The 112,306-nt window shown below is 63.0% G+C and carries 108 protein-coding genes, 12 tRNA genes, 2 other RNA genes, 1 pseudogene and 1 riboswitch (2 of these 124 cut by a window edge); of the genes and pseudogenes, 57 read left to right on the top strand and 66 right to left on the bottom strand.

The window, feature by feature from the left end; all coding sequences use genetic code 11:
* A protein-coding gene (locus JGZ97_RS09760) for a NahK/ErcS family hybrid sensor histidine kinase/response regulator (RefSeq protein WP_207062422.1) crosses the window boundary here: on the top strand, positions 1-3,312 show its 3' portion. The gene continues 624 nt to the left of window position 1, outside the view; only the last 3,312 of its 3,936 coding nucleotides appear in the window; its start codon lies off the left edge, out of view; the stop codon is at positions 3,310-3,312.
* Between the two features lie 785 nt (positions 3,313-4,097).
* On the opposite strand, the gene JGZ97_RS09755 is transcribed toward JGZ97_RS09760, so the two are convergent.
* Both JGZ97_RS09755 and acs read right to left on the bottom strand, forming a co-directional pair.
* Positions 4,098-4,763 carry a response regulator transcription factor gene (locus JGZ97_RS09755; protein WP_207062421.1) on the bottom strand — a complete coding sequence of 222 codons (666 nt, stop codon included), beginning with the start codon at positions 4,761-4,763 and terminating at the stop codon, positions 4,098-4,100.
* 117 nt (positions 4,764-4,880) lie between these two features.
* Positions 4,881-6,833 (bottom strand): acetate--CoA ligase, encoded by a 1,953-nt coding sequence (acs, locus tag JGZ97_RS09750; RefSeq protein WP_207062420.1) that lies wholly within the window; start codon positions 6,831-6,833, stop codon positions 4,881-4,883.
* Positions 6,834-7,078: 245 nt separating this feature from the next.
* On the opposite strand from acs, the gene JGZ97_RS09745 reads away from it, so the two are divergent.
* Positions 7,079-7,552 (top strand): hypothetical protein, encoded by a 474-nt coding sequence (locus JGZ97_RS09745; RefSeq protein WP_207062419.1) that lies wholly within the window; start codon positions 7,079-7,081, stop codon positions 7,550-7,552.
* A 119-nt stretch (positions 7,553-7,671) separates the two neighbouring features.
* Here JGZ97_RS09745 and JGZ97_RS09740 read toward each other — a convergent pair whose 3' ends face one another.
* From JGZ97_RS09740 to JGZ97_RS09730, 3 genes are read right to left on the bottom strand one after another with little or no spacing between them, the layout of a single operon-like run.
* On the bottom strand, positions 7,672-9,051 hold the full coding sequence (locus JGZ97_RS09740) for a sigma-54 dependent transcriptional regulator (protein WP_207062418.1): 1,380 nt from the start codon (positions 9,049-9,051) through the stop codon (positions 7,672-7,674).
* Positions 9,044-10,237, bottom strand: coding sequence for a PAS domain-containing sensor histidine kinase (locus JGZ97_RS09735; protein ID WP_242521655.1), 1,194 nt, complete (start codon positions 10,235-10,237; stop codon positions 9,044-9,046). Before JGZ97_RS09735 ends, JGZ97_RS09740 begins: the two co-directional genes overlap by 8 nt.
* A 1-nt stretch (position 10,238) precedes the next feature.
* Positions 10,239-11,693 (bottom strand): sigma-54 dependent transcriptional regulator, encoded by a 1,455-nt coding sequence (locus JGZ97_RS09730; protein ID WP_207062417.1) that lies wholly within the window; start codon positions 11,691-11,693, stop codon positions 10,239-10,241.
* A 372-nt stretch (positions 11,694-12,065) separates the two neighbouring features.
* Here JGZ97_RS09730 and JGZ97_RS09725 point away from each other — a divergent pair, with 372 nt between their 5' ends.
* From JGZ97_RS09725 to JGZ97_RS09705, 5 genes are all read left to right on the top strand, one after another.
* Positions 12,066-13,451 carry a flagellin gene (locus tag JGZ97_RS09725; protein WP_207062416.1) on the top strand — a complete coding sequence of 462 codons (1,386 nt, stop codon included), beginning with the start codon at positions 12,066-12,068 and terminating at the stop codon, positions 13,449-13,451.
* Between the two features lie 73 nt (positions 13,452-13,524).
* The gene (locus JGZ97_RS09720; protein WP_207062415.1) at positions 13,525-13,923 is read left to right on the top strand and encodes a flagellar protein FlaG; all 399 of its coding nucleotides are present in this window, start codon (positions 13,525-13,527) and stop codon (positions 13,921-13,923) included.
* A gap of 41 nt (positions 13,924-13,964) precedes the next feature.
* Positions 13,965-15,428: a flagellar filament capping protein FliD gene (gene fliD / locus JGZ97_RS09715; protein WP_207062414.1), complete on the top strand. Its 1,464-nt coding sequence runs from the start codon at positions 13,965-13,967 to the stop codon at positions 15,426-15,428.
* A 26-nt stretch (positions 15,429-15,454) separates the two neighbouring features.
* The gene (gene fliS, locus JGZ97_RS09710; RefSeq protein ID WP_207062413.1) at positions 15,455-15,880 is read left to right on the top strand and encodes a flagellar export chaperone FliS; all 426 of its coding nucleotides are present in this window, start codon (positions 15,455-15,457) and stop codon (positions 15,878-15,880) included.
* A 4-nt stretch (positions 15,881-15,884) separates the two neighbouring features.
* Positions 15,885-16,226, top strand: a complete 342-nt coding sequence (locus JGZ97_RS09705) for a hypothetical protein (protein WP_207062412.1) — start codon at positions 15,885-15,887, stop codon at positions 16,224-16,226.
* Between the two features lie 112 nt (positions 16,227-16,338).
* On the opposite strand, the gene flgL is transcribed toward JGZ97_RS09705, so the two are convergent.
* The 13 genes from flgL to JGZ97_RS09640 form a co-directional block, all read right to left on the bottom strand.
* Complete coding sequence (gene flgL, locus JGZ97_RS09700; RefSeq protein ID WP_207062411.1) at positions 16,339-17,562, bottom strand: flagellar hook-associated protein FlgL; 1,224 nt, start codon at positions 17,560-17,562, stop codon at positions 16,339-16,341.
* 2 nt (positions 17,563-17,564) lie between these two features.
* A complete protein-coding gene (gene flgK / locus JGZ97_RS09695; protein WP_207062410.1) occupies positions 17,565-19,589 on the bottom strand; it encodes a flagellar hook-associated protein FlgK in 2,025 nt (674 codons plus the stop codon).
* A gap of 134 nt (positions 19,590-19,723) precedes the next feature.
* Entirely contained in the window at positions 19,724-20,812 is a 1,089-nt protein-coding gene (flgJ, locus tag JGZ97_RS09690) for a flagellar assembly peptidoglycan hydrolase FlgJ (RefSeq protein WP_207062409.1), read from the bottom strand.
* A 14-nt stretch (positions 20,813-20,826) separates the two neighbouring features.
* The gene (locus JGZ97_RS09685) at positions 20,827-21,936 is read right to left on the bottom strand and encodes a flagellar basal body P-ring protein FlgI (protein WP_207062408.1); all 1,110 of its coding nucleotides are present in this window, start codon (positions 21,934-21,936) and stop codon (positions 20,827-20,829) included.
* 10 nt (positions 21,937-21,946) lie between these two features.
* The gene (flgH, locus tag JGZ97_RS09680; RefSeq protein ID WP_207062407.1) at positions 21,947-22,636 is read right to left on the bottom strand and encodes a flagellar basal body L-ring protein FlgH; all 690 of its coding nucleotides are present in this window, start codon (positions 22,634-22,636) and stop codon (positions 21,947-21,949) included.
* A 26-nt stretch (positions 22,637-22,662) separates the two neighbouring features.
* Complete coding sequence (gene flgG, locus JGZ97_RS09675; protein ID WP_207062406.1) at positions 22,663-23,448, bottom strand: flagellar basal-body rod protein FlgG; 786 nt, start codon at positions 23,446-23,448, stop codon at positions 22,663-22,665.
* A 61-nt stretch (positions 23,449-23,509) separates the two neighbouring features.
* Positions 23,510-24,253 (bottom strand): flagellar basal body rod protein FlgF, encoded by a 744-nt coding sequence (locus tag JGZ97_RS09670; protein WP_207062405.1) that lies wholly within the window; start codon positions 24,251-24,253, stop codon positions 23,510-23,512.
* Positions 24,254-24,435: 182 nt separating this feature from the next.
* Positions 24,436-26,472 carry a flagellar hook-basal body complex protein gene (locus JGZ97_RS09665; RefSeq protein ID WP_207062404.1) on the bottom strand — a complete coding sequence of 679 codons (2,037 nt, stop codon included), beginning with the start codon at positions 26,470-26,472 and terminating at the stop codon, positions 24,436-24,438.
* A gap of 12 nt (positions 26,473-26,484) precedes the next feature.
* On the bottom strand, positions 26,485-27,156 hold the full coding sequence (locus JGZ97_RS09660; RefSeq protein ID WP_207062403.1) for a flagellar hook assembly protein FlgD: 672 nt from the start codon (positions 27,154-27,156) through the stop codon (positions 26,485-26,487).
* Positions 27,157-27,204: 48 nt separating this feature from the next.
* Positions 27,205-27,648, bottom strand: coding sequence for a flagellar basal body rod protein FlgC (gene flgC, locus JGZ97_RS09655; protein ID WP_207062402.1), 444 nt, complete (start codon positions 27,646-27,648; stop codon positions 27,205-27,207).
* A 5-nt stretch (positions 27,649-27,653) separates the two neighbouring features.
* Positions 27,654-28,049 carry a flagellar basal body rod protein FlgB gene (gene flgB / locus JGZ97_RS09650; RefSeq protein ID WP_207062401.1) on the bottom strand — a complete coding sequence of 132 codons (396 nt, stop codon included), beginning with the start codon at positions 28,047-28,049 and terminating at the stop codon, positions 27,654-27,656.
* A gap of 170 nt (positions 28,050-28,219) precedes the next feature.
* A complete protein-coding gene (locus JGZ97_RS09645) occupies positions 28,220-29,074 on the bottom strand; it encodes a protein-glutamate O-methyltransferase CheR (RefSeq protein WP_207062400.1) in 855 nt (284 codons plus the stop codon).
* Positions 29,075-29,196: 122 nt separating this feature from the next.
* Complete coding sequence (locus tag JGZ97_RS09640) at positions 29,197-30,126, bottom strand: chemotaxis protein CheV (RefSeq protein WP_207062399.1); 930 nt, start codon at positions 30,124-30,126, stop codon at positions 29,197-29,199.
* A gap of 138 nt (positions 30,127-30,264) precedes the next feature.
* Between JGZ97_RS09640 and flgA the strand changes: the two genes are divergently transcribed.
* From flgA to JGZ97_RS09615, 5 genes are all read left to right on the top strand, one after another.
* Complete coding sequence (flgA, locus tag JGZ97_RS09635) at positions 30,265-30,975, top strand: flagellar basal body P-ring formation chaperone FlgA (RefSeq protein WP_207062398.1); 711 nt, start codon at positions 30,265-30,267, stop codon at positions 30,973-30,975.
* Positions 30,976-31,110: 135 nt separating this feature from the next.
* A complete protein-coding gene (flgM, locus tag JGZ97_RS09630) occupies positions 31,111-31,428 on the top strand; it encodes a flagellar biosynthesis anti-sigma factor FlgM (RefSeq protein WP_207062397.1) in 318 nt (105 codons plus the stop codon).
* Positions 31,429-31,438: 10 nt separating this feature from the next.
* The gene (locus tag JGZ97_RS09625) at positions 31,439-31,924 is read left to right on the top strand and encodes a flagella synthesis protein FlgN (protein WP_207062396.1); all 486 of its coding nucleotides are present in this window, start codon (positions 31,439-31,441) and stop codon (positions 31,922-31,924) included.
* A gap of 48 nt (positions 31,925-31,972) precedes the next feature.
* Positions 31,973-32,047 (top strand) — tRNA-Arg (locus JGZ97_RS09620).
* A 114-nt stretch (positions 32,048-32,161) separates the two neighbouring features.
* Positions 32,162-33,739 carry an HDOD domain-containing protein gene (locus JGZ97_RS09615; protein WP_207062395.1) on the top strand — a complete coding sequence of 526 codons (1,578 nt, stop codon included), beginning with the start codon at positions 32,162-32,164 and terminating at the stop codon, positions 33,737-33,739.
* Here the strand turns inward: JGZ97_RS09615 and JGZ97_RS09610 are convergent.
* Positions 33,736-34,086, bottom strand: coding sequence for a PilZ domain-containing protein (locus JGZ97_RS09610; protein ID WP_207062394.1), 351 nt, complete (start codon positions 34,084-34,086; stop codon positions 33,736-33,738). The genes JGZ97_RS09615 and JGZ97_RS09610 overlap by 4 nt on opposite strands.
* A 144-nt stretch (positions 34,087-34,230) precedes the next feature.
* Positions 34,231-35,847 (bottom strand): tetratricopeptide repeat protein, encoded by a 1,617-nt coding sequence (locus tag JGZ97_RS09605; RefSeq protein ID WP_207062393.1) that lies wholly within the window; start codon positions 35,845-35,847, stop codon positions 34,231-34,233.
* Between the two features lie 226 nt (positions 35,848-36,073).
* Between JGZ97_RS09605 and JGZ97_RS09600 the strand changes: the two genes are divergently transcribed.
* Positions 36,074-36,997 (top strand): histone deacetylase family protein, encoded by a 924-nt coding sequence (locus JGZ97_RS09600; protein WP_207062392.1) that lies wholly within the window; start codon positions 36,074-36,076, stop codon positions 36,995-36,997.
* 37 nt (positions 36,998-37,034) lie between these two features.
* On the opposite strand, the gene thiI is transcribed toward JGZ97_RS09600, so the two are convergent.
* The 10 genes from thiI to JGZ97_RS09550 all read right to left on the bottom strand — a co-directional run bounded on the left by thiI (position 37,035) and on the right by JGZ97_RS09550 (position 44,996).
* Positions 37,035-38,486 (bottom strand): tRNA uracil 4-sulfurtransferase ThiI, encoded by a 1,452-nt coding sequence (thiI, locus tag JGZ97_RS09595; protein ID WP_207062391.1) that lies wholly within the window; start codon positions 38,484-38,486, stop codon positions 37,035-37,037.
* 181 nt (positions 38,487-38,667) lie between these two features.
* A non-coding RNA gene (locus JGZ97_RS09590) (RtT sRNA) lies at positions 38,668-38,795 on the bottom strand.
* A 44-nt stretch (positions 38,796-38,839) separates the two neighbouring features.
* A non-coding RNA gene (locus JGZ97_RS09585) (RtT sRNA) lies at positions 38,840-38,968 on the bottom strand.
* A 42-nt stretch (positions 38,969-39,010) separates the two neighbouring features.
* Positions 39,011-39,087, bottom strand: a tRNA-Arg gene (locus tag JGZ97_RS09580).
* A gap of 42 nt (positions 39,088-39,129) precedes the next feature.
* Positions 39,130-39,206: transfer RNA gene (locus JGZ97_RS09575), tRNA-Arg, on the bottom strand.
* Between the two features lie 12 nt (positions 39,207-39,218).
* Positions 39,219-39,308: transfer RNA gene (locus tag JGZ97_RS09570), tRNA-Ser, on the bottom strand.
* A 66-nt stretch (positions 39,309-39,374) separates the two neighbouring features.
* Positions 39,375-39,560 (bottom strand): carbon storage regulator CsrA, encoded by a 186-nt coding sequence (gene csrA / locus JGZ97_RS09565; protein WP_207062390.1) that lies wholly within the window; start codon positions 39,558-39,560, stop codon positions 39,375-39,377.
* A 165-nt stretch (positions 39,561-39,725) separates the two neighbouring features.
* A complete protein-coding gene (locus tag JGZ97_RS09560) occupies positions 39,726-40,964 on the bottom strand; it encodes an aspartate kinase (RefSeq protein ID WP_207062389.1) in 1,239 nt (412 codons plus the stop codon).
* A gap of 30 nt (positions 40,965-40,994) precedes the next feature.
* A complete protein-coding gene (gene alaS, locus JGZ97_RS09555) occupies positions 40,995-43,613 on the bottom strand; it encodes an alanine--tRNA ligase (RefSeq protein ID WP_207062484.1) in 2,619 nt (872 codons plus the stop codon).
* Between the two features lie 924 nt (positions 43,614-44,537).
* Positions 44,538-44,996 carry a regulatory protein RecX gene (locus JGZ97_RS09550; RefSeq protein ID WP_242521654.1) on the bottom strand — a complete coding sequence of 153 codons (459 nt, stop codon included), beginning with the start codon at positions 44,994-44,996 and terminating at the stop codon, positions 44,538-44,540.
* Positions 44,997-45,086: 90 nt separating this feature from the next.
* Between JGZ97_RS09550 and JGZ97_RS09545 the strand changes: the two genes are divergently transcribed.
* Genes JGZ97_RS09545 through JGZ97_RS18390 form a run of 3 tightly spaced genes read left to right on the top strand, consistent with a single transcriptional unit; the run spans position 45,087 to position 47,940 of the window.
* Positions 45,087-46,349, top strand: a complete 1,263-nt coding sequence (locus tag JGZ97_RS09545; protein WP_207062388.1) for a valine--pyruvate transaminase — start codon at positions 45,087-45,089, stop codon at positions 46,347-46,349.
* 29 nt (positions 46,350-46,378) lie between these two features.
* Positions 46,379-47,446, top strand: a complete 1,068-nt coding sequence (locus JGZ97_RS09540) for a CNNM domain-containing protein (protein WP_207062387.1) — start codon at positions 46,379-46,381, stop codon at positions 47,444-47,446.
* Positions 47,443-47,940, top strand: coding sequence for an MOSC domain-containing protein (locus JGZ97_RS18390; RefSeq protein WP_207062386.1), 498 nt, complete (start codon positions 47,443-47,445; stop codon positions 47,938-47,940). The genes JGZ97_RS09540 and JGZ97_RS18390 overlap by 4 nt, the downstream gene beginning before the upstream one ends.
* Here the strand turns inward: JGZ97_RS18390 and JGZ97_RS09530 are convergent.
* The 6 genes from JGZ97_RS09530 to ilvC form a co-directional block, all read right to left on the bottom strand.
* The gene (locus tag JGZ97_RS09530; protein ID WP_207062385.1) at positions 47,904-48,773 is read right to left on the bottom strand and encodes an ion transporter; all 870 of its coding nucleotides are present in this window, start codon (positions 48,771-48,773) and stop codon (positions 47,904-47,906) included. The genes JGZ97_RS18390 and JGZ97_RS09530 overlap by 37 nt on opposite strands.
* 91 nt (positions 48,774-48,864) lie before the next feature.
* Positions 48,865-49,269, bottom strand: a complete 405-nt coding sequence (locus tag JGZ97_RS09525; protein WP_207062384.1) for a bacteriohemerythrin — start codon at positions 49,267-49,269, stop codon at positions 48,865-48,867.
* Positions 49,270-49,474: 205 nt separating this feature from the next.
* Complete coding sequence (locus tag JGZ97_RS09520) at positions 49,475-50,434, bottom strand: TIGR01212 family radical SAM protein (RefSeq protein WP_207062383.1); 960 nt, start codon at positions 50,432-50,434, stop codon at positions 49,475-49,477.
* A gap of 2 nt (positions 50,435-50,436) precedes the next feature.
* Positions 50,437-52,332 (bottom strand): phosphomethylpyrimidine synthase ThiC, encoded by a 1,896-nt coding sequence (gene thiC / locus JGZ97_RS09515; protein ID WP_207062382.1) that lies wholly within the window; start codon positions 52,330-52,332, stop codon positions 50,437-50,439.
* Positions 52,333-52,435: 103 nt separating this feature from the next.
* Positions 52,436-52,538: riboswitch (TPP riboswitch) on the bottom strand.
* Between the two features lie 58 nt (positions 52,539-52,596).
* Positions 52,597-53,025 carry a hypothetical protein gene (locus JGZ97_RS09510; RefSeq protein WP_207062381.1) on the bottom strand — a complete coding sequence of 143 codons (429 nt, stop codon included), beginning with the start codon at positions 53,023-53,025 and terminating at the stop codon, positions 52,597-52,599.
* A 172-nt stretch (positions 53,026-53,197) separates the two neighbouring features.
* Positions 53,198-54,214 (bottom strand): ketol-acid reductoisomerase, encoded by a 1,017-nt coding sequence (gene ilvC / locus JGZ97_RS09505; protein WP_207062380.1) that lies wholly within the window; start codon positions 54,212-54,214, stop codon positions 53,198-53,200.
* A 153-nt stretch (positions 54,215-54,367) separates the two neighbouring features.
* Between ilvC and ilvY the strand changes: the two genes are divergently transcribed.
* Entirely contained in the window at positions 54,368-55,252 is an 885-nt protein-coding gene (ilvY, locus tag JGZ97_RS09500; RefSeq protein WP_207062379.1) for an HTH-type transcriptional activator IlvY, read from the top strand.
* Positions 55,253-55,263: 11 nt separating this feature from the next.
* Here ilvY and JGZ97_RS09495 read toward each other — a convergent pair whose 3' ends face one another.
* Positions 55,264-55,878, bottom strand: a complete 615-nt coding sequence (locus JGZ97_RS09495; protein WP_207062378.1) for an arylesterase — start codon at positions 55,876-55,878, stop codon at positions 55,264-55,266.
* Between JGZ97_RS09495 and JGZ97_RS09490 the strand changes: the two genes are divergently transcribed.
* The 3 genes from JGZ97_RS09490 (at position 55,866) to JGZ97_RS09480 (ending at position 60,838) form a co-directional block, all read left to right on the top strand.
* Positions 55,866-56,573, top strand: a complete 708-nt coding sequence (locus tag JGZ97_RS09490) for an ABC transporter ATP-binding protein (protein WP_207062377.1) — start codon at positions 55,866-55,868, stop codon at positions 56,571-56,573. The two genes, JGZ97_RS09495 and JGZ97_RS09490, sit on opposite strands and share 13 nt — an antisense overlap.
* Positions 56,570-59,047 carry an ABC transporter permease gene (locus JGZ97_RS09485; RefSeq protein ID WP_207062376.1) on the top strand — a complete coding sequence of 826 codons (2,478 nt, stop codon included), beginning with the start codon at positions 56,570-56,572 and terminating at the stop codon, positions 59,045-59,047. The genes JGZ97_RS09490 and JGZ97_RS09485 overlap by 4 nt, the downstream gene beginning before the upstream one ends.
* A 147-nt stretch (positions 59,048-59,194) precedes the next feature.
* A complete protein-coding gene (locus JGZ97_RS09480; protein ID WP_207062375.1) occupies positions 59,195-60,838 on the top strand; it encodes a methyl-accepting chemotaxis protein in 1,644 nt (547 codons plus the stop codon).
* Positions 60,839-60,865: 27 nt separating this feature from the next.
* Here JGZ97_RS09480 and JGZ97_RS09475 read toward each other — a convergent pair whose 3' ends face one another.
* The 3 genes from JGZ97_RS09475 to JGZ97_RS09465 form a co-directional block, all read right to left on the bottom strand.
* Positions 60,866-61,240: a hypothetical protein gene (locus JGZ97_RS09475; RefSeq protein ID WP_207062374.1), complete on the bottom strand. Its 375-nt coding sequence runs from the start codon at positions 61,238-61,240 to the stop codon at positions 60,866-60,868.
* An 8-nt stretch (positions 61,241-61,248) separates the two neighbouring features.
* Positions 61,249-61,722 (bottom strand): DUF2489 domain-containing protein, encoded by a 474-nt coding sequence (locus JGZ97_RS09470; protein ID WP_207062373.1) that lies wholly within the window; start codon positions 61,720-61,722, stop codon positions 61,249-61,251.
* A 306-nt stretch (positions 61,723-62,028) separates the two neighbouring features.
* Positions 62,029-62,793 (bottom strand): DUF1223 domain-containing protein, encoded by a 765-nt coding sequence (locus JGZ97_RS09465; protein ID WP_207062372.1) that lies wholly within the window; start codon positions 62,791-62,793, stop codon positions 62,029-62,031.
* 321 nt (positions 62,794-63,114) lie between these two features.
* Here JGZ97_RS09465 and JGZ97_RS09460 point away from each other — a divergent pair.
* From JGZ97_RS09460 to JGZ97_RS09445, 4 genes and pseudogenes are all read left to right on the top strand, one after another.
* Positions 63,115-64,167, top strand: a pseudogene (locus JGZ97_RS09460) (arylsulfatase); the annotation flags it as partial.
* Positions 64,141-64,659 carry a hypothetical protein gene (locus JGZ97_RS09455; protein WP_242521667.1) on the top strand — a complete coding sequence of 173 codons (519 nt, stop codon included), beginning with the start codon at positions 64,141-64,143 and terminating at the stop codon, positions 64,657-64,659. The pseudogene JGZ97_RS09460 and the gene JGZ97_RS09455, both read left to right, overlap by 27 nt.
* Positions 64,660-64,848: 189 nt before the next feature.
* Positions 64,849-66,570 carry an alkaline phosphatase family protein gene (locus JGZ97_RS09450; RefSeq protein ID WP_207062369.1) on the top strand — a complete coding sequence of 574 codons (1,722 nt, stop codon included), beginning with the start codon at positions 64,849-64,851 and terminating at the stop codon, positions 66,568-66,570.
* 154 nt (positions 66,571-66,724) lie between these two features.
* A complete protein-coding gene (locus JGZ97_RS09445; RefSeq protein ID WP_207062368.1) occupies positions 66,725-67,528 on the top strand; it encodes a fused MFS/spermidine synthase in 804 nt (267 codons plus the stop codon).
* Here JGZ97_RS09445 and yciA read toward each other — a convergent pair.
* The gene (gene yciA, locus JGZ97_RS09440) at positions 67,515-67,913 is read right to left on the bottom strand and encodes an acyl-CoA thioester hydrolase YciA (RefSeq protein ID WP_207062367.1); all 399 of its coding nucleotides are present in this window, start codon (positions 67,911-67,913) and stop codon (positions 67,515-67,517) included. The two genes, JGZ97_RS09445 and yciA, sit on opposite strands and share 14 nt — an antisense overlap.
* A 76-nt stretch (positions 67,914-67,989) precedes the next feature.
* Here yciA and JGZ97_RS09435 point away from each other — a divergent pair, with 76 nt between their 5' ends.
* The 5 genes from JGZ97_RS09435 to JGZ97_RS09415 all read left to right on the top strand — a co-directional run bounded on the left by JGZ97_RS09435 (position 67,990) and on the right by JGZ97_RS09415 (position 70,694).
* The gene (locus tag JGZ97_RS09435) at positions 67,990-68,166 is read left to right on the top strand and encodes an SPOR domain-containing protein (RefSeq protein WP_207062366.1); all 177 of its coding nucleotides are present in this window, start codon (positions 67,990-67,992) and stop codon (positions 68,164-68,166) included.
* Positions 68,154-68,513: a hypothetical protein gene (locus tag JGZ97_RS09430; protein WP_207062365.1), complete on the top strand. Its 360-nt coding sequence runs from the start codon at positions 68,154-68,156 to the stop codon at positions 68,511-68,513. The genes JGZ97_RS09435 and JGZ97_RS09430 overlap by 13 nt, the downstream gene beginning before the upstream one ends.
* A gap of 100 nt (positions 68,514-68,613) precedes the next feature.
* Positions 68,614-69,234 carry a LysE family translocator gene (locus JGZ97_RS09425; RefSeq protein WP_207062482.1) on the top strand — a complete coding sequence of 207 codons (621 nt, stop codon included), beginning with the start codon at positions 68,614-68,616 and terminating at the stop codon, positions 69,232-69,234.
* A 97-nt stretch (positions 69,235-69,331) separates the two neighbouring features.
* Positions 69,332-69,919 (top strand): DUF2238 domain-containing protein, encoded by a 588-nt coding sequence (locus tag JGZ97_RS09420; protein WP_207062481.1) that lies wholly within the window; start codon positions 69,332-69,334, stop codon positions 69,917-69,919.
* A gap of 292 nt (positions 69,920-70,211) precedes the next feature.
* Positions 70,212-70,694 (top strand): Lrp/AsnC family transcriptional regulator, encoded by a 483-nt coding sequence (locus JGZ97_RS09415; protein ID WP_207062364.1) that lies wholly within the window; start codon positions 70,212-70,214, stop codon positions 70,692-70,694.
* Between the two features lie 234 nt (positions 70,695-70,928).
* On the opposite strand, the gene pnp is transcribed toward JGZ97_RS09415, so the two are convergent.
* From pnp to rlmE, 14 genes are all read right to left on the bottom strand, one after another.
* Positions 70,929-73,037 (bottom strand): polyribonucleotide nucleotidyltransferase, encoded by a 2,109-nt coding sequence (pnp, locus tag JGZ97_RS09410; protein WP_370584032.1) that lies wholly within the window; start codon positions 73,035-73,037, stop codon positions 70,929-70,931.
* Positions 73,038-73,308: 271 nt separating this feature from the next.
* Positions 73,309-73,578: a 30S ribosomal protein S15 gene (gene rpsO, locus JGZ97_RS09405; RefSeq protein ID WP_207062363.1), complete on the bottom strand. Its 270-nt coding sequence runs from the start codon at positions 73,576-73,578 to the stop codon at positions 73,309-73,311.
* A gap of 89 nt (positions 73,579-73,667) precedes the next feature.
* Positions 73,668-74,618 carry a tRNA pseudouridine(55) synthase TruB gene (gene truB, locus JGZ97_RS09400; RefSeq protein ID WP_207062362.1) on the bottom strand — a complete coding sequence of 317 codons (951 nt, stop codon included), beginning with the start codon at positions 74,616-74,618 and terminating at the stop codon, positions 73,668-73,670.
* Entirely contained in the window at positions 74,619-75,011 is a 393-nt protein-coding gene (rbfA, locus tag JGZ97_RS09395) for a 30S ribosome-binding factor RbfA (protein WP_207062361.1), read from the bottom strand. It abuts the gene before it with no gap.
* Position 75,012: 1 nt separating this feature from the next.
* On the bottom strand, positions 75,013-77,502 hold the full coding sequence (gene infB / locus JGZ97_RS09390) for a translation initiation factor IF-2 (protein ID WP_207062360.1): 2,490 nt from the start codon (positions 77,500-77,502) through the stop codon (positions 75,013-75,015).
* A 23-nt stretch (positions 77,503-77,525) separates the two neighbouring features.
* Positions 77,526-79,013 carry a transcription termination factor NusA gene (gene nusA / locus JGZ97_RS09385; RefSeq protein ID WP_207062359.1) on the bottom strand — a complete coding sequence of 496 codons (1,488 nt, stop codon included), beginning with the start codon at positions 79,011-79,013 and terminating at the stop codon, positions 77,526-77,528.
* Positions 79,014-79,046: 33 nt separating this feature from the next.
* Positions 79,047-79,502 (bottom strand): ribosome maturation factor RimP, encoded by a 456-nt coding sequence (rimP, locus tag JGZ97_RS09380; protein ID WP_207062358.1) that lies wholly within the window; start codon positions 79,500-79,502, stop codon positions 79,047-79,049.
* Between the two features lie 201 nt (positions 79,503-79,703).
* Positions 79,704-79,789, bottom strand: a tRNA-Leu gene (locus JGZ97_RS09375).
* A gap of 10 nt (positions 79,790-79,799) precedes the next feature.
* Entirely contained in the window at positions 79,800-80,168 is a 369-nt protein-coding gene (secG, locus tag JGZ97_RS09370; protein ID WP_207062357.1) for a preprotein translocase subunit SecG, read from the bottom strand.
* A gap of 21 nt (positions 80,169-80,189) precedes the next feature.
* Positions 80,190-80,942 (bottom strand): triose-phosphate isomerase, encoded by a 753-nt coding sequence (tpiA, locus tag JGZ97_RS09365; RefSeq protein WP_207062356.1) that lies wholly within the window; start codon positions 80,940-80,942, stop codon positions 80,190-80,192.
* An 86-nt stretch (positions 80,943-81,028) separates the two neighbouring features.
* Positions 81,029-82,366 (bottom strand): phosphoglucosamine mutase, encoded by a 1,338-nt coding sequence (gene glmM / locus JGZ97_RS09360; protein ID WP_207062355.1) that lies wholly within the window; start codon positions 82,364-82,366, stop codon positions 81,029-81,031.
* Positions 82,359-83,216, bottom strand: a complete 858-nt coding sequence (gene folP / locus JGZ97_RS09355; RefSeq protein ID WP_242521665.1) for a dihydropteroate synthase — start codon at positions 83,214-83,216, stop codon at positions 82,359-82,361. Before folP ends, glmM begins: the two co-directional genes overlap by 8 nt.
* A gap of 94 nt (positions 83,217-83,310) precedes the next feature.
* A complete protein-coding gene (gene ftsH / locus JGZ97_RS09350; RefSeq protein WP_207062478.1) occupies positions 83,311-85,266 on the bottom strand; it encodes an ATP-dependent zinc metalloprotease FtsH in 1,956 nt (651 codons plus the stop codon).
* A 71-nt stretch (positions 85,267-85,337) separates the two neighbouring features.
* Positions 85,338-85,958: a 23S rRNA (uridine(2552)-2'-O)-methyltransferase RlmE gene (rlmE, locus tag JGZ97_RS09345; RefSeq protein WP_207062354.1), complete on the bottom strand. Its 621-nt coding sequence runs from the start codon at positions 85,956-85,958 to the stop codon at positions 85,338-85,340.
* Between the two features lie 134 nt (positions 85,959-86,092).
* Here rlmE and JGZ97_RS09340 point away from each other — a divergent pair, with 134 nt between their 5' ends.
* The 6 genes from JGZ97_RS09340 to JGZ97_RS09315 all read left to right on the top strand — a co-directional run bounded on the left by JGZ97_RS09340 (position 86,093) and on the right by JGZ97_RS09315 (position 89,474).
* Positions 86,093-86,395, top strand: coding sequence for a YhbY family RNA-binding protein (locus tag JGZ97_RS09340; RefSeq protein WP_207062353.1), 303 nt, complete (start codon positions 86,093-86,095; stop codon positions 86,393-86,395).
* A 212-nt stretch (positions 86,396-86,607) separates the two neighbouring features.
* Positions 86,608-86,775 (top strand): hypothetical protein, encoded by a 168-nt coding sequence (locus tag JGZ97_RS09335; RefSeq protein WP_207062352.1) that lies wholly within the window; start codon positions 86,608-86,610, stop codon positions 86,773-86,775.
* 79 nt (positions 86,776-86,854) lie between these two features.
* Positions 86,855-87,991 (top strand): succinyl-diaminopimelate desuccinylase, encoded by a 1,137-nt coding sequence (dapE, locus tag JGZ97_RS09330; protein ID WP_207062351.1) that lies wholly within the window; start codon positions 86,855-86,857, stop codon positions 87,989-87,991.
* Position 87,992: 1 nt separating this feature from the next.
* Positions 87,993-88,838 carry a putative RNA methyltransferase gene (locus tag JGZ97_RS09325; RefSeq protein ID WP_207062350.1) on the top strand — a complete coding sequence of 282 codons (846 nt, stop codon included), beginning with the start codon at positions 87,993-87,995 and terminating at the stop codon, positions 88,836-88,838.
* Positions 88,838-89,104, top strand: coding sequence for a hypothetical protein (locus JGZ97_RS09320; protein WP_207062349.1), 267 nt, complete (start codon positions 88,838-88,840; stop codon positions 89,102-89,104). The genes JGZ97_RS09325 and JGZ97_RS09320 overlap by 1 nt, the downstream gene beginning before the upstream one ends.
* On the top strand, positions 89,091-89,474 hold the full coding sequence (locus JGZ97_RS09315) for a hypothetical protein (protein ID WP_242521653.1): 384 nt from the start codon (positions 89,091-89,093) through the stop codon (positions 89,472-89,474). The genes JGZ97_RS09320 and JGZ97_RS09315 overlap by 14 nt, the downstream gene beginning before the upstream one ends.
* A 3-nt stretch (positions 89,475-89,477) precedes the next feature.
* On the opposite strand, the gene JGZ97_RS09310 is transcribed toward JGZ97_RS09315, so the two are convergent.
* Positions 89,478-89,885 carry a hypothetical protein gene (locus JGZ97_RS09310; RefSeq protein WP_207062347.1) on the bottom strand — a complete coding sequence of 136 codons (408 nt, stop codon included), beginning with the start codon at positions 89,883-89,885 and terminating at the stop codon, positions 89,478-89,480.
* A gap of 159 nt (positions 89,886-90,044) precedes the next feature.
* Here JGZ97_RS09310 and greB point away from each other — a divergent pair, with 159 nt between their 5' ends.
* Both greB and JGZ97_RS09300 read left to right on the top strand, forming a co-directional pair.
* Positions 90,045-90,548, top strand: a complete 504-nt coding sequence (gene greB, locus JGZ97_RS09305; RefSeq protein WP_207062346.1) for a transcription elongation factor GreB — start codon at positions 90,045-90,047, stop codon at positions 90,546-90,548.
* A gap of 64 nt (positions 90,549-90,612) precedes the next feature.
* Entirely contained in the window at positions 90,613-90,801 is a 189-nt protein-coding gene (locus JGZ97_RS09300) for a PLD nuclease N-terminal domain-containing protein (protein WP_207062345.1), read from the top strand.
* Between the two features lie 253 nt (positions 90,802-91,054).
* On the opposite strand, the gene JGZ97_RS09295 is transcribed toward JGZ97_RS09300, so the two are convergent.
* The 4 genes from JGZ97_RS09295 to JGZ97_RS09280 form a co-directional block, all read right to left on the bottom strand.
* A tRNA-Lys gene (locus JGZ97_RS09295) sits at positions 91,055-91,130 on the bottom strand.
* Between the two features lie 22 nt (positions 91,131-91,152).
* Positions 91,153-91,228: transfer RNA gene (locus tag JGZ97_RS09290), tRNA-Lys, on the bottom strand.
* Between the two features lie 45 nt (positions 91,229-91,273).
* Positions 91,274-91,349 (bottom strand) — tRNA-Asn (locus JGZ97_RS09285).
* Positions 91,350-91,362: 13 nt separating this feature from the next.
* A tRNA-Ser gene (locus JGZ97_RS09280) sits at positions 91,363-91,453 on the bottom strand.
* Positions 91,454-91,818: 365 nt separating this feature from the next.
* On the opposite strand from JGZ97_RS09280, the gene JGZ97_RS09275 reads away from it, so the two are divergent.
* The 10 genes from JGZ97_RS09275 to JGZ97_RS09230 all read left to right on the top strand — a co-directional run bounded on the left by JGZ97_RS09275 (position 91,819) and on the right by JGZ97_RS09230 (position 99,889).
* Entirely contained in the window at positions 91,819-92,928 is a 1,110-nt protein-coding gene (locus tag JGZ97_RS09275) for a branched-chain amino acid ABC transporter substrate-binding protein (RefSeq protein WP_207062344.1), read from the top strand.
* Between the two features lie 71 nt (positions 92,929-92,999).
* The gene (gene livH / locus JGZ97_RS09270; protein WP_207062343.1) at positions 93,000-93,926 is read left to right on the top strand and encodes a high-affinity branched-chain amino acid ABC transporter permease LivH; all 927 of its coding nucleotides are present in this window, start codon (positions 93,000-93,002) and stop codon (positions 93,924-93,926) included.
* The gene (locus tag JGZ97_RS09265) at positions 93,926-95,191 is read left to right on the top strand and encodes a high-affinity branched-chain amino acid ABC transporter permease LivM (RefSeq protein ID WP_207062342.1); all 1,266 of its coding nucleotides are present in this window, start codon (positions 93,926-93,928) and stop codon (positions 95,189-95,191) included. Before livH ends, JGZ97_RS09265 begins: the two co-directional genes overlap by 1 nt.
* Complete coding sequence (livG, locus tag JGZ97_RS09260; protein WP_207062341.1) at positions 95,184-95,951, top strand: high-affinity branched-chain amino acid ABC transporter ATP-binding protein LivG; 768 nt, start codon at positions 95,184-95,186, stop codon at positions 95,949-95,951. The genes JGZ97_RS09265 and livG overlap by 8 nt, the downstream gene beginning before the upstream one ends.
* 4 nt (positions 95,952-95,955) lie before the next feature.
* The gene (locus JGZ97_RS09255; RefSeq protein ID WP_207062340.1) at positions 95,956-96,657 is read left to right on the top strand and encodes an ABC transporter ATP-binding protein; all 702 of its coding nucleotides are present in this window, start codon (positions 95,956-95,958) and stop codon (positions 96,655-96,657) included.
* Between the two features lie 139 nt (positions 96,658-96,796).
* Positions 96,797-97,276, top strand: a complete 480-nt coding sequence (locus tag JGZ97_RS09250; protein WP_207062339.1) for a histidine phosphatase family protein — start codon at positions 96,797-96,799, stop codon at positions 97,274-97,276.
* A gap of 65 nt (positions 97,277-97,341) precedes the next feature.
* Entirely contained in the window at positions 97,342-97,962 is a 621-nt protein-coding gene (locus JGZ97_RS09245) for a hypothetical protein (protein ID WP_207062338.1), read from the top strand.
* Between the two features lie 75 nt (positions 97,963-98,037).
* Positions 98,038-98,880: a Dyp-type peroxidase domain-containing protein gene (locus tag JGZ97_RS09240; protein ID WP_207062337.1), complete on the top strand. Its 843-nt coding sequence runs from the start codon at positions 98,038-98,040 to the stop codon at positions 98,878-98,880.
* 24 nt (positions 98,881-98,904) lie between these two features.
* Positions 98,905-99,222: an antibiotic biosynthesis monooxygenase gene (locus JGZ97_RS09235; protein WP_207062336.1), complete on the top strand. Its 318-nt coding sequence runs from the start codon at positions 98,905-98,907 to the stop codon at positions 99,220-99,222.
* 40 nt (positions 99,223-99,262) lie between these two features.
* A complete protein-coding gene (locus JGZ97_RS09230; RefSeq protein ID WP_207062335.1) occupies positions 99,263-99,889 on the top strand; it encodes an alpha/beta fold hydrolase in 627 nt (208 codons plus the stop codon).
* Positions 99,890-100,281: 392 nt separating this feature from the next.
* Here JGZ97_RS09230 and luxS read toward each other — a convergent pair whose 3' ends face one another.
* Genes luxS through hemA form a run of 6 tightly spaced genes read right to left on the bottom strand, consistent with a single transcriptional unit; the run spans position 100,282 to position 105,235 of the window.
* Positions 100,282-100,794: an S-ribosylhomocysteine lyase gene (luxS, locus tag JGZ97_RS09225; protein ID WP_207062334.1), complete on the bottom strand. Its 513-nt coding sequence runs from the start codon at positions 100,792-100,794 to the stop codon at positions 100,282-100,284.
* A 54-nt stretch (positions 100,795-100,848) separates the two neighbouring features.
* A complete protein-coding gene (locus JGZ97_RS09220) occupies positions 100,849-101,283 on the bottom strand; it encodes a CoA-binding protein (protein ID WP_207062333.1) in 435 nt (144 codons plus the stop codon).
* Positions 101,267-102,034, bottom strand: a complete 768-nt coding sequence (moeB, locus tag JGZ97_RS09215) for a molybdopterin-synthase adenylyltransferase MoeB (RefSeq protein WP_207062332.1) — start codon at positions 102,032-102,034, stop codon at positions 101,267-101,269. The genes JGZ97_RS09220 and moeB overlap by 17 nt, the downstream gene beginning before the upstream one ends.
* A 4-nt stretch (positions 102,035-102,038) precedes the next feature.
* The gene (gene prmC / locus JGZ97_RS09210) at positions 102,039-102,875 is read right to left on the bottom strand and encodes a peptide chain release factor N(5)-glutamine methyltransferase (RefSeq protein ID WP_207062331.1); all 837 of its coding nucleotides are present in this window, start codon (positions 102,873-102,875) and stop codon (positions 102,039-102,041) included.
* A gap of 9 nt (positions 102,876-102,884) precedes the next feature.
* Complete coding sequence (gene prfA / locus JGZ97_RS09205) at positions 102,885-103,961, bottom strand: peptide chain release factor 1 (RefSeq protein WP_207062330.1); 1,077 nt, start codon at positions 103,959-103,961, stop codon at positions 102,885-102,887.
* Positions 103,958-105,235 carry a glutamyl-tRNA reductase gene (gene hemA, locus JGZ97_RS09200; protein ID WP_207062329.1) on the bottom strand — a complete coding sequence of 426 codons (1,278 nt, stop codon included), beginning with the start codon at positions 105,233-105,235 and terminating at the stop codon, positions 103,958-103,960. Before hemA ends, prfA begins: the two co-directional genes overlap by 4 nt.
* A 185-nt stretch (positions 105,236-105,420) precedes the next feature.
* Here hemA and JGZ97_RS09195 point away from each other — a divergent pair, with 185 nt between their 5' ends.
* The 10 genes from JGZ97_RS09195 to JGZ97_RS09150 form a co-directional block, all read left to right on the top strand.
* Positions 105,421-107,175: a tetratricopeptide repeat protein gene (locus JGZ97_RS09195; protein WP_207062328.1), complete on the top strand. Its 1,755-nt coding sequence runs from the start codon at positions 105,421-105,423 to the stop codon at positions 107,173-107,175.
* A gap of 1 nt (position 107,176) precedes the next feature.
* Positions 107,177-107,782, top strand: a complete 606-nt coding sequence (gene lolB, locus JGZ97_RS09190) for a lipoprotein insertase outer membrane protein LolB (RefSeq protein WP_207062327.1) — start codon at positions 107,177-107,179, stop codon at positions 107,780-107,782.
* A 160-nt stretch (positions 107,783-107,942) separates the two neighbouring features.
* Positions 107,943-108,017: transfer RNA gene (locus JGZ97_RS09185), tRNA-Gln, on the top strand.
* Between the two features lie 62 nt (positions 108,018-108,079).
* Positions 108,080-109,021, top strand: a complete 942-nt coding sequence (locus JGZ97_RS09180) for a ribose-phosphate pyrophosphokinase (protein WP_207062326.1) — start codon at positions 108,080-108,082, stop codon at positions 109,019-109,021.
* A gap of 101 nt (positions 109,022-109,122) precedes the next feature.
* A complete protein-coding gene (locus JGZ97_RS09175; protein ID WP_207062325.1) occupies positions 109,123-109,707 on the top strand; it encodes a 50S ribosomal protein L25/general stress protein Ctc in 585 nt (194 codons plus the stop codon).
* A gap of 28 nt (positions 109,708-109,735) precedes the next feature.
* Entirely contained in the window at positions 109,736-110,323 is a 588-nt protein-coding gene (gene pth, locus JGZ97_RS09170; protein ID WP_207062324.1) for an aminoacyl-tRNA hydrolase, read from the top strand.
* A 20-nt stretch (positions 110,324-110,343) separates the two neighbouring features.
* Positions 110,344-111,435, top strand: a complete 1,092-nt coding sequence (gene ychF / locus JGZ97_RS09165) for a redox-regulated ATPase YchF (protein WP_207062323.1) — start codon at positions 110,344-110,346, stop codon at positions 111,433-111,435.
* Between the two features lie 63 nt (positions 111,436-111,498).
* A tRNA-Met gene (locus JGZ97_RS09160) sits at positions 111,499-111,575 on the top strand.
* 95 nt (positions 111,576-111,670) lie between these two features.
* Positions 111,671-111,745, top strand: a tRNA-Gln gene (locus JGZ97_RS09155).
* Between the two features lie 294 nt (positions 111,746-112,039).
* Positions 112,040-112,306: the 5' end (the start) of a bifunctional diguanylate cyclase/phosphodiesterase gene (locus tag JGZ97_RS09150; protein WP_207062322.1), read on the top strand. Its footprint extends 1,797 nt past the window's final position; the window shows 267 of its 2,064 coding nt (coding positions 1-267); its start codon is at positions 112,040-112,042; its stop codon lies beyond the right edge, outside the window.

Below are 112,306 nucleotides of genomic sequence, written 5' to 3'. Positions count from 1 at the left end.
CTGTTCGTCACCTTTGGGATCTTCGACGGCTTTGACGACCTGTTCAGCAAGGCGGCAAGAGAGCTGGCCACCAACGAGAACTTTCAACGCGACCTGACCCAGAACAGCTTCATTACCGAGACCCTGCTGGCCGCCATCGCCATCCTCTGCCTGCCGCGCCAGTTCCACGTCGCCGTGGTGGAGAACGCCGACCCCAAGGACCTGCGGGTAGCGCGCTGGGTGTTTCCCGGCTACCTGATCCTGGCCAGCCTGTTCGTACTGCCGATCGCCACCGCGGGGATGCTCACCTTTCCCGACGGCACCGTTGACGCCGACACCTTCGTCCTCAGCCTGCCCCTGGCGGCCGGGGAAAACCAGCTGGCGATGTTCGCCTTTCTCGGCGGGCTTTCCGCCGCCACTTCCATGGTCATCGTCGCCACCATCACCCTCAGCACCATGGTCTGTAACGACATCGTAGTGCCCGTGCTGATGCGCTTTCCCTGGCTCAAGCGCCACATCTCAAGAAGTAAGGACCTGGGTTCGCTGCTGCTCAAGGTACGCCGACTCACCATCATCAACCTGATGCTGCTGGCCTACTTCTACTACCGGATTTTTGGCGAGTCCGGGGATCTCGCCTCCTTCGGCCTGCTGGCATTCGTCGCCGTGGCCCAGTTCGCCCCCGCCCTGCTCGGCGCCGTGACCTGGAAAAAGGGCAGCCGCTACGGCGCCCTGGCCGGCATCAGCGCGGGCTTTGCCATCTGGCTTTACACCCTGGTGATTCCCACCATGACCACGGCGGGGCTGATTCCCGAGGCGATGCAAGCCGCCCTGTGGCAATCGGACTGGGCACACCCCACCGCCCTGTTCGGCATGCCGCTCACCGACCCGCTCACCCACGGCACCTTCTGGAGCCTGCTGATCAACACCCTGCTGTATGTGCTGGTGTCCCGCTACGGTCCGGTGCGGCTGATCGACCGCATCCAGGCCAGCACCTACGTGGACACCCAGGCCGACTACACCCTGGAGCCGAGTCACGGGGTCGCCGGCCACGCCACCGTGGGGGACCTGCAGCTGCTGGTAGAGCGCTTCATCGGCATGAATAAGGCGAAACACGCCCTCACCGGATTCGCCCTGCAGCGGGGCGAAGACCCGCCCCTGTCCGGCGACCGCGCGTCCAGCGAGCTGATCGACTTCACCGAACGCCTGCTGGCGGGGGTGATCGGCTCATCCTCGGCCCGGATTCTCATGGCCTCCACCCTGCGCGGCAAGGACATGCAACTGGGCGATGTGGTCTCCATCGTCGACGAAGCGTCCCAAGTGCTCAAGTTCAACCGCTCCCTGCTGCAATCGACCATCGAAAACGTCAACCAGGGGATCAGCGTGGTGGACCAGCAGATGCGCCTGGTGGCCTGGAACCGCCGTTATACCGAGATGTTCGACTACCCCGAAGGGCTGATCTGCGTAGGCCGCCCCGCCGCCGACATCTTCCGCCACAATGCGCAGATGGGTGAATACGGCCCCGGTGACATCGAGGAGCTGGTCAGCAAACGGCTGGCGGTGCTTAAATCCGGCCAGCCCCACTCCTACGTACGCTACCGTCAGGACGGCACCGTCATGGAGATACAGGGCAACCCCATGCCCGGCGGCGGCTACGTAAACACCTACATGGACATCACCGCCCACAAGCGCACCGAGGAGGCCCTGCGTGAAAGCGAGCAGAGCATCCGCATCTATACCGACAACGTGCCGGTACTGATCGCCTACCTCGACTGCGAGCGGAACTACCTCTTCGTCAACCGCGCCTATGCCGAGACCTTCGGCATTCGCGACCGCCACAACATCTCCGGCACACCCTGTTACAAGATCCTGGACCGGGACGAATACGAGCAACGCACCCCCTTTATCAACCGGGTACTCAAGGGCGAGCGCCAGCGCTTCGAGACCCGCCTGCCCCACCCTGACGGCCAGGTGCGCTATGCCGACGTTACCTACATTCCCCATATCGGCGAGTACGGGGACGTGCTGGGCTACTTCACCCTCTACCAGGACATCACCGAGCGCCGGCAGGCGGAGCTGGCCCTGCAGGAGACCAACGAAAACCTGGAGCAGCGGGTCCACGAACGCACCCAGGCGATTTCCGCGATCAACAAGGAGCTGCGCAAGGAGAACACCATCCGCGCCCTGATCGAGGACGAGCTGCGCCAGGCCAAGTCGGAGGCGGACGAGGCCAACCAGGGCAAGACCCGCTTTCTCGCAGCCGCCAGCCACGACCTGCTGCAACCGCTCAACGCCTCGCGCCTGTTCGCCTCGGCCCTGGGTCAGCGCGGCCACGACGAGGAGACCGCCGAGCTGGTCCGCAACCTGGACGGTTCGCTAAAAGCCGCCGAAGAGCTGCTGGTCACCTTGCTGGACATCTCCAAGCTGGATGCCGGTGCTCTTGAGCCCACCCTCACCCACTTCCGTCTCGGCACCCTGTTCGGCAACCTGCAGGCAGAGTTCCGCGTACTGGCGGCAGAGAAAGGGCTCGATTTTCGCAGCGTCAATTGTGACCAGGTGGTACACAGCGACCAGCAACTGCTGCGCCGGGTGCTGCAGAACTTTCTCTCCAACGCCATCCGCTACACCCAGTCCGGTCGCATTCTGCTGGGCTGCCGCCGTCGTGGTAGCACCCTTCGGGTCGAGGTCTGGGACACCGGGGTCGGCATTCCCGATAACAAGATCAAAGAGGTGTTCGAAGAGTTTCGTCGCATCGACAACCCCAAGCACTCCCAGGTCAAGGGACTGGGACTGGGGCTGGCGATCACCGAGCGCATCGCCCGCATGCTCGAGCACCCGCTGAACGTCCGTTCCTGGGTCGGCGCCGGCACGGTGTTCAGCATCGACCTGCCGCTGGGCGATCCGCAGAAGGTGGTGAAGAAGAGCCCCCGGGGCCGCGGCGCAGGCGGCCGGGCCAGCAACCTTAACGGGGTCAAGGTGCTATGCATCGACAACGAGCCCAATATCCTGGAAGGGATGGCGGCGCTGCTCAAGGGCTGGGGCTGCGAGGTACGCACCGCGCTGAGCGAGGCCGATGCCCTCGCCCAGGCCGAGACCGGGTTTGTTCCCGATATCATTCTCGCCGACTACCACCTGGGAGAGACCCAGACCGGCATCATGGCGCTGGAGGCCCTGGCGCGGCACTGGGAGCAGCCCGTTCCGGCCATCGTCATCACCGCCGACCGCACTGACGAAATCCAGGAGGAAGTCGCCACCTTCGGCGCCCGCCTGCTGCACAAGCCCATGAAGCCCGCCGGCCTTAGGGCGATGATGAATACGCTGCTGGCCAAGCGCTGAGGAGCGCAGGGCGATTAACGGCGCAACGCGGACCTTTTCGGTGATGTGGGGCTTTGGATTTTCCAGCTCATTTTCGGCCTTCCGATGAGGTTTTATTCCGCCCCGGCCGGGCGGGCTAAGGGAATGTTTCGCCATTCCCTTAGCAAACCCAGGCGACCCTTGCGCAATCGCCCTTCGGGTACGCGCCGTTGGCGCGCTCAAAGTCAGCTTGGGCTGGCCGACGCGCCTTCCATGGCGCGGCGACCAGGGCCGTCATCCATGACGGCCCCCTTGCGGGCCTAATCATGCTGACTTTGAACGATTACGAAAGGGAACCAAGCAGTTGCCTGAGGCAACGGCAGCGCTGACTGACCGGCAACATGAGGCCTGTAGGCGAGCAGCGTCGCTTCGGAAAGCACCCCTGGGTCCCCTATCAATCGATGAAAGCCAGACTGAAAATGGCCCGAAGGGGATCGTCAAGGATGACGATCCGACCATCCGCGCCAAGGATGGCGCGTATGGTCGCCTCAGTTTGGCTTTCATAGCGCCGCAGGCGCGTACCCGCAGGGCGATTGATTGGGGCGCGGTTTCTTTGCTTCTGTTTCTTTGCCGCGCGGCAAAGAAATGAAGGCGCCCGAGTGGGCGCAACAAACAACCATCGTCCCCGTTCAACAAACAATCTGAAACACCCAAACCATCGGCCCACCAAAACAACCCCAAAAGGGCTGCTTTGCGCCGAAAGCCGCCCCCAAAAACGCAAAACCCCCGCACGTGGGCGGGGGCATGGCACAACAGAATCTTAAGGATCAGCCGAGTTCGGTCTTGGGCGCCTCCACCCCGAGGCGGCTCGCTTCGATCACCGCCTGGGTGCGGCTGTGAACCCCGAGTTTGCGCAGGATAGCGGTGACGTGGGCCTTGATCGTCGCCTCGCTGACGTTGAGCTCATAGGCGATCTGCTTGTTGAGCAGCCCTTCGGTCAGCATCATCAGCACCCGGAACTGCTGGGGCGTCAGGGAGGCCAGCTTGGCAGCGAACTCAGCGTCATCCTCGCTCACCCCCTCGGCGCCATCGGCCACTTCTTCAGGAAGCCAGACTTCGCCTTCGAGCACGTCCAGGATCGCGGCAGAGATAGTTTCCAGCGGTGCCGACTTGGGGATAAACCCGGAGGCTCCGTATTCAATGGCCCGGCGCATCACCCGCGGCTCTTCGCTGCCGGAAACCACCACCACCGGCATACTCGGGTTCTGCCCGCGCAGGAACACCAGCCCCGTGAAGCCGTTGGTGCCCGGCATGTGCAGGTCGAGCAGCACCAGATCTGCATCGCTATGGGCCTCGACAGTTTCCTGCAGCGCGGTGAGGGAATCGGCCTCGATCACGACAACATCCGGCACCGCCTGGGTCACGGCCTGCTTCAGCGCCGCCCTGAAAAGGGGATGGTCGTCTGCGATGATAATTTTTTGCGCCAGTTGCATCCGTATTTACTCCCGCCTGTTCCTGTCGATAGCGCGCCTTGAGGCGTCTGCACAAAAAAGCCCCCCTAGTCTAAAGGACTAGGGGGGCTTTTCAAAGAAGTTACAACAGCTTGAGCGTTAGCTCTTACGGTTGCGACGGTTCTCGATCAGATCGTCCACGACGCTCGGGTCGGCCAGGGTGGAGGTATCGCCCAGGCTACCGAAATCATCCTCGGCCACCTTACGCAGAATCCGGCGCATGATCTTGCCGGAACGGGTCTTGGGCAGGCCCGGTGCGAACTGGATCAGGTCGGGAGTGGCGATCGGGCCGATCTCCTGACGCACCCAGTTACGCAGCTCCTTGAGCAGCTCGTCGGACTCCTCCTCGCCGGCCTGCAGGGTCACGTAAACGTAGATGCCCTGGCCCTTGAGGTCGTGGGGGTAACCCACCACGGCTGCCTCGGCCACTTTCGGGTGCGCCACCAGGGCGGACTCCACCTCGGCGGTACCCATGCGGTGACCGGAGACGTTGATCACATCGTCCACACGACCGGTGATCCAGTAGTAACCGTCCTCGTCGCGACGAGCGCCGTCACCGGTGGTGTAGTAGCCCTTGAAGGTGGAGAAGTAGGTCTGTACGAAGCGCTCGTGATCGCCCCAGATGGAGCGGCCCTGGCCCGGCCAGCTGTCGGTGATGACCAGGTTGCCGTCGGTGGCGCCGTCGAGAATGTTGCCCTCGTTGTCCACCAGGGCCGGCTGCACCCCGAAGAATGGGCGGGTGGCCGAGCCCGGCTTGGCGGCGGTAGCACCCGGCAGGGGCAGGATCATCATGCCGCCGGTTTCGGTCTGCCACCAGGTGTCGACGATGGGGCACTTACCCTTGCCCATGACCCGGTGGTACCACTCCCAGGCCTCGGGGTTGATGGGCTCGCCCACGGAACCGAGGATCTTCAGGCTGGAGAGATCGGAGTCACCCAGCACGTCCTCGCCCTGCTGCATCAGCGCGCGGATGGCGGTAGGCGCGGTGTAGAACTGGTTGACCTTGTGCTTCTCGATCACGCGGCCGAAACGGGACATGTCCGGGTAGCTTGGCACCCCTTCGAACATCAGGGTAGTGGCGCCGTTGGCCAGGGGGCCGTAGACGATGTAGCTGTGGCCGGTGACCCAGCCCACGTCGGCAGTACACCAGTAGATGTCGCCGTCCTTGTAGTCGAAGGCGTACTGGTGGGTCATGGCCGCGTAGACCATATAACCGCCGGTGGTGTGCTTGAGGCCCTTGGGCTGGCCAGTGGAACCGGAGGTGTAGAGGATGAACAGCGGATCCTCGGCGTTCATCTCCTCGGGCGGGCAATCGACGGAAGCGTCGGCGACGATCTCCTCGTACCAGACGTCCCGGCTCTCATTCCAGTCGATGTTGCCGCCGGTGCGCTTGACCACCACCACTTTTTCGCAGCAGGCGGTGCCGGCGTTCTGCAGGGCCTTATCGACGTTGGCCTTCAGCGGCACGGCCTTGCCGCCGCGCAGGCTCTCATCAGCGGTGATCACGATGTTGGACTTGGCGCCCTCGATCCGCGCTGCCAGGGCATCGGGGGAGAAACCGCCGAAAACGATGGAGTGCACGGCGCCGATGCGGGCACAGGCCAGCATGGCCACGGCGGCCTCAGGGATCATCGGCAGGTACAGGGTCACCACGTCGCCTTTCTTGGCGCCCTGGGCTTTCAGGGCGTTGGCGAACTTGCAGACCCGCTCGTACAGGTCGCGATAGGTGATTTTCTCGTCTTCGTTGGGGTCGTCGCCTTCCCAGATGATGGCCACCTGGTCGCCACGGGTTTCCAGGTTACGGTCCAGGCAGTTGGCGGAGGCGTTCAGGGTGCCGTCTTCGAACCAGCGAATGTCGACGTTGTGGGGATCGAAAGAGGTGTTCTTGACCTTGGTATACGGCTTGATCCAGTCCAGTCGCTTGCCGTGCTCGCCCCAGAAGCCCTCGGGGTCTTTCACGGACTGCTCGTACATCGCCAGGTACTTGTCGTTATCAACCCAGGCATTCTTGGCAAATTCCGGATTGACGGGGTAGACCTTGGTTTCACTCATGATGATGCCCTTTATCCATATCAGGTAATGTATTTATCGTTGTTATTCCTTGCCGTTTATCGCAGGCATGGGCCCGCCCATTTTTCTTATTGGCCGATACCACTGGTTATACCGAACCGCCGGAAGCCCTCTAAATTAGACATTGGTCTACGCACCCCGGAACATGGCGGCCCGGCGGCGGGCGCTCATACTAATGGCGCAGCCGTATATAATGAGCGCTTGTTTTCTGCTGGAGCTAAAACCCCATGTCCTACCCGGTGATTATCGCCTTCGAACTGAGCACTCCGGACCCGGAGGGTTTTCCCGTCGCCGTCGCCTGGTCCCTGCCCGGGGGCGAGGTCAAGCACACCCTGATCAGCCCGGAGGACGCCTGGCTGGAACGGGATCACGGCTACCTGGAGGTGGACCCGCAACAGCTGCTGATGGAAGGCCACAGCGCCAAGGCAGTGCTGCAGGAGCTACGGGAGGATCTCGGGGAAGAGGCGTTGTACGCGGTGGACCTCCATGGCAGCGAACAGGCGCTTGAAGCCGTGGAGGAGGCCCTGGATACGGAGCTAGACCTGCCCCTGCGCCCCCTGGCGGAGCTGTTCGCCGGAGTCCCGGGCGAGGAGCGCGAACTGTGCCGGCAGGAGAGCGAAAGTCTGCTGGGCATGGACCTGCACAGCGCGGTGGGCCAGGTACGGCTCTGGCTGGAGATGGTACACCGCTGCGGACTCTGAGCGGGGCGGCAAGAGTGAGAGGGCACGTGAGGAATGAGGAATGAGGGATGAGGATCAGCGGTTACCGCCCTCACCTTCCCGTTTCCCGTTTCCCGCTTCCCGCTCCCCCAGAACCAAGCTCAGCCCCGCAGCAAGGCATCCACATCGAGGCCGCTGTCACGCATCTGGGCCAGCTTGTAGCGCAGGGTGCGCGGGCTGATGCCCAGTTTTTCGGAGGCCTCTTTGCGGCTGCCGCCGGTGGCGCGCAGGGCCTCGATGATCAGCTGAAACTCGCGCTGACGCACCTCATCCCCCAGCTGGCTGCCTCCCGGCTCTGGCGCCGCGGGCACGGGTGAGACCGCACTGAGGTTCACCGATGCAGGGCCCCCGGGGGCCTGAATGCAGAGGTCCTGCGCCTGAATCTGCGCTCCGGGCTGCAGAATCAGGGCACGCTGAACGGCATTCTCCAGCTCGCGCACGTTACCCGGCCAGTGGTGGGCCAGGATCGCCTGCTCGGCGCTGGGGTCCAGGGCCACGGGTCCCCGGTTCATCTTGGCGGCATGGTGCTGCAGCAGCCGGCCGGCCAGGGGCACCAGGTCCGCCGGGCGCTCGCGCAGGGGCAGCCACTGCAGGGGGAAGATATTGAGCCGGTAATAGAGATCTTCCCGGAAGCGCCCCTCGCTCACCTGCTGGGCCAGATCACGGTTGCTGGTGGCCAGCACCCGCACATCCAGCTTGATGGTTTTGCGCCCGCCGATGCGCTCCACCTCTTGCTCCTGCAGCACCCGCAGCAGTTTGGCCTGCAGCCCCACCTCCATCTCGGAGATCTCATCGAGCAGGATAGTGCCGCCGTCCGCCTGCTCGAACTTGCCGGGCATGCTGGCGTGAGCACCGGTAAAAGATCCTTTCTCGTGGCCGAACAGGGTCGCCTCGAGCATGTTCTCGGGAATGGCCGCGCAGTTGATGGCCACGAAGGGGCCGTCACGCCGTGGCGAGTGACGGTGAATATACTGGGCCAGCACCTCCTTGCCGGTGCCGGACTCGCCCAGGATCAACACGGTGGAATCGGTGCTGGCGACCCGGCGCGCGAGCTGCAGCAGCTGCTTGCTGGAAGCCTCCTCGGCCACGGGCTCGGGCACGGAACCTGCCTCCAGCTGGCTGTCCGCGTAACGCCCGACAATGGCCAGCAGCTGCTCCGGTTCAAAGGGTTTTAGCAGGTAGTCCACGGCGCCGTTACGGATCGCATCCACGGCCCGATCCACCTGACCGTAAGCGGTGATCAGCATCATCGGCAGCCCGGGGTGGCGACGCTTGATCTCCGCCAGCAAGGCGTGTCCGTCCATGCCCCCCATGTTGACGTCGCTCACCACCATGTCCATCGGCTCGCGGGTGAGCAGTTCCAACGCCGCCTCGCCGGAGTCCACCCCCTTAAAGCCGTAGCCGGCCAGATCCAGGGTGTCGCAGAGCGCCTCGCGCAGCTCCAGGTCGTCTTCAACCACCAGTACGCGGCCTTTAGTCATGGGTCTGCTCCGTTTCGGTCTTTCGGTAAGGCAGCTTAAAGCCCGCCTGGGTCCCCTTGCCCGGGGTCGATTCGATCACCAGCTCACCGTGATGGGCCCGGGCCGCCACCTGCGCCACCGCCAGCCCCAATCCGGTACCCTGGGGACGGGTGGTATAAAAAGGCTCCTGCACCTTGGCCAGCAGCGCCGCGTCCATCCCCGGCCCCTGGTCCTCCACCGAGAGCAGCAGCATCTTATCGTCCAGGGGGCGGCTGCGAACCACCAGCCCCTTGTCGCCGGCACCCGCCTGCAAGGCATTGTTAACCAGGTTCATCAGGGCCCCCACCAGGGCTTCTCGGTTGCACTGCAACCACACGCCCGGGGTCTGGTTAACACAGTCGCAATCGGCATCAGCACGGGCCAGGGGTACATCAAGCGCGGCATCGATGGCGGTGAACAGCTCTTCGCTGCTGATAAAGTCGGTCAGCTTGGTCTCGCCGCGGGCAAAAATCAGCATATCCCGGATCTGCTCCTCCAGCGAGCTGAGGCGGCTCTTCACCTTCGCCGCAAAGCGGATCCGCTGTTCGTCCGTCAGCACCGGGCGGGTCAGGTGGGAACTGTAGAGCATCGCCGCCGACAGCGGCGTGCGGATCTGGTGGGCGATGGAAGCCATCATCTTGCCCATGGAGGAGAGGCGCTGGAAATGGCTCACCTTGGCCTGCAATTCGCGGGTCTCGGTATGGTCAGTAATCAGGATGATCTGCCCCGGCTCGCCGGTGAGAGAGCGCGTCGCCAGGCTGACCCGGCGCCCGTCCTGCAGCGAGACCTCGTGACCGTCGTCCTCGCGCGGTGCGAAGCTGCGCTGAATCACCTCGATCCAGGGCTGCTCCAGCAAGGGCTTGCCGAGCAGTTCCTCGGCGGCAGGGTTGCAGTCGTGCACCCGGCCGCGGTTATCCAGCACCACCACCCCCCCGGGCAGCAGCTCCAGCAGGCTCTCCAGCCGCCGGGTCACCTGCTCCTTCTCTGCCAGCTCCCGCTCGCGCTGCTCGTTGGTGCTGGCCAGCTCCGCGCTCAGCTGCTCCACCCGCGCTTCAAGGTCGGCATAGGAGGACGCCAGCTGCTCGGACATCTCGGTGAAGGCTTCGAAAGCCTGCTGCAGCGCCTCGGGGCTCTGCACCGAGCCCGGTTTGTCCTGGTCCCGGGCCATCTTATTTACGCTGAATCCCGTATTTGCGCATTTTTTCCACCAGGGTGGTGCGGCGAATACCCAGAAGGTCCGCCGCCCGGGCCACCACGTTGCCGGATTCATCCACCGCCTGTTCGATCAAAGAGCGCTCCAGGTCGGCCATATAGCCCTTGAGGTCCATACCGTCGACGGGCAGGCGCGGCTCCGACAGGCTGCCCGCCGCTGCGGAGGCCTGCCGCGGGGCGGCGACCGGTTCGCCGAGATAGGCCGGCAGCTCATCGGGCTCCAGGTAGCGAAAGCGAACCGGCAGCTCGTCGATGCCGATCACCCCGTCGGGGTGCAGGATCGCCAGCCGTTCCACCAGGTTGGCCAGCTCGCGCACGTTGCCCTGCCACTGGTGGCGCTTGAGGGACTCGATGGCCGATCCATGAAACTGAATCCGCCCCAGGCCGTTGGCTTCGGTGCGCCGCACCAGCTCATTGAGCAGCTGGGGCAGATCTTCCAGCCGATCGCGCAGCGCCGGCATCTCGATGGGAAAGACGTTGATACGGTAGAAAAGATCCTCGCGGAAGCTCCCCTCGCCGATCATCGCCTCCAGGTTCTTGTGGGTGGCGGCGATAATGCGCACGTCCACCTCCACGGTGCGGTTGCCCCCCACCCGCTCGAAGCAGCGCTCCTGCAGCACCCGCAGCAGCTTTACCTGCATCGCCAGGGGCATGTCGCCGATCTCGTCCAGGAACAGGGTGCCGCCGTTCGCCAGCTCGAAGCGCCCCACCCGGGCCGAGACGGCGCCGGTAAAAGCGCCCTTCTCATGGCCGAAGAGCTCGCTCTCCAGCAGTTCCCCGGGAATGGCGCCGCAGTTCACCGGCACGAAAGGGCCGTCGGCGCGGGAGGAGGTCTCGTGCAGGTTGCGCGCCACCACCTCCTTGCCGGTACCGGACTCGCCGGTGATCAGCACGCTCACGTCGCGATCGGCCACCTGGGCCATCATCGCCCGCACCTGCTGCATGGGCCGGCTGGCCCCCACCAAGTGCTTGAACAGGCGGCTGTGGTTCTCCCACAGGCGTAGCTGGCCGTTGGCGCCGTCCCGCTGCTGACGATGCACCTGGGCCCGGTGCAGCAGGGTCAGCAGCTCCCCCTGCACCAGGGGCAGCTCGATTTCGGCCACCAGCATGCTCTTGAGCGGTTCGCTCAGGCGGGATGCGTCCTCCCAGGGACAAAGCGTCAGCACCGGCACCGAGGGGTCCTGGTGCTGGAAGTCGTGTAACAGTTTTTCCAGGGAGATAGGCAGGTCGCAGCTGCCGAGAAAGACCACGCAGCCATGACCGGCCAGCATCTTCAGGCTGTCGCCGTCCTTGAACCACTGTACGAAGTCCGAGGCATGGCACTCCAGCTCCATGAAGCGGAACAGGGCCAGCATGGATTCACGGCGCCGGGCGTCGTCGTCGATCAAAAGTATCTGGTACTGGGGCGCCACCGGGTGTCGTCCTTCAATTTTTTGACGGATTTGAGCCGATTCTACCAAACAACCGGTTTCTCTCAAGCAAAAAGTCAAAGAAATGACGCATCTTTCTTCACTGCCACGTCAGGGACTTAACTTCGCTTTATTGATCCAGATCACAAAACCGACAGCCGGGGTTAAACCTTCTATAAATCCGGCCGTTAGCTTTTCCCGTCAGCGGCGGAACAAAGGCTCACCGGGCTGAAAAAATCCCGAAAAAAACTAAAGTGAACCGCCAAACCGCCGTTAAAACCAGTGACACCGAATTTTATGGCCGCCTGCTTAACGTTGGCATCCATGTTTGAAGCGCCGCCAAGCGAAAGCGCAGAGCGGCAAAGGAGCTAGAAAATGTCTGTCATCAATACTAACGTCGCTTCTCTGAACGCGCAGAACAACCTGGCCAAGACCACTCAAGGCCTGCAGGACTCCCTGCAGCGTCTGTCTTCCGGTCTGCGTATCAACAGCGCCAAAGACGACGCGGCCGGCCTGGCCATCTCCAACCGTCAGACTTCCCAGATCAAGGGTCTGAACCAGGCGATCCGTAACGCCAACGACGGCATCTCCATCGCCCAGACCGCTGAAGGTGCGATGCAGGAATCCACCAACATCCTGCAGCGGATGCGCGAGCTCTCCCTGCAGTCCGCCAACGGCTCCAACTCCGCCTCTGACCGCGCCGCGATGCAGAAGGAAGTGGACGCCCTGGCCGAGGAACTGACCCGTATCGCCGAAACCACCTCCTTCGGTGGTCAAGCTTTGCTGGACGGCAGCTACGGCACCCAGAAGTTCCAGATCGGCGCCAATGCTAACGAAACCATTGCGGTGAGCCTCAGCAACATTTCGGCGACCAGCCTCGGCAATCACCAATCAACTTTGGCAGGCACCGCCGCTGGCGAGATGGGCGGAACCGTTAATAACGCATCCTCCGCGTTCGCCGCTGTTGGTGTGGCCGGAGACCTGACAATCAACGGCCAAGGCGTAACCCTAGCTGCAACAGACACCGCCACTGTTGCCGCGAAGGCAATCAATGACGCAGCTACCGGCGTTACTGCATCTACCTCTGTCAGCGCCACCGTTGGAGGCCTGAGCTCAACAACTGCTGGTGATACCCTCACCATTGGCACCGACACATTTGACCTAGATGCCTACGGCGGCGATCTGGACGCACTGGCCTCGGATATCAACAAAGCAGGACACTCCGCAACTGTTGATACGGCAACAAATGAGATCAACATTAGTGCGACCGATGTTGACGGCATCTCCTTCGCTGGTACTGCAGGCGGGGCAACCCTTGATGGCGCAGCCACCGCTGCTTCATCTGTGTCCGCCGGCCTGACCCTCTCCAGCGGTGAAGCGTTCGTACTCGGAGAGAGCGCCGCAGGCATCGTTGCCGGCTTGAACTTGAGCGCGGGCTCCACACTGAGTTCAGTTGCCCAAGTGGACATCAGCACTGCCGATGGGGCTCAGAGTGCGCTTGGCACTATCGACGCCGCCATCGCCGGCATCGACAGCCAGCGTGCGGACCTGGGTGCGATCCAGAACCGTCTGAGCTCCACCATCTCCAACCTGAGCAACATCTCGGAGAACGTATCCGCGGCCCGTTCACGGACCATGGACGCCGACTTCGCCAAGGAGACTGCCGAGCTGACCCGGAACCAGATCCTGCAGCAGGCCGGTACCGCCATGTTGGCCCAGGCCAACCAGCTGCCCCAGTCCGTGCTCTCTCTGCTCGGATAAGGTAGCCCTCGCGGTAACCTCTGACCAAGGGCCGGGTTTCCGGCCCTTGGCATTTCCCTGAAGGAGGTTTTTCATGAGTTCTGACAACAGCATTTCCGGCGCTGGCTTCAGCCCGCTGCCCACCCCCTCGCACAAACCCAACCAGTCCGCATCGCCGTTGACCGATACCGCGACCACCAAGCCCGTGGAGGCGCCTGAAGTCCGACCCGACCAGCGCGTGGAACAGTCCGCCGAAACCCAGGAAGTCAGCCGCGAGGCGACCGAGCGCATGGTCGAGCGAATCAACGCCTTCGCCCAGGAGATCAGCCTGAACCTGGATTTTTCCGTGGACGACCCCACCGGCCAGACGGTGATCACGGTCACGGAACGGGAGTCCGGCAAGCTGATCCGCAAGATTCCCTCGGAAGAGTTTCTCAAGTTGAGCCAGCAGATTCAGGACATGAATAATTTGCTGTTCAAAGAGAAAGTCTGAACGACTACCATCATATTATTTAAGCGTTCGCGGAGGTCACCATGCCCGGCATCCTATCCACCCCCGGTCTCGGTTCGGGCCTTGATGTTGGCGGCATCGTCAACGCACTGGTGAACGCCGAAGGCGCCCCCAAGACCGCCCGGTTCGACCAGCGCCAAGCGAAAATCCAGGCGGAGCTGACCGCCGTCGGCGTGCTCAAGGGCGCGCTTTCCGAGTTCCGCTCCAGCTTTGCCAAGCTGATGGAAGCGGATGACTTCAGCAGTCGCAGCGCCGCCTCGTCCGACCGGGATATCGCCACCGTCAGCATCAACGAGGGTGCCGAGCCCAGCACCGGCACCTACAAGCTGGAAGTGACCCAGCTGGCGCGCTCTCACAAGCTGATCTCCGGCGGCATCGCTGATGCCACCAATGTCGGCGCCGGCGTGATCACCTTTACCCAGTTCGGCAGCGACAAGCTGCCCGCTTCCGACGCGGGCAACACCGCCGACGGCGGCGCCTTTTCCATCGACACCTCGGACCTTGCCGCCTACGACAGCGACGAGGACGGCAAGGTATCGGTCGAGGAGCTGAAGGAGGCGATCAACAACGCCGAGGACAACCCCGGCATCACCGCCACCGTGATCAACGTGGATGACGGCGCCGGCGGCACCGAACAGAAACTGGTGTTCAGCGCTGACGACACCGGGCTTGAGAACGCCTTTGAAGTCGCCACCACCGGGTTCACCGAGCTGTCGGTCACCAACCTGACCGACCCCGCCGACCCCAACTACGCCCAGGACGCGGTGATCAAGCTGGATGGACAGACCATCACCGGCAGCTCCAACAGCTTTGAAAACGCCATCTCGGGCCTGACCATCGACGCCGAGAGCGCCAACCCGGGCGAGACCATCGACCTCAGCGTCAGCGTCAGCACCGGGGCGGTAAAGGGCCGCATCGATGCGTTCGTCAAAGCCTACAATACGCTGCAGGAGACCTTCGCCAGCAACGCCCAGGCCGACCCCGACTCCGGCCGCTCCACTGCCCTCTTCGCCGACTCCATGTTCCGGACCATTCGCCAGCAGGTGCGGGCGGATGTGGCCGGCGCCGTGGAGTCCACCAGCAGCGAACTGAACGCCCTGGCGGTGATCGGGATCACCACCGACGCCAGCGGCAAGCTGAGCGTCGACTCCAGCAAGCTCGACGATGCCCTCAAGAGCGATTTCGACGGCATCGTGCAGCTGTTCAGCAGCGAGGACGGCATCGCCCAGCGCCTGGATACCCGGCTGGAGTCCTACCTCAAGTCCAGCGGCACCTTTGAGAGCCGCACCGAGTCCCTCAACGACAAGCTCCGGGACATTGACGACCAGCGCCTGGTCCTGGATGAACGCCTCTCCAAGCTGGAGTCGCGCCTACTGGCCCAGTTCGGCGCCATGGACGGTACGGTGGCCAGGCTCAACGCCACCAGCAACTGGCTGGCGCAGCAACTGCAGTCCCTGCCCGGGGTTGTGCGCCAGACCAAATCCTGATCCACCCCTTATTTGACGAGACAGCTATGACCATCACCAAAGCCATCGACGCCTACAACAGCGTCAACCTCAAGTCGTCGATCGAGCAGGCGTCTCCCCACCGGATGATCCAGATGCTCCTGGAAGGCGCCCTGAAGCGCATCGCCACCGCCAAGGGACACATGCAGCGCCAAGACCGCGCAGCCCAGGGCGAGGAGATCGGCAAGGCCATCTCCATCATCGGCGGCCTGCAGGCGGTGCTCAACCCGGAAAAGGGCGGCGACGTCTCCACCAACCTGGACCAGCTCTATGACTTCATGGCCAGCGGCCTGATGGAAGCCAACCGCACAGGCTCCGTCGAGAAGCTCGACGAAATCATGGCGCTGCTGGTGCAGATCAAGAGCGGCTGGGACGCCATTCCGGCGGAACACCACGCCACCACCGCGATGGACAAGAACGATCAACCGGAATAAGCCGGTGTCTGAATCGCCCGGCGATACGCAAGCATGGCCGGCCGCCCTTGAACGGGCGTTGAACGCCGGCCACGCCCTTCGCCGTACCCTGGAAGAAGCGGAGGAGCCCGAGGCGCTGACGCAGGCGTCCGATGCCTGGGATGAAGCGGTGCGGGCGCTCCCCTTTTCCACCCCTCCCACGGAAAAAGCCTTGCTTGAGCAGCTCGAGGCCCTGGCTCGGCTGGACGCCGAAGTTAAAGAGCTGGCCCAAGCGCGCTATGAGCTCGCGGCCAAAGGGGTGAAAACCCTAAGGAAGGGGCAAAGCGTTACCAACGCCTATCAAAAGATCGCCGACGGCCCCAAGTAGCCCGTTTTAACAACAGGACGGGGTAGAATCGGCCCCAAAAAAAGCCCGCTTGATAGCGGGCTTTTTTATGCCGGGTTCCTCGCCTTGGCGGGGCTCTAGTGTTGGCGCCCCCTTAGAGGAAGTTGAACAGGCTCAGCTGGCTCACCCGGGCGAAAGTGGACTGCGCTGCCTGCAGGGCGGTCTCCTGCAGGGCGAATTCGCTGAGCGCCTCGGCGTAATCCAGATCTTCCAGCTGGGACAGCGCCGACTCGGTGAACAGTTTCAAATCGGCGTTGGCGTCTGCGGACGATTCAACGCTGTTCTGGCGTGCCCCCAGCTCCGTGCGCAGTTGAATGTTGGCCGTTTGGCTGATATCGAGCCCCTCAAAAACACGATCCAGGGCCGCAAAGTACTCGTCCCGCTCCAGGTCGCTGCTAATGGGCGTTTCCAGTGCGGTAATCAGCTCCTCGGCGGTGGTAAGAATGCTGTGCCGGCTCTGCTCGGCCCGCAGGGTGACGGTGGCGTCGCTGCTGCCGGTGTAATCGAGGGTAAGGCCGCCGAAGGTTTCGGGCACCCCCGGCACGGCGCCGGTGACGGAGACCAGCTCGTTACGGGGGGTGGCGGTATCGTAAACCTTGTAGTCGTAGCTGGTGCCGGTAACGTTACTGAACTCCACCACCAGGTCGCCGTTGGCCTCGGAAAAGGCGGCAAAGGTGCCGTCGTCCGGGTCTGTAACGCTGACCGCCACATTCGCAACATCCCCCGCTGCGCCCAACACGCCGACGCCGATCTCATCCGGAATCACCTGGAAGGCGCTGCGGCCGGAATCGGTGCTGGCCACGCTGAACTCCGGCGCCACCTGGATAAAACGCTGCCCATCATCCCCGTTATAACTGAAGGTGTTGTCGCCGTTACGGGTAAAGGGCTTTTCGAAACCAAGGCTACCGGCAAACAGGTACTCACCCGAGGCGTCCTGGGTATTCATCAGCCCCATGATCTGGTCCTGCAGCTGGCGCACCTCGGCGGCAAGAAAGCCCCGGTCCTCGTTGGTCAGGGTACCGTTACCGGCCTGAATGGTGAGCTCGCGAATACGGTCGGTGGCGGTGTTGATCTGGTCCAGGGTCAGCTCTTCGAGCTGCAGCCGACGGTTGGTGACGTCGATGTTGTCCTCGAACTTATCCAGCCGCGCCACTTCCCGGTTGAGCTTGAGAATCTGGGCGGCGGCGATGGGGTCGTCCGAAGGACGCAGCAACTTCTTGCCGCTGCTGATCTGCTGCTGGAGTTCCGCCAGACGGGTCTGGTTCTGCTGCATCTGGTCGACGGCGTTATTGAACGTCTGCAAGGTGGAGATACGCATGATTAGCCTCCGGTTGCGCCAAGCAACGTGTTGAACAGGTCCCGGCTGGTGCTGATCAGCTGGGTCGCCGCCTGGTAGGCCTGCTGGTATTTGACGATGTTCGCCGCCTCTTCGTCCAGGTTGACCCCGGCGACGCTGTCGCGGATCGACTGGGTCGACTTGAGCACCGACTCATTGGCGGCGGCGTTGATCTGGGCCACCCGGGTCTCGGTGCCCACCCGCTCCACCAACTGACCGTAGACATCCTGGTAAGAGGTGCCGCCCTCGCCGTTCGCGTCCTGGCCGACCAAAGCGGCCTGCTGCAGGTTGGAGAGCGCCAGGGCATTGCGGTTGTCGCTGACCCCGTCGGTATTATAGGTAAAGGAGAAGCGGTCCCCGGGCTCCGGCTGGTTGGCCAGGGTGACGGCGAAACCGTCCAGCTGAATGGGCTCCCCGCTGGTAAAGGGCTGCGCGGTCAGCGCCACACCATCCAGGATGTAGGGCTGGGGATCGGCGGGGTTGCTGATATCAAACACGCTGTAGGTGCCGTCGCTGTTGAAGACGATCTCGGCTGGCGGGGAGAGTTGCCCCGTGCTGTCAAACGCCGCCTTGGGGTCGGTGACTTCAAGGAACTCGATCTCGCCGGTGCCGCTGTTGTCGATGGAGGCCTCGCCGCGGATCGGCGAGGCCAGCGCCAGCTGGCGCCCGGAGGCGATATTGAGTTCGATATCCTCGGCGCCGTTACGCACCGGCTGAATCAGGAGTTCATCCCCCTGGGTGAAGCCCGCCTCACCCTTAATAGACAGGGTGAAACCGTCGATATTGAGCTGCAATTCACCGTTGGCCAGATCGCCGGAGAGGGTACCGGGGGCCTGGGAGCCGTCCGCTGCCGGCGCCTGCACCTTAAAGCTGCTGCTGGGAATGCGGGTACCGTCGGACTCGCGAATCAGGGTAAAGCCGCCGGAACCGTTGAAGGTCAGGGTGTAGTCGCTGGCCTTGAGCTTGCTGGCATCGGTGATTTTCAGATGTTGGGACACAAGATCGGTCTCGTTGCCCTTAGCGGCCCGGACCTGGCCGCTTAAGCTCAGATCCTTGAACATATCGATGCCCAGGTTGCCGTCCAGGTCCATTCCTTTCTTGTGCTGGCTATTCATGGTGTCGGAAAGCACCATCGCCAGCCGTCCCAGCTCGTTCCAGGCCGGCTTGAGCACCTCTTCGCGGTACTGCAACAGCCCACCCAGCTCGCCGGAGCGGATATCATCGCCCACCTCGATCTCGCGGCTGGCGACCTTGACCACCACCTGCAGGTCGTCCGGGTCCGGATCCCCCGGCAGAATCTTGATCTCGCTGGGCTGGTTGCCCACCACGAGGGGCTGGCCGTTGCCGATAAAGAGGTTGATATCGTCGTTCTCGCCACTGCTCTGCACGGTAACGCCGATCATTTCGGAGAGCTCACGCACCAACTCCTCGCGCTGGTCCTTGAGCTCGTTGGCCGGCTCCTGGCGGGCCACGGCCAGGGAGATCTTCTCGTTGAGCTGGGCGATCTCCTTGACGAGGATGTTCGACTGCTGGGCCAGGGTGCCGGCCTGGTTGGTGATGTCGGTGTTCTGCTGGGTGATCAATTGGTCCAGGTCGCGAAAGCGGCGCACCAGGGCTTCCGACTGGGCCAGGATCACCTCCCGGTTGGGGATGGAGGTGGGGTCGTCGACGCCGGTCTGCAGGGCGCCGAAGAACTCGTCCAGGGCGGCGGAGATGCTGGTGTTGCTGTTGGCCAGCAGGTTGTCCATCTGGCTGGCCTTACCCAGGAAGACCTGGGAGCTGGCGGCGGCAGAGGTGTCGATCCACAGCTGGCGGGTGGCAAACAGGTCGGCCACCCGTTGCACGGTCACCACCTGCACCCCCTGCTCGGGCGCCTGGCGGGTAGAAAACTCCACCCGCTGGCGGCTGTAGCCCTCCACGTTGACGTTGGCAATGTTCTGCCCCGCCGTGTTCAGCGCCTGCTGATTAACGTTCAGTGCCTGGAGGCCAATGCTGAGCAAACCGGCCATAGCGTTCTCCTGTGTAAATACCGCAGCGAGCGGGCCGAGGAAAGCGTGGAAAGGTCTGCGTGGGACATTCCGCTTACCGGTCTGTGGCGGGGTCGTTACCCGCTTACCGGCTTCCTCTTTTTATCGGCCGCGACTCAGATTTCTTTAGTTTCAGCGAGCGCCGTCAACAGCAGCTCGCTGCCCATAATTCCAGTGATTTTGCGGGCATAATCCGGGTCGGTGGCGTAGCCCGCCTCCTGCAGCTGCTGCAGGTAGCGCTCACCGTCGTGGGCCTGTGCCAGCGCGCCCTGGTAGCGGGCGCTGCGGCTGATAAAGTCGGCGTAGTCACGCAGGCTCTCCTCGTAGGAGCCGTAGGCGCGAAAGCTCGCCTGCTCGCGCTGGGCGATACCGTTGCGATACTCCAGGGTACCGACCTGCACCCGCTCCCCGGACCAGCGCTCATCGGCCTTGATGCCGAAGAGGTTGTGGCTGCTGCTGCCGTCGGGCTTGAGCGGTACATGCCGGCCCCAACCGGTCTCCAGCGCTGACTGCGCCACCAGCACCTTGGGGTCCACCCCCAGGTCGGCGGCGACTTTCTGCGCCGTGGGGTAGAGGGTGCGCACGAAGTTCTCGGGGCTGTCGAAGCGCACGGGGCTGTCCAAACGCTCAGGGCTGTCCAAACGCTCAGGGCTGCCGAGGCGCTCGGGGCTCTCGAAACGGGCGGGGCCGGGAGCCGCCGGCAGCGGACGCTCCACGCCGGAATCCCGCTGCGCCGCCAGGGTCGCGGCCGGCAGCGGCCCGGGGGCTTCACCGGGCGCCTGCTCGGAGGATGACGACTGCTTGAGCATCGCCTCGACCGCGCTGCGGGCGGTGCGCTCCAGGGCCCGGTCAAACTCCGGCCGGGTAGAGGGCTGAGGCGCGGTCTTCATCGCCGACTTGGGGCTGAGCTGGCGCACCAGCACCTCGCTGAGCCCGATCCCCTGCCCCTGGCTGAGGGAGACGCTCAGCTCCTGGTCCAGCATCTGCTCGTAGAACTTGCTCTGGCTGCTGTTGAACAGGCCGTCCTGGTTGAAGGACTCGTTGGCTTTGCGCATGTTCTTGAGCAGCATGTTGAGAAACAGCGACTCGAACTGCTTGGCCACCGCCTCCAACGCCTCGGGGTCGTTGTTCTTGGCCTTTAGCTTGAGCTGATCGAGCCCCTGCAGGTCTGCGTAGGAGCGTATCGAAAAGTCTTTGTCCGCCACCGTGCCGGCCCTCGTTAAATCACCACCAGTTCAGCCTTCAGCGCCCCGGACTGCTTCAGCGCTTCCAGGATCGCCATCAAATCCCCCGGCGCCGCGCCGACGTTGTTGATCGCCTCGACGATCTCGTCCAGGGACGCACCGGGCTTGAAGGTGAACATGTGACCGCTGTCCTCATCCACCTCGATGCCGCTGCGCGGCGCCACCACGGTCGTGCCCTCGGAGAACCCCTCGGGCTGGTCCACCACCACGTCCTCGATGATGGAGACCGTGAGGCTGCCGTGGGTGATGGCCACCGGGGAGACTCGCACGTTCTGACCGATAATAATCGTCCCGGTTCGGGAGTTGATGATCACCTTGGCCACCTCTTCGGCAGGCGTCACTTCCAGGTTTTCCAGCACCGAGAGGTAGGTGACCCGCTGGTCCGCGTTGCGGGGCGCGCGCACCCGTACCGAGGTGGCGTCCAGGGACTGGGCCACGTCCGGCCCCAGCAGCTGGTTGATGCGCTCTGCCACTCGCCGGGCGGTGGTGAAATCGGCGTTGTGCAGGTTCAGCACCAGGTGGTCACCCTGGGCGAAAGGCGAGGGCACGGAGCGCTCCACGGTGGCGCCGTTGGGGATGCGGCCTACGCTGGGCACGTTGACGGTGACCCGGGAGCCATCGGCCCCCTCGACGCCAAGTCCGCCGACCACCAGGTTGCCCTGGGCCACGGCGTAAACATTGCCGTCGGCCCCCTTGAGCGGCGCCAGCAGGAGGCTGCCGCCGCGCAGGCTGCTGGCATCGCCGATGGAGGAGACGGTGATGTCCAGGGTCTGTCCCGGCTTGGCGAAGGGCGGCAGTTCGGCGTGGATCGCCACCGCGGCGATGTTGTCCGACTGCGGGCTGATCCCCGGCGGCAACGTCACCCCGAACTGGGCCAGCATGTTCTTGAAGGTCTGGGAAGTAAAACTGCCGCCATCGCCGGTGCCGCTCAGGCCGACCACCAGTCCGTAGCCCACCAGCTGGTTGGTGCGCACCCCGGCCACCGAGGCGATATCCTTGAGCCGCTCCGCCTGGGCAGTGCCGGCCAGCAGTCCCAGCACCAGGGTGGCGGCGACGAGTTTCAGTTTGTCGGCAAATCCAAACATCCTAGCGTCCTCAGAAGGGCCAAAGGGGGCTGTAGAAGAACTTGGTGAGCCAGCCCATCTGGCTGGCGTCGTGGAACCCACCGGTGCCGCTGTAAGTGATGCGGGCATCGGCCAGACGGGTGGAGTCCAGGGTGTTATCCGGGCGAATGTCCTGGGGCCGCACCAGACCGCTGATGCGGATGTACTCCTCGCCGGAGGTGAGGGTCATCCACTTCTCCCCCCGCACCAGCAGATTGCCGTTGGGCAGCACGTTCGCCACCGTCACGGTGATGTTGCCGCTCAGGCTGTTGTTCTGGGTCGCCTCGCTCTCGCCTTCGAAGCTGCGGGTGCCTCCATCCAGGGTGGCGGAGAGGGGCTTTCCGAACACGGTCAGCTCCTTGCCCAGCACCTGGGGAGTGGCGATTTCGACGCTGCTGCTCTTGTCCACCTCGTTCTCGGCGCTCTTGCTGGCCTGGGTGCGCTCGGTCAGGACCACGGTGATGATGTCCCCCACCCGCCGTGCATTGCTGTCCTCGTACAGGGAGAGGCCGTGGCCGGCCTGGTAGATGGAACCGTTAACGGGCTTGGGCGGCATCATCGCCGCCGGCGGCACCGGCGCGTAGTAGGGGTTGTCCGGGCGCGGCGGCTTGCTGACGCAGCCGCTCAGGAGCCCGAGCGCCAGCCCCAGTACGAGGATCTGTTTTAGCCCTGTGAGTTTCATATCAACGGTCCCGCCCGGTTTTCAGGTTAAAGCTGCTGGGTGACGAAGGAGAGCATCTGGTCGGCGGTGGAGATCACCTTGGAGTTCATCTCGAACGCCCGCTGTACCGTGATCATCTCCACCAGCTCCTCCACCGAGTTCACGTTGGAGTTCTCCAGCGCTCCCTGCACCACCTGGCCCAGGCCGTCCAGGCCGGGCTGGCCGATGGTGGGCGCACCGCTGGCCACCGTCTCGATAAACTGGTTGCTACCGATCGCCTGCAGGCCGGCAGGGTTGGTGAAATGGGCCAGCTCAATGGTGCCCACCTGGGTGGCGGTGCCGGTGGAGCCCTGGGCCAGGGAGACCACGCCGTCGACCCCGATGGTGAGGGAGGTGGTGTCCGCGGGAATATTCAGCTGCGGCTCCAGCAAAAAGCCCTCGGCGGTGACCACATCGCCGTTCTGGTTGAGCTGGAACTGGCCGTGACGGGTGTAGGAGATGGTCCCGTCAGGCTGAGTCACCTGAAAGAACCCATCCCCTTCGATCGCCAGGTCCAGGTTCTGTTCGGTGATCTCCAGGGTGCCCTGGGTGAAGATTTTCTGGGTACCCACGGTGCGCACCCCGGTACCCAGCTGAAACCCCGAGGGCAGCTCGGTGTTGTTGGAGGACTGGGCGCCCGGCTGACGCTGCACCTGGTAGAGCAGGTCTTCAAACACCGCCCGGTCGCGCTTGAAACCGTCGGTGTTGGCGTTGGCCAGGTTGTTGGAGACCACCCGCAGGGCGGTATCCTGGGCCGCCAGGCCGGTTTTGGCTACGAAAAGTGCACCTTGCATAAATTCCTTCCCCTTACTGGCCGCGCCCTCTCAGCGCGACGCAAAAATCAGCTTGAAACCCTTAACCCAGATTCTGCAATACCCGTGCCGCCGAATCGGCGTTATCCCGGGCATCGGTGAGCATCTTCAGGTTCATCTCGAAACGGCGCGATAGGTCGATGATTGAGGTCAGCTCGCTGACCGCGTTGACGTTGCTGCTCTCCAGATAGCCACTGGCCAGCTTGACCCCTTCGTCCAGCAGCGCAGCCCCGCCGTTCTCCAGCTGCATCAGGCCGTCAGCCCCCTTCACCAGATCGGCCGGATTGGGGTTGACCAGCTTGATCCGATCCACCACCGCCAGGGCGTTAGGCGCATCGCCCTGGGCCCGCACGCTGATGGTGCCGTCATGGCCGATGTCCACCTTGGCTGCCGGCGGCAAAAAGATGGGGCCGCCCTCGCCCAAAAGCGGCAAACCTCTGCCTGTCAGCAGTTGCCCGGTGGCATCAATATGCAGCTCTCCGGCCCGGCTGTAGGCCTCGCTGCCGTCCGGGCGCTGCACCGCCAGCCAGCCGTCGCCGTCGATGGCCACATCCAGGTCGCGGCCGGTGGGATTGAGGGTACCGTGGCTGAGGTCGCTGGCCGGACGTTCGGTCATGGCGTAAACCCGGCTCTGATAACCCTCGCCGATCACGGGCATGGCGCGGGCCTGGGCCAGGTCGGCCTTGAAACCGGTGGTGCGGACGTTGGCCAGGTTGTTGGCATGGGAGGTCTGCGCCAGCATCGCCTCCGTGGCCCCGGTCATCGACAGGTACATCAGTTTGTCCATTACATCCCCCTCGTTCGTTGGTTGCCCTCGTGCCTTTTCTCACTGGCACGGAGCGGCGTTAGAACTGAGAATGCAATGTGGATGCCAACATTTAAGCGCACGCAAAAAAGCACGGCCTGAGCGGGGTCAAACCGTGCCTGAGGTGCTGCGGGCGGGGCGCGGCAGAGCCGGCCCCGGCAGGATTACTGGATCTGCAGAATGGTCTGGGTTACCGAGTTCTCTGTCTGCAGGGTCTTGGAGTTGGCCTGGAAGTTACGCTGCGCCTCGATCAGGGCCACCAGCTCCTCGGAGAGGTCCACGTTGGACTGCTCCAGCGCCGAAGAGCGCAGGGCGCCGTTCAGACCGGACCCGGGCGGGTTGAGGATCGCCTGCCCGGAATCCAGGGTAGCGCTCCACTCGGTGTTGCCGGTCGGCTGCAAGCCCCCCTGGTTCTCGAACGTGGCCAGGGCCACGATACCCAGGTTGGTGTTCTGGCCGTTGCTGAAGCTGGCGACCATGGTGCCGTCCTCGGCGAAGCTCACCCCGATCAAGTCCCCCTTGGTGAAACCATTCTGGCTCGAGGCCTTGACGATCGACTCGGAGGCGAACTGGGTGGTGCCGGTCAGATCCAGCTGCAGGTCGTTACGCGGGTTGTTATCGCTGGAGGTGCGGCGCTGCTCGGATTCCGGAATGGTCGGATCCGCCCCGAGGATGGAAATCAGCGGCGCCTGGCCGTCGCTGCCCACGTTCTGCCCGTTGACCCGCAGCAACGCACCGGTGGTGGTATCGAACTCGATCGGGATCGGTCCGGGCTCGGTGCCGTCACCGTTGACAAAGGGAATGTCCGCGCCGATATCCAGGAGCTCCTCCCCATCGAGGTAGGCGTAAAGCTGGTAAACCCCCTGGTAGCTGTTGTCGCCCGCTTCCAGCTCGGCCAGGGCAGAGGGGTTGGACGCGACCCCCGCGTCAGGCTGAGAGTAGACCCCCACCGCCAGGCTCGAATCATCAATCGCCAGCTCCGGCTGATCCCCCAGCTCAGGCTTGTAGGTCACCACGATGCGCTGGTCGTTATTCGGGTCGACCGACACCGATTCGATATCCGGGTTGCGCTCAATGATGGCGTTCTCTTCCCGGGCGATGGCCAGGGCAATATCGTCTCCGGTGTCACCGGGCTGGATGGTAATGTCGACGCCGCCAAAGCTAATGGTGGAGTTGGGGGCGATGCTCGGGTCCGCCGGCAACAGATCAATCGCCTGCTGCTCCCGCGCGTTGATGGCGTTTTCACCGTCAAAAGAGCGGACGGTCGGATCCGGGTAGGTACCACCGGTAACCAGCACGTCCAGCTCGTCCACCTCACCGGCGGAGGCAAAGTAATCCACCACCAGGGCATTGCCGACGACGCTGACGCTCTTGATGCGGCTATCGAAGTCGATCGAGGGATCGCTCTTGGCGGCGTCCAGTGCAGCCTTGGCCGCCGAGGCGACGTCACCGGCGGTGTAAGGCACGGAGAACGGCCCGATGGGCAGACCGGCGATGCTCAACGAAACGTCGGGCACGGTGCCGGCGGGAGAAGGATCACCGGTGAAGGTGTATTCCTGGCGCTCGAAGCGGGGCGCCATCTCCACCATGTCCAGCTTGAGGGTATGCTGGTTACCCAGGCTGTCAAAGATCCGGCTGCTGTTGCTGAAGGTATAGGTCTTGGCATCGTCTGGGTTGTACGGGCGCAGCAGGGCTTCGGCCTCGTCCCGGGAGTCGATGTTGAAGGAGAGGTCCACCTGGGTGGTACTCTGGGGCTCGCTCTCCTTCTGGGAAACGGCCAGGTTGCCAACAGGCAGCTGGTTGCCCAGCTCGTCGAGGCCGAAGCCCTGCAGGAACTTGCCGTTCTTGGTGACCACGTTGCCGTCCTTATCCAGCTCGAAGCCGCCCGCCCGGGTGTAGGTAACACCGCCCTGGGAGTCGCGCAACTGGAAGAAGCCGGAACCGTCGATGGCCAGGTCCAGGTTGTTGTTGGTGAACTCGATGGTGCCCGCGGTGAAGTCCTGGGCGATATCGGAGACGGTGACACCGGCGCCGGGGTTGTTGGTGGCTCCGGCACCGACCACGACGGTGGTGAAGATGTCGGAGAACTCGGTACGACCTGCCTTGAAGCCCACAGTACTGGCGTTGGCGATGTTGTTACCGGTAACGTCCAGCTCGTTGGTAGAGGCCTTGAGGCCGGTGATTGCAGTGTTAAAAGCCATGACTAAACCTCTTTACCCGATCTGCTTGATCTCATCCAGTGACACCGAGTCACCGTCTGCGACGTTGATTTTCATTCCAATCCCGTTCTGACCCAGGGTGACGCTGTCCACGTTCTTGCCCAGGAACACCTGGACCGCGGTGGGCTCGCCGTTGACCTGGGCGGTCACCTCAAACCGGTAACCGTTGAGCGCCATGCCCTCCTCCAACTGCCACTCGAAGGGCACGTCGCCGGCAGACTGGGGCCCCATGGAGATGCGGTCCACCTCGCTGCCGTTGGCATCAAAAACCGAGATCACCACGTCGGAGGCGCTGGTGGGCAGCTCCGCCACCCCCCGGATCAGCCCGGTGATGGGGTCCGCGTTCACCGTGTCAGACGCCACGAAAACCGTCTGCCCCACCATGGAGGAGGCCTGCAGGGCCGCCTGACTGGAGAGCATGGAGCTGGTCAGCCCTTCCATGGATTTGTTCAGGTTGGTGATCCCCTCCACCATGCTCATGTCGGAAATCTGCTGCATGAACTGGCCGGTATCGGCCGGGCTGGTGGGGTCCTGGTTCCGCAGGTTGGCGATCATCAGCTGCATGAACATGTCGCTCTGCGACTGCTCAGCCTTGATCTCATCCCGCTTGTTCAGCTTGGTGAAGGCGTTGTCGGTGTGATTGTTAACGCCGTTAATGTCAGCCATCGTTTACCTCCCCCGGGGCTTTTTACCGCTCGGGTCCGTTAATCCTGTCTAGCCCTGCCCCAGGGTCAGCACCCGCTGGGTCATCTCCTTGGCGGTGTTCATGATGTCGGCGCTGGTCTGGAAGGAGCGCGAGGCCGAGATCATGTTGGTCATCTCCTCCACCACGTTGACGTTGGGGTAGAAGACAAAGCCCTCTTCGTTCGCCATGGGGTGGTTGGGTTGGTACTGGGGCCGGAGCGGCGCCTGGCTCTCGACGATGCCCGTGACCTCAACCCCCCGCCCGGCGCTACGCTGCAGCGCCTGGTTCGCATTATCGAAGCCCTGGGCCTGCTGCAGCGCCACCGCGAATACCGGGTGCCGGGCACGGTAGGTTTCGTCGATGCTGCTGCTCACGCTCTCCGCGTTGGCGATGTTGCTGGCGGTGGTGTTGAGACGGATCGACTGGGCGCTCATGCCCGAGCCTGCGATATCAAAAATATTGGAGATGGACATAGCGATTACTCACCCCTGATGGCGGAGGTCAATCCGCTGAATTTCCGGTTCAGGAAGGTAAAGCTGGCCTGGAAGCGCAGCGCATTCTGGGCGTACTCGGCCTGCTCTTTCTGGACATCCACGGTGTTGCCGTCAATCGACGGCTGCAGCGGGTTGCGGTACATCAGCTCGGCCGCCATGCCGGGATCGATAAAGTCGCTGGCGTGGCCGGCGCTGGTACGGCTCATCTGCAGATCCTCCCCCTGCTGGCCCGCCAGGATGGCGCGAAAGTCCAGGTCCCGGGCCTTGTAGTTGGGGGTATCGGCATTGACGATGTTGTTGGCCAGCACCTCCGCCCGCTGCCCTCTCACCAGGAGCGCCTGGGGATGAATGCCGAGTGCTTTGTCGAAAGAGATGGTCATGCTCGCCTCTGCTTGCCGCTAGTACCTTTGACCTAGCTTAATGCAAGCAAGATGCCAACCATTAGAAGTCCGCAGAGACGGGGGATTGAAGGCGATTCAGGAGCCGCAGCAGCGGCAAAGCGGCAAGGGATTACCGCCTGCCGCCAAAAGCGGCAACCGGCAGGGCAGTGCTACTTGGCCCGGTAGATAATGCCCGGGTTGCAGTGGACCATCTCGTAGAGGTCGGTGAGGTGGCCGAGGGACTCGGACGCCCCCAGCAGCAGATACCCCCCGGGCTTGAGCTGGGAGTGAATTTTACGAAGTATCTGCTGCTTGAGATCGGAGGAGAAGTAGATCAGCACGTTGCGGCAGAAGACCACGTCAAACCGCCCCAGCATGCCGTAGCCGCCGAGCAGGTTAAGGCCGCGAAACTCCACCCGCGCCTTGACCTCGGGCTTGACCAGCCAGCTGCCCGTGGGCTGCTTAATGAAATAGCGCTGCAGCCGCTCCGGCGAGAGGCCGCGCCCCAGGGCAAGCATGTCGTACTCACCCCGGCGGGCGTGTTCGAGCATGGTGGAAGATATGTCGGTGGCGACGATGCGCTCGCCCCCGCGCAACAGACCCGGCTTAGTGCGTTTGACCTCGTCGATGGCCATGCTGATGGAGTAGGGCTCCTGCCCGGAGGAGCAGGCCGCAGACCAGATTCGCAGGGGCTGCCCGCCCAGTTTGGCAGACAACTCGGGCAGCAGCTGTTGTTGGAAAATCGTGTACGGATGGATGTCGCGAAACCAGAGCGTTTCGTTGGTGGTCATGGCATCGACCACCCGCTCCTTCAACCGGTTGCCCGCCGCGCCCTGCATCTTCTTCACCAGGTCTTCAAGGCTGGCGCAACCCTGCTCACTGAGGATATGACTCAGGCGACTACTGACCAGGTACTCTTTGTTGTCACCCAGCAGAATGCCGCAGGCCTCTTCCAGAAACCGCCGAAACAGCTGGAAGGCCTGGGGCGAAATCTGTACGCGTGGCGCAATGGTCTGTCTCTGCATTAACACATCATCCAATAAAACCCGCGGCTGGAGCCCTCATGCTCGCCGTCCGTGTGCCCTGCGAGTACAAATTGTTAAGCAACACCGTCTCTAACAAGGTTGCCAAATCGCCCGGAGCCGCGCTAGACCGCCCGCAAAGCGAGCCGCGTGTGAACCCGCTCGGCCAGCTCGTCGGGCTGAAACTTGGCCAAAAACTCGTTGGCCCCCACCTTCTCCACCATCGCCTGGTTGAACATGCCGCTGAGCGAAGTGTGCAGCATAATGTGCAACCCCTGCATACGCTCATCTGCACGCAGCGAGGCGGTCAGCGTGTACCCATCCATTTCCGGCATCTCGATATCCGAGATCACCATCAGGTACTCCCGGGGGACGTCGCGTCCGGCATCGGCCTCGCGCTGCAGAAAGGTCAGCGCTTCCTTGCCGTTGTTCAGGGCCGTCACCTCAATATCAAGCCCCTGCAGACAGCGCTCCAGTTGCTTGCGGGCTACCGAGGAGTCATCGACCACCAGGACCCGCGGGCGTTCGCCAGCAGCGCTTCGAATCTGCTCGGCCAGTTCCGGGGCAACCGCTTCTGTCTGCGGCGCCACCTCCGCCAGAATTTTCTCGACGTCGAGGATCTCGACCAGTTTGCCATCGAGCTCGGTGACCGCCGTCAGGTAACCACTGGTGCCGGCGCCCTTCGGCGGCGGATGAATCTCTTCCCAGTTGGTGTTAACGATTCGGTCCACCTTCTGTACCAGAAAGCCAAGCACCTGGCGATTGTACTCGGTCACGATTACAAAGCAGGCAGCGACATCCGCCACCGGCGCAGCCCCCATGGAGGCCGCCAGATCCAGCACCGGGATAGCGCTGCCACGGATCTGCGCAACGCCCCTGACCCCCGCCTTGAGCTTGGGCATCAGGGTAAGCTTGGGGCACTGGATCACCTCCCGAACCTTAAACACATTGAGCCCGTACAGCTGCTCGCCCTGCAGACGGAATAAAAGCAGCTCCAGCCGGTTCCTACCTACCAGCTGGGTGCGCTGGTTAACACTGTCAAGGAGCGTGGTCATCGGTACCTTCCCACTTGCTTGCGTCGGTTCCTGAGAAAGCTTTAAATAACGGGAGAAGCGCGTTTCTCCCCGTGCATACAGCCGCCCAAAAGCGGCTTGGATGCACCTCATGAAGACAGCACAGCATAGGGCATTTCGGTGTTCAACGGTAGCTCAACTCTGGGTAAAGTCAGCCTTTTTTTGCTGGCCTGGCTGACGCATATCCCCCTGGCAACAGCCCTTCCCGGGCCGCTGCTGGAGCAGGCCAGGGAGTATGTGCAGTCGAGCCTGGCGGTCGCGCTCCAACCCGGCGACCGGGTCGAGATCCAGTTCGCCCCCTCCCACTCGAGACTGCAGCTCAGCCCCTGCGGCGAGCCACTGCGCTTTGAGTCAACACGCGCACTTGACCCGGGCCGCTTCTCCCTCAAGGTGGACTGCCGATACCCCAAGCACTGGAGCCTGAGACTCAACGGCGAAATCGAGGTCTTCGCCCCGGTACTGGTGAGCCGTCACGCACTGCCGCGGGGGACGCGCCTCGGTGCGGGTAATACGCAGGTTCGCGAAGAGGCGATCTCACGCCTGCGGGCAGGCTTTTTCCGCGCCGGACAGCCAACCGAAGGCTACGAAACCCTGCGGGCCGTGCGCCAGGGTCAGGTGCTGACCCCCCGCGACCTGGCCCCTCCGCTGGCGGTACTTCAAGGCGACAAGGTCACGATTACCGCCGGCAGCGACAGCCTGGAAATTCGCACTGAAGGCATCGCCCTGGAGGATGGCCGCCGCCAGCAGCAGATCCGCGTGCGTAACTCAGGCTCCGGCAAAGTGATAAGAGCCCGGGTCGTTTCCAGCGGGCTGGTAAGGGCGGGCCCCTGAGAGCCGGTCTGCGGCGGGCAAGCCCGCGGCGATTACTGTATACTGGTCGGCAGCAATCGGCGCAAAAAAGATTAAAGTTTCTCACCGCGCCGCCGATGCAGTAGCTGAACGAACTGTTTTTTTGAGGACATTGGGATGGCGATCGATCTGACAGGCTTGTCGTCAACAGCGACTTCGAGCAGCCGCACCCGGGTTGAGGGCAACACCGGCTCCGGCCAGCCTGCGAAAGGTGGCAAAGGGGTCGAAACCGCGAAGTCCCAACCGGAAACCGTCAAGTTGAGCAACCAGGCGCTGTCACTGCAGAAGCTCGAAGAGCAGGCCGCCGCCCTTCCCGAGGTCAACAGCGACCGGGTGGCGCAAATCAAGCAGGCCATCGACGAGGGCAGTTACCAGGTGAATGCCGACCGTGTAGCCGCCAAGATGATCGGCCTTGAGCAGCAGCTGTTCGGCTGAAGCCGGGCCTATGAGCATCAGCGTTTCTCAACAGTTCTATCATCTGATTCAAAAGGGCACCCAGCAACTGGGGGCCCTTTGTTCGTTGTGCGATGAAGAAAAGGCCGCCATCGAGGCCCACAGCGCAGAAGAGCTGATCAGCATCATCGAGCGCAAACGCGCCCTGCTGGCGGACTTTGCCGACAACGTCAACGCCCGCAACCAGATGCTGGCTGAACAGGGGCTAAGCCCCGACCCGAAAGGGGTCAGCAGCCTGCTGGAGCGGCTCGCGGGGGGCGAGCGCAAAGCCGTTGCCGATGCCTGGAGCAGGCTCGAACAGGCACTGAAAGAGGCGGCCCGGCTCAACGAACGCAACGAGCAGATAGTGCTGCGCAGCCAGAAGAACCTGGACCAACTCCTGCGCATCATTCGCGGCCAGGACGTACGCACCTCCCTGTACAACGATGCCGGCATCAAGGGGAACTACAGCGCCCAGAACACCCTTGGCAAGGCCTGAGTCACCTCGACTTCGACATCGGCCAAAGGTACAATCCCCCGCTGCAGCCTCCCCGTAGTTCAACGGATAGAATAGGGCCCTCCTAAGGCCTAGATACAGGTTCGAGTCCTGTCGGGGAGGCCACCACCACTCGCCACCGGTGGACGCCCACGGGGTCAACGCCAAAACTACCGGAAGCTCTGGCTCTTCGGTGTCGAAAGGCAACGGAAAAACGCTAACACCAGAGTTTGCCGATACGTGAAATACCTCAACACCCTCAACGCCATCCACGCCCATCTGGATCGCCTCGGCGACCTGCCGGTGTTCAGCGCTACCGTGAACCGCATTCAGCAGGTCAGCAGCTCCCCCGAGAGTGACGCCATGGCGCTCGCCTTGGCGGTAATGAAGGACGCCAACCTGTCCGCGCGTCTGCTGCGGCTGGCCAACTCCTCCCACTGCAACCGCGGCCAGGGCCGCATCAACGTCATTTCCCGGGCGGTGGTGCTGATCGGTTTTGACGAAATCAAGAGCCTCTCCCTCACCCTGAAGCTTATCGAGAGTTTCACCAACGATAACCCCGGCAACGAAATCACCGACCTGCTGGTGCGCTCTTTCGTTACCGCGGTGATCTGCCGGGAGGTGGCGGAAAAGGCCGGCGGCGACGACATCGAGGAGAGCTACACCTGCGGTCTTCTGCACGGGCTTGGCGAGATTGTGGTCGCCTACACACTGCCGGACACCTACAAGCAAATGCTGGCCGAGCGCACCCGCAACGAGCAGAGCTGGCACAAAATTCAAGTAGACAACCTCGGTGGGCTATTCAGCGACCTGGGCCAGGACCTGGCGGAGAGCTGGGGGTTTCCCCAGACCGTGGTGCAGTCCATGGATGCCCTGAGCGCAGAAGGATTACGGGGCAACGCGCGCCTCAATTTTCACCTGGCCTCCCTAGGGGACCAAGTGCTGCAACTGGTCTACGGCCATGACCGCTCGGGCAAACACAAGCTGAACGAGCTGCTGACACAGTTAAGCAAGAAAACCCGGGTCGATTCCGACGACCTCCACGGGAGCCTCAACAAGGCTTTCAAAATGGCCTGCGACCTGGCCCGCGACTACGGCATTCCCAAGCAACGCCTGATTCCGCCGCTACGCGACAGCGGCGATGAGCCGCTGGACGAATTCAACCGCAAAGTCGCCTACTACATTCACACCCGCCAGGACGTGAGCGATGAGGACGCACCAGCCCCTGCGGCCGCACAACAGCAGCCCGAGCGGCAGTCCGCACTAGCCCAGCGCCAGCTAACATGCCTGCAGGAGATCGGCGCGCTGGTGGAAGCCCAAACGCCGATTCAAAAGGTGCTGGCCAAGGTGGTTGAAGCGATCCACGAAAGCACCGGCTGCAACCGCGCCGGCTTCTGCCTGCTGAGCGCAGACCGTCAGAAATTGACGATGAAAATCGCCCGGGGCGAACAGATCGAAGCGATGCGAACCTTCTTTGAACTGAGCCGCAAGTCCCAGGCAGACACCTTCTTCTTTCGCCTGCTGGCCAAGGGCAGCCCCCTGCTGGTAATCGACTGCCAGGAGCCGAGTTGGAGCGAACGCCTGCCGGGACACTTCCTCACCCAGGTAAACCCGAGAGGCTTTATCCTGGCGCCGCTCGGCGTGGGGAGCAAGCCCCTGGGATTTCTCTATGCAGACAAGTTGAGCAGCGCCAATCCTGTCAACGAAGAGGACTTTCGCGCCTTCAACCAGTTTTTCATGCAAACCAAGATGGCGCTGGCCTACAGCCAGCAAAGGGGAACCAGCACGCCGGGGAGCGGCAAAAGCGCCAAGCCCTAGCTGGCGAGGTCTTCCGCCTCGCCGGCCTCGAGCTGACGCACCAGGCGCAGGTAGTTTGGATCGGCCTCCAGCAATCGCAGGCCGACCGCGCGCCCCAGATTATTGCCCAGCGGCTTGTCGTAAACGACAACCCCATCGAGGCGGAAAAAGCAGGTCCGCCCTCGACACGGGGACACCAGGTCCACCTTGATCGGCTCGCCCAACACCAGGGAACAATCCACGATCACATTCAGGCCGTCCTGGGACACATTGTCGGTACTGCCTGGAAACTGCTCGCCGTTCAAGCGTGTCAGCGTCGCCTTCCAGACCACGTGCAGGCGGGAAAACCCTCGTCGATCAATCGCCATAGCACTTCCCCCAACTCACAATGATGCATGCCACTCCACTATAGTTGATGCCGGGTATCCGAGCGTTGACCTAGGTCTAGCGTTTGGCCTGCCCGCCCACTCCAGACCGCCTCCTCGCCCCCTTGTCCGGGCGCTTCCCGCGAACTACCTCAACAGCTGGCCCAAGGGCCCCTCCGGCAGCTCTTCCAGGGAGAGGAACCCCAAACGGCGCAGCCGCTCCAGCTTCTCCTTGTGAGCACCGGTAAGGGGCAGCCGTTGCGCCAGGCGGATGTAGCGCTGGAACATGCGCATCCGCTCCTGACTGCGACTGGGCGTGTCCCGCGCCGCCTCCAGGAACAGCTGGGCCAGGTTCAGCAGTGCCTCCCCGTTCTGGGCATCGTACTCGAAGGCCAAACCAAAATAACGAATCGCCTGGCTGGGCTTGCCCGCCAGGTAGTTGCGCACCCCGATGCGGTTGACCTTGCGGCTCATCACCGGATCCTGAGCGGGTTTCTCCCCGCTCTCTGGGACCTGCGCCACAGCAGCCGGCGGAGGCGCCGGGTGCGGCGAGGGCGGCGCCAGGATTCGTTGGCGCATTTGTTCAATGTCCACCTCGCCCTCGACTGCCGCCGCCAGCCGATGCGCCTCCTGGTAACACTGTTGCGCCTGATCGGGCTCCTTCAGATCCTCGTGCAGTTGCCCCTTCACCAACTGGGTCTGCACCGCCAGGCGTGAATCGTCGCGAAAGCGCCGCTGAGCCCGTTCCAGCAGGCGCTCGACCTCGATGATATGATCCCGGCGCTCTGCGCCGCCGCTCTCAAGGGCCTGAAGGCGATGCACGTTGGCCAGCTGCAGAAACGGGACGGGGCTGGCATGACAGCTCTGCTCACAGAGCTGAACCGCCTTGCGGTAGGCGTGCTCCGCCACCGACAGATCCTGGTTCAGGGTTCCCAAGCGTCCCAGCTCAAGCTGGCGCCCCATCCCCAGTGGCGACCGCTGCGCCCCCTTGCGCAGCACCTCCTGGGCCTCGAGAGGGTTGCCCGTGGCCTCAAGAACCTGGGCCAGCAGGTCATAGGCGGGGGTCAGCAGGTCATGCTCGGCAATCAGCCGCTCCAGGAGCTGCTGCGCCGTTTCATACTCCCCCAGCAGGAAGTGACAACGGGCCAGGAAGTAGCCCGGCTGCAGATCCTGGGTGCTCCAGTAATAGCGCTCGAAAATCGCCTTGGCGGCAGTGTAGTCGCCGCTGTCCAGCAACAGGCGCCCCTTGATCAGCTGCGCCTGGGTGTAGTTGGGATCGGACTTGGGCAGCACCGTGTCACACAGGCTGATCGCACGGTTCACAGCCCCCCGCTCCACCGCACGTTCGATCGGCGCCAGCGCGGCGCGGCGGCGGCACAGGTGCTGCAGGCGCCGGCGCAACTGGACCATGGTAAAAGGTTTGGTCAGCACCTCGTCGGGCTGAATCTCAATGGCGAACAGCACCGACTGTTGGGAAGCGTCGCTGGTCATCAGCACCCAGGAGCAGGTGGGCTTGATCACCCCGCGATACCGAGCCTCCTCCAGCAACTGCAGCCCGGAGTAGCGGTCCTGAATATTGTGGCCGATCAGAATAAGATCGTAATCGCCCTCGCTCACCCAGTCGATCACCGCGGGACTGATGGTCTCTGCGGTCACCTGCTTGAACCCGATATCCTCAAGCATCCGCTTGATGGTGGCGCGAAAATTGCCGCTACTATCGATCAGCAGTACCTTGAGAGAGGCATAATCAATGGGGGCGGGCAAAGCGGGCTCCGGATCACAGGCAACTAGAGAGGCAACGTCGGCGCCTCAAAAGATAGCTTTTTGGTCACGGCGAAGCAATCAAAGGCAAGCGGCAGACCGGGGACGCAGCGATGTGATAGGCTGCAAACAGAGGGCTACCCGCCCCCGCTATGAGACCTTTGACTAAGCGAGCCGCCGCAGCGAATCTTTTAAACTGGGCGGCTTGCAAACCAATAAGAAGTAATCCATGGTCACGACCTATATCAGCCATCAGGACTGCGGCCTCCACAACATGGGACCGGAGCACCCGGAGAGCCCCATCCGGCTGCTGGCCATCGCCCGCCAGATCGAACGCAGCGGCCTTAACGAGCACCTGGTACAGATGGACGCGGTGCACGCGACCCCAGACCAGATCCACCTGGCCCACAACCCCCTCCACCCCAAGCGCCTGCAAATGCGGCTGCCCGAGAAGGGGGTCGTCTATACCGATGAGGACACGGCCCTCTGCCCCCAGTCGCTGCACGCGGCAAGCCTCGCGGTGGGCGGCACCATCCTGGCCACCAACCGGGTCCTGGCCGGCAAGAGCGACAACGCCTTCTGCGCGGTGCGCCCCCCCGGACACCACGCCGAACACAACATGGCGATGGGGTTCTGCTTCTATAACAACGTCGCCATCGGCGCCCTGCACGCGCTCGCACAGCCGGGCATTGAACGGGTCGCCGTGCTCGACTTTGACGTCCACCACGGCAACGGCACGGTGGATATTTTCAAAGACCGCCCGGAAGTGCTGGTCTGCTCCACCTTCCAGCACCCCTTTTACCCCGAACGCTACAGCACCCTGGAACGCCCCAATATCGTCAACTGCCCGCTTCCGGCCAACAGTGACGGCACCGCGTTTCGCCATGCGGTCGAGTCCCGCTGGCTGCCCGCACTGCAGGCCCACAAGCCGGACATGATCTTTATCTCGGCAGGGTTCGACGCCCACTGGGAAGACCCCATGGCGGACCTGAAGCTCAACGAAGAGGATTATCGCTGGGTCACCCAGCTGATTCTCGACACCGCCCGAATCTACTCGGGTAATCGTGTGGTGTCGGTGCTGGAAGGGGGCTACAACCCCTCTTCCCTGGCCTACAGCGCCCAGGCCCACCTGGAGGCGCTGCTGGGCTACTGAGGCCTATCGGCGCCGACGGCGGCGGCGCCTTTTCAAGTTAAGGGCGGTAGACCTTGACGTTTGCGTGGCCCTGCTCCTTGAGGTAAAGGGCGTGCAGCTGACTCATCACACCGCGCTCACAATAGAGCAGGTATTCCCGCTGCGGGTCCAGGTTAGGAAACTCGGTGGTCAGGCTATAGAAAGGAATCTTGATGATTTCAACCCCATCCACCTGCAACGGGTCGCGCTCCTCCTCGTCGGGGTGACGCACATCCACGATGACCTCTGAGGCCTGCACCTGGTCGCGGGTCTCGACCTCCACCTCTTCGCGGGCCTGCTGCTCAATCTGGTCGATACGCATAACCTGGGCCTGGGCGACGGCCTCCTCCAGCACGGAGAAATCGAACTTCTCCTCCTCCTCGACAATGCGCTCGGGCTTGGCGTGGGTGGTGGGCCGGTCAGAGATGACGCCGCAATACTCGGGCATGCTCTTGGCAAAGTCGTAGGTACCGATGGCTTTCGCCAGGTCAATGATGTCCTGCTTATCCGAGGTGATCAGCGGGCGCAGCACCAGCGTATCGCTGACGCTGTCGATCACCGACAGGTTGCGCAGAGTCTGGCTTGAGACCTGGGCGATACTTTCCCCCGTCACCAGGGCTTCGATACCCAGGCGCTCCGCCACTTCACCGGCGGCCCGCAGCATCATCCGCTTCAGCACCACCCCCATCTGGGAATGGTGAACCGACTTCAGAATCTCCGCCACGACCTCTTCAAAGGGGACGGTGATGAACTTGACCCGGTGGGAGGAGCCATATCGGCGCCAGAGATAGTAAGAGACCTGCTTGACCCCGGTTTCATGGGCCGCGCCGCCCAGGTTAAAAAAGCAGTAGTGGGTCTTGCAGCCGCGTTTGATTGTCAGGTAACTGGAAACAGTGGAGTCAAAGCCGCCGGAAATCAACGACAGGACCCCATCCTGGCTACCCAGGGGATACCCCCCCAGGCCCGGATAGCGGCGTTCGACGAGGTAGAGGGACTGGTCGCGCACCTCCAGGTTCACCGTCATATCCGGGTTGTGCAGGTCGACCCGGGCCGCCTCGGTGTGCTGCAACAGGCCGCCGCCCACGTAACGCTCCAGATCGTTAGAGGTAAACTCGTGTTTGCCGGCGCGCTTGACCCGGACCACAAAGGACTTGCCCGCCAAGGCCTCGCCCCAGGCCTGCCGTGCAAGCTCAAAGACCTCCTGAAAGCTCCCCAGGGGATGCTCCGTCACTTGCAGAAAGTAGGCGACCCCCGGGGTCTCGGAGAGGGCCTGAATCATCGCCTGCAACTGCTCGGGCTGCTCGGTGGTGGTTTCTACCACCACCTTGTCCCAGAGGCCACTGACCTTTGCCCCCTCGTCGATACGCCGCAGAATCACCTGAATATTGGACTGCAGGCGCTGAATAAAGCGACGCCGAACCGGCTTGCTCTTAATGGTGATTTCGGGGAACAGCTTGACGATAAATTTCATGGGAAGGCTTCTGGCTTGAAAAGGTCAGAAATTATACAGAAGCCTTGGCAGGGGGCCAAATCGCTCCGCCCTCGGGCGTCACTATCCTCGCAGGTCCGGCGAGGCGAAAAAGAAAGCCCTCGACTGAGCACGAAAGAAATGGCCCCTGGTTTTCACAGCAAGGAGCGACTTTTCCTTGAGCGAGATACTCGAGAGGATGATTCGGCGCTAAGCGCCTCACCCGTTCGGGGCCGCCACCTATGGCAACGTTCGCTTGCTGCGCTCGCGTCGAACCTGAGCGGTGCGCACCTGCCCCCGACTACGCACAAAAGAAAAGGCCCCCGACTTTCACAGCGAGGAGCGGCTTTTCCTTGAGCAAGATATGAGAGGATGATTCGGCGCTAAGCGCCTCACCCCTTCGGGGCCGTCGCCTATGGCGACGTTCGCTCGCTACGCTCGCGTCGAACCCGAGAGGCTCTCACCTGCCCTCAGCTACGCACAAAAGAAAAGGCCCCTAGTTTTCACTAGGGGCCTTTTCTTTCGTATGGCGCACCCGAGAGGATTCGAACCTCTGACCGCCTGGTTCGTAGCCAGGTACTCTATCCAGCTGAGCTACGGGTGCTTAAGCGACGATGCACTGACGGATCAACACATCTTTGTTAGGTGGCGGACCCGAGAGGATTCGAACCTCTGACCGCCTGGTTCGTAGCCAGGTACTCTATCCAGCTGAGCTACGGGTCCGCAATGTCGTGATGGCGGTGAGGGAGGGATTCGAACCCTCGATACCCGTTAAGGTATACGCCCTTAGCAGGGGCGCGCCTTCAGCCACTCGGCCACCTCACCGCGACAACGGCGCGTATAGTACCGAATCGCTTATAGAAATAAAAGAATAAATGCAGAAAAATCCAATCAGTCTTCCTGACTCTTCTCTTTTTCTTTCTGAATGCGCTGATAAATCTCCTCACGGTGAACGGATACGTCTTTGGGTGCATTGACGCCGATGCGTACCTGGTTACCTTTTACACCCAACACGGTCACGGTGACATCATCTCCAACCATCAATGTTTCACCCACACGGCGGGTCAGAATTAACATAAAGCTCTCCTTAACTAGTTTGATGCCTCCCTAGCAACTGGGCCGCGGGGTCCATACCCAGAACTAGAACTGAGTATAGACGGCATCAGAACTGTAGCTACTGCAGTTAAATTAAATACCAGATAGGACACGCGGAGGGCCTGTCCACGCCCTCCTTACTTACCATCAGGACTCGCTGACAACTTCCGGCGCATCCAGCTCGAAAGCGGAGTGCAGGGAGCGTACAGCCAGCTCCAGATACTTTTCGGCAATGATCACCGATACCTTTATCTCGGAGGTCGAAATCAACTGGATGTTGATCGCCTCCTTGGCCAACGCTGCGAACATCTTGCTGGCGACACCGGCGTGCGAACGCATACCCACGCCGACGATGGAAAGCTTGGCAATTTTGTTGTTGCCTGAGATCTCCCGGGCACCGAGCTCCTGGGCCACGCCCTGGAGAATCTCCTCGGCCTTTTCGAAGTCGTTGCGGTGGACCGTGAAGGTGAAATCCGTGGTCTTATCCTCCGCCACATTCTGCACGATCATGTCGACTTCGATATTGGCGTCGCTCACAGGACCGAGAATGCGGCTGGCGACACCGGGAATATCGGGCACACCCAATACAGTGAGTTTGGCTTCGTCGCGGTTGAACGCGATTCCAGAAATAACCGGCTTTTCCACTGCGCTCTCATCCTCTATGGTGATCAGGGTCCCGGGACCCTCTTGAAAACTGTGCAGCACCCGCAGGGGTACGTTGTACTTGCCGGCGAACTCCACAGCCCGAATCTGCAACACCTTGGAGCCCAGGCTGGCCATCTCCAGCATCTCCTCAAAGGTGATCTTGTCCAGTCGGCGCGCCCCCTCAACGACTCGCGGGTCGGTGGTATAGACGCCGTCGACGTCGGTGTAAATCTGGCACTCGTCGGCCTTCAGCGCCGCGGCCAGCGCCACCCCGGTGGTATCGGAGCCGCCCCGGCCGAGGGTCGTGATATTACCCTGCTCATCGACTCCCTGGAAGCCGGCCACCACCACCACGCGACCGGCCTTGAGGTCGGCCCGAATGGGCTGGTCATCGATGTCCTGGATGCGCGCCTTGGTGTGGGCACTGTCGGTCAGGATGCGCACCTGCCCGCCGGTATAGGAACGGGCAGGACAGCCCCGCTCCTCCAGGGCCATGCACAACAGCGCGATGGTCACCTGCTCCCCGGTGGAGACCAGCACATCCATCTCCCGGGACGAGGGACGCGTCTGCATCTCCTTGGCCAGGGCGATCAGGCGATTGGTCTCGCCGCTCATTGCCGAAACAACCACCACCACGTCGTCGCCGCGCTGGCGGAACCCACAGACCTTGTCGGCCACCGCCTGAATACGCTCGACGCTGCCTACCGAGGTTCCGCCGTACTTCTGAACAATCAGTGCCATCTTTGCTCTATCTCTACTCGGGGCCCGTCCTCAGGCCCGCTCCTGCACCCAATCGCGCACCGAGGCGAGCGCGGCCGACAGGGACTCGGGCTCTGTTCCGCCCCCCTGAGCCATGTCGGGACGCCCGCCGCCCTTGCCGCCCACCTGCGTGGCAACATGCTTGATCAGCTCGCCGGCCTTGAAGCGCCCGGTCAAATCCTGGGTGACGCCCGCGGCGAGACTGATTTTTTCTCCTTGCACGGCAGCCAGCAAAATCACCGCCGAGCCCAGCTTATTCTTGAGTTGATCCAGGGTATCGCGCAGCGCCTTGGGATCCACGCCCTCCAGCTTAGCCGCCAGCAACCTGACCCCGGCGACCTCGTCGGCCTGGGCCGCCAGATCGTTACCGGCGGAGCTGGCCAGCTTGGCCTTGAGCTGCTCAAGCTCCTTCTCCAACTGACGGTTGCGCTCGATCACCGAGCCCACTTTTTCCACCAGGGAGTCGCGACTGCCCTTGACCAGGCCGGTGAGGCGATCCAGGTTCTTTTCCGTTTCACCGATCCAGCGCTGTGCCGCCGGCCCCGTCAGGGCCTCGATACGCCGCACCCCGGCGGCGATGCCGCCCTCGGAGACAATCTTGAACCAGCCGATATCGCCGGTGCGCTGCACGTGGGTGCCGCCACAGAGCTCCATGGAGGCCTCCCCCATGCTCACCACCCGCACGTCCTCGTCGTACTTCTCGCCGAACAGCGCCATGGCACCCTTGGCCTTGGCCTGCTCGATGTTCATCAATTGGGTGGTGACCGGCAGGTTGGCACGGATCAGTGCGTTGACCGACGCTTCAATGCCCAACAGCTGCTCGCGGCTGAGGGCCTCGAAGTGGGAGAAGTCAAAGCGCAGCCGCTCGGCATCCACCAGCGAGCCTTTCTGGTTCACATGATCGCCCAGCTGGTCGCGCAGCACCGCGTGCAGCAGGTGAGTCGCCGAGTGGTTAAACGCCGTGGCCTGCCGGGCCTCGGCGTCGACCAGCGCCTCCAGTTCGGCGCCGGCGCTGAGGCTACCCTCGATCACCTTGCCGTGGTGCAGGAAGGCCTTGCCCTGCTTGGTGGTATCGGTCACCTGGAAGCAGACACCCTCGCCGCGCAGCAGGCCGGTGTCGCCAACCTGGCCGCCGGACTCGGCGTAGAATGGGGTCTCGGGCATCACTACCACCCCTTCTTCGCCAGCCTCGAGGCAGCTCGCCTCCTCTGCGCCCCGGAACAGCCTGGCCACTTTCGCCGGGCGCGCCAAACCGTCGTAGCCGGCAAACAGGGTTTCGGTATCCAGGGCCAGACTCTCGTTGTAATCGACGGCGAACTGACCGGCGGCCCGGGCGCGCTCACGCTGCGCTTCCATCTGCCGTTCAAAGCCCACCATGTCCAGCTCCAGCTCACGCTCACGGGCGATATCGGCGGTCAGGTCAACCGGGAAACCGTAGGTGTCGTAAAGGGTAAACACGGTCTCGCCGGGAATCTCCTTGCCATCAAGGTCGGCGATATCCTGCTCGAGGATGCGCATGCCCTTCTCCAGGGTTTTGGCGAACTGCTCCTCTTCCTTGAGCAGCACGCGCTCAACCTGGGCCTGCTGCTCGGCCAGCTCAGGATAAGCCGCGCCCATCTCGGCCACCAGGGCCGCCACCAGCTTGTGGAAAAACGCGCCCTTGGCGCCCAGCTTGTTGCCGTGGCGGATGGCCCGGCGCAGGATGCGGCGCAGCACATAGCCGCGACCCTCGTTGGAGGGGAGTACGCCGTCCACCACCAGGAAGGCGCAGGAGCGAATGTGGTCGGCAATAACGCGCAATGACTTGTGCTCCAGATCCTCGCAGCCGGTCACCTCGGCGGCGGCCTTGAGCAGATTCTGGAACAGGTCGATCTCGTAGTTGCTGTGCACGTTCTGCAGCACCGCAGCGATCCGCTCAAGGCCCATACCGGTATCCACGGAAGGCTTGGGCAGGGGCGCCATGGTGCCGTCGGCGGCGCGGTTGAACTGCATGAAGACGATGTTCCAGATCTCGATGTACCGGTCGCCGTCCTCTTCAGGGCTGCCGGGAGGGCCACCCCAGATTTCGGGACCGTGATCGTAGAAGACCTCGGTGCAGGGGCCACAGGGGCCGGTGTCGCCCATGGCCCAGAAGTTGTCGGAGTTGTAGCGCCCCCCCTTGTCGCCGATACGGACGATGCGCTCGGCGGGAACCCCGATCTGGTCGCGCCAGATCTCAAAAGCTTCGTCGTCCTCTTCGTAGACGGTGACCCAGAGCTTTTCCTGGGGCAGCCCGAACCACTGCTCGGAAGTCAGCAGTTCCCAGGCGAAACGGATCGCGTCCTGCTTGAAGTAGTCACCGAAGCTGAAGTTGCCCAGCATCTCGAAGAAGGTGTGGTGACGGGCGGTATAGCCGACGTTTTCCAGATCGTTGTGCTTGCCGCCGGCGCGCACGCAACGCTGCGAGCTGGTGGCGCGGGTGTAGCTGCGCTTGTCCGAGCCCAGGAACACGTCCTTGAACTGCACCATGCCGGCGTTGGTGAAAAGCAGGGTGGGATCGTTGCCGGGCACCAGCGGGCTGCTGGGAACCACCTCGTGGCCCTGCTGCTTGAAGTAATCCAGAAACGCCTGACGAATCTGCGCGCTGTTCATCTTCTTCATAAAGTACGTGCACCGACAAAAGCAATAACATCAAAAACGGGACGGATTGGACTATCTCGCCCCGACCCGCCGGTAAATACCACATCCGGCGCCGGAGTTGCAAAAACGCAATAGTATACAGCCTGCCCCGGAGCGAAGGAAACTACGCGTTCGGTTAAAAATAGGCACTTTGGACGCCTTTCTATGGTTGGTTGTTATCCAAGGGAAACAACTGTCACTATCGGCGCGAAGCGGACCTTTTTGGATGCCTAGGTGGGGCGGTTGGTTTGGGTGGTTCAACCTGCTTTGCCGAGTGGTTCGATAGCTTTTGTTGCGCCCACCCGGGCGCGTTCATTTCTTTTGCACGCGCAAAAGAAACCGAACCAAAGAAAAGCGCGCCCCAATCAATCGCCCTGCGGGTACGCGCCTGCGGCGCTATGAAAGCCAAACTGAGGCGGCCATACGCGCCATCCCCGGCACGGATGGCCGGATCGTCATCCCTGACGATCCCCTTCGGGCCATTTTCAGCTTGGCTTTCATCGATTGATAGGAGGGCCGGGTGCCAGCCTCACCTCATTCTCTATAGCTCGAAAGCTTACAAACTGTCGCAGGGAGCACCGTTCCTGCCGGCAGCACCTAGTTCCCTTTCGAAACCGATAACAGGCAGCCTGATCAGGCCCGAAGGGGGCCGTCATGGATGACGGTCCTGGGCGCCGCGGCAGGGATGCCGCGTCGCTCAGCCCAGGGTGACTGTTATAGCGCCGAAGGCGCGTACCCGTCAGGGCGGTTTCGTAGGGGTCGCCGGGGATCGATAAGGGGATGGCGACGCATCCCCTTATCCCGCCCGGCCGGGGCGGAATAAAACTTCGCCTACACGCCGAAAATGAGCCTAAAAAAACACCCGCAAGCGTCAGCTTTGCGCCGTATCGTGCCACTTCAAAAATCCAGCGCGTCCCGGTTCTCGAGCGCGTACTGCACCTGCTCGCCGGTAAAGCCGCGATAGCTGAGAAAACGCGCCTGACGGGCATATTCACGCCGATCCTCAGGCGGTGCCCCACCAAAACGCTTGACCTTGACCGCCAGCGCCCGTTCGAACCAATCCACCTCGCAATCCTCCAGCGCCAAGGCCTGGGTCTCGCTATCCACCCCCTTCTGGCCCAGTTCCTGGCGAATGCGCAGGCTGCCCTGTCCCCGCTCCACCCGGGCTCGAACAAAGCTTGCGGCGAAACGCACGTCACTCTGCAGCCCCTCCTCCGCCAGACGGTCGAGCACCCTGTCCAGCGCGCCCCCGTCGCCGGCACGGCCACGCAGTTTGTCGCTCAACTCGCGGCGGCTGTGCTCGCGACGCGCCAGCAACCCGATCGCCACCTCGTATAATTCCTGCTCTACCTCCAAGATATCCCCCTGGGTTTCACTCGTTCCCGGCCGCCGATAGAATAATCGGCTTTTCGCCTCAACGTCATCACCCGCTCGCGAGGAGCCGCCATGAAACTGTCCGCCTTCGGCACCAAGTTCACCTCCCACTCGGGCATCCTCAGCCTGATGGACGACCTGGGCAACGCCCTGGCCGGAGACCGGGACATGATCATGATGGGCGGCGGCAACCCGGGCCATATTCCGGCGGTGCAGGAGCTCTTCCGCCAGCGCATGGAACGCATTCTCGACAACCCCAGGGAGTTCCAGCACCTGATCGGCGTCTACGACCCGCCCCAGGGCGAAGTGACCTTTGTCGAGAACCTGGCCCGGCTGCTGCGCCGCGAGCTGGGCTGGGACATTGGCCCCGAGAACATTGCCCTGACCAACGGCAGCCAGGCCGGCTTTTTCATGCTCTTCAACATGTTTGCCGGCGCCTACGACGACGGCAGCTTCAAGCGCATCCAGCTGCCCATGGCCCCGGAGTACATCGGCTATGCCGATGCCGGGCTGTCGCGGGATTTCTTCAGCGCCGGCCACCCGCGCATCGACATCCTGGACGAGCACCTGTTCAAGTACCGGGTCGACTTCAGCGAGTTTGAAATCACCGAGCAGACCGGGGCTATCTGCGTCTCCCGACCCACCAACCCCACCGGCAACGTGATCACCGACGAGGAGCTTGCCCAGCTGGACAGCCTGGCCCGGCAACACGAGATCCCGCTGATTATCGACAGCGCCTACGGAACCCCCTTCCCCAACCTGGTTTTCACCGAAGCGACCCCGCTCTGGAACGACAACTGCATCGTCTGCATGAGCCTCTCCAAGCTGGGGCTGCCCTCGGTTCGCACCGGCATCGTGGTGGCCCGCGAGGAGATCATTCAGGCCCTGTCCGGCATTAACGCCATCATCAACCTCTCCACCGGCAGCTTCGGCGCGGTGCTGGCCCAGGACCTGGTTCGCAACGGCGAAATCCTCAAGGTCAGCAACGACCTGGTGCGTCCCTACTACCAGCGCCGGGCCCAAGAGGCGGTCGGCTGGCTGCGGGAGGCAATGGGGCCCGATACCCCCTACTATATCCACAAGCCCGAGGGGGCCATGTTCCTCTGGCTCTGGTTCAAGGACCTGCCCATCTCCAGCCTGGAGCTTTACGAACGGCTCAAGCAACGGGGGGTGCTGGTGGTTTCGGGGCACTACTTCTTCCCCGGTATCGGCGACGAGTGGCAGCACAAGCAGGAGTGCATTCGCGTCACCTACAGCCAGGATCCGGCCAGCGTGCGCCGGGGGATCGAGATCATCGCCGAGGAGGTGCAGCGCGCTTACCGGGAGCACCCCTGAACCCGCCCGCCGTCACAAGGACCTGACCCATGACCCTGCTGATCATCTACATTCTGATCGCGCTCGGCTTCTCGTTTCTCTGCTCGGTGGCCGAGGCGGTGCTGCTCAGCGTCACCCCGGCCCACGTAGCCCTGCTGGAGGAAGAGGGGCGACCCTCGGGGCCCCTGCTGGCCCGCCTCAAGGCGGACATCAACCGGCCCCTGGCGGCGATCCTCACCCTCAACACCATCGCCCACACCATCGGCGCCGCCGGGGCCGGCGCCCAGGGGGCGGCGGTCTTCGGCAACGCCTACGTGGGGGTGATATCAGCGGTGCTGACCCTGCTGATTCTGATCTTCTCCGAAATCATTCCCAAGACCCTGGGCGCGGTCTACTGGCGGCAACTGGCCCCCGCGACGGCGCATACCCTGCGGGTACTGATCGCCCTGCTGCTGCCCTTCGTCAAACTCTCCGAATGGCTGACCCGGGGGATTGCCACCGAGCACACCCTCAACGGTTTCAGCCGTGAAGAGTTCGCCGCCATGGCCCGGCTCAGCGCCCACGAGGGGGAGCTGGGGCTGCAGGAATCGGCCATGCTGCAGAACCTGCTGCTGATGCACCGCACCCAGGTGCGCGACGCCATGACCCCGCGCCCCGTGGTCTTTTCCCTGCCCAGCCGCCTCAAGGTGGAAGGGTTCTTCCTGGAGCAGGGAAACATGCCCTTTTCCCGCATTCCGCTTTACGGCGAGCAGAAAGACCAGATTGTCGGTTTTGTGCTCAAGTCCGACCTGCTGCTGGCCCAGGCCCGGGGAGAGCGCGACAACCACCTGAGCCAGTACAAGCGGGAACTGCACGCCCTGCCCGAGACCCTCTCCCTGGCCCAGGCCTTCGAGGAGTTCATGCGTAAGCGCGCCCACATCATGCTGGTCGTGGACGAGTACGGCGCCATGGAGGGCATCCTGACCCTGGAGGACTTGCTGGAAACCCTGCTGGGGCTGGAGATCGTCGATGAGCAGGACAGGACCACCGACATGCAGCGCCTGGCCCGCATGCTCTGGAAACGCCGCGCCAAGGCCATGGGCATCGATATTCGCACCTCGTCAGGCCCCGGCGCATGACCCGCAGCGACCGCCTGAGTGAGCGCTGGCTTCGCGCCCTGCCCCCGGGACGCCTGGTCTGGATCGGCCTGCGCCCGGCCCGCCGCGCCCCGGTGAAAGTGCTGGAAAATGCCCGGGCCCTGGCCGGCCAGGGGCTGGAGGGGGACCGGCGCTGCCAGGGCCGGGCAGGCTCTGCTCGCCAGGTCACCCTGATCCAGGCCGAGCACCTGCCGGTCATCGCGGCCCTTTTGGGCAAGCCCGAAGTACGCCCCGAGTGGCTGCGCCGCAACCTGGTGGTGGCCGGGATCAACCTGCAGGGGTTGCGCCACCGCCGCTTTCGCATCGGCGATGCGCTGTTCGAGGGCACGGCCAACTGCCCGCCCTGCTCACGCATGGAAGAGGCGTTAGGCCCCGGGGGCTTTGCCGCCATGCTCGGTCATGGCGGGATCTGCGCCCGCATTCTGGAGTCCGGCGCCTTTCAGCTGGACGACCCGGTGCTCCCCCTCGACGACTGAGCCGCCAGCTCCGCCCGCAACGCCCCCAGCTCGGCCCGCAGCGCGCGCATCTCGGCGTGCATATCGGCCTCGATATGGTCCCGCGCATCGTCCACCGCGTTCACCGTGGTTTGCGTCTCCGACTCGGTGAAACTCTGCATGGCATTCACGATGATGGCGATGAAGAGGTTCAACATGGTGAAGGTCGCCACCAGGATGAAGGGCACGAAGAAGGCCCAGGCGTAGGGGTAGGTCTCCATCACCGGCCGCGCGATCCCCATGGACCAGCTCTCCAGGGTCATGATCTGGAACAGGGTGTAAAGAGAAGCGCCGAGGGTACCGAACCACTCCGGGAACGCCGCCCCGAACAGGTTGGTGGCGATCACCGCGAACACGTAGTAGATCAGCAGCAGCACCAGGGCGATGGAGGCCAGCCCCGGGATCGAGGCCAGCAGCGCGCCCACCACCCGTCGCATGGACGGCACGATGGTGAGAATGCGCAGCACCCGCAGTACCCGCAGGGCCCGCAGCACCGAGAACTGGCCCGTGGCCGGCACCAGGGCGATGCTCACCACGGCAAAGTCAAACAGGCTCCAGGGATCGCGGAAGAACGCGAGGCGGTAGGCGTAGATGCGCACCGCGATCTCCACCACGAACACCCCCAGAATCAGGCGGTCGAGCAGTCGGATCAGTTCCCCCTGGGCGGCCATGACGGTGGCGGAGGTTTCCAGCCCCAGGGTGACGGCATTGATCAGAATCAGGGCGAGAATCGCCCGGTGGGTCACCGGATGCGCAACCAGCCGCTGGCAGTACCCGCGCGGCCCGCCACCCGTGACATGCTCTGTGTTCGACATTCAACCAACCCCCTTGAAAGACACCAGGGATAAGATGGCGTCAAACAGCCGGAATGCAACCACCCGCGGTTTCAGGAATGCTACCGGAGCCTTAAGCGATAAACGCCCCGATCCTGGCGTCTTCCTGGGCGATATGGGTGGTCAGCCACTCCTTGAGGAAGATCAGCACTTCAATGGTGAGCACCGGCTCGCCCTCCATGAACTCCTCCATCATGTCCTCCACCTTTTCAATCAGCGTGTCATGCTGGGCCTTGTGCTCGGCGAGCCCCGGGTAGCCGACCCGCTCCATCAGCGCTTCCTCGTCGCGAAAATGACGCTGGGTGTAGTCGATCAGCTCGTTGAGCGTGCCCTCGATCAGCTCCTGGCTGTCGCCGGCATCCATCGAGCGGTGCAGGCGGAAGAGGATGGAAAACAGGTGTTTGTGCTGGGCATCGACAAACTCATCGCCGATGGAAAAAGACTGACACCAGGCAAACAAGTTGGTATTCGCGTCCATTACAGTCGTACTCCTTGAGGTTGTGATCACCTCCTGTGCTTTAAAGAGGGCCCCACGCCCGCTCCCGGCCTCCCTGCCGAATGCGGTGAGCTTAGGTCTTAAACCATATTTTAAGAATGGCCTTTAACGACAAACGCCGGCTTTCTTGATGCAGCGCAATAGCCACACGCCAGCGGACACCACGAAAATGATAAATCTTTTATTTTCATGCGGTTGCAATAAGGCCAGACGACCACCGCCTGCCCATGGAGGAGGTCGCGACGGGGCGCGCCAGTCCCTGCGCAATGGCGTTGAGCACCGCCCACTTCTTCGCGCACCAGCCAGGCGAGAGCAGGATGCGCGGATCGGCGGTGCCGGTAAGCCGGTGGTGCACCAGCGCTGGCGGGCTGCGCTGCAGGATCGCCACGGCGGCCTCCACGTAGGCGTCGAAGGGAACCCCCTCGTACAGCCCCTGTTTCCACTGCCGGGCCAGTTGGGTGCCCTTGACGATATGCAGCGGGTGCAGCTTGAGCCCTTGGGTCGCGGTCGAGGCGGCCCCCAGCTCCCGCACCCGCTCAAAGCTGGTCACGCTGTCCCAGGCGACTTCTCCGGGCAGGCCGACGATGAGGTGGGTGCAGACCTGCAGCCCGCGGACCCGCGCCCGCAGGATGGCGTCTTGGTACTCGGCCCAGCCGTGGCCCCGGTTGACCCGGGCCAGGGTGGCGTCATTGGCCGACTGCAGCCCCAGCTCCAGCCAGACTTCAAAGCCCTGCTGCTGATACGCCGCCAGCAGATCGAGCACCGGGTCCGGCACGCAGTCGGGGCGGGTGCCCACGGAGAGGCCGATAACATCCGGCTCGGCCAGGGCCGCGTCATAGAGTCCCTTGAGGTAGGCGATATCGGCGTAGGTGTTGGTGTAGGCCTGAAAGTAGGCCAGGTAGCGCCGGGCACCGGTGCGCTTTTGAATCACGCGCCTGCCGGCCTCGATCTGCTGGGCGATGGACGGCGGCTGCTTGGCGTTGGGGCTGAAGGAGACGTTGTTGCAGAAGGTGCAGCCGCCGATCCCCTTGCTACCGTCCCGGTTGGGGCAGGTGAAGCTGGCGTTGAGCGCCAGCTTGTGCACCCGCTGGCCGTACTTCGCCTGCATGTGGCGGCCGAAGGTGTTGACCCGATTCGCAAGCTGCATGGTCAGACCTTTTTATACAACTGGCTGCCAGTCTCTTTAAACTCCTCCGCCTTGGCCGCCATGCCCTTGTCGGCTTCCAGGTTGATGGCGGCAATCTGGCTGTCGTCCAGCTCGCGCACCTCCTGGCTGATCTTCATGGAGCAGAACTTGGGCCCGCACATGGAGCAAAAATGCGCCACCTTGGCCGATTCCTTGGGCAGGGTCTCGTCGTGGTAGGCACGGGCGGTATCGGGGTCGAGGCCGATATTGAACTGGTCCTCCCAGCGGAACTCGAACCGCGCCTTGGACATGGCGTTGTCACGAATTTGCGCGCCGGGGTGCCCCTTGGCGAGATCCGCCGCATGGGCGGCGAGCTTGTAAGTAATGATGCCGGTTTTGACATCATCCTTGTTGGGCAGTCCCAGGTGCTCCTTGGGGGTCACGTAGCAGAGCATGGCGCAGCCGTACCAGCCGATCATCGCCGCACCGATGCCGGAGGTGATGTGGTCGTACCCCGGGGCGATGTCGGTGGTCAGCGGTCCCAGGGTGTAGAAGGGCGCCTCGTGACACTCCTTCAACTGCTTGTCCATGTTCTCCTTGATCATGTGCATGGGCACGTGACCGGGCCCCTCGATCATCACCTGCACGTCGTGCTGCCAGGCGATCTGGGTCAGCTCGCCGAGGGTTTCCAGCTCGGCGAACTGGGCTTCGTCGTTGGCGTCGTAGACGGAGCCCGGACGCAGGCCGTCGCCGAGGGAGAAGGCCACGTCGTAGGCCTTGCAGATCTCGCAGATCTCCTCGAAATGGGTGTAGAGGAAGTTCTCCTTGTGGTGGGCCAGGCACCACTTGGCCAGGATCGAGCCGCCGCGGGAGACGATGCCGGTCATGCGCTTGGCGGTCAGGGGCACGTAGCGCAGCAAGACCCCGGCGTGGATGGTGAAGTAGTCCACCCCTTGTTCCGCCTGCTCGATCAGGGTGTCGCGGAACACCTCCCAGGTGAGATCCTCGGCCACCCCGTTGACCTTCTCCAGGGCCTGGTAGATGGGCACGGTGCCGATCGGCACGTGACTGTTGCGAATGATCCACTCGCGGGTCTCGTGAATGTTCTTGCCGGTGGAGAGGTCCATGATGGTGTCCGAGCCCCAGCGGGTGCCCCAGGTCATCTTGGCCACCTCCTCCTCGATGGAGGAGCCCAGCGCCGAGTTGCCGATGTTGCCGTTGATCTTCACCAGGAAGTTGCGGCCGATGATCATCGGCTCCAGCTCCGGGTGGTTGATGTTGCAGGGAATGATCGCCCGTCCGGCGGCCACCTCGCTGCGCACGAACTCGGGGGTGATCTCCCGCGGGATATTGGCGCCGAAGCTCTGCCCGGGGTGCTGCTCGTTGAGCTGGGGATTATTGCGCGCTTCCACCAGCTTCATGTTCTCGCGGATGGCGATGAACTCCATCTCCGGGGTGATGATGCCCCGGCGGGCGTAGTGGAGCTGGGTGACGTTCCCCGCCCGGCCGTCGTTTGCAGGGATTGCCCGGCGCGGCTTGCGCCTGAGGTCAAAGCGCAGGCCGTCGAGCTCGGCCAGGGCTTCGCGCGCACGGCCATACTCGCTGGTCAGTTCGTTCAGCTGCTCGGTATCTTCCCGCTCCAGAATCCAGCGCTCGCGCATCGGCGCCAGCCCGCGGCGGACATCGATATCGACCTCGGGGTCGGAGTAGGGGCCGGAGGTGTCGTAGACCCGGAGCGGCTCGTTCGGTTCGCCGCCAAAGGCGGTGGGGGTGTCGGCCAGGCTGATCTCGCGCATGGGCACGCGGATATCCGGGCGCGAGCCTTCAATGTAGACCTTGCGGCTGCCCGGAAAGGGCTGCACGGAGGCAGCATCAACCTGGGCGGACTCTCGAAGGTTCTTGTTTTCCTGGGTATTCATCAGACATCTCCCGGCGCTCACGCCATTGCCGACAGGCCCTGCCTGCGGGTGAAAACGGTTCACGGATGTCTTGACGGAGAGGGAGTTCGGGCGGGAACGGACAGCTGCCAGAAATCTTGTTTCCTACGCCGGTATTAACCGGATCAGGTTCGCGGGTTGGCTAATCGCCTCTCATCCCGTGTTAGCGGGAACCCCGACAAGACAGCCCCACTATAGCAGAGCCGCCCGCCCCCCTGGCAAGGGGCGGGATGGAAACGCGCGCGATCAGAAGCCGAACTGCTGCAGCACCTCGGGGCGGGACAGCTCACGGCGGGCGATATCCTGGTACGCCTCGGCCTCGCCCCGGGTGATGTAACCGTCCTCCAGCGCCATCCCCACGAACACCCGCAGGGGTTCGCTGAGTCGGGCGCTGCGCAGCATGAAAAAGATCTCGCTCCCGGATGCCTCGCGCAGGCTCTCCAGCTCCTCGGCGCTGATGTTGCGACCGCCGCGACGGTCCAGGTAGTCGATCACCTCGGCGCCGGCGCCACGCTCCTTCAACGACTGGCGCAGCTCCAGCACCTGGTTGAGCTTAACCCTCTCGTAGGGATCCATGCTGGAGAGCAGCAGCAGGATCAGGACCGGCAGCGCCAGCAGTCCGACATACCAGATGATTTTCAGGCGACGCTCGTTTCGCTCGACGGATGTTTTCATGGAATTCCTCTTCAATCACCGAACGTTAGGTGGATAGCGGCAAAGCTACCTCAAGCCATGAAAGATGAATATATTTTACGCTCAAAAAACGCGGCCTCCATGACCCACTCCAATCGGCAAGACCAAAAAAAGCCGGCGGCTGCCGGCTTTTTTCAGGGTGCGGTGCGTCGAATCAGTTCTTGGACTTGTCGACGATCTTGTTGGCCGCAATCCAGGGCATCATCTCCCGCAGTTTCTCACCGGTCTGCTCGATCGGGTGCGCCGCGTTGTTACGACGACGGGCGGTCATGCTGGGGTAGTTGGCCTGCCCCTCGCTGATGAACATCTTGGCGTACTCACCGCTCTGAATGCGCTTGAGGGCATTGCGCATGGCTTCGCGGGACTGCTCGTTGATCACCTCGGGGCCGGTCACGTACTCACCGTACTCGGCATTGTTGGAGATGGAGTAGTTCATGTTGGCGATGCCGCCCTCGTACATCAGGTCGACGATCAGCTTGAGCTCGTGCAGACACTCGAAGTAAGCCATCTCGGGGGCGTAACCGGCCTCGGTCAGGGTCTCGAAGCCCATCTTGACCAGTTCAACCGCGCCACCGCAGAGGACTGCCTGCTCACCGAAGAGGTCGGTTTCGGTCTCGTCCTTGAAGGTGGTCTCGATGATGCCGGAGCGGCCGCCACCGACGCCCATGGCGTAGGAGAGCGCGACGTTCTTGGCGTTGCCGGAAACGTCCTGGTGAATAGCGATCAGGTCGGGAATGCCGCCGCCGTTGACGAACTCGTTACGCACGGTGTGGCCGGGGGCCTTGGGGGCGACCATGATCACGTCCAGGTCCTTACGGGGCTCCACCTGGTTGTAAAGGATGGAGAAGCCGTGGGCGAAGGCCAGGGTCGCGCCCTGCTTGATGTTGGGCTCGATCTCTTCCTTGTACAGCTTGCCCTGGAACTCGTCGGGGGTCAGGATCATCACCACGTCGGCGGCCGCAACCGCTTCGGCTACCGGCTTGACGGTGAGACCGTGGGCCTCGGCCTTGGCCACGGAGGCGGAACCTGCGCGTAGGCCAACGGTGACGTCAACACCGGAATCCTTCAGGTTGCAGGCGTGGGCGTGGCCCTGGGAGCCGTAACCGATGATGGCTACTTTTTTGCCCTGGATGATGGAGAGGTCACAATCCTTATCGTAATAAACTTGCATCTTATTATCCTGACTGGGTGATCGGTAAAGGCACGGCGCAACCGCGCAATGACGTCACCTTATGCTATCTTTTGCGTTGCGTAAAATGATATATACGCAACATTACATTGCAGAAAAAGAAACATCACGAGCAAGAGCGCGCAAGATAGCCCCATGGATACCCGCCCCCTGAAACAGTTTCTGCAGCTGGCCGAAAGCCGCCACTTCGGCCGCGCCGCCCAGGCCTGCCACATCAGCCCCTCGACCCTGAGCCGGGCCATCAAGCAGCTGGAGGACGAGCTGGGGGTGCTGCTGGTGGAGCGGGATAACCGTAGCGTGGCGCTGACCCGGGCGGGGCTGCGCTTTCAGGCCTACGCCCGCGAAGCCCTCGACCACTGGGAGCTGCTGCGCAACGAACTGCAGGCCGACGCCGGCGAATTGCAGGGGGAGCTCAGCCTCTACTGCTCGGTCACCGCCAGCTACAGTTTCCTGTACGAGATTCTCAGCCGCCTGCGGGCCGAGCACCCGCGCATTGAGATCAAGCTGCACACCGGCGATCCGGAGCTGGCCCTGCCCCGGGTCCAGGCCGGGGACGAGGATGTCTCCATCGCCGCCCGCCCCGAACAGATGCCCCAGGGGCTGGCGTTCAAGCGCATCGCCACCTCTCCGTTGCTGTTTATTGCACCGCGCCAGCAGCAAAGGGAAGCGGCGCCGTTCGAAGCCGATCTGGCGGCGGAGCGCTGGGACGCCGTCCCCATGATCCTGTCCGAGGAAGGGCTGGCCCGGCGCCGGGTCGACCGCTGGTTCCGGGACCGGGGCCTGCGCCCACGGATCTACGCCCAGGTGGCGGGCAACGAAGCCATCGTCAGCATGGTCAGCCTGGGGTTCGGCGTGGGCGTGGTGCCCAAGATCGTGCTCGACAACAGCCCCCTGGCGGAACGGGTGCGGGAACTGCCGGTGCGCCCCCAGCTCAAGGCCTACGAGGTGGGCCTGTTCGCCCAGGAGAAGAAGCTGAAAAGCCCTTTGCTGTCAGCCCTCTGGTCACAGCTGCCGGGCTGAGCCGGGAAACTTTACCCGGCCGGCGGAGTCAACAGCGGTTCCAGCAGGGGCCAGACGTTGTCCAGCAGCAGGGGCTGCGCCTCGGCGGTAGGGTGAATGCCGTCGTCCTGCATCAGCGGCGGCCGGGTCGCGACACCTTCAAGAAAAAACGGTTGCAGGGGCAGTCCATGGCGTTTGGCAATTCGCCCGTAGAGGTCGTAAAAGCCCTCGGCGTAGCGCGGGCCGTAGTTGGGGGGAATGCGCATCCCCAGCAGCACAACGCCCGCGCCGGCGGCGCGGGCATGCTCGACCAGGGCCTCCAGGTTGGACTCGATCAGGTTGAGCGGCGTGCCGCGCAGGCCGTCGTTGCCGCCCAGCTCCAGGATCAGCCACTCGGGCTGGTGGCGCTCGAGCAACCCGGGCAGGCGGGTCAGACCGCCGGAGGTGGTTTCGCCGCTGATACTGGCGTTGATCACCTCCACCGGCACCCCTTCGGCGTCAAGGCGCGCCTGCAGCAGGCTGACCCAGCCCGCCTCGCGTTCCATACCGTAGGCGGCGCTGATACTATCGCCCAACACCAGCAGCTCGTTGGCGGTTGCACGCAACGGCAGCAGTAGAAACAGAAACAGGAAACATGCCAGACGCATCGATACAGGCTCCTTCAGGTTCTCAGGCCATCCTCAGGGTACGGGAGCTGGCCAAGCGGGTCCCGACCCAGCGGGGTGAATTGACTATTCTCAACGGCCTCTCCCTGGTGGTCAACCCGGGGGAGAGCCTGGCGATTCTGGGCGCCTCGGGGTGCGGCAAATCCACCCTGCTGGGACTGCTGGCCGGGCTCGACAGCGCCAGCGCCGGGGAGATCGAGCTCGACGGCCAGCGCATCGACAACCTCGACGAAGACCAACGCGCCCGGGTCCGCCGCGGCGCTGTGGGCTTCGTGTTCCAGAACTTTCAGCTGCTCCCCGCGCTCACCGCGCTGGAGAACGTGATGCTGCCCCTGGAGCTGGCCAATGAGCCCCGTGCCCGGGAAGAAGCCCTGCTGCTGTTGGAGCGGGTCGGCCTGGGCCAGCGCGATGACCACTACCCCCGGCACCTCTCCGGCGGCGAGCAGCAGCGGGTCGCCATCGCCCGGGCCTTTGCCAGCCGCCCGCGGGTGCTGTTCGCCGATGAACCTACCGGCAACCTGGACCCGGCCACCGGCGAACGGGTGATCGAGCTGCTGTTTGAACTCAACGCCGAGCAGGGCACCACCCTGATCCTGGTGACCCACGACAGCCACCTCGCCCGCCGCTGCCAGCGCCGCCTCGAACTGCGCGAAGGCACCCTGAGGCCCTTGACGTGAACGCCCGCCTGGCCCTGCGGCTGCTGCTGCGCGAATGGCGCGGAGGCGAGCTGCGCCTGCTGCTGGTCGCCCTGTGCATTGCGGTGACGGCGAGCTGCGCGGTGGGCTTTTTCACCGACCGGGTGGAACGGGCGCTGCTGCGCCAGGCCACCGAGTTTCTCGGCGCCGACCTGGTGCTGCGAACCGCTCGCCCCTTCCCTGCAGACCTTGCAGCCCAGGCCCGGCAACGGGGGCTGAATTACAGCGAACAGCTGCAGTTTCCCAGCATGCTGATCCACGGCGAGCAGATGCTGCTGGCCAGCATCAAGGCGGTCGATGACCGCTACCCCCTCAAGGGGCAGCCCCGGGTCGCCGCCGGTCCGGGGGAGGCCGGCCAGCCCCGGGCAGGCGGCCCCGCCCCGGGCACGCTCTGGGTGGAGCCGCGGATTCTGCAGAGCCTGGCCCTCGAGGTGGGCGATGAGCTCGAGCTGGGCGCCGCCCGACTACAGGTAGCGGGCGTGCTCACCCACGAGCCGGACCGCGGCGGCGGCCTCTTCAGCCTGCGCCCCCGGGCCCTCATGCACCAGCAGGACCTGGCGGCCACCCAGGTCATCCAGCCCGGCAGCCGCCTGCGCTACCGCTACCTGTTCAGCGGCCCCGACGCGGCGCTGGAGCCCTTTCGCGCCTGGCTCAAGCCGCAACTGGTCAGCAGCCAGCGGCTGCTGGATATCGCCGAGGAAAATCCCTCCCTGGGCGCGACCCTCTCCCGGGCCCGCACCTACCTCAACCTGGCCGGGCTGCTGGCGGTGATCATGGCCGGGGTGGCGGTAGCGATGACCGCCCGCCGCTTCAGCGAACGCCACTTCGACAGCGCCGCCCTGCTGCGCTGCTTCGGCCAGTCACAGCGGCAGATCCTGTTCCTGTTCGCGCTGCAACTGGTGCTGGCCGGCGTGGCGGCGGCCCTGGCCGGGGTCGCTCTGGGGTGGCTGACTCAGTTCGGCCTGGTGCAACTGCTCAGCGGCCTGCTGCCCGCGGCCCTTCCTCCCGCCGGAGTGCAGCCGGGGCTGACCGGCTTCGCCACCGGCCTGCTGGTGCTCGGCGGCTTTGCCCTGCCGCCCCTGCTGCGCCTGAGCCGGGTTTCGCCGTTGCGGGTCCTGCGCCGCGAACTCAGCCCGCTGCCGCCCTCGGCCTGGCTGGTGTATGGCCTGGCCGCCCTGCTTATCCTCGGTTTACTCTGGAGCTACAGCGGCGATCTGCAATTGACCCTGCTGCTGGCCCTGGGCGGTACCGGCGGCGCCCTGCTGCTGGGCTTGGTCGGCTGGGGATTGCTGCGCCTGGCGGCGCGGATACCCGGCCCCCTGGCCTGGCGCATGGCCCTGAAAAACCTGCTGCGCCAGCCCCGGGCCAGCCTCGGCCAACTGCTCGCCTTCGGCCTCACCCTGGCGGCCATGGCGCTGATCCTGGTGGTGCGCAACGACCTGATGAGCAACTGGCAGCAACAGCTGCCGGAGAACGCCCCCAATTACTTCCTGATCAACGTCCAACCCCAGCAGGTGGCACCCCTGCGCGAACACCTGGACGCCCGGGGCATCACCCACAGCGGCCTTTACCCCATGGTGCGCGGGCGTCTCAGTAAGCTCAACGGCGAGGACGCCGACACCCTGCTCTCCCCCCTCTCGCCGGGCCGACGCGCCATCCGGCGCGAGCTCAACCTCACCTTCAGCGATACCCTGGCCCCGGACAACCGCATCCTCGAGGGCCGCTGGTGGCAGCCTCAGGACCGGGGCCAGCCGCTGATCTCCCTGGAGCAGGGACTCGCAGCCGATCTCGGGGTCGGGGTCGGCGACCGCCTCGGTTTTCGCTTTGGCGAACGCGAGCTCGAGGCCCGGATAACCAGCGTGCGCAGCCTGGAGTGGGGCTCGATGCGGCCCAATTTCTACGTCATTTTCCCTCCCGGGGGACTGGCGGACCTGCCGGCCACCTACATCACCAGCTTTTACCTTCCCGCCGAGCGGCAGGCGGAGATCGCCCCCCTGATGCGCGCTTTCCCGACCCTTACCCTGCTGGAGGTGGACCGCCTGCTGGCGAACATTCGCGACATCATCGACCAGGTCGCGCTGGCGGTGGAGTACGTGCTGCTGTTCGTGCTGGCCGCAGGGCTCACGGTACTCTTCGCCGCCCTCGCCGCCACCCTCGACGAGCGCCTGGACAGCGGTGCGCTGATGCGGGCCCTGGGCACCGAGGGGCCGCTGCTGCGGCGCCTGCAGGGGCTGGAGTTTGCCCTGCTCGGGGCACTGGCGGGGCTGCTGGCCACGGTGCTGGTCGAGGGCATCAGCTTCTGGCTCTACCGGCTGCTGGAGCTGCGCTACCAACCCAGCGTTGCACTCTGGCTGGCGCTGCCCCTGGCCGGGGCCCTGCTGGTGGGCGGCGCCGGCCTGCTGGGGACCCGCCGGGTGGTTCGGCAAAGCCCGCTGAAAGTGCTGCGCGAGCACTGATCGACGAACATTTAACTTAGATCAGTTTCGTCCTGTTTTCGCGCAGAACCCGCCCCGCCTGCCATTGTCGAAGCGAAGGCCCATCGGGCACAATCCCCCACTTTTTTACGGTTTCTCCGCAGCGCCAGCCAGGTCAGGTAACTTGTTATGACACAGGCATCCCTCCGCCACCGCAAGGGTGCGTCGATCGGGTTCAAAATCGATGTGGCCCTCATCGCACTGTTTCTCGTTCTGCTCGCCGTCTCCAGCCTCTACCAATTTCACACCCAGCGGGCGATGGTCGAGACCATGGCCGGCGACCAGGCCCGGGCCCTGGCCAACGCCTATTTCGACAACGTCAACACCCTGATGCTGACCGGCAAGATGGCGGAGCAGGGGATCGCCCGCGCCAAGATCAGCGCCGCCGAGTCGGTGCAGGACGCCCGCATTCTGCGGGCCGAGGCGGTGCGTCAGCTGTACGGCCCCGGCGCCGAGCACAACGCGCCCCGCGACGCCCTGGACCAAAAGGCCCTGACCGGTGAGGCCTTCGAAGCCATCACCCGGACCCCGGACGGGCGCCGCCTCAGCGTGCTGCTGCCCCTCAAGGCCTCATCCGATTACAAGGGCACCAACTGCCTGGGCTGCCACGGGGTCGAGGAGGGCGCCCTGCTGGGCGCGGTACGCCTGGATTACTCCCTGAAAGCGTTCGACGCCCGCATCAACCGGCAGCTGTGGACCAACCTCGGCATCACCACCGCCCTGCTGGTCGCCGGGCTAGTGCTGATCAGCCTGATCCTGCGCAAGCTGGTGACCCGGCCCCTGGGCACCGTGGCCCGCACCCTGACCCAGGTCGAGGCCAACCGCGACCTTACCCTGCGCATTCCCTTCAGTCGGCAGGACGAGCTGGGGGCGGTAGCCGAGCGCTTCAATCGCATGATGGAAGCCTTCAACGGCAGCATTCGCCAGGTGAGCCAGGCCTCGGGACGCCTGACCCACGAAGCACGGGAGCTGTCGGAGGCAGCCCAGGTGACCCTCGACGGCACCTCCCGTCAGCACCGCGAAACCGACCAGGTGGTGACCGCCGTCACCGAGATGGACCAGACCGCCCGCGAGGTGGCCAGCAACGTAAGTCATGCGGCGGAACTCGCCCAGGATGCGCACCGCCAGGCCCAGGCCGGACAGCGCCAGGTGGAGACCTCGGTGGCCAGCACCCGCCAGCTGGCAGAAGAGATGCACCGCGCCGCCGAGGAAGCCGGCGCCCTGCAAGCCCAGAGCGAGAGTATCGGGCAGGTGGTGGAGGTGATCCGGAATATCGCCGATCAGACCAACCTGCTGGCCCTGAACGCCGCCATCGAAGCCGCCCGGGCCGGCGAACAGGGCCGGGGCTTTGCCGTGGTGGCGGACGAGATCCGGGCCCTGGCCGCCCGTACCCAGGACTCCACCGGCGAGATTCAGGCGATGATCGAGGCGCTGCAGGCCCGCACCCAGGGCTCTGCCGAGCTGATGAGCCGCAGCGCGGAGCGGGCCCAGCAGAGCATGGCCGACACTACCCGTACCACCGAGGTACTGCAACAGATCACCCAGGCACTGACCCGGATCGACGAACTTAACTCCCACAACGCCACCGCGGCCGAGCAGCAACACCAGGTGGTGGGGGAAATCAACCGCAGCCTGGTGGGCATCAGCGCCGTGGCCGACGAGTCGGCTGCCAACTCCAGCCGGGTCGCAACCGCCATCGAGCACCTCGGCGAGCTGGCCGCCGAGCTGCAGCGGCTGGTGGATCATTTCGAGCTGGAAGAGAGTGCGAGATGAGGGTGGCGAGATAAAGCCGGTGTCACCCTAGAACTCCCGCTGCGCCGGCTCGCTGGCGATCAGCTGACGCAGCGCCTCGGCGCAGGCCGCGACCTGGGCCCGCCCTTCCCGGTCAAACAGGTAGCCGCCGATGCCAGATCGGGCGGGCGCACGCTCAGCATCGCCTTCGCTCAATGCCACGCAACGCCTGCGAATTGCGTCCAGGGGCGGATCGTGGTGAATGGGCAGCGAGACAAACATATCCCACTGCTCGCTCGAGGTGCCCTTGTCCTGCACCCCGTCTAGCAGGGCCAGCACCTGCTGGCGGGTCGGCCGGTAGGCCGGGGCGCGGCTGCGGGTCAGCACCCAGAGCACGCCGGCGATCAACGCCAGCGACAAGAGGAAGGTGACCAGCAGCTCCACGGTGACGGTTACTGCCCGAAGCGATAACTGGCCAGTTTCTGCGCCGCCGCCAGGATCGCCTCGCGGTGCTCCTTCTCCAGGGCCTCGCGCTCCAGCGTCAGCTCCATGCGGCGCTTGATTTTCAGCTTCTTCCACTCCTCCAGGATCGGCATATGGCGGGTGGCTTCGAACATGCGGTTGATAATGGCGAAGTCCTCATGTTCGTGCAGGTAAGGCGCCAGGTGGTCCAGCAGCCGCTTCAGCCGAATGCAGCCCTCGGCCAGCTCGCACTGCTCATCCTGCATCGACAGGGCGATCACCTTGACGCTTTCCTCCAGGTAATCGCGCTGCTCCTGGGCCTTGGCCTTGTGCTCGGCCAGCAGCTGCTCATGGGCCCGCCGCGCCTCCCGCTGGGTCTTCAACTGCCAACGGATCACCCAGAGCAGCCCGGCGATCACCGCCAGCCCCAGCAGAATCAACAGCCACTGAACATTTTCGCTCACCCCTATACTCCTCTTGGTTGGTGGGCCGCCATTGTACCGCCGCGCCCCTCTGAAGGCAGCTGCTGTGACATCCAAGGCCCGCGTGCGGCATCGCAGCAAAATAGGATATTTTCCTATGGAGGCCGATGGGTGCAACCGTCATACTGACAATGAACCAGGAGGGCAGAGGGAGTTGAAGGCCGCAGGGAGCGCAGCCCTTTCCAGGACGGAGCCTGTCAGGACGACACAAATGGGCCCAGCAGCAGGACGCTGATGGGCTCTTTTTTTTTTGCCCGCGCACCATTCTTCCCATCCCAGGAAGAAACCTCACCCCCCTTTCGCGAGCCACCCCCCAAGGGCCTGGCGCGGCTCCCCGTAGTCCCCCTCGCTCACCCAAACCGCCAGCGCATGACGCCCATCCTGAGCCAGCGGCGGTAATGCGAAGTCCCAGTCCCCTTTGCCCCGCGCCCGCTGTTTGTGCAGTACGACGAACTGGTGGGGCAGGCGTTTGCCACGGTTCTCACCCTTGGCAACCTCGGTGAAATAGTCGAATCCGAGCAGGGCCAGGTGCGCAACCCAGGGCCGGCCATGCCCGTCCGGCGACCGATAGCTGACCCGCACCCGGTGTCCCTCGACGGTCGCCTGCAGAACGCCGCCGTCGGCGCGGGCCCTTTCCGGCAGAGGCTCCCGGGCCCTGAATCCCCTCCACTCGCGGCCGTTAACCACCCAACCCGGTGTATAGACGGCCCCCAGGCGCCCCGCCCGGCGCAGCTGGCGCTGGCGCTCGGCAAAACCAGGCTGGGCGAAGCGGTCTTTCCAGCCGAGGTAGTCCCAGTAGTCGACGTGAAAGGCCAGGGGGATATGTTCACGCCAAAGCCCCGGAGCATCGAGCAACTGCGCCAAACGTGCATCGGCGGGGGGGCAGCTGGAACACCCTTCGGAGGTATAGAGTTCCACCAACAAGGGGGGGCGTCCCCGGGCCTCGAATCGTTGCTCGGCGGCGGCCCAGCCGCTCGCCAGCAGCGTTAGCATCAGCACCGGGATGGCGACAACGACGTTGCGAAACCTCTGGGCAACCATGGCGGTGGGCATTTCTCCTTCCATGCACGCAGGCAGGGGCTGGTGGCAAACCGAAAAGCACTCTTCTGCGCTTAGTCTTTGCCTGCGCCCCTTTGGTTCCGGGCCTCTGCGGCTCTGCGACCGTTTCAGACAACCTGCGATCCAGCCCCTTAGCATGGGACGGTTCGCGACCTCAGGGAAAACTTCGGCTATCTGCCGAAAGCCGGCAGACAGCAGGTGATCAGCGGACGAGATATAACCCCAGCTCCCAAAAGGCTGATCTAAAATTAGCTCTCCACCCCTTTCGTCCTGTCGTCAGAGGGAACTCCACTAACAAAGAAAGGGAGTTTCATCATGATATTCCGAACCCGTCTAAAACTGCTCTGCCTGACAACCCTGTTAGCGCTCTTAACCAGCGCGGCTCAGGCCGCACAACAACCCAACATTCTGGTGGTCTGGGGCGATGATATTGGGCAAAGCAATATCAGCGCCTATACACGCGGCTTGGTGGGTTACAAAACCCCCAACATTGACCGTATCGCCAATGAAGGCATCTTGTTCACCGACTACTACGGCGAACAGTCCTGCACCGCGGGCCGCTCGTCATTTATCACCGGTCAAAGCGTGTTCCGCACCGGCCTGTCCAAGGTCGGCCTGCCCGGCGCGAAGGAAGGCATGCAGGTCGAAGACCCAACCATTGCCGCCCTGTTGAAGGCCCAGGGTTACGCCACCGGCCAGTTCGGCAAGAACCACCTGGGCGACCTCGACGAACACCTGCCCACCAACCACGGGTTCGACGAGTTCTTCGGTAACCTGTACCACCTCAACGCCGAAGAGGAGCCGGAGAACGAGGACTACCCCAAAAACCCGGAGTTCAAGGAGAAGTTTGGCCCTCGCGGGGTGATTCACTCCACCGCCGACGGCAAGATCGAGGATACCGGCCCGCTGACCAAGAAGCGGATGGAAACCATCGACGATGAAAGCTCCGACGCCGCGGTTGCCTTCATTCGGGCGCAGCACGAGGCGGGAAAGCCCTGGTTCGTCTGGTGGAGCGGCACCCGCATGCACTTTCGCACCCACGTGAAGGATGAACTGCGCGGGATCAGTGGCCAGGATGAGTACGCGGACGGCATGGTCGAGCACGACATGCACATCGGCAAGTTCCTCGATCTGCTGGATGAGCTGGGCATTGCCGACAACACCATCGTGCACTACTCCACCGACAACGGCCCGCACTACAACACCTAGCCCGATGCCGCGGCCACCCCGTTCCGCGGTGAGAAGAACACCAACTGGGAAGGCGGCTGGCGGGTACCCGCTGTGGTCCGCTGGCCCGGCGTGATCCAGCCGGGGTCGGTCAGTAACGGTATCGTTCATCATATGGACTGGCTGCCGACCTTCCTGGCGGCGGCCGGCGCAGAGAACGTCAAAGAGCAGCTCAAAAAGGGCGGCGTCAAGGCCATTGGTCGCAGCTACAAAGTTCACCTTGACGGTTACGACCTGACCGAGCACCTGAAGAACCCGGATAACGTTCCCAGCCCGCGCAAGGAGATCTTCTACTTCTCCGACGATGGCGACCTGACCGCGTTACGCTACGGCGACTGGAAGATCATCTTCATGGAGCAGAAGGCGGCGGGTACGTTCCGGGTCTGGATGGAGCCCTTCATCCCCCTGCGTGTACCGTTGATTGAGAACCTGCGCCGCGACCCCTACGAGCGGGCCAGCATCACTTCCAACACTTACTTCGACTGGGCGCTCGATCGGGTCTATATGCTGGTCCCTGCGCAGGCCTATGTCGCCGAGTTCCTGCAGTCATTCAAGGAGTTCCCCCCACGCCAGGAAGCGGCGAGTTTCTCACTGGATAAGGTCATGCAAAAAATGCAGCCCCAGGCGCATTAACCCTGGACCTCTCGAGCATGGCGAGGGGGCACATCCCCCTCTCGCCAGCTCTTGGCTCAGAGGCTAATCAATGCGTTCGACCTTCAAAGCGAAGTCAGCGCCGGGTCTCCGGGCTGCCCCTGTGGGTTCTCGGCCCTTCGGTGCCTGCCTGGCTTCAAGCGCAGTTCAACCGATCTCTCAGGTGCTCGAATGGATTATCCACCGACGGCCCCATTAAGGCGGCGTTTGCCCACTGCGTTTTTCCTGTCGATTGCGACTGCTACCTCGCTCATCCCTGATACCGCCGTCGCATCGGAAACGCCCAGACTGATCGTCCAGGTTACCGTCGATCAGCTTAGGGCCGACCTGCTTCACCGATACGCCGATCGATTTGGAAAAAATGGATTCAACTACTTTTTAGGCAACGGCACGGTCTATGCCGATGCCCACCATGCACACGCCAACACGGAAACCATCGTTGGCCATGCGACGCTTGCCACCGGGGCACAACCTGCCGTCCACGGGATGGTTGGCAACCTCTGGTTTGATCGCAAAACGGGTCAAACCGTGTACAACATTGAAGATCCGGATTACCGCCTGTTATGCGCCAACGCGGATGTCGATGAGGCAACCGAAATTGATCCGACCCAGAAAGCGGCCAAAGCAGACGGGCGCTCGCCTCGCGCGATCCTGTCATCGACCTTTAGCGATGAACTGCTCGCAGCCACGGATGGCAAGGCCAAGGTGTTTGGTGTGTCGATTAAGGACCGCGGGGCCGTCGCCATGGCGGGACACGGTGGTAAAGCGTTCTGGTTTTCTAAAGCCCTGGGCCAGTTTGTTACCAGTACGTATTACTACAATGCCTACCCCGAGTGGGTTACGAATTGGAACTCAAAAGCCTTGCCCGAAGGGTATGCAAATACCGAGTGGACGCTGTTAAAAGACCGAAGCACCTACCTTTACGGGCAGTCCGATGACCGGGAGTGGGAGACAGACCTGGCGGGTTTCGGCAGGACATTTCCCCATGCCTACGGCGACGCAGACGGTAAGTATTTTACGACCCTGCTCACAACCAGCCCTGCCGGTGACGCACTCACCCTGTCGTTCGCCCAGGAGCTGATTATTCACGAAGCCTTGGGCAAGGATGATGTTACCGACTATCTGAGCGTCAGCTTCTCCTCGACGGACTATGTCGGACATTTGTTCGGCCCCTCCAGCCTAGAACAAGAAGATAACCTGCTGCGGCTTGATGGTGTGCTGGCTGACCTGCTGGCAAGTCTCGATCAAGAAGTGGGGCTGGATAACGTGCTCCTGGTACTGAGTGCAGACCACGGGGGCCCTGATACGCCTGGCTATTTGAAGTCGAAGGGGATACCCGCTGAATACGTTGATCCATCCGCCTGGGAAAAAGAAGCGGCCATAGAACGCATCAAGCAGCAGTTTGAGATCAGGGGGAGTTTGATCGAGAAGTACAGCCACCCTTATGTGTACCTATCGCCAGATGCTCGACAGAGTAGCGATGCCGAGCAGGCCCGCCTTGAACAGGCCATCGCCAAGGAGCTGCAGAACCTCAAGGGCATTCGGTTAGCCGTATCCAGCAAAGACCTGATGGCAAATCGGGTGGCTGCGGGGCGAATACATCGGGCGGTATTGAACAACTTCTATGCACCGCGCTCAGGCGACGTGTATGTTGTTTTCGAGCCTAACTGGTTTCTCAATGATTTTGACGGTTTAGAGGTGGCATCGACACACGGCTCCCCGTGGTCATACGACAGTCACGTACCTGTGGTATTTGTTGGCAAGGGCATCAAGGGGCAGGTGGTTACGCGAGCGGTCCACACGGTTGATGTGGCAAAAACCTTATCTGCACTAATCGGTATCAAAGCCCCTTCCGGCGCTTTTGGTAATATTCTGGCCGAAGTATTGGAGTAACGGTTTTTCACGTTCAGGACGATGGCGTGCCTGCACAGTTGGCACGTCATCCAGCTGCAGTCGTTGTTCACGGTCACCGTTGATTCCGAGCCTATGCGACTCTAGGGCCGCGTAGAGCCACACAAACACATCCACCTCTGGCAAAACGGCATCCATGCACGCTCCAGCCCCCGTCATACAGCACTCGCGCGGCACCCTGATCTGGCAGCAACGCCGCCCGGGCAAGCACCTCCAAGTTCGCGAGGGTGACGGGCTGCGCTGGCTCCACTTCGCCAGGCACGACGTCCAGGCCATTATCGACCTGCAGATGCCGCACCGGCTGATCCCGCCCTACAGCCGAACCATGCTCAACGCGTTTTTACTGCAGCCCGCGCCTCGCCGTCTGCTCAATCTCGGCCTTGGCGGCGGCAGCTTTGAGCGTTTTTTTGCACACGCGCTACCACAGTTACGGATCACGTCCGTGGAAACGGACCGCACCGTCGTGGAACTGGCGCGGCGGTTTTTCCACCTGCCCGCCCACCAGGCGGTATTCGTCGACGAGGGGGCCCGGTTTCTCGCGCGCCACCGCCTGCGCCACGAGATCATCTTCTGCGACATTCACCAGGGGGCCTCGCATCCAGACTGCCTGTCGACGGCCAGTTTCCACCGCCAACTGAAGCGCTGCCTTGCCCCCGGGGGCGTCTGCGCCCTCAACCTGCTGCCCACGGACTACGCCGAGTTATCAGCCGTGCTTAACGCGCTGCGACAGAGCTTTTCCCTGGTCCGGGTGCTCCCGGTGCCGGCACGGAGCAACCTGGTGGTGCTGGCAAGCGACCGCCAGCCACCCGCCGTTTCGGTCCTGAGGGAACGGGCAACGCGACTCGAAGGGCAGTTTCAGCTTGTGGAGGGCTCACTTGGCTTAAACGGCGTTGCCCCGCCGCTTCGCTGCTCGCCCGAAGCTGGGCTCAGGGCGGGCTGATGACCCGCTTGGCCCCGGTGTCGTCAATGGCGACATAGAAAAATGCCGCCTCGGTGACCTTGAAGCGGTGCGACTGGTTACTGCGCAGAATCGGATTGACCCAGACCTCGAGCTGCAGGGCGAGCGAGGTTTTCCCCACCCGCCGCAATTCGCCGTAACAGCAGACCACATCGCCCACTTTGACCGGCTTGATAAATTTCATCCCCTCCACGGCCACGGTCACCACCCGCCCACCGGCGATCTCTTTGGCGAGAATGCCGCCGGCGATATCCATCTGCGACATGATCCAGCCGCCGAAAATGTCCCCGTTCGGGTTGGTGTCGGCGGGCATCGCCATGGTCCGCAGCAGCAGACTGCCCTGAGGTTCGTGCTCGGATGTGTTCATCTATCTGCCTCTCCCATCAACTCTTGGTTACTATTACAGAAGCGCTCAGAGCCCGCCAGCGATTGAGGAGGTTGTGATGACCCCGCCTTACTGCCTGTACCGCCAGGATGACAACGGTAACCGCTTCCTGGTGGCCCGCTTCGAGCGTCGCCGAAGCGCCCAGGCCCGGCTGCAGCAACTGGCAGCGGGCGGTCACAAGCAGCTTTACTGGATCGAGAACAGCCGCACAAAAGCCGTTTTATGGATTGGTTGAGGGGCCTCTTCGAGCGCCGGCGCTCCAGGTACCGGGCACCGTTGCTGACACCGGCCCGCGAGCCGCCCTGGTCTAGCGTGGGCGGCGTGATTTACTGGCGTGGTAACGCGCACGGAGAGGAACGCCTGGAGCTGAGGCTGCGCGGATTGAAGCTCCTGCCCGCCGGGGAGCTGACCTTGGTGATCGGCGGTTTTTCCGTCGCCCGCTGGCCCCAACCGGGAAAGGACGTCCGCTTCCGCCTTGCCAGCACCGCCGGTCACCGGCTCCCGCCCATCGACGCCGACACCCCGGTGCAGGTGCTGCACGAGGCGCGCGTCATGCTGGAGGGGCGCTTCTTCAGGGGCTGAGCACGGCAGCGTAAAATTTCATTTGGCAGCCGGCCCCGGCCTGGATTAGGGTATCGCCTCGATTATTATTTTTTACAGCGCGTCACCCATGTTGCACTCTCTGATCAACCTCTCGCTGCTGGCGGTATTTATCCCCACCTTTTTCTTCGTGTCGGCAACCCCGGGCATGTGCATGACCCTCTCCATGACCCTGGGGATGACCATCGGCCTCAAGCGCACCCTCTGGATGATGGCCGGCGAGCTGGTGGGCGTGGGCCTGGTGGCCTTCCTCTCCGTGATCGGGGTCGCCGCCCTGATGCTGCAGTACCCCGAGCTGTTCGAACTATTCAAATACCTGGGGGGCGCTTATCTTGGTTACCTGGGCATTCAACTGTGGCGCTCCCGGGGCAAGATGGCCCTGGGCCAGCCCGGCGACGCCCCGGTCACCTCAAGGCGCGAACTGGTGCTGCAGGGCTTTATCACCGCGGTGGCCAACCCCAAGGGCTGGGCGTTTTTCGTCGCCCTGCTACCGCCGTTCATTAGCGATCAGCACCCCCTGATGCCGCAGGTCACGGTGCTGCTGGCCCTGATCCTTGTGATCGAGTTTATCTGCCTGCTGCTCTACGCCAGTGGCGGGCGAACCCTGCGCCGCTTTCTGTCCGGCAGCCACAACGTGCGCCTGATGAACCGCCTCGCCGGCACCCTGATGATGGGCGTCGGCGTGTGGCTGGCCCTGGGCTGATTTTCAGACGCCGCCGCCCGTTGCCGGACAACGCATCTGGGCTAAAACGCATCCGGGATAAAAAGTCCGCGGAATAAAAGGAGCCTACGTGCACGCCATGCTCTGGATCGCCGTTTTCAGCGCCGTGCTGATCTGGTCCGCCATCGACCCGAAGGACGGTTTCACCTGGTTCCTGGAGGTCCTGCCGGCCCTGCTCGGCGCCCTGGTGCTGGCCTTCACCCGGCGCCGCTTCCCCCTCACCCCCCTGGTCTACGGGCTGATTCTGGTGCACGCGGTGATTCTGATGGTGGGCGGGCACTACACCTACGCCGAGGTCCCCCTGTTTGACACCCTGGCGCAGCTTTTTGACTGGCAGCGCAACCACTACGACAAGGTCGGCCACTTCGCCCAGGGCTTTGTCCCGGCCCTGATCGCCCGGGAGCTGCTGATCCGCAAGCAGGTGGTCAGCACGCCCCCCTGGCGCAACTTCATCATCGTCTGCTTCTGCCTGGCCCTGAGCGCCTTCTATGAACTGATCGAGTGGTGGGTGGCCATCGCCACCGGCGAGTCGGCCGAGGCCTTCCTGGGCACCCAGGGCTATGTCTGGGATACCCAGTCGGACATGGCGTGGGCCCTGAGTGGCGCACTGCTCGGTTTGATGATTCTGGGCCGCCTTCACGAGCGCCAGTTAAGACGGCTAAAATAGCGTCAAATAGCGCTTCAAAGAGCCTTGGCGCGATTTTAGGTCGCAGTACGGTTACAAATTAGCTGAAGACTCGAGCAACTCTTCAAAAAGCGCCATACTTTGCAGTCATCAACCATGCCAATAGCGGTATTCTAACCTCGGATGGCTGGTCAGGAGCTACCCGCTCCGGATCATCCCCTGGGCCAACCCGGCCCAACCCGGACCCACAAGGTCCTGGAGCCGCGCGCCGGCTGCCTACCAGCGCCCTACCCGGGCACCCGAGGACCGCCATCCATTCTTTTACAGGCCCGCCATGACCCAACACAGCCTTGACCGCATCGACCGCCATATTCTGGAGATACTGCAACGGGACGCACGCATCAGCATCGCCGACCTGGCCGACCGGGTGGGACTTTCGCCAACCCCCTGCGGGCGCCGCGTACGCCAGCTGGAACAGTCGGGGCTGATCGAACGCCAGGTGGTACTGCTGGATCAGAAAAAAGCCGGCCTGCCGATGACCGTTCTGGTACAGGTATCCCTGGAAGCGCAGACCCGGGACAAGCTGCAGGCCTTTGAGGAACAAATCGCCGAGTTGCCGGAGGTGCTGGAGTGTTTTCTCATTACCGGCAGCGCCGCTGACTACATCCTCAAGCTCGCGGTGCCCGACCTGGACCACTACCAGCAGTTGCTGCTGGACAAGCTCACCGCCATGCCGGGCATTCGCGCCATTATCTCCAACTTCGTGCTGCGCACGCCTATCCGCAAAACCGAGCTGCCTTTGGATCAACTGCGATAACGCGCAGCACCAACCCCACTACCCGTTGCATTGCCGGCGGCTGACGCCACTCATCGGAGCTCTTGTGGCGCGAACTGGCCAGCGTTGGCATTTCAAGCTCATCGCCTGTTTCAACCGAAGCCTTTTATTGCGCCCAAAACAGTCCTGGTGTCAGCAGGTGAGACGCAGACGCCCTCCCTCGGGCATAAAAAAACGGGCCGAAGCCCGTTTTTTCGCACGCTTTTAGAGGGGGACTTAGTCGTCCAGCCCCTCGTCCTCGCGCAGGTCCTTCATGCTCAGCTTGATACGGCCACGGGGATCCACGTCCAGCACCTTGACCTTGACCATCTGGCCTTCCTGCAGGAAGTCGGTGACCTTCTCCACCCGCTCCTTGGCGATCTGGGAGATGTGCACCAGGCCATCTTTGCCCGGCAGGATGTTGACGAAGGCGCCGAAGTCGACGATGCGCTCGACCTTGCCCTCGTAAATCTTGCCCACTTCAGCTTCGGCGGTGATCGCCAGCACCTGGTCGATGGCGGCCTGAGCGCCGGCCTTGTCGACGGCGAAGATCTTCACGGTACCGTCGTCTTCCAGGTCGATGGAAGCGCCGGTCTCTTCGGTGATGGCGCGGATGGTGGCGCCGCCCTTGCCGATCACGTCACGGATCTTCTCGGGGTTGATCTTCAGCTGGGTCATGGCGGGCGCGTTGTCGGAAAGCTCCGGACGGGCGTAACCGATCACCTTGGCCATCTCGCGCAGAATGTGCTGACGGGCCTCGAGAGCCTGGTCGAGGGCGATCTCCATGATCTCCTCGGTGATGCCTTCGATCTTGATGTCCATCTGCAGCGCGGTGATACCGGACTCGGAACCGGCCACCTTGAAGTCCATGTCGCCCAGGTGATCCTCGTCACCCAGGATATCGGTCAGTACCGCGAACTTGTCGCCTTCTTTGACCAGGCCCATGGCGATACCGGCCACCGGACGCTTGACCGGCACCCCGGCGTCCATCAGCGCCAGAGAAGCGCCACAGACGGAGGCCATGGAGCTGGAGCCGTTGGACTCGGTGATCTCGGAGACCACGCGGATGGTGTAGGGGAACTCATCCTGATTGGGCATCATCGCCTGAATACCGCGACGGGCCAGACGGCCATGACCGATCTCGCGGCGGCCGGCGCCCATCATGCGCGAGCACTCACCCACGGAGTAACCGGGGAAGTTGTAGTGGAACAGGAAGGGATCTTTGTACTCGCCCTGCAGGGCATCAATGATCTGGACGTCGCGGCTGGTGCCCAGGGTGGCGGTGACCACGGCCTGAGTTTCGCCACGGGTAAACAGGGCCGAACCGTGGGTCTTGGCCAGCACGCCCACTTCCACTTCGATGGGGCGCACGGTCTTGGTGTCGCGGCCGTCGATACGGGGCTCGCCGTTGACCACGCGAGAGCGGACGATGCTCTTCTCGATGGAGCCGAAGAGCTTCTCCACCTCTTTGGCGTCGGCCTGGGGCGCTTCGCCTCCGGCCAGCGCTTCGACCGCCTCGGCGCGGATCTCGCTCAGGCGACCGTAACGGGCCATCTTGTCGCTGATCTGGTACGCCTCGGTGATGGCCGCGCCGTAACCGGACTGGATCTGCTCCTTGAGGGCCGCGTTGTCTTCGGCGGGCTGCCAGTCCCACTTGGGCTTGCCGTTCTCGGCGGCGAACTCGTTGATGGCGTCGATGACGACCTGCATTTCGTCGTGGGCGAACAGCACCGCGCCCAGCATTTCGTCTTCGCTCAGTTCCTGAGCTTCGGACTCAACCATCAGCACGGCGTCCTTGGTGCCGGCCACGACCATGTCCAGCAGGGACGCTTCGGTCGCTGCAAAGCTGGGGTTGAGGATGTACCCGTTCTCCTCATCGAAGCCCACCCGGGCGGCGCCGATGGGCCCATTGAAGGGAATGCCGGAGATCGCCAGTGCGGCGGAGGTGCCGATCATGGCGGCGATGTCGGGGCAGTTTTCCTTATCAGCGGACATGACGGTACAGATCACCTGCACCTCGTTCATGAAGCCCTTGGGAAAGAGCGGCCGGATGGGACGGTCGATCAGTCGCGAGGTCAGGGTCTCGAACTCGCTGGGACGGGCCTCGCGCTTGAAGAAACCGCCGGGGATCTTACCCACGGAATAGGTCTTCTGCTGGTAGTGCACGGAGAGCGGGAAGAAGGGCTGGTCGGGACGGGCTTCCTTGGTGCCCACCACGGTGGCCAGCACCTGGTTCTCACCCATGGTCACCAGCACGGCGCCGGTGGCCTGACGGGCGATGCGGCCGGTTTCCAGGGTGACGGTCTGGTCACCGAACTGGAATGTCTTGGTCTTCGGATTCAGCATTGTGAATACCTCCTTATCAGATTTTTATGCCGTGCTCCGGCCCTGGGGCCGACAATCTGATCTGCCTTCACAAGCCGTACTCTTTTAAGCCCCGCGAGGCGCAAAAGAGTACGGGCTGATGAACAGATTGCTGAGCACTGTAGTGTTTGCGCCTCCCGGCGCCGGTGTTTGCTCCGGTGGAGGTTTGCTCCGCTGGAGCGTACCGGGAGCAGTGACTGCCCCCGATACGATGAGGGCCGGGGACAAAGCCCCGGCCCTCCATGGGATCAGCTTAGCGGCGCAGACCCAGACGACCGATCAGCTTGGTGTAGCGCTCGGCGTCCTTGGACTTGAGGTAGTCCAGCAGCTTACGACGCTGGTTTACCATCCGGATCAGGCCACGACGAGAGTGGTGATCCTTCTTGTTGTCCTTGAAGTGAGACTGCAGGCCGGAAATGTTCGCAGTCAGCAGGGCCACCTGAACCTCGGGGGAACCGGTGTCGCCTTCAGCGGTCTGGTACTCGGCGACGATGGCTGCTTTCTGTTCGGCTGATAGTGCCATGGTATTTCTCCATTTCTAATATGCACGTGGCTTGGCCACGCTGGTTATAAAACGTCGGTACCGTGCATATTTACAGTACGACGCGCACCCTACTGGGTTCTGATCAGACGCCGCGGCAAAAGCACCCCGGCCTCCGAAACTTCACCGATACCGAGAAAGACAGGCGCTTCCTCGGTGCCGGAAAAAATCAATGTCTCGGCCCGGGGAGACTCCCCGAGCGGAATCCGCTGACCGTTCTTGAGTCGCTCGCAGACGGATTCGTCGACCCAGAGCCGCGGCAGAGTCTCCACCGCGGTCCAAGCCGGTAATAATAACGCATCCAGGGCCCGTTGCGCGCCCTCTTTTTCAGCTTGCGCCTCCCCCGCGGCGGCGCATTCACGCAGTGCCTCCAGGGTGTGCATCATGGACGCCTTGTAGGGCCCGGTTTCGAGCCGGCGCAGCACGGTCACGTGGGCGCCGCAGCCCAGCAGTTCGCCCAGCGCCTCGACGATGGAGCGAATATAGGTGCCCTTGCTGCAGCTGACCTCGAGATCCAGCTCATCGCCGCGAAAATCGAGCAGCTCGATGCGATGCACCGTCACCCGGCGGGACTTGACCTCTACCTCGATCCCCTTGCGGGCCAGCTTATAGAGCGGTTGCCCCTGGTGCTTGAGCGCCGAGTACATGGAGGGAGTCTGGGTGATTTCGCCGCTGAGATGCTCGGCCAGCAACGCCTCGATCTGCGCGGCGCTGTAGGTTTCCACCGGCCGCTCCTCGATCACCTCACCGTCGGCATCGCCAGAGGCGGTGCGCACACCGAGCTTGGCCGTGGTGCGGTATACCTTGTCAGCGTCCAGCAGGTATTGCGAAAACTTGGTGGCCTCGCCCAGGCAGATCGGCAGCAGCCCGGTCGCCAGGGGATCCAGCGCGCCGGTATGGCCGGCCTTGGCCGCGCCGAAGAGGTGCTTGACCCTTTGCAGGGCCTGGTTGGAGCTGATACCGGCAGGCTTATCCAGCAGCAGGATCCCGTCGACCTCGCGTCCCTTACGCCGTCTGGCCAATCAGTCCTCCTCCGAGTCGCCCTGGCGCGAACGGTCCTCGGAAACGGCCTTGTCGATCAGGGAAGAGAGGTAGTTGCCCCGCACGACGCTGGCGTCATAGTGGAAGCGCAGCTGCGGCATCACCCGCAGCTTGATCGCCTTGGCCAAGCGGCCGCGCAGAAAGCCCGCCGCCCGGTTAAGGATCTTCAGGGTGGTGTCGATCTGGGCCTGGCTCTCCTCCTTGCCCATGACGGTCACGTAGACGTCGGCGTAGGAGAGGTCCTTGGAGATCTTGACGTCATTGACGGTCACCAGCCCCAGCCGGGGGTCCTTGACCTCCTGCTGGATCAGCTGGGCCAGGTCGCGGCGCAGCTGCTCCGCGACCCGTTGCGTACGACTGAATTCTCTAGCCATATCAGAGCTGACGCGCCACCTCGGTTACCTCGAACACTTCGATCTGGTCGCCGACCTTCACGTCGTAGTTCTTCACGCCGATACCGCACTCCATGCCGTTGCGCACTTCCTGAACGTTGTCCTTGAAGCGGCGCAGGGAGTCCAGCTCGCCTTCGTGAATCACCACGTTGTCACGCAGCACACGGATCTTCTTGCTGCGGTGGACCGTGCCCTCGGTCACCATGCAGCCGGCCACCTGGCCGAACTTGGGTGAACGGAACACTTCGCGAACCTCGGCCACACCGACGATCTCTTCGCGCAGTTCCGGCGCCAGCATGCCGGAGAGAGCCTGCTTGACGTCGTCAATCAGGTCGTAGATAACGCTGTAGTAGCGCATATCCACTTCTTCCTTCTCCACCAGCGACTTGGCGCTGGCATCGGCACGGACGTTGAAGCCGAAGACCACGGCGTTGGAGGCCATCGCCAAGTTGATGTCGGTCTCGGTGATGCCGCCGACGCCACTGGAGACCACCACCACTTTAACTTCTTCGGTGGCCAGATCTTCAAGGGCCGAGGTGAGGGCCTCGAGCGAGCCCCGCACGTCGGTCTTGAGCACGATATTGAGGGTCTGCACCTCACCCGCGCCCATGTTGGCAAACAGGTTGTCCAGCTTGGCCGCCTGCTGACGGGCCAGCTTCACTTCCCGGTACTTACCCTGACGGAAGTTGGCCACTTCACGCGCCTTCTTCTCGTCGGCCACCACGGTGAACTCGTCACCGGCGGCAGGCGTACCGCTCAAGCCGAGGATCTCCACCGGAATGGAGGGGCCGGCCTCTTTAATGGTCTTGCCGTTCTCGTCGAGCATGGCCCGTACCCGGCCGTAGTTCAGCCCGGCCAGGACGATCTCACCCTGGCGCAGGGTACCGTTCTGAACCAGCAGGGTGGCGACGGTGCCGCGGCCCTTGTCCAGACGCGCTTCCACCACCACGCCCTTGGCCGGGGCGCTGGGTACCGCGGTCAGTTCCAGCAGTTCGGACTGCAGCAGTACCGCGTCCAGCAGCTCGTCGATGCCCTGGCCGGTCTTGGCCGAGACATTCACGAACTGAACATCCCCACCCCACTCTTCGGGCACCACTTCCTTGGCCGCCAGCTCATTCTTGACCCGGTCGGGATCCGCGGCTTCCTTATCGATCTTGTTGACCGCGACCACCAGCGGCACGTCCGCCGCACGGGCGTGCTGAATCGCCTCTTCGGTCTGCGGCATCACGCCGTCATCCGCCGCCACCACCAGAATAACGATATCGGTGGCCTTGGCGCCGCGGGCACGCATCGCGGTAAAGGCGGCGTGGCCCGGGGTATCCAGGAAGCTGATCATGCCCCGGTCGGTTTCCACGTGGTAAGCGCCGATATGCTGGGTAATGCCGCCGGATTCGGCGTCGGTCACCTTGGTGTCGCGGATATAGTCCAGCAGCGAGGTCTTACCGTGGTCGACGTGGCCCATCACGGTCACCACCGGCGCCCGCGACGCTTCCTCACCCTCGTAGCTGATATCCTCGAGCACCCGGTCCTCGACGCTGGATTCATCGGCCACCTTGGCCTTGTGGCCCATTTCCTCGACCACCAGGGTGGCGGTGTCCTGATCCAGCACCTGGTTGATGGTGGCCGGGGCCCCCATCTTGAACATGACCTTGATGATCTCGGCCGCCTTGACCGACATCTTCTTGGCCAGTTCCGCAACGGTAATCGCCTCAGGCACTTCCACCTCGTGGGTAACCGGCGCGGTAGGCTTCTGGAACCCCTGCTGCTTGAGCTGCTCGGGCGCCTTGAGCTTGGTCCGCTTGGGCGCCTTCATGCGGCGCTCCTTGAAGGAGGGGTCGAAGCCCTGACCACGCTTGACGCCGGCGGCCTTACCCTTGGTCCGGGCAGGGCGCTCTTCCCGGCTGGGCGCGGCCTTGGCGCGTTTGGGCGCCTCTTTCTTGGCCTCGGCTTGCTTGTGAACCGGCTTCTCCGCTACAGCGGCGGACTGCTCGGCCTTGAGCCGGGCTTCCTCTGCTTTCTTGCGGGCCTCTTCCTCGGCCTGCTTTTTCTCTTCCTCGGCCTTGCGCTGCGCCTCTTCCTCGGCGGCCCGCTTGCGTGCGGCCTCTTCGGCCTTCTGACGCGCTTCCTCGGCCTCGCGGGCAGCTTCTTCTGCCGCCGCCGCTTTCGCCTCAGGCGTGTCCTCGCGCTTGACGTAGGTCCGCTTCTTACGCACCTCCACATTGACCGTCTTGCGACCGTCCACTTTCAGCGTGCTGGTCTTCTTGCGCTTGAGGGTGATTTTACGCGGAGCCGCCGCTTCTTCAGACTCACCGTGGCTGCGCTTAAGGTGGATCAGCAGCGCCTGGCGCTCGTCCTCGCTGACGCTGTCCCCACTGGTGCTGTGGGAGAGGCCGGCATCTTTCATCTGCTGAAGCAGGCGTTCAACGGGCACGCCAACCACATCGGCAAGTTGCTTTACTGTCACTTCTGCCATTCTTGGTTCTCCTGTTGTCCTGCCTACTGCTCTGCAAACCAGGGTTCGCGAGCGGTCATAATCAGCTGCCCGGCGCGCTCTTCGTCCATGTCGTCGATCTCCATCAGATCGTCGATGGACTGCTCCGCCAGGTCCTCCATAGAGGTGATCCCGCGGCTGGCCAGAACAAAGGCCAGGTGGCGGTCCATTCCGTCCATATTCAGCAGATCTTCGGCAGGCTCGGCTTGCTCCAGCTGCTCTTCGGAGGCGATGGCGATGTTCAGCAACGCATCCTTAGCCCGGGCCCGCAGTTCGGTGACGATCTCTTCGTCCAGGCCCTCAATCTCGAGCATCTCTTCCAGCGGCACGTAGGCCACCTCTTCAATCGTGGTGAAGCCCTCTTCGACCAGCATCTCCGCAAATTCTTCGTCGATGTCCAGGTGCTGAACGAAGGTTTCGGCGATGGTACCGGCTTCCTCTTCCTGCTTGGCGGCCACTTCCTCTTCGCTCATCACGTTGAGGGTCCAGCCGGTCAGCTCACTGGCCAGGCGCACATTCTGCCCACCCCGCCCGATCGCCATGGCCAGGTTGTCCTCGGACACCGCCACGTCCATGGAGTGGGCATCCTCGTCAATGATGATGGAGGCCACTTCCGCCGGCGCCATGGCATTAATCACCAACTGCGCGGGGTTGTCGTCCCACAAGATAATGTCGACCCGCTCGTTGTCCAGCTCGCCGGATACGGCCTGGACCCGCGAGCCGCGCATCCCGACGCAGGCGCCAACCGGATCGATGCGGCCGTCATTGGTCTTGACAGCGATCTTGGCCCGCGAGCCAGGGTCCCGGGCGGCACCACGAATCTCGATCACCTGCTCGGAAATTTCCGGCACTTCGATCTTGAAAAGCTCCACCAGCATCTCGGGACAGGAGCGGCTCAGAAACAGCTGCGGACCGCGGCTTTCTGCACGCACGTCCTGCAGGATGGCGCGAACGCGGTCGCCCATGCGGTAGGTTTCACGTCCCACCAGCTGATCACGCCCGAGGAGCGCCTCGGCATTGTTACCCAGGTCAACAATCACGTTGTCACGGGTGACCTTCTTTACCGTACCGGAAACCAGTTCACCGACCCGGCCCAGGTACTCTTCGACTACTTTGGCCCGCTCGGCTTCACGCACCTTCTGGACGATGACCTGCTTCGCGGTCTGCGCGGCGATACGGCCAAAGCCAATGGATTCAACCTGTTCTTCAAAGACATCCCCAGCCTGCAGAGCCGGATCCTTCTCGTGGGCTTCCTCCAGCGTCAGCTCGGTTCCCAGCAGGGCTAGCTGATCGTCGCTGACCACGGTCCAGCGACGAAAAGTCTCGTAATCGCCGGTGGCACGATCGATAGAGACGCGGATATCGGCCTCTTCGTCGTAGCGTTTCTTGGTAGCTGTCGCCAGGGCGAGTTCGATCGCCTCAAAGATGACCCCCTTGGGAACATCTTTCTCGTTGGAAACCGCTTCTACTACCAGAAGAATCTCTTTGTTCATTCCACTGCCTCGCTAAGAACCCGTTCTACTCACTTAGAACTGGGGAACGACATTCGCCTTATCGATGGAATCGATCGGCAACAGGTATTCATGCTCATCCACTTCGACGATCACTTCGTCCTCCTCAACCCCCTTTAGCAGGCCGCTGAAGTTACGCCGCCCCTCAAAGGGAGAGCGCAGCCGGATCTGGACCCGGTAGCCCGCGTAGCGGCGAAAATGATCGAGGGTAAAGAGGGGCCGATCCATGCCCGGCGAAGAAATTTCGAGCGTATACTCGCCCTGGATCGGATCTTCAACATCCAGCACACCGCTGAGCTGGCGGCTGACATTGGCACAATCGTCCACATCAATGCCCGCCTCGGCATCAATGTAGATACGCAGTACCGTGTGGCGCCCCTGGGAAAGGTAATCAATCCCCCAGAGTTCGTAGCCAAGCCCGCTGACGACGGGCGCCACCAACGCTTCTAGCTGTTCGGATTTTCTCGCCACTCAGCGTCCTCACCACAAATAAAAAATGGGTCCGAGACCCATTTATGACCGCCTGACCAGCAGGCACTTGTTACCTAACAAAAAGCCCCTTTAAAAGGGGCTTTTTGAAAAATCTCGCCTCTGCGCTCCAACACTGCAGTCAAAACGCGCCGAGATTATAGGTTGTTGCCCCAAACTATTCAAGCCTGGGCAACCGAAGAATGGTGCCGACGGCCGGACTTGAACCGGCACAGCTAGAAGCTACTACCCCCTCAAGATAGCGTGTCTACCAATTCCACCACGTCGGCAAATTCGTGCTTATTCCGCCGCGGGCACATCGGCGTCAACCGGTGCCTTGGGCGCTTCTTCAAGCACCGGCGCTTCATCCGCACCCGGCGCTTGCTGAACTTCTACAGCGGCCGGCGCAGGGATTCCCTGATCACCGATAGCCTCCGCTTTCTGCTTGGCAAAAACCGCCAAACCAAAACTGGTGAGGAATATACCAGTTGCAATAATCGCTGTCACTCGGGTCAGAAAACTTCCAGACCCCTGACTGCCAAACATGGTCTGAGAGGCGCCAGCCCCGAACGCTGCGCCGGCCTCTGCACCCTTACCCTGCTGCAACAACACCAGCGCAATCAGCGCGACAGCGAGCAACACATGTGCAATCAGTACCAATGTTTCCATGTTCTGTTCCGCCCTTGCCGCTTAGCCCTGAGCCGCCCGGCAAATTGCTGTAAATTCATCAACCTTGAGCGACGCACCGCCCACCAGGCCGCCGTCGATATCCGCCATCGCGAAGAGCGCGCTGGCGTTTGCGGCATTCACGCTGCCGCCGTACAGAAGCGGCAATTGCTCTGCCGCCGCCGTGTTTTTCTCAGCCACCTGCGCCCGAATCGCCGCATGCACCTGCTGAGCCTGCTCCGGCGTGGCCGTCATCCCTGTACCGATCGCCCAGACCGGCTCGTAAGCGATGACCGCATTCACGAAGGCATCGACACCCAGCACCTCTTGGACGGCACCAACCTGAGCACCGATAACTGCCAGCGTCTGACCCGCCTCACGCTCATCCAACGACTCGCCAACACAGAGCACCGGCACCAAGCCAGCCGCCTTCGCCGCTGCAAACTTGGCCGCCACCTGGGCGTCGCTCTCACTAAAAAGCGCCCTGCGCTCCGAGTGCCCAACGAGCACATAACGACACCCGAAATCACCCAACATGGAGGCCGAGACCTCACCGGTATAGGCGCCGGCGTCGTACTCACTGAGCGTCTGGGCACCAAGCGCGATCCGACTGCTCTTCAACCCGGCAGCCACCTGATCCAGGTAGACAGCCGGCGGACAGACAACCACCTGCGCCTCGACATCACTGAGCGCCTGCTCAAGGCCTGCCACCAGAGCCTGGATGCTCTCGCGGGAGCCGTTCATCTTCCAGTTGCCAGCGACTAGCGGTCGACGCATGATGTTTCCCCGTCTCTCAAGCGGGTCGGAATACTAAACAAGTTGTGAACAACTTACAAGCGACCCCAGCCCTTCATTTAAAATATTTAACCAATAGCCTTGCGTACCGCTTCGGCCAACTCCTCGGTGAGGCTCTCGACGATCTCGATCTCCTCCCCTTCGACCATCACCCGGACCACCGGCTCGGTGCCCGACGGCCTGAGCAGCACCCGCCCCTTGCCGCCCAGGTGCGCTTCGACGGCGCGGACCGCCTCCTGAATCTTCGGCAACCGGGTAGGATCCCCTTTCTCCTTCAATCGCACGTTGACCATGTGCTGGGGCATTTTAGCCATCTGCCCTTTCAGCTCGGCGAGGCTACGCTCCTGCAGCACCACGGCGCGCAGCACCTGCAACGCGGCGACAATACCGTCCCCGGTGGTCGTGAGCTGACGACAGATAATATGCCCTGAAGACTCGCCTCCCAGGTCCCAACCGTTCTTGATCAGCTCTTCCATTACGTAGCGGTCACCCACTCGCGCACGCACAAAAGGCACTCCGTGCTCAGCAAGGGCCAACTCCATGCCGAAGTTGCTCATCTGGGTACCCACCAGGCCGCCTTCCAGTTGCCCTTCACGCTTGCGCTCCAGGGCGACGATCAACAACAGCTCGTCACCGTCCACCACCTCACCCCGGTGATCCACCATGATCACCCGGTCGCCGTCACCGTCAAAGGCGATGCCGAGATCCGCCTCCTCGGCGACCACGATTTTCTGCAGCATGGCCGGCGAGGTGGAGCCGCAACCGCTATTGATGTTGAGACCATCGGGGGCGGAGCCCACTTCAAGCACCTCGGCCCCGAGCTCGGCAAAGACCTTGGGGGCGATGTGATAGCAAGCCCCGTGGGCACTGTCGACGACAATCTTGAGCCCCTTGAGGGTCATATCCCGGGACACGGTTCCCTTGCAGAACTCGATATAACGGCCCGCCGCGTCGTCCACCCGACGCGCCTTGCCCAGGGCCGCGGAATCCACGGTCGTCATCGCCAGGTCCATCTGCGCCTCGATAGCGTCCTCAATCTCATCGGCCAGCTTGGTGCCGTTGGCGGAGAAGAACTTGATCCCATTGTCCTGGAAGGCGTTATGGGAGGCGCTGATCACAATTCCAGCATCCGCACGGAAGGTGCGGGTCAGGTAGGCAATCGCCGGGGTCGGCATGGGACCGAGCAGCAGCGAGTCGACGCCGGCCGCCGCCAGCCCCGCCTCCAGGGAGGACTCAAACATGTAACCGGAAATCCGGGTATCCTTGCCAATCAGGATTTTGCTGCGCCCCTGGCGCGCAAATACCCGCCCCGCCGCCCAGCCCAGCTTGAGCACAAAATCAGGGGTAATGGGGAACCGCCCAACCTGACCGCGAATACCGTCAGTTCCGAAATACCTTCTACTCACTGCCCTCTTCTCCCTCGCTGAAGACTGCGCGACACATCCGGACCACATCCTGGGTCGCCGCAACGTCGTGCACACGCACAATCCAGGCCCCCTTGGACAGCGCAATGGCCACTGTGGCCAGGCTGCCGTAGAGCCGCTCCTGCACCGGGCGCGGGCCCAGCACACCGGTTATCATTGATTTGCGGGAGGTTCCAACCAGCAACGCAACCCCCAGCTTCTGAAACTGCTCCAGACGGTTAAGCAGTTGCAGATTATGCTCCAGCCGCTTGCCAAAGCCGAATCCGGGGTCGATCAGCAACTGCTCCTGCCCGATTCCAGCCCGCCGGCACTGATCGATGCGCCCCTGCAGGTAGGCGATCACCTCGGCAGCCGCATCGGCGTACTCAGGCTGTTGCTGCATGGTGCCCGGCTCACCCTTCATATGCATCAGACAGACCGGCAGACCGCTGGCGGCGGCCGCCTCCAGAGCACCCTCGCGCTCCAAAGCCCGGACGTCATTGAGCATACCACAGCCGGCGACGGCCGCTTCCCGCATCACCTCAGGCGTGCTGGTATCCACCGACACCACCACATCCAGCTCGCCGGCAATCAGCTCGACTGCCGGAATCACCCGATCCAGCTCCTGCTGCACAGAGACCGGCGCGGCACCCGGACGGGTGGACTCTCCGCCAATATCAAGCAGCGACGCCCCCGCCTCCACCATCGCCCGCGCCCGCTCCAGCAGACGCGGAGCGTCCAGCCGCCGGCCATCAAACAGCTGCCCGCCATCAGAAAACGAGTCAGGCGTCACGTTGAGAATACCCATCACGTGGGGCACCCTGCGGCTCAAGCGCCGGTCGCCACACCGCATTACCGTACTCTGCTGCTCCACCGTTTTACCTCTGCCTGCATAGAAAAAGGCCAGTTGCCAAAAGCAACTGGCCTTTCGGTATTTAATCTATCCGCTAATGGAGAGGGCGGTCCGACGGGTCGGCATTTGGCACATCGACATCGCCGTCATCCTGCCCGCCTTCCTCCATGGAACCCTCTCCTGCCGCCTCAGCGGGCTCCTCGCCCACCTTGCTGCCGCCCTCGGGGTCATCGCTCCAGCCTTCGGGGGCGCGCACTTCACGGCGCGCCATCAGGTCGTCGATCTGGTCGGATCCCAGGGTCTCGTACTTCATCAGCGCCTCGGTCATCGCCTCCAGGATGTCCCGGTTGTCCTGCAGTAGCTGCTCGGCCTTGGCGTAACATTCGTCGATGGTGCGGCGGACCTCTTCGTCGATGAGCCGCGCGGTCTCTCCGGAAACCCCCTTGGCCGGCGCGCCTGGCATGCGCCCGAAAGGATCGCCGTCTTCATCATCATAGAGCAGCGGCCCGAGCTTCTCGGACAACCCCCACTTGGTCACCATGTTGCGCGCCAGCTGGGTCGCACGCTGAATATCATTGGCGGCCCCTGTGGTCACCCCGGACTCGCCCAGAGTCATTTCCTCCGCGATACGGCCACCGTAAAGGCTGCAGATCTGGCTCAGGATCGCCTGCTTGCTGTGGCTGTAGCGGTCCTCTTCCGGCAGGAACATGGTCACCCCGAGCGCCCGCCCGCGGGGAATGATCGACACCTTGTAGACCGGGTCGTGCTCGGGCACCAGGCGCCCGACAATGGTGTGCCCCGATTCGTGATACGCGGTGTTCAGCCGCTCGGCGTGGGACATGACCATGGAGCGGCGCTCGGCCCCCATCATCACCTTGTCCTTGGCCTTCTCGAACTCCTCCATGCCCACCGTGCGCTTGTTGGCCCGGGCCGCGAACAGCGCCGCCTCGTTCACCAGGTTGGCCAGGTCCGCCCCCGAGAAGCCGGGCGTCCCCCGAGCGATGACGTCGGGCTTGACGTCATCGGCCAGCGGCACCTTGCGCATATGGACTTTGACGATCTGCTCGCGGCCGCGAATGTCGGGCAAGCCCACCACCACCTGGCGGTCGAAACGCCCGGGGCGCAACAGCGCCTTGTCCAGCACGTCGGGACGGTTGGTGGCGGCGATCACGATAATGCCTTCGGTGCCTTCAAAACCGTCCATCTCCACCAGCAGCTGGTTGAGGGTCTGCTCGCGCTCGTCGTTACCGCCCCCCATGCCGGCACCCCGGTGCCGACCCACGGCGTCGATCTCGTCGATAAAAATGATACACGGTGCCTGCTTTTTCGCCTGCTCGAACATGTCGCGCACCCGCGAGGCGCCCACACCCACGAACATCTCCACGAAATCGGAGCCGGAAATACTGAAGAAGGGGACCTTGGCCTCGCCCGCAATGGCCTTTGCCAGCAGGGTCTTACCGGTACCCGGCGAGCCGGACATCAGCACACCCTTGGGTATGTGCCCACCCAGACGGTGGAACTTACCAGGGTCCTTGAGGAACTCGACCAGCTCCTGAACCTCTTCCTTGGCCTCCTCGACCCCGGCCACGTCGGCAAAAGTGGTCTTGATCTGGTCTTCGCTCAGCAGCCGCGCCTTGCTCTTGCCAAAGGACATGGGCCCCTTGCCGCTGCCCCCGCCCTGCATCTGGCGCATGAAGAACATGAACACGGCAATGATCACCAGGATCGGGAAGCTGGCCACCAGCAGCTGAGTCCAGATGCTCTGCTGCTCCGGCTGCTTGCCCTCGATCACCACGCCGTGGTTATAGAGATCATCCACCAGCTTCGGATCCTGCAGCGCCGGGCGCACCGTTTCGAAACGCTCGCCCCCCTGCAGCTCACCCTTGATGGTAAAGCCATCCACCAGCACGCGGGTGACTTGGTCATCGCGTACTTTCTCAATGAACTGCGAGTAACTTAGCTTGTTGGAAGCGGTCTCAGTGTTAAAGTTATTGAAGACCGTCAACAGCACCGCGGCGATAATCAGCCACAGCACCAGGTTCTTTGCCATATCGTTCAAAGGATAATCCTCTGCTACCTCATCGTCGGCGGTCGTACCGCCCCCAGTCCCCCGCCTGCGCCCTAACCCTTAAAGCCTCGGCACAGCTGGTAAATTTCTCGCGACCGGCCACGGGAGGAATCCGGCTTTCGCGACTGAACTTTTGCAAAACTCTGGCGCATTTCCGCTAGCAGAGGCTCAAACCCCTCTCCCTGGAACACCTTTGCCAGGAACACGCCCTGGGGCCGCAGCACTTGCCGGGCCAGATCCAGGGCGAGCTCCACCAAGTACATGGCCCGCGGCTGATCGATAGCCGCCATCCCACTCATGTTGGGGGCCATGTCGGAAATTACAAGGTCAACCGGCCGGCCGTCGATGGCCGTCAGGATCGACTCGTAGACCGAATTCTCGGTAAAGTCTCCCTGAATAAAGCTCACCCCCGCCAGGGAATCCATCGGCAGAATATCCGATGCGATCACCCTTCCGGACTCACCCACTCGCTCGGCAGCCACCTGCGACCAGCCGCCCGGGGCAGCCCCCAGGTCAACAACCGTCATCCCCGAGTGAAAAAGCTTATCCTTAGCATCGAGCTCAATGAGCTTGAAGCTGGCACGGGATCGATAGCCCTGCTCTTTCGCCCGTTGGACATAGTGGTCATCGAAATGTTCCTTGAGCCACTGGCCACTGCTTTTTGATCGCGCCACGGGGAAAGTCCTGCCTTGCGTTGGTTCGGCTACTCTGGCTGCCGAAGCTGGGGTAAAATGCGGTCTTTATAAACACAGGGCGCACCTCCCTCAAACCGTGCGCGGCCCTGATTAAAAAGGTCGATTATTTTATTATGAGCTTAACAGCCACGCAAAAAAAGCAGTACCGCACCATCGGTCACAGCCTCAACCCCATCGTCACAGTCGCCGGCAACGGCCTCTCCGAAGGTGTCCAGCTTGAGGTAGACCGGGCCCTTGAAGACCACGAACTGATCAAGGTCAAGTTCAGCGTCGGCGATCGCACGGTCAAAAAGGCCCTGACCCGGGAGCTTTGCGAGCAAGTTCAGGCCGAGCTGGTTCAGGAGATCGGCAACATCGCCCTGATCTACCGCGCCGCCGAAGAGCCCGACCCCCGCCTCTCCAACCTGCTGCGATAAGCCGGCAGCACCAAGGTACGGCGCCAAACAGAGACCGAGATCAATAAAACACCGGCTTGCCTCCCGGCCCGCCCACCCATTTCACGGATCTTGATCTGTCGCAATGCACGGGACAGCCACCGCCCCTTAACCTCGACGCTCAGTACGGACTCCCCGCTCCCTGACAAGGGGCGTTCCCATCAAACAGAAAGAGCACAGGAGCGTCATCGGCAATGAACCACGGTAATCGCCTCAACCTTCGGGAAAGCTGCCGGCTGCTGTCCCGGCTTTCTTTAACCGAAAAGGATGACCAGCAAATCGAGGAGCTGGTGGAGCTGATCCTTGAAGCCCAGAAGGACGAAGAGGTGCACCCCGCCCTGCAGCACTCTCCGCCCGACTGAGGTCGACGCCGGCGAGCTGCGAAGCAAGGGCGATTGCCGCTATAATCGCCCCTCATTCATAGCAAAGCAGCCCTAGCCCATGAGCACCTCCACCCCTACTCTCTCCCTGGCGATGGACCTGATCAGCCGACCTTCGGTTACCCCGGAGGACGCCGGCTGCCAAGCCGTGATGATCGAGCGACTCGAGAAACTGGGGTTTGAGATCGAACAGCTACCCTTTGAAGACGTCAGCAACTTCTGGGCCAGGCGCGGCACACAGGGGCCGCTGTTCTGCTTCGCCGGCCACACCGATGTCGTCCCTTCCGGCCCGGAGGATCAGTGGAGCCACCCGCCCTTCAAACCGGGCATTCACGAAGGAAAGCTGTATGGCCGCGGCGCCGCTGACATGAAAGGCAGTCTCGCCGCCATGGTGACCGCACTGGAGCGCTTTATCGAGCGCCACCCCGACCACCGGGGGTCCATCGCACTGCTGATCACCTCGGACGAGGAAGGCGACTTCATCAATGGCACCACCCGGGTCGTGGATGTGCTGGAAGCGCGCGACGAGAAAATTGACTGGTGCATCGTCGGCGAGCCCTCAAGCACCGACAAAGTGGGAGACACCATCAAAAACGGACGCAGAGGCTCGCTCAGCGGCAACCTGAAGGTACACGGCATCCAAGGGCACGTCGCCTACCCCCATCTGGTGCGCAACCCCATTCACCTGGCGGCACCGGCGCTGGCCGCCCTCGCCACGCAGGTGTGGGACCAGGGCAATGACTACTTCCCCCCCACCAGTTTCCAGATTTCCAACATTCACGCCGGCACCGGCGCCAACAACGTGGTTCCCGGCGACCTGGAGGTGATGTTCAACTTCCGCTTCTCGACCGAAGTCACCGCCGAGCAGCTCAAGGAGCGGGTCAAGCAGATCCTGGAAGCCCACGAACTGGACTACGCGCTGGACTGGACCCTCAGCGGCAACCCCTTTGTCACCGCCGAAGGCGAGCTGGTGGAAGCCTGCAAGCAGAGCGTAAAAGCCATCACCGGCCTGGACACCGAGCTCTCCACCTCCGGCGGCACCTCGGACGGGCGCTTTATCGCCCCCACCGGCGCCCAGGTGGTGGAGCTGGGCCCGTGCAACGCCACCATCCACAAGGTCAACGAGAACGTGCGGGCCCGCGACCTGGATACGCTCTCAGAGCTGTACGAAAACATCCTCGCCCGGCTGCTGACCTGAGATGACACCCTCTCCACTGCTACGCTGCCCGCTTTGCCAACAAACGCTGGCGGCAGAAGCCCACAGCCTGCGCTGCCCGCAAGGTCACGGCTTTGATCGGGCACGGCAGGGGTATTTTCACCTGCTGCCGGTGCAAAACAAACGCAGCCGAACCCCGGGGGACGACCCGGACATGGTCCGGGCGCGCCACAGTTTTCTGGAACAGGGCCACTACGCCCCCCTGTCCGATCATATCAACCGACTGCTGCTGGAATCGCTCAACCCCGCACCGAAGCCTCTAAGGTTACTCGATTGCGGCTGCGGCGAGGGTTACTACACCGACCGCCTGCAGCACACCCTTAACGACAACGCGCCGGGCAGCGACCTGATCGGCCTGGACATCTCCAAGGCTGCCGTGCGCCAGGCAGCAAAGCGCAACCCAGCGATCACCTGGATCGTCGCCAGCAGCAAGTCTCCTCCCCTGGCAGAGCACGGGCTTGATGGCGCCCTCTGCCTCTTCGCCCCCCTGGAATCCGCCGCCCTGCACCGGGTACTGAAACCCGGCGGCCTCCTACTGGTCGCCACCACCGGCCCCGACCACCTGCTGACGCTGCGCGAAGCGATCTACCCGGAGGTGCGACGCAACGCCTTCAACCCCACACCACAGCTGGAGCGACATTTCTCCCCTGTTGAGCAGGAACAGGTTCAGTTCGACTTTACCCTTGAACACAGCGAAGCCATCCTTCAGCTGCTGGCCATGACACCACACCAGTGGAGGGCCAGCGCCCATGCACGCCAAAATCTTGCCAACTGCCAACAGCTCACGATTGGGGTAGACGTGCAGCTTAACCTCTACCAAGCCCGCTGATGGGCCAGCTTAAGCGCTGGCTCCTGGCGCAGGCCGGTCAGCATCGGCGCAACCTCAACCTAGTCCTGTACGGCGCAGCCACCTGCTTCGCCGGACTCGGACTGGTCTATTTCTCAGAGCACCACCTTTCCCCCTCGCTGGAGCAGGAACTGACCGCCCTTGCCGGGCTGCTTTTAACCGCCACCGGCGTTATAGTGGCAGCCTTGGGCTATGTCGCCCTTAGCATCCTGAGAATTTTCAAGTTTATTGATGATGACAACGCCTGAACGCCACCCGGATATCGAAATCTACATCAAGGCCCACCCCCTGGTACGCATCGAGCAGTGGCTGAGGGCGCGCTTCGACACCGTCGAGCCGGCCGGCAGCACAAAGCAGGGCGTACGTTTCTATCTAAGCTGGCAGGGCCAGCGCCTGCCGGCGCTGGTGGTGGAAAAAGCCGCGGGTAATTTCACCAGCCTCTGGTTTGACAGTGATCAGACCCCCTGGGACAGGGATATCGATTGCGCCCGGGAAGCCGCCGCTGAATTTGAATGCGAAGTCCGCTGCATCGCCTCGGGATGGAAGGAGGGAGACGAGCCCGACGAATGGTGGTCGATCACCCCCAGCGAGGAGAAGACCATACTCTGGCGCGGATGAAAATCAGGCGGCCACCCGGGCCCGGGACTCCTGGATTTCATCGAGCAGGGAGTAAGCTTTGACGCCCAAGGCCGCGCCGAGCAACGGCTGCTCCGCAGACGCCGAGCGACGCCCCGACAGGGGCACCGTTTCTACCCAGCTCACCGCCATGTGCAGATCGCCCAACTGCTGCCGAGCCAAGCCACCGCTCATCATGCCAACCAGGCGCTCATCGTAGAGCTGATCCCGGGTCGCCACCGCCGCCGGCCCATCGTCGGCCTCGGCCCGCTGCAGCCGCTGCGCCAGCGCCTGGGATTCGGCGATCATGCTCAGCATCAACGCGAACTCAGCACCGCCCGTGCGACGTACCGCCGGGTTCAGCGCCTCGTTAAGGCTGTCAATGCGTGAAGTAAGTATTTCGGCCGGCTTCATGATGCTCGCGAAGGCGTGTTATCGGTACTGCGGTATAGCCAATACATCGGCGACTCAAGAACAACCTTTAGCTATACCGACCCAAAAGAGTTGCCGGGACATTCAACACCGCCTTGGCTAAAATTCCCCCCCCTTCCATCAACTAGGACACTCACTCCCATGGGACGTTACCGCCCGCCGGCCCCTAAAAAATCCCCCTACATCACCGTGGAAGGCGAACGCGCCCTGCGCGCCGAGCTGCGCTACCTCTGGAAGGAGAAGCGCCCGGAGGTCACACAGGCGGTGAAAGAGGCCGCCGCGCTGGGCGACCGCTCGGAGAACGCCGAATACATCTACGGCAAGAAGCAGCTGCGGGAGATCGATCGCCGCGTGCGCTATCTGAGCAAACGCCTGGACGAACTGACGGTGGTGGACCGCCCCCCGACCGACCAGAGCCGCATTTTCTTTGGGGCCTGGGTCACCCTGGAGGACGAGGCCGGCGACAGCCACCGCTACCGCATCGTGGGCCCGGATGAAATCGATACCGACCAAGGCTATATCAGCATCGACGCCCCCCTGGCACGGGCACTGCTCAAAAAATGCCTGGACGACGATGTCGAGGTGAACACCCCGGGAGGACGGCGCGAGTACGTGGTGACTGACATCCAGTACACCCCGCACTAGCGTTTTGGCGACGCCGCAAAGGATGCGCTAGTTTGAATAGAACCATCCGCCAGGGAGGCGTTCCATGAATTTCGAACCCAACAGTCTGATCGGGCTAATCGTGCTGGTGCTGGATATCTGGGCGATTATCCACACCATCAACAGCGCCGCCTCCACCGCCGCCAAGGTTGGCTGGACGCTGGCAATCCTGCTGCTGCCGGTACTGGGGCTGATCATCTGGTTTTTTGCCGGCCCCCGCACGGCCAAGACCTGACCGCCAACATCTGAAAGCCAAGCCCCCAGGAGCTGGCGCAGAGCCACACCGCCTGGGCCGGAGGAGACACTTCGGCCTTCCCTCCCCTGCGGCCCAGCAAAACAGCCAGCGCACGGGCTAAACCTGCGAACAAGCGACCGGTGAGCAAAAAACGGGGATTTAAAGACACAAACCTCTCCGACAATGAACGACCGAGCCCCGACGAAAACGCCGCGCCATCGATGCATCAAAGGAAGTCGAAGAAAAGCAGGGATGGTGGGTCGTACAGGATTCGAACCTGTGACCAATTGGTTAAAAGCCAACTGCTCTACCAACTGAGCTAACGACCCGCTCAAGAAAAGTGTAGTTCGGTGGTGGGTCGTACAGGATTCGAACCTGTGACCAATTGGTTAAAAGCCAACTGCTCTACCAACTGAGCTAACGACCCTAACCGAACTTGGCCTTCACCCCAAAAGGGCAAAAGCGATATCGATGGCTCCCCGAGCTGGACTCGAACCAGCGACCAATAGATTAACAGTCTACTGCTCTACCAACTGAGCTATCGGGGATCAACCGATAAAATGGCGGAGGAGGAGAGATTCGAACTCTCGGAGGGCTATTAACCCTCGCCGGTTTTCAAGACCGGTGCATTCAACCACTCTGCCACCCCTCCGCAGAGGGCGTGCATATTAAACCATTGGGCGGCAGAGTCAACCGCCCACCGCCCAATTTTTTTGGCTGTTCCTCCAGGCCCGCAGAAAGCCCGACCTACAGCATGCGGACAGTGCTAAAAATCAACGCCCGGCGATGATTCTCAACGCCCGTCAAAGATACTTGATATCTATGATCATTATTATTGACATGCCTTGAATTATTTGCATTAACCAAATGGTTGAAGTTATGGTTAGCGCCTTAGGTGGCACCCCGCAAAAGCCGCATTCATGCGGGCTGGAGCCGCCCCTGGTAGATAAGAGTCGACGGTACGGTCGTGACCGGTGCGTCGAATAAAAACAGAACAAAATATCGGGAAAGTCGAGAATGAAATTCAGTAAAACCCTCCTCGGGCTGGCGACCTCCGCTGCCCTGATGGGCGCTACCGCCGCCCAGGCAGAGATCAAGATCGCCCTGGCGGGCCCCGTCACCGGTCCTGTGGCCCAGTACGGCGACATGCAGTTTACCGGCGCCAAGATGGCCATCGAGCAGATCAACAAGGCTGGCGGCGTCAACGGCGAAATGCTTGAGGCCGTCGTCTACGACGACGCCTGCGAGCCCAAGCAGGCCACCGCCGTGGCCAACAAGATCGTCAACGACGGTATTCAACTGGTCGTGGGCCACCTCTGCTCCAGCTCCACCGAGCCCGCCTCCGACATCTACGAGGACGAGGGCATCATGATGGTGACCGCGGCTTCCACCAGCCCCACCATCACCGAAAAAGGCTATCAGCTGATCTTCCGCACCATCGGTCTGGACAGCCTGCAGGGGCCCTTTGCTGCCAACTTCATCATCAACGACATCAAGCCCGAGCGCGTGGCCATCATCCACGACAAGCAGCAGTACGGCGAAGGCTTGGCCACCTCGGTCAAGGACGAGCTGGACAAGGCTGGCGTCAACGTCGTGATGTTCGAAGGGGTCACCTCCGGTGACAAGGACTTCTCCGCCCTGATCGGCAAGCTGAAGAAAGAGAACATCGATTTCGTCTACTACGGCGGCTACCACCCGGAGCTGGGCCTGCTGCTGCGCCAGTCCTCCGAGAAGGGGTTTGACGCCCAGTTCATGGGCCCCGAAGGCGTGGGCAACCCGGACATCACCGCCATCGCCGGCGCGGCCTCCGAAGGCCTGCTGGTCACCCTGCCCAACAGCTTCGACCAGGACCCCAAGAACGCCGAGCTGGTAGCCGCCTTCAAGGCCAAGGAGCAGGACCCCAGTGGCGCGTTCGTCTTCCCCGCCTACTCTGCCGTACAGATCATGGCCGACGCCATGAGCGCCGTGGGCGAGCTGGACACCTATGCCATGGCTGACTACATCCGCGGCAACAGCTTCAGCACCCCCACGGGCGAGCTCTCTTTCGACGCCAAGGGCGACCTGAAAGAGTTCAGCTTCGTGGTCTACGAGTGGCATGACGACGGCAGCAAGACCCCCGTTAAATAACCCTCTCGAGTATTGATGAAACACCCTCTTTCACAAGAAGAGGGTGTTTTTTGTTACGGGTCACGAATCCTATGCAAGAGCAATTCCTCTACTTCGTTCAGCAGTTGCTGAACGGCCTCACCATCGGCAGCACCTACGCGCTGATCGCCATCGGTTACACCATGGTTTACGGCATCATCGGCATGATCAACTTCGCCCACGGCGAGGTGTACATGATCGGCACCTACATCGCCTTTATCGTCATCGCCGGCCTCACCTACATGGGCCTGGAAAGCATGCCGATGATTTTCATGGCCGCGTTGCTGGTCAGCATGGTGGTCGCCGCCACCTACGGCTTCAGCATCGAGCGGGTCGCCTACCGCCCCCTGCGCGGTCGCACCCGGCTGCTGGCATTGATCTCCGCCATCGGTATGTCGATCTTTCTGCAGAATTTCGTCCGTCTTTTCCAGGGTTCCCGGGATATCGCCATTCCCACCCTGATCAGCGGCGGCTGGACCTTCGGCGATGCCAGTACCTTTGAGGCCAGCCTCAGTTACATGCAGGTGATTATCTGGGTGGTCACCCTGATCACCATGGCCGCCCTGACCCTGTTCATTACCCGCTCCAAGTGGGGGCGCGCCTGCCGCGCCTGCGCCCAGGACCTTGGCATGACCAATCTGCTGGGCATCAACACCAACAACATCATCGCCCTCACCTTCGTGGTGGGCGCAGCGCTGGCCGCCGTCGCCGGCCTGCTGCTGGGACTCTACTACGGCGTGGTCAACCCCTATATCGGCTTTATCGCCGGACTCAAGGCCTTTACCGCCGCCGTTCTGGGAGGCATCGGCTCCATCCCCGGCGCCATGCTGGGCGGCATTCTGCTGGGAATCACCGAGGCCATGACCTCGGCCTACTTCAGCAGCGAGTACAAGGACGTGGTGGCCTTCAGCCTGCTGGTGCTGGTACTGCTGTTCCGCCCCTGGGGCCTGCTTGGTAAACCGGAGGTGGAGAAAATCTGATGAACAAGCCCATCTACTCCGCCCTCTTTTCCGCCGTGGTGATGCTGATCCTCGCCAGCTTCCTGCTGGGGGTCGACCTGGAAACCCAGGGCATCACCCTGATTCCGGAACTGGCCGGCGACCAGACCTGGCTCGCCATCGGTCTCGCCACCCTGGTGGTATTCCTGTTCCAGCTGTTCCGTGAGCAGATTGCCTCGCTGATCAAACTGCCGTCGCTGCCCAGCATCGACAGCATGCTGCCCGAGGAAGGTCCCAAGCGCACCAAGCTGACACGCATCGCCGTGGCGCTGGTGATCGTCGGCATGTTTATCTGGCCTTTCTTTGCCTCCCGCGGCGCCATCGACCTGGCCACCCTGACCCTGATCTACATCATGCTGGGGCTGGGCCTCAACATCGTGGTGGGGCTCGCCGGCCTGCTGGACCTGGGCTACGTGGCTTTCTACGCGGTGGGTGCCTACACTTACGCCCTGCTGTCGCTCTACTACGACGTCTCCTTCTGGGTGGCGCTGCCGATCAGCGGCCTGCTGGCGGCCCTGTTCGGGTTCCTGCTGGGATTCCCGGTACTGCGCCTGCGCGGGGACTACCTGGCCATCGTCACCCTGGGCTTCGGCGAGATCATTCGGATCCTGCTCAACAACTGGACTGAACTTACCGGCGGCCCCAACGGCATCAGCCGTATTCCCAAGCCGGACCTGTTCGGGCTGGAGTTCAGCCGTCGCGCCAAGGAAGAGGGCAACGTGCCCTTCCACGAGTTCTTCGGCATACCCTACGACGCCTCCCACAAGGTGATCTTCCTCTACCTGCTGGCGGTCATCCTGGTGCTGATCACCGTCTACGTGATCCACCGCCTGACCCGCATGCCGATCGGCCGCGCCTGGGAGGCACTGCGCGAGGACGATATCGCCTGCCGCTCGCTGGGACTCAACCCCACGGTGGTCAAACTGACCGCCTTTACCATGGGCGCCAGCTTCGCCGGCTTTGCCGGCTGCTTCTTCGCCGCCCGCCAGGGCTTTATCAGCCCCGAGTCCTTCGTCTTCATCGAGTCGGCGATCATCCTCGCCATCGTGGTGCTCGGCGGCATGGGCTCCCAGGTGGGGGTCATCCTCGCGGCGATACTGCTTACCGTGCTGCCGGAGCTGGCCCGTGAATTCCAGGAATACCGCATGCTGCTGTTCGGGCTGATGATGGTGTTTATGATGGCCTGGCGCCCGCAAGGCCTGGTACCCATGAAGCGTCCGCACCTGGAGTTAAAGACCCATGAATAAAGCACTGCTTGAAGTATCCGGTCTCTCCATGCGCTTTGGCGGCCTGCTGGCGGTCAACGGCGTCAGCCTGACCGTGCGTGAGAAAGAGATCGTTTCCGTGATCGGCCCCAACGGGGCCGGCAAGACCACCGTATTCAACTGCATCAGCGGTTTCTACACCCCCACCGAGGGCACCATCCTGTTCGACGGCGAGCAGGTACAGGGGCTCAAGGGCCACAAGATCGCCCGCAAGGGCATGGTCCGCACTTTCCAGCACGTGCGCCTGTTCAAGGACATGACGGTGATCGAGAACCTGCTGGTAGCGCAGCACCTGCAGATGAACACCAACCTGCTGTCGGGTTTCTTCAAGACCCCCTCCTACCGGGCGGCGGAAGATCGCGCCATGCAGAACGCCGCCTTCTGGCTGAAGAAGGTGAACCTGCTGGAGATGGCCAACCGCGAAGCCGGCAACCTCTCCTACGGCCAGCAGCGACGACTGGAGATCGCCCGCTGCATGGTGACCCACCCGCGCCTGCTGATGCTCGACGAGCCGGCGGCGGGCCTCAACCCCAACGAGACCAAGGAGCTGGACGAGCTGATCTGCAACCTGCGGGACGAATTCGACGTCTCCATTCTGCTGATCGAGCACGACATGAGCCTGGTGATGGGCATCTCCGACCAGATCGCCGTCATCAACCAGGGCACGCCCCTGGCCAGCGGCACTCCGGCCGAGGTTCGGGACAACCCGGACGTGATTAAAGCGTACCTTGGAGAGGCCTGAACCGATGTTGAAACTGGAAAACGTATCCACCCACTACGGCAAGATCCAGGCTCTGGATGACGTCAGTCTCGAGGTAAAAAAAGGCGAGATCGTTACCCTGATCGGGGCCAACGGCGCCGGCAAGTCGACCCTGATGATGACGATCTGCGGCGACCCGCGCGCCAGCGCCGGGCGTATTCACTTCAAGGACCGGGAGATCACCCAGGAAGCCACCGACAGCATCATGCGCTCGGGGCTGGCGGTGGTGCCTGAAGGCAGGCGCATCTTCTCCGCCATGACCGTGGAGGAGAATCTCAGCATGGGCGGCTTTTTCGTGGAGTCGGCCCAATACCGCAAGAACCTGGAGCTGGTGTTTGATCTCTTTCCCCGCCTCAAGGAGCGGGAACACCAGCGCGCCGGCACCATGTCCGGAGGTGAGCAGCAGATGCTCGCCATCGGCCGCGCCCTGATGAGCAATCCCGAGATGCTGTTTTTGGACGAACCTTCCCTGGGATTGGCCCCGATCATCATCCAGCAGATCTTCGAGATCATCTCCGACCTGCGCAAGCAGGGGGTCACCATCTTCCTGGTGGAGCAGAACGCCAACCAGGCGCTGAGGATCGCCGACCGGGGCTACGTGCTGGAGAACGGCCGCATAGTCCTGCAGGACACGGGCGAAGCCCTGCTCACCAACGACGAGGTGCGCAACGCCTACCTGGGCGGCTAAACGCGACCCGGAACAGAGAAAGGGCGGAAGCGATTCCGCCCTTTTTTGTGCCTAAACACTGGTGAAAGCGAACACCTTGACGATAATTAAGTCACATTCGCGATCCGCCACCCCGTCCACTCGCCGACCGAGGAGCGCCATGAGACGACTGACCCTGATCCGCCACGCCAAGGCCAGCTCCCCCCTGGGAGGAACCGACTTCGAGCGCCCCCTTAGCCCGCAAGGGCTGCAGGAAGCCCCAGTGGTTGCCAAAGCGTTCGCCGCCCAGGACGACCCGCCGGACCGCATCCTCAGCAGCGGCGCCCAACGCGCCCTGCATACCGCCCAGATTTTTGCCGCCGCCCTGCACTACCCCCCCGAGGAGATCGACACGGTTCCCGACATCTACAGCGGCTACGACACCACCCTGGTCAACCTGTTGCAGTGGCAACCGGACGACATTAAGCACCTGCTGCTGGTGGGCCATAACCCGGCCATCAGCCAGCTGGCCCAGTACCTGTGCGCGGGGACCTTCAACTTTCTTCCCTGCACGGTGCTGCAGCTGCAGCTATCGATCACCCAGTGGTGCGAGCTTTCCGAGGCCTGCGGCGCCGTGCTCTACCACGACTACCCCCGCTGAGACTCGCTCAGCCCCGGGCCGCCCCGCGCTTGCAGTGCGGCCACCGGAACCACGGATACCCAATCATGTTCAGACGCCTCAGGCGCCACCGGCGCAATTTGAAGCTGAGAAAAGCCCTGCTCAACGACGACAGCCAGGCACTGGCCCGCGCCCTGCGCGCCGGGGCAGACCCTAACCAGGCGTTCGCGACCGAGAGCCGCCCCCACGCCCCTGCCCTGCTGCACGCCCTGCAAGGGCAGCAGGTACAGTGCCTGAACCTGCTGCTGGAGGCCGGGGCCGAGATACCCGCGCACGCGCAGGGAACCCCGCTGGGGGTGGCGGCGGTACAGGCCTCGGAGCAGCCACTGGCCCTGCTCAGCGCCCTGCTCGCCGCCGGGATGGACGCCAACGCGGCCCAGGGCGCGAGTTTTTTTGCCGCACTGGAGCGGGACGATAACCTGGCCCTGCTGCTGATCAACCGGTTGATGCAGTATGGCGGTGATATCCGCTGCTGCGATGCCCAGGGGCAAACGCCCCTGGCCCTGGCGCTTCTAGATGAACGACAGATGCTGGTCGGAGCGCTGATCAGCTCCGGTGCGCCCCTGCCTGACAACCTCGCCGAGCTCCCCTGCTCAGAGGCACTGAAGACGTTTGCGCGGCGCAAGCAGCAGGATCTTGCGATCCAGCGCCAGTGGGCCCACTCCTGAGCCGGCGGGTGCCAAGCGGGGCCAGCTGGGTTAAGCTTTTGGGCACGCCCCCCTGGCCATCGACGGGAAACGCCTATGAGTTTCGCCCAGCCCGGTATTCTTGAGCCACGCCCTGACTGCTCCCGCTACCTGTTTTTCGCCCTGCGCCCCGAGGCGGCCACCCAGACCCTGCGGGCGCGCCTGGAACGCCTGGCCGATGGCGACCGGCTGGTCGTGGGGCTGGGCAGTTCCCTGGTGGAACACCTGGGCGGCACCATCGAGCCATTACGCCCCTTTCCCGCGCAAAGCCACCGGGGCATCGATATTCCCTCCACTCCCTTTGCCCTCTGGTGCTGGCTGCGCGGAGAGGATCGGGGCGAACTGCTGCACCGGGGACGGATGATCGAGCGGCAGCTGAACGAAGACCTCTCCCTTGAGCTTGCGATCGAGGGCTTTCGTTTCGGCCCGGGGCTGGATCTCACCGGCGACGGGGAGGACCTGGAAAACCCCGAAGGCGAGGAGGCGGTGCTGGCGGCAATCACCCATCTTCCAGAACGGCTGGCCGGCTCCAGCTTTGTCGCGGTCCAGCAGTGGCAGCACGACTTAGACAGTTTTGACGCGCTGAGTGACAGGGCCCCAGAGGCGCCCGATGAGCCCGCAGCCCCCCGGGCTCCAGCGCCTAAGCAGGAAGACTTCGCCCCCGAGCGTCTGATGCTGCGCCGCTCACAACCTTGGATCGAGGGGCGTCGAGCCGGCCTGGTGTTCATCGCCTTTGGCCAGAGCCTGGATGCTTTCGAGGCCCGGCTGCGCTGCCTGATCGGTCTTGAGGACCACTTGCCCGCCTCCCTGTTTCGCTACTCCCGCCCCCTGAGCGGCAGCTACTACTGGTGCCCGCCGCTGCATCAGGGGCGCCTCGACCTGTCGGCCCTTGACCCCTGATCCCGATAAGCAAAGGAGCACCCCATGTACATCGCCATGAACCGCTTTCAGATCAAGCACGGTGAAGAAGAGACCTTCGAGAAGATCTGGCGCGAGCGTGAGACCCACCTCGACCAGGTGCCGGGCTTCAAGGCCTTCAACCTCCTTCGGGGCCCCACCGGCGATGACCATACCCTTTATGCCAGCCACACCCAGTGGGAGAGTCAGGCCGCCTTTGACGCCTGGACCCGTTCCGAGGCGTTTCGAAAGGCTCACGCCAACGCCGCCAGCCCCAAGGGCATCTACCTGGGCCCGCCCCGGTTCGAGGGCTTTGAGTCGGTGCTGAGCCAGGAGAAAGGTTGAGTCCGCCGGAACTTCGCGCCCTACCCACAGGATCACGTCTATGCAAACCCTGATCAACGGCCCGGCAGGTGCCAGCCACCACTTTATCTTCGCCCACGGTGCCGGGGCCGGGATGGACCACCCCTTTATGGACGTAGTCGCTGAGAACCTGGGGGAAGCCGGGATCCAGGTGATCCGCTTTGAGTTTCCCTACATGGTCAAACGCCGCGACGACGGTAAAAAGCGCCCCCCCGACCGGCTTCCCCGCCTGCTCGAGGCCTTTCGCGAACAGGTGGTCGCCCAGGGGGACGGTCACCGACTGATTATCGGCGGCAAATCCATGGGCGGGCGCGTGGCCAGCCTGCTGGCCGCCGAGGAGGCCGAAACGCTCGGCATCGCCGGCGTGATCTGCCTGGGATTTCCGTTTCATCCGCCCGGCAAACCCGAGCGGTTTCGCGGCGAACACCTCGCGTCTATCCGCACGCCCACCCTGATTCTGCAGGGCAGCCGCGACACCTTCGGGCGCCGCGAAGAGGTTCAAAGCTACCCCTTTTCCCCGGCAGTGCGCTGCCACTTCCTTGAAGACGGTGATCACAGCTTCAAACCCCGTAAGACGTCAGGGTTTACCGAGGCCGGGCACCTGGAAAACGCCGCGGAGCGGATGGCCAGTTTTATCCTCACCTTCTAGGCCGCGGACGCAGCAAACCCACTCACCCCCACAAAGCCCCGCCACAAGGCAATCGCAGCAGGCTGTGGAGGGCGTCGTTAGCCGGAGAGGCTCAGCGGGCAAACGGACTTCTCATGGAGGCCCAGATGTCGGCCTTATTGCCAGGCCGAGGCATGGCACCTAGCGGGGCGCTTTATCCACTGAAGCTGTGGATAAAGCTGTTGTACGCTGTGGGAAAAGTCCCAGCCGCCAACGGTTTCCAGCCACTTGCAGCGTGCGGCCTTTTTTTGACCAGGGTCTCACCAGTGATCTGGCAACGGGCGAGCGGCTAAAGGGCTAAATGGGGAAATTGGGCCATCACGATGACAGGCGGCCTTAACCATCGATCAAGGCTGCCCGCCGCCGGGCCCGGTTCAGGAGTGGGCTTCGAGGAACTTGGGGTCCAGTTTGAGTTCGGCGTTACTGTTCACCCCAACGCCCCGCTCCTTGATAGCACGGGCAATTTTCTGCGCCTCCTCCAGCGAGTGCATGCGATAGGTGCCGCACTGGTACTCGTTGAGCTCGGGAATATCACGCTGGCTCTGGACCTGCAGCACATCCTCCATGGCCGCCATCCAGGCGTCGGCCACGCGCTGCTCATCCGGAGTGCCGATCAGGCTCATGTAGAAGCCGGTGCGGCAGCCCATGGGGGACACGTCGATGATCTCCACCCCGTTGCCGTTGAGGTGCTGGCGGATAAAGCCTGCAAAGAGGTGCTCCAGGGTATGGATCCCCTTCTCGCTAAGAAGCTCCTCGTTGGGCACGCAAAAGCGCAGGTCGAACACCGTGATGGTATCACCGCCAGGGGTGGTCATGGTCTTGGCCACCCGCACGGCGGGAGCGTTCATGCGGGTGTGGTCTACGGTAAAGCTGTCAAGCAAAGGCATTGTAAACTCCTTGGTGAACGCGCCTTCAAAGGCTTGCGAGAAACGGAGCTGGCGTCACGCCTCTTCCAGGCCCAGGCGCGGAATATCGATCTTGGGGCAGCGGTCCATCACGACGTTGAGACCGTACTCGCGAGCCCGCCGTGCAGCGGGGCCGTGAACCACCCCCAGTTGCAGCCAGAGCGTTTTGGCGCCGAGACGGATCGCCGATTCGCAGATTTCCGGCACCGCCTCGGAGCGGCGAAAAACGTCCACCATGTCCACCGACACGCTGGCGGGAATGTCTTCCAGGCTGGCGAATACCCGCTCCCCCAGCACCTCGTCGCCGGCGCAACCGGGGTTGACCGGAATCACCCGGTAGCCGCGGGCCTGCAGGTAGGCCATCACCCGGTGGCTGTCACGCTGGGGGTCGGGGCTTGCCCCCACCATGGCAATGGTGCGGGTGGAGGTCAGCACCTCCCTGAGGTCGTCGTCGTCATACTGCAGGTGCATGGCGTTGTTCTCCACAGACCGGGCAGGCCGGGTCAGGACGTAACTTGAGGCTACGCCACTCCAGGGTGTACGCATCCAGCAGCAGCACACGCCCGACTAGGGGGCGCCCGAAGCCGGCCACTACCTTGAGAGTTTCCAGGGCCTGGGTGGTTCCAATCATCCCCACCAGAGGGGCGATCACGCCGCTCTCCGAACAGGTCAGCTGGCTGTCGTCGCCCTCCTGGTAAAGGCAACGATAGCAGGGGCTGGCGGGGTCGCGTGTGTCAAACACCGAAACCTGCCCCTCCATTCGGATCGCGGCGCCCGAAATCAAGGGTTTGGCGGCCGCCACGCAGGCGGCATTCAGAGCGAAGCGGACGCTGAAATTGTCGGTGCAGTCCACCACCGCATCGGCCTGCGCCACCTGCTCGGCCAGGTCGGCCCCTTCGAGTTTGCGGTCCAGCACGGTGACCGCTATCGAAGGATTGAGGGCCAACAGGCTGTCCCGGGCCGAGGCCACCTTGGGACGGCCGATGTCAGCGCTACTGTGGACGATCTGGCGCTGCAGGTTGGAGAGGTCGACCCGGTCAAAATCGGCCAGTACCAGGTGACCGATGCCGGCGGCGGCGAGGTAGATAGCCACCGGCGAGCCCAACCCGCCCAACCCCACCACCAGCACCCGGGCGGCCAGCAGCTTTTCCTGGCCGGCCACATCCAGGGCCGGCAGCATAATCTGACGGCTGTAGCGCAACAACTGATCGTCGGTCATCATAAATTCAGGTTCCTCGTCGCCCCAGGGTGACCCGATCGTTACCCCCGAGGTCCTGGTATGTGGCTACCTGCCGGTAGCCGAGCCCCCGCAGCAGTTCCGCCACCCGCGGCCCCTGGTCGTAACCGTGCTCAAACAGCAGCCAGCCCGCCTCTTCGAGGCAGTCCAATGCCTGGGTGGCGATGGTGCGAATTGCCCCCAGGCCCGCCTCGGGGGCCACCAGCGCCGAGCGCGGCTCGAAGCGCACGTCCCCTTGGGTCAGGTGTGGATCAGCGGCGTCAATATACGGGGGGTTGCTGAGAATCATCGCATAGCGCCCCTCAAGAGGCTCGCACCAGGAGCCGGCCACCACCTCCACGTTGTCATACCCCAGGCGCTCGCGGTTGCGCTCGGCCAAGGCCAGGGCGGCGCTGTCCCGCTCCACCGCGGTAATCGACCAGGCGGGACGCTCACTGGCCAGCGCCAGGGCAATGGCGCCGGTACCGGTGCCGAGGTCCGCCACCCGGGCCGGGGCCGCGGAGAGCCGCTCGAGCCCCAGCTCCACCAGGCGCTCGGTATCCGGCCTTGGAATCAGGGTGGAGGGGTTCACCTCCAGGGTCAGGGTCCAGAAATCGCGGCAACCGAGAATATGGGCGACAGGCTCGCCCTGCAGGCGCCGGGCCAGCAGGGCTTCAAAGGCTGCGGCCTGGGGCGCACTCAGCGCTCGCTCGGGCCAGGTATAGAGATAGGCCCGGCTGCAGTCGAGGCAGTGCTCGAGCAGCAACTGGGTATCAAGCAAGGGCGTGTCGCTGATCTCGGCCAGTTCGCCGGCGCGCGCCAGGGCCTCGTCGATGCGCAGGGCCATGATGCCGGATCAGTCGCCCATGGCGGCCAGCTGGTCCGCCTGGTACTCCTGCACCAGCGGGTCGACCACCGCGTCCAGCTCACCCTCCATCACCTCGGGCAGCTTGTAGAGGGTCAGGTTGATGCGATGATCGGTAACCCGCCCCTGGGGAAAGTTGTAGGTGCGGATCCGCTCCGATCGGTCGCCACTGCCCACCAGGCTCTTGCGGGCATCAGCCTGGTCGGCGGCCTGCTGCGCCTGGATGCCGGCGAGAATGCGCGATGCCAGCAGCGACATCGCCTTGGCCCGGTTCTTGTGCTGGGAGCGCTCTTCCTGGCACTCCACCACGATCCCGGTGGGCAGGTGGGTGATGCGGATCGCCGAGTCGGTCTTGTTGACGTGCTGGCCCCCGGCACCGGAAGCGCGGAAGGTGTCGATACGCAGATCGTTCTTGTTGATATCCACGGCATCCGTGGTCTCAACTTCCGGCATGATCGCCACGGTACAGGCCGAGGTATGGATGCGCCCCTGGGACTCGGTTTCCGGCACCCGCTGCACCCGGTGAGCACCGGACTCGAACTTGAGCCGGGAGTAGACATCCTTGCCCACCACCCGGGTGATGATCTCCTTGTAACCGCCGTGCTCGCCGGGGCTCTCGCTGATCACCTCGATGCGCCAGCCCTGCTTCTCGGCATACTTGGAATACATACGGAACAGGTCGCCGGCGAAGATGGCGGCCTCGTCGCCGCCGGTGCCGGCGCGAATCTCCAGAAAAGTGTTGTGGCTGTCGTTGGGGTCCTTGGGCAGCAGCAAGCGCTGCAGCTCCGCCTCCAGGCCTGCCTGACGCGCCCCGGCCTCTCTCAGCTCCTCCTCGGCCATCTCCCGCAGCTCCGGATCCGCCTGCATCTCCCTGGCGGCCTCCTGGTCTTCCTGCACCTGCAGGTACTCGCCGAAGCTCTGCACCACCGGCTCAAGCTCGGCGTACTCCTTAGAATAATCGCGAAAGCGCGCCTGGTCGGCGATCACCTCGGCATCGCCGAGCAGCGCGGCCAGCTCCTCGTAGCGGTCCTTGAGGGTATCCAGTTTGTTCAGAATCGAAGGTTTCATCGGGGCTCGTCGGGGGTATTGCCGGGAGGAAGCTCAAACAGCTCCCGGGTCAGCGTCAGCAGCTCCTGGCGACCTTCTGCCGAAGCCTTTTTCATCTGCACGCTGGGTGAATGGATAAACTTGTTGGTCAGCCCCCGAGCTAGGTGCGCCAGCACCTTCTCCGGATCCTGCCCCTTGCTCAACTGCTTGAGGGCCTTGGCCAGCTCCTGATCCCGCGTCTGCTCAGCCTTGGCCCGCAACGCCCGCAGCGTGTCCACGGCGCCCCGCGAGCGCATCTGCTCCATGAACTGGATCACGCCCTGGTCGATCAGCGCCTCGGCCTCACGGGCCGCGGTCTCGCGGGACTTGACGTTCTCCTCGATCACCTCGCGCAAATCGTCCACGCTGTAGAGGTAGACGTCGGAGAGCTCTTCCACTTCCGGCTCGATATCCCGGGGCACGGCAATGTCCACCATGAACATGGGCCGGTGCTTGCGCTTTTTCAGCGCCCGCTCCACCATCCCTTTGCCCAGGATGGGCAGGGGCGCGGCGGTGGAGGAGATCACGATATCGGCTTTCTCCAGTGCCTCGGGGATATCGGCGAGCAGCACCGCCTTGGCATCGAACTGTTCGGCCAGGGCCTGGGCCCGGGCCAGGGTCCGGTTGGCCACCACCAGCTCACGAATCCCGGCCTGCTTGAGGTGACGGGCCACCAGGTCAACGGTCTCGCCGGCCCCGATCAACAGCGCGCGGCTCTCGCTGAGGTCAGCAAAAATATGCTGGGCTAGGCTGACGGCGGCATAGGCGACGGATACCGGGTTCTCGCCGATCGCGGTCTGGGTGCGCACCTGCTTGGCGACGGAAAACGCGTACTGAAAGACCTGCCCCAGCTCGGCCCGCACGGAGTTGGCGGCCTGCGCCACCGCGTACGAGGACTTCAGCTGCCCCAGAATCTGCGGCTCGCCGAGCACCAGCGAGTCCAGGCCGCAGGCCACGCGCATGATATGTCGCACCGCCGCTTCGTCCCAGTGACAGTAACTGCAGGCCTCCAGGTCCTTGACCTCGAGGCCGTGGTATTCCCCCATCCACTCCAGCAACTGCCGGCTTCCCGCCTGCTCCGCGGAGCAGTAGAGTTCGGTACGGTTGCAGGTAGATAGAATGGCCACCTCGCCGACATTCGCGAAGCTGCTGGCCTGGATCAGCGCCGCCTCCATTTGCTCAGGCGCAAAGGAGACCTTTTCGCGCACGTCCACCGACGCAGTTTTATGATTGATGCCTAAAGCGAGCAGCGCCATCGGGGGTTTCACGTCTCCAGATCAAACAAGCGCGTAATGATAACTTTAATTGAGCGAATATTGAAAACGAGGGTCTATTTCTCAGCGCCAAACAATAATACCGCTTCCGACGCCCCGCAGCGGCCTGACATTCGGGTCGCTGCTGCTTTATAGTAAGGCTCTACTTTAACGGGGAATGCTCCATTTTGCCGCAAATAACCAAGACCCATCATTGCTTTACCCTCGCCACCGGCGCCCTGACCCTGGCTCTGGCCGGTTGCGCCTCTCACGAGGCCTCCCCCCCTCCCCAAGCCACGCAGACGCCCAAGCCGGCTGCGACAGCCAAGGCACCGCCCGCCACCACCGGTAGTTTCAAGCCCGCGACCCTCTACTCCCTGATGGTGGCAGAAATGGCCGCCTCCCGGGGGCTGACCGGCGTCAGCCTGGGCAACTACCTGGAGCAGGCCGAGCAGACCCGCGACCTGGGCGTTATCAAACGCGCCCTGCAGCTCGCTGGACAGGCCCGCAACCGCGAAGCGCTGCTCAAAGCCGCCCTGCTGTGGATCGACGTCGAACCGGACAACCCGACCCCCTACGGTTTCGCCGCCACCGAGCTGATTTTGCGCGGCGACCGCGAGAAGGCCCTGCCCATGCTGGAAAAGGTGCTGGAGGGAGACGACCTGCGGGCCATCGATGCCCTGGCGAACCAGGCGCAACAGATGAGCGACGAGGAGCGGGCGGCCTACGTAGTGCAGATCGACAGGATGCTGGCCGTTGAGCCCCTGGCCCCCCTGCTTTACGTCAAGGCGGTGATGATCCAGCACCAAGGGGACATTCCCGGCGCCCTGGCGCTGGCCCAGCAGGCACTGGAACAGGATCCCGCCCTTGACCGGGCCATCCTGCTGGAGGCCGACCTGCAGAGCAAATCCGGCCACCTGGACACGGCCCTTGGCCACCTGCGCGAGGAGCTGGAAAGACGCGATCACAAGCAGATGCGCACCCTTTATACGCGACTGCTGCTGGAAAAGGGCCAGTACCCGCTAGCCGAGCAGCAGGCCGATCAACTCCTGACACGCTACCCAAGAGACCACAACCTGCACTTCTACCTCGGCGCACTGATGCTCGAGCACAACCAGCTCGACACCAGCGAAGCCTACTTCAGCAGCCTTGCCGAGCAGGTCGGGATGAGCAGCACCCTGCATTACTACCTGGGCCGCATCGACCAGCAGCAAGGCGAGGCCGAGAACGCCCTGGAGCACTACCTGCAGGTCACCGAGTCCACCTATTTTCTTCCGAGCTATGCCGAGGTTGTCAAAATCCTGGACCAGCCCCAGGCCCAGCCACGCCTGGGCCAGATCATGTCCCAGGCGCGACAGCAGTTCCCCGATGCCGCTCCCACTCTCTACGCCCTGGAGTCGAGCTGGCTGATCGAGCGTGACTTCGACCACCAGGCGATGGCGCTGCTTGACCAGGCGCTGGAAACCCACCCGGACAACGTCCGCCTGCGCTACAGCCGGGCCCTGCTCGGAGAAAAGCAGGGCGATCTGGAACTATTGGAGTCCGACCTGCGCTACCTGCTGGAACTGGACCCGGACAATGCCACCGCCCTCAACGCCCTGGGATACAGCCTCACCGACCACACCGACCGCCATGAAGAAGCCCTGGCCCTGATCGAACGGGCCCTGGCCATTAAACCCGACGATCCCGCCATCCTCGACAGCATGGGCTGGGCTTACTACAACCTGGGCAACTACGACAAGGCGCTCGAATACCTGCAGCGGGCCTACAACAGCTTCCCAGACCCGGAGATCGCCACCCACCTCGGCAAAGTCTACTGGGCGCTGGGCAAAAAAATGCAGGCCATGCAGGTCTGGGAGGAGGCGCTGGAGCAGACTCCGGACAGCCCGCTGTTGCTGCGGGCCATCGAGGAGGCGGGCAAGACCTCCGCGCGGGAAAGCTAGTATGTTGACGCGGCTGATCGCAGCCCTTGCGGTCCTGGTGCTCGCCGGCTGTGCCACGGCCCCGCTACCGGACTCCCAGGCGCCTGGGTGGGCCGCCCGCCAGCTACAGCTGCAGGCGCTTGAAAGCTGGCAGGTGCTGGGCAAAATGGGCGTCCGCCAGCCCGACCGCTACACCTCCGCCAGCCTCAACTGGACCCAGCAGCCCCGGCGCTACCAGATTTTCCTCGCCGGCCCCCTGGGTCAGGGCTCGGTCAGAATCCAGGGGACGCCGGGGCTGGTGACCTTGGACATCGCCGGTGAAGGCCGTTTTCAAGCCGCCACCCCCGAACAGATGCTACAAGCGCAGCTCGGCTGGCACCTGCCAATCAGCCAGCTGCACTACTGGGTCCGGGGGCTACCGGCACCGGACTATCCGAGCCGCCACACGCTGGACCCGCAGAACCGCCTGGAGCGGCTTGAACAGCAGGGCTGGGTGATTCAGTACCGGGAGTACCAGGACGGGCCGCCCCCCCAGCTGCCGCGTCGCCTGATTCTCAGCCACGGCGATTCACTCAGGGTCGTGCTGCTGCTCAAAGAGTGGACACTCCCACCGCCGCCCCATAGCTGACGGGACGCTCCCGGCTGCCCCCCAAGACCACCCGACCGGAAGGAACTCAAGCCGCATCGCCCTCCCCGGAACGGCTAATTTTCACCCAACGTTTGACAACGCCTCACCCTTCCCCGAAAATATGCCGCTCGAAAACGGGCCTGGCCCGATTTTGAGTTGCTGGGGTGTCGCCAAGCGGTAAGGCAACGGGTTTTGATCCCGTCATGCGTAGGTTCGAATCCTGCCACCCCAGCCATTTTTAATACTACCGCCCGACTCCACCCATACTCACCGCCACCGTCCAAGAAGGTACCCAGCGTGTCCAAGCTAATGGTCTTCTCCGGAAACTCCAATCCGGCACTGGCCGAAAAGGTCGCAAACAAGCTCTGCATCTCTCTCGGAAAAGCCACCATCGGCCGCTTCAGCGATGGCGAAATCGCGGTGGAGTTGAACGAAAACGTTCGCGGCAAGGATGTTTTCATCATCCAGTCCACCAGTCAGCCCACCAATGACAACCTGATGGAGCTGATCCTGATGGCCGACGCCCTGCGTCGCGCCTCGGCCACCCGTATCACTGCCGTGGTGCCCTACTTTGGCTACGCCCGCCAGGACCGACGCCCCCGCTCGGCCCGGGTACCGATCAGCGCCAAGGTCTGTGCCAGCATGATGGCCTCCGTGGGCATTGACCGGGTACTGACCGTCGACCTGCACGCCGACCAGATCCAGGGCTTTTTCGATATCCCGGTGGACAACGTCTATGGCTCACCGGTGCTGCTGGACGAGATCAAGAACCAGAATTACGAGAGCCCCATCGTGGTCTCTCCCGACGTGGGCGGCGTCGTGCGCGCCCGTGCCGTGGCCAAACAGCTCAACATCGATCTGGCCATCATCGACAAGCGCCGGGAAAAGGCCAACGAATCCCAGGTGATGCACATCATCGGTGACGTCACCGGGCGCACCTGCATCCTGGTGGACGACATGTGCGACACCGCCGGCACCCTGTGCAAGGCCGCCAGCGCCCTCAAGGATCACGGCGCCTCCCGGGTCGTGGCCTACGCCACCCACCCGGTGCTCTCCGGCCGGGCCATTGAGAACGTCAACAACTCCAGCCTGGACGAGCTCGTGGTCACCGACACCCTGCCGCTGCGCGAGGACGCTGCGGCCTGCGAGCGCATCCGCCAGCTCACCATGTGCGAACTGCTGGCCGAATCAATCCGCCGGGTGTGCAACGAAGAATCCATCAGCGCGATGTTCCTCTGAGGAGCGCCGCGCGGATAACCACTCCCCTTCCGGGGAACCCGTAACCGCTGCAATATCCTGGTCGCAAGGGTGTTGCAGTCTTTTTTTAAAGGACGACAAAAATGTCTGATTTCACCGTTAACGCCCAAGCCCGTGACGACCTGGGGAAAGGTGCGAGCCGCCGCCTGCGTCGTGAAGCGAGCCTTGTTCCCGCCATCGTGTTCGGCGGCAAGCAGAAGAAGCCCCAGGCCATCTCCATTCCTCACAAGGACCTGTCAAAGGCACTGGAGTCCGAAGCCTTCTTCTCCAGCATCCTCAACCTGAGCATCGACGGCAAGGAAGAGCGGGTCATTCTTAAGGACCTGCAGCGCCACCCGGCCAAGCCCGTGATCCTGCACGCGGATTTCCAGCGCGTCACCAAGAGCAACCCGATCAAGATCACCGTGCCCCTGCACTTCGTCAACGAAGGCAAGTCCGAGGCGATCAAGCTCGGTGGCAAGGCTTCTCACATCCTCAACCAGGTTGAGATCAAGTGTCTGCCCGACAACCTGCCCGAGTACCTGGAAGTGGACATGCAGCACGTCAAGGTTGACGAAATCGTCCACCTGTCCGACGTCAAGTGCCCGAACGGCGTGACTATCCCCGCCCTGGCGCTGGGTGCCGACCACGACCAGCCGGTGGCCACCGTTGCTCGCAAGCGCAAGTAAGCACTAGCGAGGTCGAGGCTCCTGCACGGTGACAACAGCGGTTAAATTGATCGTCGGCCTGGGTAATCCCGGGCCCAAGTACGACCAGACCCGTCACAATGCAGGGGCCGATTTTGTTCAGCAGCTGGCGCAGCAACTCCGCTGCCCCCTGCAACCCGAGAAACGGTTTCACGGTCTTCACGGCAAGACCCACCTGGCCGGACGGGACCTGCACCTGCTCATCCCCACCACGTACATGAACCTCAGCGGCCAAGCGATTCAGGCCCTCGCCAGCTATTTCAAAGTGGCGCCCGAGGAGATCCTGGTGGCCCACGACGAGCTGGATCTGCCCCCGGGCAGCGCCCGCCTCAAGCAGGGCGGCGGACACGGCGGCCACAACGGCCTGCGCGACACCATCGAAAAGCTGGGCGGCGACCGCTCATTTCTGCGCCTGCGGATCGGCATCGGCCACCCGGGCAACGCCAAACTGGTACACAACTACGTCCTCGGCCGTGCCCCGGCCAACGAGCGCGAGCAGGTTCAGGCCGCGCTGGACGCAGCACTCAATACACTACCTCTACTACTCACCGAGGGCCTGGCCAAGGCGATGACCAAGCTGCACAGCTTCAAGGCCTGACCTCAGCACAGGATCACACCATGGGATTTAACTGCGGAATCGTCGGCCTACCCAACGTAGGCAAATCCACCCTGTTCAACGCACTGACCAAAGCCGGGATCGACGCCGAAAATTTCCCGTTCTGCACCATCGAGCCCAATGCCGGCATCGTGCCCATGCCCGACCCGCGTCTGGACAAGCTGTCGGCCATCGTCAACCCGCAGAAAGTGATCCCCACCACCATGGAGTTCGTGGATATCGCGGGCCTCGTGGCCGGCGCCTCCAAGGGTGAGGGGCTGGGCAACCAGTTCCTGGCCAACATCCGCGAAACCGACGCCATCGCCCACGTGGTGCGCTGCTTTGAAGACGATAACGTGATCCACGTGGCCAACCAGATCGACCCGCTGGCCGACATCGACGTGATCAACACCGAACTGGCCCTGGCTGATCTTGAGTCCGTGGAAAAACAGCTGCAGAAAGTGCTGCGCGTCGCCAAGAGCGGCGACAAGGACGCCCTCAAGACCAAGGCCCTGCTGGAAAAAATCCTGCCCTACCTCGAGCGTGGCGAGCCGGTTCGCTCCGCGGAACTCAACGACGACGAGCGCAAGGCGATCAAGGGGCTAAACCTGCTCACCGCCAAGCCCACCCTCTACATTGCCAACGTCGACGAGGACGGCTTCGAGGACAACCCCCACCTGGACCAGGTACGCGAACTGGCCGCAAACGAGGGGGCCGAGGTGGTGGCCATCTGCAACAAGCTGGAGTCAGAGATCGCCGAGCTGGACGACGAGGAGCGCGCTGAGTTTCTCGCCGACCTGGGGATGGAAGAGCCAGGCCTGGACCGGGTAATTCGGGCCGGTTACCACCTGCTGGGGCTGCAGACCTACTTCACCGCCGGGGTGAAGGAAGTACGCGCCTGGACCGTCAAGCAGAACGCCACCGCCCCCGAGGCGGCCGGCGTTATTCACACCGACTTCCAGAAAGGCTTTATCCGCGCCGAGGTGATTTCCTACGACGACTTCGTCGCCTGCAACGGCGAGCAGGGGGCCAAGGAAGCAGGGAAATGGCGCCTGGAGGGCAAGGAGTACCGGGTCCAGGACGGGGACGTGATCCACTTCCGGTTCAACGTCTAAAATCTGTTTCTGAGGTGTTGACAAGATTCCCGGAACAGGGAATAATTCGCGCCTCAATACGGCGGCTATGTAGCTCAGTTGGTTAGAGCACATCACTCATAATGATGGGGTCACTAGTTCGAATCTAGTCATAGCCACCATTCTCCGTATTGAGCCAGCAGTCAAAGAGGCCCCTCTCTCTTGTTGCTGGCGGTGGAAAAACAGCTAACATTCAGCTGTAGCCACCAACCTCTGCTGGGGTGTCGCCAAGCGGTAAGGCAACGGGTTTTGATCCCGTCATGCGTAGGTTCGAATCCTGCCACCCCAGCCATCTTTTCTCCCCTACAGCACAATCCTCAGATCCGATCCGTCGCACAGTCAAGTCCGGCGTCAGCAGAACAATACACGCACGAGCACCCGCACTGACCTGCCGCCTCACAGCTACTTTCCTTTCGCTGCCCCCCGCCCCTTTGCCGACGCAGTCAGCCGATCTGCCCAGAGCCTCAAGGACACCGCGCTAAGGCCCTGAAATGGCAACACAGCCCCAGGCTCCACAGATGATAATTACCCGCTAAAGGTGTAATCTAGCCGCTCAACCGGAACGGACTTCAGAAAAGCGGCACTTATGCAGAAGTTGCGACAGAACCTCAATATCCTTTTCATCGGCGTCAAATCCACGGACTCGGAGCCTGTGATCTCCCTGCTACAGGCCGAACGACTCAGCGCCCACGCGGAGCAAGTAGATACCGCGGAGCAACTGAACAAAGCCCTCGGCGCGCGTACCTGGGACCTGATCCTGATCGCGCAACAGGCGCCGCTCAGTCTCGCCGAGCTGGGCGAACAGCTCAAAGCTCACAACAAGGATATTCCGGTTATCGTGCTGGCCCCGACA

This window comes from Motiliproteus sp. SC1-56, assembly GCF_017309075.1.
GTDB lineage: Bacteria > Pseudomonadota > Gammaproteobacteria > Pseudomonadales > Balneatricaceae > Motiliproteus.
Note: the sequence above shows the minus strand (reverse complement) of the source record. Positions and strands in the feature narration are given on the sequence as shown.

Bases quoted from the DNA above. Each gene is read 5' to 3' on its own strand.
- rbfA (WP_207062361.1), bottom strand. From the start codon at position 75,011: ATGGCTAGAGAATTCAGTCGTACGCAACGGGTCGCGGAGCAGCTGCGC.
- prmC (WP_207062331.1), bottom strand. From the start codon at position 102,875: ATGGCCCTGCGCATCGACGAGGCCCTGGCGCGCGCCGGCGAACTGGCC.
- moeB (WP_207062332.1), bottom strand. From the start codon at position 102,034: ATGATGACCGACGATCAGTTGTTGCGCTACAGCCGTCAGATTATGCTG.
- JGZ97_RS09745 (WP_207062419.1), top strand. From the start codon at position 7,079: ATGTCCTACCCGGTGATTATCGCCTTCGAACTGAGCACTCCGGACCCG.
- JGZ97_RS09315 (WP_242521653.1), top strand. From the start codon at position 89,091: ATGACAACGCCTGAACGCCACCCGGATATCGAAATCTACATCAAGGCC.
- flgM (WP_207062397.1), top strand. From the start codon at position 31,111: ATGGCGATCGATCTGACAGGCTTGTCGTCAACAGCGACTTCGAGCAGC.
- dapE (WP_207062351.1), top strand. From the start codon at position 86,855: ATGAGCACCTCCACCCCTACTCTCTCCCTGGCGATGGACCTGATCAGC.
- ftsH (WP_207062478.1), bottom strand. From the start codon at position 85,266: ATGGCAAAGAACCTGGTGCTGTGGCTGATTATCGCCGCGGTGCTGTTG.
- JGZ97_RS09660 (WP_207062403.1), bottom strand. From the start codon at position 27,156: ATGGCTGACATTAACGGCGTTAACAATCACACCGACAACGCCTTCACC.
- flgL (WP_207062411.1), bottom strand. From the start codon at position 17,562: ATGCGTATCTCCACCTTGCAGACGTTCAATAACGCCGTCGACCAGATG.
- JGZ97_RS09255 (WP_207062340.1), top strand. From the start codon at position 95,956: ATGTTGAAACTGGAAAACGTATCCACCCACTACGGCAAGATCCAGGCT.
- JGZ97_RS09735 (WP_242521655.1), bottom strand. From the start codon at position 10,237: ATGGCCCGGGACCAGGACAAACCGGGCTCGGTGCAGAGCCCCGAGGCG.
- JGZ97_RS09740 (WP_207062418.1), bottom strand. From the start codon at position 9,051: ATGACTAAAGGCCGCGTACTGGTGGTTGAAGACGACCTGGAGCTGCGC.
- tpiA (WP_207062356.1), bottom strand. From the start codon at position 80,942: ATGCGTCGACCGCTAGTCGCTGGCAACTGGAAGATGAACGGCTCCCGC.
- pnp (WP_370584032.1), bottom strand. From the start codon at position 73,037: ATGCTGAATCCGAAGACCAAGACATTCCAGTTCGGTGACCAGACCGTC.
- thiC (WP_207062382.1), bottom strand. From the start codon at position 52,332: ATGAATACCCAGGAAAACAAGAACCTTCGAGAGTCCGCCCAGGTTGAT.
- lolB (WP_207062327.1), top strand. From the start codon at position 107,177: ATGTTGACGCGGCTGATCGCAGCCCTTGCGGTCCTGGTGCTCGCCGGC.
- luxS (WP_207062334.1), bottom strand. From the start codon at position 100,794: ATGCCTTTGCTTGACAGCTTTACCGTAGACCACACCCGCATGAACGCT.
- JGZ97_RS09720 (WP_207062415.1), top strand. From the start codon at position 13,525: ATGAGTTCTGACAACAGCATTTCCGGCGCTGGCTTCAGCCCGCTGCCC.
- ilvY (WP_207062379.1), top strand. From the start codon at position 54,368: ATGGATACCCGCCCCCTGAAACAGTTTCTGCAGCTGGCCGAAAGCCGC.
- rpsO (WP_207062363.1), bottom strand. From the start codon at position 73,578: ATGGCACTATCAGCCGAACAGAAAGCAGCCATCGTCGCCGAGTACCAG.
- JGZ97_RS09445 (WP_207062368.1), top strand. From the start codon at position 66,725: ATGCACGCTCCAGCCCCCGTCATACAGCACTCGCGCGGCACCCTGATC.
- JGZ97_RS09250 (WP_207062339.1), top strand. From the start codon at position 96,797: ATGAGACGACTGACCCTGATCCGCCACGCCAAGGCCAGCTCCCCCCTG.
- JGZ97_RS09455 (WP_242521667.1), top strand. From the start codon at position 64,141: ATGGACTGGCTGCCGACCTTCCTGGCGGCGGCCGGCGCAGAGAACGTC.
- JGZ97_RS09335 (WP_207062352.1), top strand. From the start codon at position 86,608: ATGAACCACGGTAATCGCCTCAACCTTCGGGAAAGCTGCCGGCTGCTG.
- JGZ97_RS09490 (WP_207062377.1), top strand. From the start codon at position 55,866: ATGCCAGACGCATCGATACAGGCTCCTTCAGGTTCTCAGGCCATCCTC.
- hemA (WP_207062329.1), bottom strand. From the start codon at position 105,235: ATGGCGCTGCTCGCTTTAGGCATCAATCATAAAACTGCGTCGGTGGAC.
- JGZ97_RS09240 (WP_207062337.1), top strand. From the start codon at position 98,038: ATGAGTTTCGCCCAGCCCGGTATTCTTGAGCCACGCCCTGACTGCTCC.
- JGZ97_RS09640 (WP_207062399.1), bottom strand. From the start codon at position 30,126: ATGACCACGCTCCTTGACAGTGTTAACCAGCGCACCCAGCTGGTAGGT.
- JGZ97_RS09245 (WP_207062338.1), top strand. From the start codon at position 97,342: ATGTTCAGACGCCTCAGGCGCCACCGGCGCAATTTGAAGCTGAGAAAA.
- flgH (WP_207062407.1), bottom strand. From the start codon at position 22,636: ATGAAACTCACAGGGCTAAAACAGATCCTCGTACTGGGGCTGGCGCTC.
- ilvC (WP_207062380.1), bottom strand. From the start codon at position 54,214: ATGCAAGTTTATTACGATAAGGATTGTGACCTCTCCATCATCCAGGGC.
- flgB (WP_207062401.1), bottom strand. From the start codon at position 28,049: ATGACCATCTCTTTCGACAAAGCACTCGGCATTCATCCCCAGGCGCTC.
- JGZ97_RS09480 (WP_207062375.1), top strand. From the start codon at position 59,195: ATGACACAGGCATCCCTCCGCCACCGCAAGGGTGCGTCGATCGGGTTC.
- acs (WP_207062420.1), bottom strand. From the start codon at position 6,833: ATGAGTGAAACCAAGGTCTACCCCGTCAATCCGGAATTTGCCAAGAAT.
- greB (WP_207062346.1), top strand. From the start codon at position 90,045: ATGGGACGTTACCGCCCGCCGGCCCCTAAAAAATCCCCCTACATCACC.
- JGZ97_RS09665 (WP_207062404.1), bottom strand. From the start codon at position 26,472: ATGGCTTTTAACACTGCAATCACCGGCCTCAAGGCCTCTACCAACGAG.
- JGZ97_RS09450 (WP_207062369.1), top strand. From the start codon at position 64,849: ATGGATTATCCACCGACGGCCCCATTAAGGCGGCGTTTGCCCACTGCG.
- JGZ97_RS09510 (WP_207062381.1), bottom strand. From the start codon at position 53,025: ATGAAAACATCCGTCGAGCGAAACGAGCGTCGCCTGAAAATCATCTGG.
- fliS (WP_207062413.1), top strand. From the start codon at position 15,455: ATGACCATCACCAAAGCCATCGACGCCTACAACAGCGTCAACCTCAAG.
- JGZ97_RS09610 (WP_207062394.1), bottom strand. From the start codon at position 34,086: ATGGCGATTGATCGACGAGGGTTTTCCCGCCTGCACGTGGTCTGGAAG.
- JGZ97_RS09525 (WP_207062384.1), bottom strand. From the start codon at position 49,269: ATGGACGCGAATACCAACTTGTTTGCCTGGTGTCAGTCTTTTTCCATC.
- JGZ97_RS09520 (WP_207062383.1), bottom strand. From the start codon at position 50,434: ATGCAGCTTGCGAATCGGGTCAACACCTTCGGCCGCCACATGCAGGCG.
- JGZ97_RS09685 (WP_207062408.1), bottom strand. From the start codon at position 21,936: ATGTTTGGATTTGCCGACAAACTGAAACTCGTCGCCGCCACCCTGGTG.
- flgG (WP_207062406.1), bottom strand. From the start codon at position 23,448: ATGCAAGGTGCACTTTTCGTAGCCAAAACCGGCCTGGCGGCCCAGGAT.
- JGZ97_RS09300 (WP_207062345.1), top strand. From the start codon at position 90,613: ATGAATTTCGAACCCAACAGTCTGATCGGGCTAATCGTGCTGGTGCTG.
- JGZ97_RS09755 (WP_207062421.1), bottom strand. From the start codon at position 4,763: ATGCAACTGGCGCAAAAAATTATCATCGCAGACGACCATCCCCTTTTC.
- JGZ97_RS09465 (WP_207062372.1), bottom strand. From the start codon at position 62,793: ATGCCCACCGCCATGGTTGCCCAGAGGTTTCGCAACGTCGTTGTCGCC.
- JGZ97_RS09230 (WP_207062335.1), top strand. From the start codon at position 99,263: ATGCAAACCCTGATCAACGGCCCGGCAGGTGCCAGCCACCACTTTATC.
- folP (WP_242521665.1), bottom strand. From the start codon at position 83,216: ATGCGGTGTGGCGACCGGCGCTTGAGCCGCAGGGTGCCCCACGTGATG.
- secG (WP_207062357.1), bottom strand. From the start codon at position 80,168: ATGGAAACATTGGTACTGATTGCACATGTGTTGCTCGCTGTCGCGCTG.
- thiI (WP_207062391.1), bottom strand. From the start codon at position 38,486: ATGAAATTTATCGTCAAGCTGTTCCCCGAAATCACCATTAAGAGCAAG.
- JGZ97_RS09420 (WP_207062481.1), top strand. From the start codon at position 69,332: ATGCTCTGGATCGCCGTTTTCAGCGCCGTGCTGATCTGGTCCGCCATC.
- yciA (WP_207062367.1), bottom strand. From the start codon at position 67,913: ATGAACACATCCGAGCACGAACCTCAGGGCAGTCTGCTGCTGCGGACC.
- nusA (WP_207062359.1), bottom strand. From the start codon at position 79,013: ATGAACAAAGAGATTCTTCTGGTAGTAGAAGCGGTTTCCAACGAGAAA.
- JGZ97_RS09175 (WP_207062325.1), top strand. From the start codon at position 109,123: ATGTCTGATTTCACCGTTAACGCCCAAGCCCGTGACGACCTGGGGAAA.
- JGZ97_RS09275 (WP_207062344.1), top strand. From the start codon at position 91,819: ATGAAATTCAGTAAAACCCTCCTCGGGCTGGCGACCTCCGCTGCCCTG.
- JGZ97_RS18390 (WP_207062386.1), top strand. From the start codon at position 47,443: ATGACCCGCAGCGACCGCCTGAGTGAGCGCTGGCTTCGCGCCCTGCCC.
- JGZ97_RS09725 (WP_207062416.1), top strand. From the start codon at position 12,066: ATGTCTGTCATCAATACTAACGTCGCTTCTCTGAACGCGCAGAACAAC.
- JGZ97_RS09310 (WP_207062347.1), bottom strand. From the start codon at position 89,885: ATGAAGCCGGCCGAAATACTTACTTCACGCATTGACAGCCTTAACGAG.
- flgK (WP_207062410.1), bottom strand. From the start codon at position 19,589: ATGGCCGGTTTGCTCAGCATTGGCCTCCAGGCACTGAACGTTAATCAG.
- JGZ97_RS09235 (WP_207062336.1), top strand. From the start codon at position 98,905: ATGTACATCGCCATGAACCGCTTTCAGATCAAGCACGGTGAAGAAGAG.
- fliD (WP_207062414.1), top strand. From the start codon at position 13,965: ATGCCCGGCATCCTATCCACCCCCGGTCTCGGTTCGGGCCTTGATGTT.
- livG (WP_207062341.1), top strand. From the start codon at position 95,184: ATGAATAAAGCACTGCTTGAAGTATCCGGTCTCTCCATGCGCTTTGGC.
- livH (WP_207062343.1), top strand. From the start codon at position 93,000: ATGCAAGAGCAATTCCTCTACTTCGTTCAGCAGTTGCTGAACGGCCTC.
- JGZ97_RS09325 (WP_207062350.1), top strand. From the start codon at position 87,993: ATGACACCCTCTCCACTGCTACGCTGCCCGCTTTGCCAACAAACGCTG.
- JGZ97_RS09600 (WP_207062392.1), top strand. From the start codon at position 36,074: ATGGTCACGACCTATATCAGCCATCAGGACTGCGGCCTCCACAACATG.
- prfA (WP_207062330.1), bottom strand. From the start codon at position 103,961: ATGAAACCTTCGATTCTGAACAAACTGGATACCCTCAAGGACCGCTAC.
- JGZ97_RS09220 (WP_207062333.1), bottom strand. From the start codon at position 101,283: ATGCACCTGCAGTATGACGACGACGACCTCAGGGAGGTGCTGACCTCC.
- JGZ97_RS09645 (WP_207062400.1), bottom strand. From the start codon at position 29,074: ATGCAGAGACAGACCATTGCGCCACGCGTACAGATTTCGCCCCAGGCC.
- JGZ97_RS09340 (WP_207062353.1), top strand. From the start codon at position 86,093: ATGAGCTTAACAGCCACGCAAAAAAAGCAGTACCGCACCATCGGTCAC.
- JGZ97_RS09495 (WP_207062378.1), bottom strand. From the start codon at position 55,878: ATGCGTCTGGCATGTTTCCTGTTTCTGTTTCTACTGCTGCCGTTGCGT.
- JGZ97_RS09530 (WP_207062385.1), bottom strand. From the start codon at position 48,773: ATGTCGAACACAGAGCATGTCACGGGTGGCGGGCCGCGCGGGTACTGC.
- ychF (WP_207062323.1), top strand. From the start codon at position 110,344: ATGGGATTTAACTGCGGAATCGTCGGCCTACCCAACGTAGGCAAATCC.
- flgC (WP_207062402.1), bottom strand. From the start codon at position 27,648: ATGTCCATCTCCAATATTTTTGATATCGCAGGCTCGGGCATGAGCGCC.
- infB (WP_207062360.1), bottom strand. From the start codon at position 77,502: ATGGCAGAAGTGACAGTAAAGCAACTTGCCGATGTGGTTGGCGTGCCC.
- JGZ97_RS09540 (WP_207062387.1), top strand. From the start codon at position 46,379: ATGACCCTGCTGATCATCTACATTCTGATCGCGCTCGGCTTCTCGTTT.
- JGZ97_RS09430 (WP_207062365.1), top strand. From the start codon at position 68,154: ATGGATTGGTTGAGGGGCCTCTTCGAGCGCCGGCGCTCCAGGTACCGG.
- JGZ97_RS09670 (WP_207062405.1), bottom strand. From the start codon at position 24,253: ATGGACAAACTGATGTACCTGTCGATGACCGGGGCCACGGAGGCGATG.
- alaS (WP_207062484.1), bottom strand. From the start codon at position 43,613: ATGAACAGCGCGCAGATTCGTCAGGCGTTTCTGGATTACTTCAAGCAG.
- JGZ97_RS09415 (WP_207062364.1), top strand. From the start codon at position 70,212: ATGACCCAACACAGCCTTGACCGCATCGACCGCCATATTCTGGAGATA.
- JGZ97_RS09435 (WP_207062366.1), top strand. From the start codon at position 67,990: ATGACCCCGCCTTACTGCCTGTACCGCCAGGATGACAACGGTAACCGC.
- JGZ97_RS09560 (WP_207062389.1), bottom strand. From the start codon at position 40,964: ATGGCACTGATTGTTCAGAAGTACGGCGGAACCTCGGTAGGCAGCGTC.
- JGZ97_RS09265 (WP_207062342.1), top strand. From the start codon at position 93,926: ATGAACAAGCCCATCTACTCCGCCCTCTTTTCCGCCGTGGTGATGCTG.
- JGZ97_RS09545 (WP_207062388.1), top strand. From the start codon at position 45,087: ATGAAACTGTCCGCCTTCGGCACCAAGTTCACCTCCCACTCGGGCATC.
- JGZ97_RS09625 (WP_207062396.1), top strand. From the start codon at position 31,439: ATGAGCATCAGCGTTTCTCAACAGTTCTATCATCTGATTCAAAAGGGC.
- JGZ97_RS09320 (WP_207062349.1), top strand. From the start codon at position 88,838: ATGGGCCAGCTTAAGCGCTGGCTCCTGGCGCAGGCCGGTCAGCATCGG.
- csrA (WP_207062390.1), bottom strand. From the start codon at position 39,560: ATGTTAATTCTGACCCGCCGTGTGGGTGAAACATTGATGGTTGGAGAT.